Here is a 114491-nt window from a genome sequence, read left to right on the forward strand (position 1 = left end):
ACTACACGAATGTGGAGTTCTGCCCCAAGGACACCGGCTGCGCGAACGAGACCGTCTACTCGGACTTCGCGACCAATCAGGTACCGCCCGAATACACGATCGGGCTCTCGCTTTCGCAAAAACTGCTTGAAGACCGCCTGACGCTCGGCGGACGGGTGACCCATGTGGGCCCGCGCGCAGCCGGACACACAAACATCGACGGCCAGGGCGCCGGACAGTTCATCTCGCTCATCAAATGGGATCCATACACCCTTGTCGACGTGTTTGCGGAGTACAAGTTCACCGACAATCTGACCGGCACGTTTAGGATCGAGAACCTGACCGACGCGTTCTACGTGGACCCGATCAGCCTCATGCAGCGCCCCGGCCCCGGTCGAACCTTCTATGCGTCGATGACGGCGAAATTCTAGACAACCATCCGTCCATTCGGACGATCCGAACGATTGGCGAAGCATGCGAACGGTCGGGGACTGGAGGCCAGTTTCCGTCCCGATGCTCCGGCAACGACCGCGGGGGGCGACACCGCCGCTCCGCGCCTTTCACAAAGCAATAGGTCGGCGGTACCTGAATGCCCGATGCCTCACGGGACCGACCGAGCATGATGGAGACAGCGTACATGTTTTCTGCAACGGGGCAGACGAGGGTTCTCAAGGCGCTGTTGGTCGCCTCATCGGCAATGGCGCCGCTTTACGGCGCAGTTTCCGCGAAAGCGCAAACGGCGGTGCAAGCAACCGTTTTCGACATTCCGGCGCAACCGCTCAGGGCGTCGCTGAATGCATTCGCGAGCCAGGCCGGGCTGCGCATCGCCTATCCCGCGGCGCTTGCCAGCGGACGGACCGCGCCCGCCCTGCGGGGCGCCTACGGCAATGCAGAAGCGCTCCGCGCGCTCCTTTCGGGCACGGGCCTCTCCTTCAGCATCAGCCCGTCGGGCACGGTAACGATCGCCGACCGCGTGTCGTCGGCGCATGATGGTCCGGTCTCCGCCGACGGGTCCATGGTTCTCGACGTGATCGAGGTGACCGGCGGGCTGGGCGGGACTTCCGTCTACGCGCCCTACGAAACGCCGGCGGCGACCGCCCATATCGACGAATCCACGATCGAGAAATACCGCGGCTCCGATCCGGCGGACATTTTTCGCGGGACGCCGGGCGTCACCTCTGCCAATGCGCGCAACGGCGCCGGCAGCATCGACATGAACATTCGCGGCGTGCAGGGCATGGGCCGCGTTGCAACGACAGTCGACGGCGCCATGAATGGCGTCGAGGTGCAGCAGGACTATCAGGGCTACTCCAACCGCACCTTCGTCGATCCCGATTTCCTCGGCGGCATCGACATCACCAGGGGTTCGGACGCAGCCTCCAATGGCGTTGCGGGCACGGTTGCGATGCGCACCATCGACGCGACGGACATCGTCGAAGAGGGCAAGCGCTTCGGCTTCCGCGTGAAGGGCGGCTTCGGAACGAACTCGTCCAAGCCCACCCCCGGCGCGGTTGGCGGCTATCAGCTCCCCGGCAGCAGATGGAGCGCCCCCGTCGCGATCCCCTCGCCCGACGGTATGGACCGGCCGGCCCTTCTGGAGCCGACAAACGGTTACGGAAGCGCCGTCGCCGCCTATCACGACGAAACCTACGACTTCCTCCTCGGCTACGCCTACCGCAAGCGCGGCAATTATCACGCCGGCGAAAACGGCCCGGCCGCGCGTCCCTATCTCGCCGGTCCAAAGAGGATCTGCAATTCCTGGGACTGGTGTGAAGACTGGCCGGAGTATGTCGAGGTCGGGGGCATTGCGAACTTCCGCCCCGGCGAGGAGGTCCTGAACACCGAGCTTGAAACCAGGTCGGCGATTGCCAAGGGCACGATCCGTTTCGGCGACGGCCAGAGCATGAAGCTCGGCTATACAGGCTTCAGGAGCGAGGCAGGCGACCAGATCGCCTGGCGCATGCAGACCGACCGCGATCGCCCCATCCAGCGAGACCAGACCAGCGGAACCTCCGTCGATACCTATACCGCACGCTATCGCTGGCAGCCCGAGGGCAGCGACCTCATCGACTTCACGGCAAATGCATGGCTTTCGGACATGGAATTCCGCCAGCCATGGAGCCGTGGAGGACGCATGGTGCCGAACCCGCCCCAGTTTGGTCTTCCGATGGACTTCCGGACCGGCTCGGACGTGTTCATGTGGGGTATCGATGTCGGGAACAAATCCAGGCTCTCCACGCAGTATGGCGATGTGACCCTGGACTACGGTCTTTCCTACACCGACCAGCGCACCGCGCCGAGCGCCTATACGACCGAACTCACCGGTCCCTATGTCCCTCACGGAAACAAGAAGGAGTTCGCCGCCTTCGTGAAAGCGGACTGGAAACCGCTCGACTGGCTGACCGTGGATGGTGGGTTGCGATACAGCTACTACAAGACAGAGGATGACCGCCCCGACGCGCCGTCAGCCCGTTACAAGAACGCTGGAACACGCTCTGACGGCGGTCTAAGCCCGTCCATCGGCCTGACGTTCGAGCCGTTCGAGAACACCCAGATCTACGGCCGCTATTCATACGCGCTTCGCAGCCCGAGCATCATCGAATCCGTATCCGGCGGGCTGATCGTCAGCACGGTGGCGAACATCGAATCCGAGCGCGCAAGCAACTGGGATTTCGGCATCAATCACACCCGCGAGGGGGTTTTCAGCGCCAACGACCGCGCCATGGTCAAGCTCGGCTACTTCGACTGGACGATCAATAACTATGTTTCCCCCCAGGAAGGCAGGACGCCGGAGGGTTACTGGACCAGCCTCATGGTCAATCTGGACAAGGCGAAGTTCTCCGGCATCGAACTCTCCGGCCGTTACGAGAATGCCGGGTTCGCGGCGGAACTGTCCGCGAACTACTACACGAATGTGGAGTTCTGCCCGAAGGACACGGGCTGCGCCAACAAGACCCTCTATCAGGATCTCGCCACCAACCAGGTGCCGCCCGAGTACATGATCTCCCTCTCGCTCTCGCAGAAGCTGCTCGAAGAGCGGCTGACGCTCGGCGGACGCGTGACACATATGGGACCGCGCGCCGCAGGGCACAGCAAGATCGGCATCACGGGTGCCGGACAGCTCATCTCGCTTATCAAGTGGGAGCCGTTCACTCTCGTCGACGTGTTCGCGGAGTACAAGTTCACCGACAACCTGACCGGCACTTTCCGGGTCGAGAACCTGACCGACGCGTTCTACGTGGACCCGCTCGGCACTATGCAGCGGCCCGGCCCCGGACGCACCTTCTATGCGTCCATGACGGCCAAGTTCTGAATCCATTCCCACGCGGGGCGGCACAGCCGCTCCGCGCATCTCACGATCCAAAGGCATTATCCATGAATGAACGCGTCGTTCTCGACACCCCCAATGACAAGACCCGGTCGAAACGCCTGAAGGAGCGCACCGCCACGACCCATGACCGCCTCGACAAGGCGATCATGAACCGCGAACCCTTCGCCAGCCGCGAACGCTTCGGGCAGTTCCTGCGCATGCAGTATCTGTTTCACAGAGATATCGATGCGCTCTATCGGGCTCCTGTTCTTGCCGCCCTTCTGCCGGATATCGAAGCGCGCCGGCGGTTTCCGCTCATCGCCGGCGATCTCGCCGATCTGGGGATCGATGCGCCCTCGCCTTCCGAAGCCCCCCTGTTCACCCCGGGAGTACCGGTCGACATGCCCGCCGCGCTTGGCTGGCTTTATGTGGCGGAAGGCTCCAACCTGGGCGCGGCCTTTCTGCTCAAGGAAGCCCGCAAGCTCGACCTCTCGGAGGAGTTCGGCGCGCGCCACCTCGCCGCGGCTCCCGAGGGGCGTGGACTGCACTGGCGGACATTCACAGCGGCGCTCGATTCGCTGTCCCTTCAGGACTCCGAAGAACAGTCCGTCGTCTCCGGCGCGGAAAAGGCCTTTCTGCGCGTTCGCAATCTCGTCGAGGACGTGTTTCAATGAGCGCCGCTATCGCAGCCGTGCAGATCTCCGCTATTACGGAACCGTCGGGGCCGCGAAAAGAAGTTCCCGCAGACTGGCCGATCAGTGGAGGTCGCTCGTTGAAGCTCGTGCCTGCGTTCGAGAATGCAAAGCGTGCGATCATGCTCGTGATGGGCTTCGTGATGCTGGTTTTGGGGGTGATCGGCATATTCCTGCCTGTCATGCCGACCGCCGTCTTTCTCATCCTGGCCGCCTGGTTCTTTGGCCGTTCCTCCCCGGCACTCGAACGCAGACTGCTCGAAAACCCCCGGTTCGGCGGCATGCTTCGAAACTGGCGCGACCATGGTGCGATCCCGCGGCGCGCCAAACTGTTCGCCGTCGCAGGCATCGCCGCCGGTTACGTGCTCTCCATCATTGCCTACGAACCCGGTCTTCCGATGGCCCTGGCGATTCTCGCCATGATGAGCGCGGTCGCCGCCTGGATCGTGACCCGCCCCGAGAGCTGAGCTCGCGACGAGCGGCACGGTCGCCAAGGGATCGAACCTGAAGGCGGAAACCCGCTTTCCGGCTCATTCCGACATTTCATCAACAATCCGGATCGTTCCGTGTGCATCCGAACGGGCATGCGGTGCTCCGGGCCAGGGCTTTCAGGACCGCGCACCGGCCCTGCCCGCAACAGCGAAGATCGATCATGACTTTTTCCTCCGAAGTACCCCGCCTCTCCCATGCCGGCCGACGCATGGCCCTGGCACTGCTCGCCGGGCTGTGCCTGTTCGTCGCAAACCCCGCGCTGGCGCAGCACATGGCGGCGCCGGTTGCTGAAACCGAGGCGCGGCCTGAAACTCCAGCCCCGGTGGAGGCGGCGCCCGCTGCCGGCGCGGAAGAGAACGCCGAACCGGCACCCTCGCTTCTGGAAGATCCGGCGGCGGCTCTCTCGCAGATGCTCGCGCCGCCCGAAAAGCGCTCCGACCTGCCGCATGACCTTTCCCCCTGGGGCATGTTCATGGCGGCCGACTGGGTGGTGAAGGCGGTGATGATCGGTCTCGCCCTCGCTTCCCTTCTGACATGGACCGTCTGGCTCGCAAAAAGCATCGAGATCGCCTGTGCCCGGGCACGCGCCAGACGTGTTCTGGCCATCATCGCGCGGTCTTCGAGCCTGAAGGAGGCGGGAGGCGCGCTTGCCCGGCGCGGCGGGCCTGCCGCCTACATGGTGCGGCTTGCGGATGAGGAAATGCGGCAGTCCGCCGGCGCACTCGACCATGCCGGCAATGACGGCGTGAAGGAACGCATCGCCTCTTCGCTCGGCCGGACCGAAGCGCAGGCCGGACGGCGCCTGTCGCGGGGGACCGGCCTGCTGGCGACGATCGGCTCGACGGCACCCTTCGTCGGTCTTTTCGGGACGGTCTGGGGCATCATGAACTCCTTCATCGGCATTTCGGAAGCGCAGACCACCAATCTCGCCATCGTCGCGCCCGGCATCGCGGAGGCCCTTCTCGCCACCGCCATCGGCCTCGTCGCGGCCATTCCGGCCGTCGTCATCTACAACGTCTTCGCACGCAGCATAACGGGATACCGGCAGTTGCTCGGCGATGCGGCGGCCGGAGTGGAGCGGCTGGCAAGCCGCGACCTGGATTTCCGTCTCGTCGCCGCTTCGGCGCAGGAAGACGGTCGGAAGATCGCGGCGGAGTAGAGGCCATGGCGGGAAGAATCAGGGAACGGCCGGCGGACGATCTCGAGGACAATCACGAGATCAACGTTACGCCCTTCATCGACGTGATGCTCGTGCTCTTGATCATCTTCATGGTGGCCGCGCCGCTGGCCACCGTCGATGTGAAGGTCGATCTTCCGGCGTCCAGCGCCAAGAAGGAGGAGCGCCCGGACAAGCCTCTCTATCTGACGCTGACATCCGAAGGCGCGCTTTCGCTGGGCAACGATCCGGTGACGCGCGAAGACCTTGCGGCCGCCCTGCAGGCAGCCTCCGGTGGAGATCTCGAGACCAGGGTGTTCCTGCGGGCCGACAAGACCGTGGTCTATGAGCACCTCATGGAGGTCATGAATCTCCTGCGCGATGCAGGCTACCTCAAGATTGCGCTAGTGGGGCTCGAAGGCCTGTCATCGGCGCCGCCGGCCTCCGAACCGGAAGCGGTGCAGCGGCCATGAGCACCTGGAACGGTCCCGCAGGACGCCTTGCCAGACTGACTGAACTCGTCCTCTGGACGGGAGCCGGTCTTGCGGTTCTGGCGGCCCATGTGGGCGCGGTGGTTCTCATGACCCGCGAGGATCCCGTCACGCCCGCCGCGGCCGAACCTCCGGCCGCCATCATGATCGAGTTCGCCGAAGCGCCGGAAGCGGCTGCGACGGAGGAGGCGGTCGTCTCCGCCGAACAGGAAGATGCGGCCGAGAGCACGGCGAGCGCGGGCGAGGATCTGCCGGAGGAGGAACCGCCTGAAGAACAGGAGGTGCCCAGCGAGACGCCGCCCGCAGAGGAGCAGCCGGAGCCCAGCGAGATCGCGCGGCTGCTTGAAAACGTGGCCGTCCCCCTGCCGACCCCGCGGCCGCAGCCGCCCATGCCTGCCAGGGCGGAGAAGAAGGAGCCCCCCAAGAAGGTCACCAAGCGCCGCAAGACCAGAAGTGCCGCCTCCGCCCAGGCGACCAGGGCGCAGGCCGATGTGCGCAAATCCAACCGCACGGCAGCGCGCCAGAACGCCTCCGGACGCTCGGCTCCCAGCATATCCCCCGCCCGCTGGCGGTCGCGCCTGATGGCGCATCTCGAACGGCGCAAGCGCTATCCCGCCGCTGCCCGTGCGCGTCGCGAGCAGGGCACGGTCTATGTGCGCTTTCGCATCGACGATGCCGGCACCGTGCAGGCGGTTTCACTTGCCCGTTCATCCGGCCATCCGGCCCTCGACGAAGCCGTTCTGTCGCTCGTGCGCCGCGCCTCGCCGGTTCCCGCACCGCCGCCGGGAGTGAACAGGACCATAACCGTGCCCGTGCGGTTCCGCGCCGGGTCATCTTCCTGACGTAGCCGCCGATTCTCCGCCGCAGCGAGGCGCGCGGCAATCCTTCTGACAGGCAGGTTTGGGGGCCGTTTGCGAGGCGGTTGCGGAACACTACCGGAACATATACAGTATGTTCTGGTTTTGTTTTTAACTGATTCTCGGTGAAGCCCAATGCTGACGCGCAAGCAGCACGAACTCCTCCTGTTCATCCATGAACGTCTGAAGGAGAGCGGCATTCCTCCGTCCTTCGACGAGATGAAGGAAGCGCTGGACCTCGCTTCCAAATCGGGCATCCATCGCCTGATCACCGCGCTGGAGGAACGCGGCTTCATCCGGCGCCTGCCGAACCGGGCGCGCGCGCTGGAGGTTCTGCGCCTGCCGGACTCGATCGCTCCCGGCCTCAGCGCGCCGCGGAAGTTCTCGCCGAGCGTCATCGAGGGCAGTCTGGGACGGTCGCCGGCGCCAAAACCCGCGCCGAGCCCGGTCGCCAGCAATGACGACCTGGCCGGTGTCGTTTCGATCCCCGTCATGGGACGCATCGCCGCCGGCGTGCCGATCGACGCGATCCAGCACCAGACCCATTCCATCGCCGTGCCGCCGGACATGCTTTCGGGCGGCGAGCACTTCGCGCTCGAGGTGAAGGGCGATTCGATGATCGATGCCGGCATTTTCGACGGCGATACGGTCATCATCCGCGAGACCCAGACCGCAAGCCCCGGCGAGATCGTCGTGGCCCTGGTGGACGAGGAAGAGGCGACGCTCAAGCGCTTCCGCCGCAAGGGCGCCTCGATCGCCCTCGAAGCCGCCAACCCGGCCTATGAGACACGCATCTTCGGCCCCGACAGGGTCAAGGTTCAGGGACGGCTGGTCGGCCTCATGCGCCGGTACTGAACGCTTCATACCTTTCTTGACGCTGCCCGCTCATTGCCCGTGAAACCGCCAGCCATCCGGCTGGCGGTTTTTTGGCATCTGCGTCCGGGGTTCGATCGCCGGCTTTCCGGATCGTGCCGTCCCGGGGGTTGCCGCCATCCGGAAGCTCCGACCTCCGCGTCAGGGAGGATCAGTTGCTTCGGCGCCGAACAGTCGAAGGCAGGGTCATCCGCGCCGCATGCGGATCAGTTCAAACGGTCTCTCCTCGTCATCCCGCGGCCGGCGGCCCGTCTCGGCGAAACCCAGGTGCCGGTAGAAGCCGGGCGCCACCGGATTGAGCGCATAGACGTCGAGTTCGAGGAACGGCTTCAGGCCGGCCGCATGCTCGACCAGCGCCCTGGCGTGCCCGCCGCCATGAACGGCAGGATCGGCGAACAGCCCGCCAATGAAGGTTTCCAGCAGGCCGATGAAGGCGACCGGATATCCGTTCTCCGTCGCCACCCAGATCTCCGCATTGCCGAAATAGAGGTCTCGCACCATGTCGCGCTGCTGCAGCAGGACGGCGTCGCCTAGGAAGGGATGCCCGATGCGCGATGCCGCAAGCCAGATGTCGAGAAGCCGCTCGGAGTCGGAAGACTGGTAGGCGCGGATTGCGCGTTCAGTCATTTCTGCTTCTTGTGTGTCGGTCATTGAAGTATCCAATTCTTCAAGGAATGCCATGGCGCGCCGGATACCGTTGCGGCTCCGGGAAACGCTCGGATGGCTGTCAGTCTATTGTGCGCGGGTGTCCGAAAAACGCGGCTGCGCCCGTTCGCGCCCGGCGAACGGATCGCGGCGCTGCCGCTCGGACGATCAATAATGGAGGTTTCCGCGCATAAGATTCCTTGTTGGACGCCGACCGGTTAGCAAAGAAGGCGGCCTGGTGCAACGGCCCGTTCAGCGCGGCGCCCGGCCGGATCGGGGACCGAGCCCCCTCGCCGCGCGTGCGAATTGTCGATGCGCGTGCCAGGGGCGGAACGGTTCGCGGATGGCGAATGCGACCGATGCTTCATGCCGGCCTCCGCCCGCCGGCTTGAAATGAACCTGCGCGCTGCCGCGCAGCGCCAGATCGCGGCCGGTGACAACCGTCGCCTCCCCGGCACGGCAAGGCGCGCCGACTGTCGGATCCTCGATCACCAGAAGCTGCACGGATGGGCAAAGCGTTCTCAGACGCACATGGTCCGTGCCCTCGGCCCTGGGCGTCTTCACATGTGCGACCAGCGCGCCCGTTGTATGGCGGGCAATGCAGACATCGGCCTCGCAACCGAATGTCTCGGGATCGGCGGTCGCGGAACCATCGCCGGCGCGCGGCCCTGTCCGCTCCTGCGACCACATCGCATGCAGCCAGTTCTTCATGGTGAAACCGTTCGGCCTGCTGCGGTTCACCGCCAGCCGGCCATCCGCCGTGCGCGTGGCGACCAGTCTCGCATCCTCGGAGATCAGGACGTCCGGCAGGTCGCGCGCGAGGAGCAGCACGCCACCGGCGATGATCAGGGGGAAGGCCGCGAGCCACAGGCGGGTGGTCGTCAGCGTCATCAGCGCGAGCGCTCCCGTCAGAAGGATGACGGCCGGGACCGGCACCAGCCCCGTGGCGTCGAAAGGCGTGCGCTCCGAAAACCAGGTCGCGACCTCCACGACGCGGGCGATCCCCCACCCCATCGCCGCCAGGGGCCAGCCATCCAGGTTTAATGGCATGGCGAGAACCGACAGGACGGCGGAGGGCATCACGATCACGGACACCAGCGGCATGGCCGCGAGATTTGCCCCGAGCGCCAGGGGCGAAGCGCGCTGAAAGTGCCAGGCGCCGTAGAGCGCAGTGGCGGTCCCTGCGATCAGCGATGTCAGCGCCAGCCCGCCGGCATAGAGAAGGAGGCTGCGCGCCACCCGTTGCAGGCGCGTGCGTTCCTGCTGCACATGGCGCCCTCGCATCCGGCGCTCGCGCCAGCGGTTCCATGCAGCGTAGCCGGCAATGAGCGCCGCTGTCGCCGCGAAGGACATCTGGAAGCCGGGGCCGATCACTTCGTGCGGCGACAGGGCGATCACGATCAGGGCGGCGATGGCGAGGTTGCGCATGGTGAGCGCCGCGCGGTCGAGCAACTGGGCGACCAGCATCACGGCCAGCATGATGAAACTGCGCTGCGCGGCCACCGCCGCACCCGAGATGAACAGATAGAGCAGGCAGACGAGCAGGGCCGCGGCGGCGGCGTATTTCTTCACCGGGTAGCGGGCGCAGACACCCGGAAAGAAGGCAAAGCCCAGCCGCACCGCGCCGATGACGGTGAAGGCAACCAGTGCCATGTGCAGCCCTGAGATCGACAGGATGTGTGCGAGGCCGGTCCGCCTGAGTACTTCGTTGGCCTCCTCCGGAATGCCGGCGCGAACGCCGGCGATCAGGGCCGCTGCGATCTCGCCCTCGGGACCGGGCAGCCGCTCCCGCAGACGGTCGGCGAAGGCTTCCCGGAGCACCTGAACGCCGATCGACAGACGGGTCCCGATCGGCGCAGCTGTGGACAAGGGCGCGCGTTCAGGATCGCGCAGGAAGAAGCCGATGGCGCCGACGCCGTCGAAATAGCTTTCAAAGGAGAAGTCATAGGCGTTCGGCCGTACCGGCCCGGACGGCGGCACGAGGCGCGCCAGCCCCTTCACGCCATCGCCCGGCCTCAAGCCTGCCGGTATCGCGCGCGCCGTCACGCGCACCTGGTCGGGGGCGTAGCGCAGACGGGGACGTTCGGTCTCCGTCACGGCCAGTGTCAGCCGGTGGCGTCCGTCTGCGCGGTGCTCGATGCCCAGGACGCGGCCGGTCACGCGGGTGGTGATCTCCGAGCCCAGCATCGGCGTCGACGCGCGCCATGTCTCCAGCTTGCCGGCGGCAAACCCGAGCAGGACCGTCAGGAGAGCGAGCAGGAGGCGTTTCTGGAGGACGTTGCCGGAAACCAGAAACAGCGCCGCCGTGCAGGCCAGAACGGCCGACAGGACCGCGTGGGCCGGCGGCTCCATAGGCAGCGTGAAATAGACCAGCGCGCCGCAACCGAGCAGCACCGGAAGCCACAGGAAACCGGTGCCCCGCGCCTCCTCCCGGGTTGTCAGCCGTGCCAGATTGCCGGCAACGGGAAACACCCGGGCGCGGGTCGCTCCGCGTGTTGCCGGGCTCGTCCGCGCGGGCATGCCCTCCAGCATCGAGCCCGCCGGGTTGCCGGCGTCGAACTGAATGCGCTCGTCCTGTTCCGCTGTTGCGGTCCGGCCCCCCATGACGCGCTGTCCCCCGATACGTGATCCCGGAACGCAGTCCCCGGAATGCTTGCACCTCGATTGTTCTATGCTACATGACAGCCGACCGATTGCCACCCGCGGTTTCGCGCCTTCCGGCTGACGACCGCGCCAAGTCCTGGAACAAATCCATGTCCAAACCCGTCGTCACCCGCTTTGCGCCCTCGCCAACCGGATATCTGCATATCGGCGGCGCGCGCACCGCGCTGTTCAATTGGCTTTATGCCCGCCACACGGGCGGCCAGATGCTGCTGCGCATCGAGGATACCGATCGGCAGCGCTCGACGGACGAGGCGACGGCGGCCATTCTCGAGGGGCTTTCCTGGCTCGGCCTTGCCTGCGACGGCGAGCCGGTATCGCAGTTCGCACGCGCGGCGCGCCATCGCGAGATCGCCGAGGAGCTGGTCGCACGCGGCGAAGCCTATCATTGCTACTGCTCGCCCGAGGAACTCACCGCGATGCGCGAGAAGGCGCGCGCCGAGGGCCTGCCGCCGCGCTATGACGGCACCTGGCGCGACCGCGACCCGGCGGAAGCTCCAGCCGGCATCAAGCCGGTGATCCGCATCAAGGCGCCGCTGGACGGCGAGACCGTGGTGGAGGATCGCGTTCAGGGCACGGTGCGCTTTCCCAACAAGGATCTCGACGATTTCATCATCCTGCGTTCCGACGGGTCGCCCACCTACATGCACGCGGTCGTGGTGGACGACCACGACATGGGGATCACGCACATCATCCGCGGCGACGATCACCTGACGAACGCCGCGCGCCAGACCATCATCTACAAGGCGATGGGATGGGACGTCCCCGTCATGGCGCATATCCCGCTCATTCACGGCGCGGACGGAGCCAAGCTGTCAAAGCGGCACGGCGCGCTCGGCGTCGATGCCTACCGCGCGCTGGGCTATCTGCCTTCGGCGCTGCGCAACTATCTGGCGCGGCTCGGCTGGAGCCATGGCGACGACGAGATCATGTCGGACGCGGACATGATTCGCTGGTTCGACATCGCCGACGTCAACAAGGGCGCGGCGCGCTTCGATTTCCAGAAGCTGGAGGCCCTGAACGGCGTTCACATGCGCCAGATGGACGACCAGGCGCTGTTCGACGCATTGCTGCAGACCCTGCCGTTTCTGGATGGCGGGTCGGCATTGCTCGAAAAACTCGACGACCAGCGGAAAAAACAACTTCGCGCGGCTCTTCCGGGGTTGAAAGAGCGTGCGAAGACCCTTGTTGAACTCGCTGATAACGCTCACTTTCTTTTCGATGCTCGTCCGCTCGTTCCCGATGATAAAGCGGCCGCCCTGCTCGATGCGGATGCGCGCCAGCTTCTTGCGGAACTCGCCGCCATATTGCAGAATGTCGGCGATTGGACCCTTGCGAACATCGAGGACGCCGTCCGCGCTTTTGCGCAACAGACGGATCGCAAGCTTGGCAAAGTCGCCCAACCGTTGCGGGCAGCGCTCACCGGGCGCACCACGTCGCCAGGCATCTTCGACGTTCTTTCCGTACTTGGGCGCGAGGAAAGCGTGGCGCGCATCCGCGATCAGGCTTCCTCGCAACGTTCCTGACAGGATCCATCCTGGAGGATTGAGTCCTGCGCAGTCGGCGAGTGCGGGCATGGGTCCACAAGCGCCGGTACGTTGTTGCACTGCACTATTGCGTGCTGCACGTGCTTGGCACCGAACGGCAAATGCGCTAGCTAATTCGCACGCGCGACGCCCGAGGACAATTTGTGGCGACAGACGACCGGCGCCAGGTTCTTTAAAAAGTGAGAGGTGATTGCGATGACCAAATCGACTGCGAAACTGGAAGTTGGCGGACAGGCCCATGACTTCGACGTCCTCAAGGGCAGCATCGGGCCGGACGTGGTCAACATCGCCTCGCTCTACAAGGACGCCGGCATCTTCACCTACGATCCGGGCTTCACCTCGACGGCAAGCTGTGAATCGAAGATCACCTATATCGACGGTGACGAAGGCATCCTGCTGCATCGCGGCTATCCCATCGAGCAGCTGGCCGAACATGGCGACTTCCTGGAGACCTGCTATCTCCTGCTCTATGGCGAACTGCCGACCAAGGCGCAGAAGCAGGATTTCGACTATCGCGTGACGCACCACACCATGGTGCATGAGCAGATGACGCGGTTCTTCACCGGTTTCCGCCGCGACGCCCATCCGATGGCGGTGATGTGTGGCGTGGTCGGCGCGATGTCCGCCTTCTATCACGACTCCACCGACATTTCCGACCCGCACCAGCGCATGGTGGCGAGCCTGCGCATGATCGCCAAGATGCCGACCATCGCCGCGATGGCCTACAAGTATCACGTCGGCCAACCCTTCGTTTATCCGAAGAACGAGCTCGGCTATGCGGCAAACTTCCTGCACATGTGCTTCGCGGTTCCCTGCGAGGAGTACAAGGTCAACCCGGTCCTGGCGCGCGCCATGGAGCGGATCTTCATCCTGCATGCCGATCACGAGCAGAACGCCTCGACCTCGACCGTGCGCCTCGCCGGCTCGTCGGGCGCCAACCCGTTCGCCTGCATCGCGGCCGGCATCGCCTGCCTCTGGGGCCCGGCGCATGGCGGCGCCAACGAGGCGGCGCTCAACATGCTCGACGAAATCGGTTCCGTCGACCGCATCCCCGAGTTCATCGACCGCGCCAAGGACAAGAACGACCCGTTCCGCCTGATGGGTTTTGGCCACCGCGTCTACAAGAACTACGACCCGCGCGCCAAGATCATGGAAAAGACCTGCCATGAGGTGTTAAGCGAGCTGGGCATCAAGGACGACCCGCAGCTCGACATCGCCATGGAGCTGGAGCGCATCGCGCTGACGGACGAGTATTTCATCGAGAAGAAGCTTTATCCGAACATCGATTTCTACTCCGGCATCACGCTGAAGGCGCTGGGCTTCCCGACCACCATGTTCACCGTGCTGTTCGCCGTCGCGCGCACCGTCGGCTGGATCGCCCAGTGGAAGGAAATGATCGAGGATCCGAAGCAGAAGATCGGCCGCCCGCGCCAGCTCTATACCGGCGCCGAGCAGCGTGACTACGTGCCGATCGCCAAACGCTGATCGCAGGCATCGCCCATTCAGGAACCCCCGGAAGCCGCAGGGCCTCCGGGGTTTCTTTTTTTTCGCGATGCAGGAAGGTTCAGCGTCTCTGCGCGATGTGGCGCAGAACCACCTCGGCGGCAAGCGCGCCGGACGGGCGCGGCGTCTCGAGGGCTTGGGCCACGGCGGCGAAACCGGCCATCTGCGCGGCGCGCAAGGGCGTGTCATCCCAGAGTTGCGCGATCTGCCGCGCCAGATAGTTCGGCCGGACGAACTGGTTGAAATGTTCCGGAACGACCGGCCAGCCGGCGATCAGATTGGGGAGCGCCGCGGACCAGACGGAGATCAGCGGGATCAGCGCCCGCGCGACGAAGTCCGTCTTGTAGCAGATGACCGAGGGAACGCGCGCCAGCGCGAGTTCGAGCGACACGGTGCCCGAGCAGGCAAGTGCCGCGTCGGCCGCAGCGAAGGCCTGCCATTTGCGCTCCGCATCGAGGATGATCTCGGGCCGCACCTGCCATTGCCGGCTGGCTTCCTCCACCATTCCGGCCACATGCGGCACAGTGGGGATCAGGATGCGGAAATCGTGCCCCGCTTCGGCCAGATGCCGCGCGGTCTTGCCGAACGGTTCCATCAGCCGGCTGACCTCGCCCTTTCGCGAGCCGGGCAGCATGAGCAGGTTCCGGGTCAGCGTCTTCGCGGGCTTGCCGTTTTTGAGATGGGCCTGCGCCGCGGCGCGGATGTCGGGATCGGTGGCCAGACGATGGCCGACAAAGGTTCCGGGAGGGCCGTCCAGCCGTCGCAGCTCGTCCGGCTCGAAGGGCAGCAGGCAGAGAATCTCGTCCACATGGGGACGCATGGCGGGGGCGCGTCCCGGCCGCCAGGCCCATACGCTCGGGCACACATAATGGATGATCGGGATGTCCGGCGCCATGGCGCGCACCTTCTTGGCGACGCGCAGGCTGAATTCCGGGCTGTCTATGGTGACGAGGCAGTCCGGCTTCGCGGCGACGATTGCGCGAGCTGTCTGGCCGATGCGCGCCACCAGCCGCGGCAGGTCGCGCAGGATCGCCGAGATGCCCATCAGGGCGATGTCATCGGCGTCGAACAGCGGCTCGAGGCCCAGCGCCTGGAGGCCCCGCCCACCGACGCCGGTCAGCGCGACCGGCGTGCCGGCGGACGCCGACAGGGCCGCGACCAGGTCGGCACCCAGCAGGTCGCCGGATTCCTCGCCGGCGATGATCGCCAGTTGCAGCGGGCGCGAAACGGCGCTCATGCGACGTCCTCCAGTCCGACCAGATAGAGGCCGAGTTCGTCGGCCCGCGCGACCGTTGCCGCATAGTCGATGATCAGCGCCCTGCCCGCCTCGACCGCCACGCCGGCCAGCCCGGCGGCATGGGCGGCCTCGATGGTCTGTAGGCCGATGGTCGGCAGGTCGGCGCGCAATTCCTGCTGCGGCTTGGCGCATTTCACCAGAACGCCGCGCTTGCGGCCGGCAAGCCGGCCGTGGCCGCGCATGTCCCGCATGCGTTCGAGCAGCCCCGCCGTTCCCTCGATCCCCTCGAGCGCCACCGCACGGCCGCCGACGGCGATTGCCGCCTGACCAATGTCGAGTACACCGATCGCATGGGCCGCCTCATGCGCCGCCGCGATATCCCGGCGGTCGGCGGCACTCGGCCTGACGCGCGACAGCACGCCGGCCGGAGCCAGCAGGTCCGGCGCGATCTCGTGCGCGCCGAGAACCGCGATGCCGTTGTCCTCGATATACGCGATGACGGCCCTCAGCAGGCCGTCGTCGCCCTTGGCGTAGGCGCGGATCAGGCGCGGCAGCATCTTGAAGACATCGAGGCCGAAGCGGATCCTGTGCAGGGGCGGCCGGCCGCTCACGCCGCCCGCGAGAACCAGATGGGTAACGCCGGCCCGCTTCAGCTTCGGCAGGACCAGCGCGAACCGTTCCGGCGGGGTCGGCATCAGATCGAAGGATTGCGCGCCCTCGCCGATCCAGTCGGCATCGCCCTCTATGGCAACGACCAGCGGCCTGTGTCCCTGGCGGATCAGCGCCGCGACCACGTCACGGGGCAACCCGCCGCTGCCGGCAACCACCGCAACGCGTGCGCCGGGGGAAAGCACTCGGTCCGGGCGCTCAGCCCTCGTCATCTTCCTCGGCGGCGCTTCCACCGCGCGCGGGTATCGTAAAATGGCGTTTGTCCCGGCCGCCGATGAAGGCGACCATGTCGGCCACCGGGGCCGAATCCGGGAAAGCTCGGGACACCGCGGCCGCGTTGTCCGCCAGCGAGGAACCCTCGGCGAAAATCTGCCGGTAGGCCCTGCGCAGCACGGTCATCTCCTCGCGGGACATGCCGGACCGCTTCAGCCCGACGATGTTCAGGCCGCGCAAGCGCGCCCGGTCGCCGACCGCCATGCCGTAGGGAATGACGTCGCCCACCACGGCGGCGCAGCCACCCAGGAAGGCGTGGTGCCCGACGCGGACGAACTGATGCACGGCGGCATAGCCGGAGAGAATCACGTAGTCGCCGATATCGGCATGGCCGCCGAGGCCGGCATAGTTCGCCATGGTCACATGGTTCCCGATGGCGCAGTCATGCGCCACGTGCGAATAGGCCATGAACAAACCGTTCGAGCCGACCGTGGTGCGGCCGCGGCTCGTGTCCGTACCGGCATGAAAGGTCACGCCCTCGCGAATGACGCAATGCGGGCCGACCTCCAGCGTGCTGGGACCACCCTTGTGCTTGAAGTTCTGCGGCGGAGCGCCGAGGACCGCCTGCGGATAGACCTGGCAGCCGGCACCCAGCGTGGTATCGCCCATGATGGTGACATGGCCGATCAGCTCCACGCCATCATGCAGCTTGGCCGCAGCGGAGACATGGCAGAAGGGGCCGATCCTGACGCCGGCGCCGAGCTCGGCTCCGGCCTCGACGATGGCCGATGGATGGATGGTGGTCGGACGCGCCATTCTTTATCCCGTCAGCCCTGTTCTTCGACCGACATCATGGCGGAGATCGTCGCCTCGGCGACCTTGCCGCCGTCGACCTTGGCTTCGCATTCAAACTTCCAGATACTGCCGCGCTGCTTAACCTTGGTGACATGCATCTCCAGCCGATCGCCGGGCACCACGGGCTTGCGGAATTTTGCGCCGTCGATCGTCATGAAATAGACGAGAGACGGGCCTTCGGCGCCGGCATTATTGATGCATATCGCGCCAGCCGTCTGCGCCATCGCCTCGATGATCAGCACGCCCGGCATGACGGGCTGGGTCGGAAAATGGCCGGTGAAATGCGGCTCGTTGGCCGTCACGTTCTTGATGCCGATAGCCGACCTGTCGCCGTCGATCTCGACGATCCTGTCGACCAGCAGAAACGGATAGCGATGCGGCAGGAGCCGCATCAGATCGAGAATATCGAGGCTTTCAAGCGTGCTCGCGGGCGTTTCACTCATCCCCGTCCCTCTTCCTTCTTTTCCTGTCCGCCAGGCTGCGCAGCGTGGCCAGTTCACGAAATGCGTCGCGCATCGGCTGTGCCGGAGACCCCGCCCAGCGTTCGCCCGCCGGCACGTCGTTCATGACGCCGCTGGAGGCGGCGAGCTGGGCTCCGGTGCCGATGGTGATGTGATCGGCGATGCCGACCCGGCCGCCGAGCATCACGAAATCCCCCAGCGTCACGGACCCCGACAGGCCGCAATGGCCGGCGATGACGCAGCCACGGCCGATCCGCACATTATGGGCGATCTGCACCAGATTATCGATCTTGGCGCCCTCGCCGATCACCGTGTCCGTCAGCGCGCCGCGGTCTACCGTCGTGTTCGCGCCGATTTCCACATCGTCCTGGATGACGACGCGGCCGATCTGCGGGATCTTCTCCAGCCCCTTCGGCCCCGGCAGATAGCCGAACCCGTCCTGGCCGATGGAAACCCCGGCATGGATGATGACCCGGTCGCCGATCATCGCACACTGGAGCGATGCGCCCGGTCCGACATAGCTGTCGCGGCCGATCCGCGTCAGCGCGCCGATCACCGCATTCGGCGCGATCACGGTGTTGCGGCCAATCATGGCGCCGGCGCCGATCACGGCGCCCGGCTCGACGATCACGCCATCCTCGATCACGGCGTCGGCGGCGATGCTCGCCTGCGCCGATCGCCCCGTCTCGCCCGTCAGCACGCCGGGGCGCATGGCGGTGGGAAACAGAAGCCGGGCGATGACGGCAAACGCCGCCTGCGGCTTCGCTGTAACAAGGGTCGCGACACCTGCGGGCGCCTGGTCGGCAAGCTCCGGTGGACACAGGACAGCCGACGCCTTGGTGGATCGCAGGACGCTCGAATGACGCTTGCCGTCGATAAAGACCAGCGTCCCCGCACGTCCTTCCGAGGCCGCTGCAACGTTATCGATCACGATATCGGAATGCGCAGGATCGACCAGGCTCGCGCCCGTCAGCGAGGCGATCTCGCCTGCCTGAAAGCGGCGTGCGGGAGCGAAGAAGTCAGGATCCTTCATGGAAACCTTCCGCCCGGGCCACGAGGGCCCGGACCAAACGGGATTGTGCCCGGAAAAGGCAGGGCTGCTAGAACCGTGTCGAGATGCCGAAGTTGAAGTTCTGAACCGTGTCAGAATCTTCCTTCACGACCGGAACAGCGTAGTCAACACGCAGCGGGCCGAAGGGCGATGCCCAGATCAGGCCGGCACCGACCGACGCGCGCCATTCCATCCCGGTGCCGCTGGTACCCGCGATATCGCTGGCGTAGAGCGTCGCGGCGTCGGCGAACACGGCTCCGCGGAGGCCGAAGCTCTCCGGCAGGATCGGGAACGGGAACTGCGCTTCCGCCGAGGCGTTGAAGTAGGTCTTGCCGCCCAGGTGGTCGATTCGGCCAGCAGTCGTCTGATAGGGGCCGATGCCGTTGTACTTGAAGCCACGGATGATGCGGTCGCTGCTCGAGAAGTGATCGAACACGCGCAGATCGCCCGACAGCGCCTGGATGTGGCCGGCGCCGACATTGAGGATGCCGACCAGGTCCAGCTCTTCCGACAGGGTCTGGTAGTAGCTGCCGCGCGCCGTCGCCTTGATGAACTTGGCGTCACCGCCGAGACCGGCGACTTCCAGGGTCAGGTTGGCGTAGATGCCTTCGCGCGGACTCTGCATGTTGTCGATCGTGTTGTAGATCAGCGAACCGCTGACCGACGACTTCTTCCAGGTGCCGGACTCGATCGCCTGGACCAGAGCGGGCGCCAGCGTACAGCTTGCGTCATTGGCAGGGTTTCCATCGCCCAGTGTCGAGCAATTCCCCGTACCCGCATAGTTTTCCTGCGAATAGTTGTAGGCGAACTGGGTCGACAGCGCCTCGGTGATCGGCAGGCCGAAACGGATGGTCGCACCGGTCACATCGCGCTCGTAATCGTCGAACTTGCGCGTGCGGCGGTAGATGTCGAAGCCCGCGGCGATGCGCCGTCCGAGGAAATAGGGCTCGGTGAAGGAGAGCGAATAGTCGCGCGAATCCTTGCCGCCGCCAGCCGAAACGCGGATGAACTGGCCGCGACCGAGGAAGTTGCGCTCGGTGACCGAACCTTCGACGGAGAAGCCGCCGCCGCTCGCATCCGAAGCGCCGGTCGAATAGCCCGCGCCGATCGAGAATTCGCCGGTGGATTTTTCCACCACATCGACGACGAGAACCACCTGATCGGGCTGCGAACCGGGAACGGTCGAGATGTTGACCGTCTGGAAGAAGCCGAGCGCCTCCAGGCGACGCTTGGCGCGCTGCACCAGCACCTGGTTGAAGGCGTCGCCCTCGCTCAAGTCGAATTCACGGCGAACGACGTAGTCGCGGGTGCGCTGGTTGCCGCGGATTTCGATGCGCTGGATATAGGCGCGCGGACCCTCGTCGACCGAGTAGACGACATCGATCTCACGGGTCTCGAAATTGCGGTTGCCGCGCGGCGTGACCTGGGCAAAGGCATAGCCGCTGCCGGCCATTTCCTCGGTCAGCGCGATGATCGTGTCCTCGACGTCCTTGGCGCTGTAGACGCTGCCCTGGCGCGTTTCGAGGCGCGACTGAAGCGTCTGCGGATCGACGCCGGTGATCGTGCTTTCGATCTCGACATTGCCGAAGCGGTAGCGCTCGCCCTCCTCCACGGTGAAGGTCAGCGTATAGGCGTTCTCCGCCTCGTCCAGATCGGCGGCTGCCGAAATGACGCGGAAATCGGCATAGCCGCGATTGTAGTAGAAGCGGCGCAGCGTCTCTTCGTCGGCGCGCAGACGGTTGTCGTCATAGATGTCGTTGCGCATCAGGAAGGACAGGAAGTTCGACTGCTTCGTCGAGATCACGTCCTTCAGACGGCTGTTGCCGAAAGCGCTGTTCCCGACGAAATTGATCGCCGCGATCTTGGTGCGCCCGCCTTCCTGAATGTCGAAGATGACGTTGACGCGGCCGTCCTCGAGCTCCTGAATGCGACCGCTGACGGTAGCGTCGTCGCGACCGATCCGGCGGTACGCCTCGCGGATCGTTTCCGCGTCGGCTTCGAGCGCCTGATTGGAGAAGGACTTGCGCGGCTGCAACTGCACGGCTTCCGTGAGGTTGCGGTCCTTGATCTTCTTGTTGCCCTGGAACAGGACCTGGTTGACCACCGCATACTCATCGACCGTGACGATCAGCGCCCCGCCCGACTGGGTGATGGACACGTCGGCGAAAAGACCGGTGGAGAACAGGCGTTTCACCGCGTCGTTGACGTCGTCGTTGGAGAAGGAACGGCCCGGACGGATGCCGATGTAATTGCGAACAGTCTCGGCATCGACGCGGCGATTGCCCCGCACCTCGATACGGCTGACGGTCGCGGCTTCGGCCACCTGGATGGCCGCGAGCTGGATGGCGATTGTCCCCGTCATCGCCACGCCCGCCGAAAGAGCGACTGCCGAAACGGCGTTCATGAACCTGGAAGTTGCCTTCATTGGGCTTGAAAACCTTCTATTCTCTTTGTCCCCGCGGCGGAAATCGGAACATCCTACAAAATCAGCTATCGTAATAGCCGTATTTTCCCTACACGCAAGCCTTCTGGTTAATTTGCGTTTACGAACCCTCGCACCGTGGCTTTATCGTCACGCCAATTTCGGTGCCATGGTAAATATCGTCTCAATTTTTACCCAAGTACCTTTTCGTGCTTCTCCCCGGGAGCGGCGGACCGAACGGTGGAATCCCGGGTTTCGGTTGTTCCGATGCTCCATCAATGATCCAGATCGTCCCTTCTGCATCCGAATGGACACGCGGTGATCTAGCAGCCGAACAGGTCGTTCCAGAAAACGAACCCCATGAAGGCCAGAACCGCAAAAAGGCCAACACGGTACACAGCGTCCATCACCCGTTCGGAGACCGGACGCCGCATCACCGCCTCTATGGCGTAGAACACCAGATGTCCGCCATCAAGGGGGGGAATGGGTAAAAGATTGAGAATGCCTATACCGACCGACAACAATGCCACCAATTGAACCAGCCATTCGAAGCCGAGCTGCGCGGCCTTGCCGGCCATGTCGGCAATCCTGACCGGGCCGCCGAGCTGGCACCGATCCTCACGCCCCGCGACGAATCGCTTGAGAAACTGTCCGGTCCGGTAGATGGCATAGCCCGTCTCGCGAACCGCCTCGCCGACCGATTCCAGCGGGCCGTACTCGATCAGGCGGGGCTGCCCAACGGTCTCGTCAGTGACCACGCCGATCACGCCCAGCTTGACCGTATTGCCGAGCGCGTCCTTCTGCTCGCTCACACGGGGCCGCGCGACGAGTTCGACCTCCTGCTCGCCACGGCGCACCACGAAGGTCAGTTCGTCGCCGGCCCGGCCCGAAACGAGCCGCTGCACATCGCCAAAGGTCCGCACGGTCGTTCCGTCGACGGAGACGAAGCGGTCGCCCGGCTCGAAACCGGCCATGGCGGCCGGGCTGTCCGGCTGAACGTCGGCGACGCTCGGCTCCAGGACATAGCGGCCGTAGAAGCCGAACATCACCGCGAAGACGGCGATGGTCAGGAAAAAGTTGAACAGGGGGCCGGCGAAAACAGTCGCCGCCCGCTTCCACACCGGCTGGGTGTGGAAAGCCACCTTCAGTTCCTCGGCGGTCAGATGTTCCGTCGCCTCCGGGTCGGGCTGGCTCGAGGCCGACATGTCGCCGGTGAACTTGACGTAGCCGCCGAGCGGGATCGCGGAGAGTTTCCAGCGCGTTCCCCGCCGGTCGGTGAAGCCGAACAGCTCGGGTCCGAAGCCGATGGAGAAAGCCTTGACGCCGATGCCGCACCAGCGACCGACCAGATAATGGCCCATCTCGTGGACGAAGACGACGACGGTGAGCACGAACAGGAACGGAATGATGGTTCCGACCAGCAGGCTGTCAGTGCTGAAAAAGGACGTGAAAAATTCCATCACCGACGTCTCGCTCGCTTGCAGTCCGGCTCGCGGTCCAGGACCGGAACCGCTCCCGGGGCCTCGACCGATGATTCGATCTTCTGTCGCGCGCACCCGCGCACCGGGAGAAGCCGGCGCCGGGCGCCGAATCTTCCCGCTCTCATACCCTCAATGCCATCGCGGCAAATGCATGGCAAATCCAGACCGGTCAGAAGGTGAAGAATGCGTGGGCAGGCGTCTCCGGCCCGGCAAGGAGCGCCGCCAGCGCGTAAAACACCAGGGCGGCCGCCATCAATCCATCGACGCGATCCATCACGCCGCCATGACCGGGAATGAGATTGCCCGAATCCTTGATGCCATGGCGTCGCTTGAGGGCCGATTCGAACAGGTCGCCGAGTTCGGAGACCACAGCCAGGAGAAGGGCAACGCCGGCGACGAGCAGAACGCCGTGCACGGCGTTGCCGTGAAACGCGAATGCGCCGCCCGCCAGCACGGCGAAACCCGCCCCGCCGATGGCGCCGCTCCAGGTCTTGCCCGGCGAGATCGATGGCGCGAGCTTCGGGCCGCCGAGTGTCCGCCCTGTGAAATAGGCCATGATGTCGGTCGTCCAGACGACGGCGAACAGGAACAGGATCGCCAGCAGGCCGGACTGGTCGTCGCCACGCAGATAGGCAAGCGCCAGCGCGGGCGCCGCGGCATAGGCGAGGCCGGCGGTGGCGCCCAGCCCCTGCCCGGCGGCCAGCCCCGCTGCCGCGCTTGAAGCCAGCACCACGGCCAGGATCATGAAAACCGTCACCGCCGCCTGCCCGGTAATCATCGGCAGCAGGACCACCGCCAGGAGCACCGCGCCGAGCGCGACCAGCCAGCGTGCCTGTGCGGCACGCTGCATTGCGGTCCATTCGTGGAAGATCGCCGCAGCGATCATCGCGACCATCACGCGAAACGGCAGCCCGCCGAACCAAGTGACCGCCAGCACCGCTGCGCCCAGCACCAGCGCCGACATCACGCGCAGCTGCAGATTGCTACGCTGCGGCTTTCCCCCGCCGGTGTCGGGGACTGTGCTCATAGAGCGGCTTCTCGCGCCGTCACGCCGCCGAAGCGGCGGTCGCGCTCGGAAAAGGTCGCGATGGCCGCCACCAGATCCTCGCGGCTGAAATCGGGCCAATGGCCGTCGACGAAGACGAACTCGGTATAAGCCGCCTGCCACAGGAGGAAGTTCGACAGGCGCTGTTCGCCGCTGGTCCGGATGATCAGGTCCGGATCGGGAATGCCGGCGGTGTCGAGATAGCCGCCGAACCGTTCGATGGTCAGCGCTTCGGGTCCGGCAGTGCCGGCCTGAATGTCGCGCAGGAGCGCCGTGGCGGCGCGGACGATCTCGTCGCGCGCGCCGTAATTGAAGGCGATGACGAGGTTCATCGCGGTGTTGCAGGCCGTCAGGTTCTCCGCCTCCGCCAGCAGCGCCTTGATGTCCGGTTCGAGGTTTTCCCGGTCGCCGATGATCCGCACCCGCACGCCGTTCTGGTGCAGTTCGGCCAGGTCGCGGCGAATGAACAGGCGCAGGAGCCCCATCAGGTCGTTGACCTCGGAGCGCGGCCGCGACCAGTTTTCCGATGAGAAGGCGTAGACCGTCAGCCAGGAGACGCCGAGTTCGCCGGCGTTGCGCACCGTGCGGCGCAGCGCCTCGACGCCGGCGCGATGGCCGGCCCGGCGCGGCAGGCCGCGCGCCGCGGCCCAGCGACCGTTGCCGTCCATGATGATCGCCACATGCGTGGGTTTCGCCAAATCGCGTTCCTCCTGCGCGACAGTCACAGGACTAGACCTGCATGATCTCTGCTTCCTTGGCGACCAGCATCTTGTCGATGGCGGCGATGGTCTCGTCGGTCATCTTCTGGACGCGGTCGGACTGGACATGCATGTCGTCCTGGCTGATCACGCTGTCCTTCTCGGCCTTCTTCAGGTGCTCCATGCCATCGCGGCGCACGTGGCGCGCGGCGACGCGGGCGCTCTCGGCATATTGATGCGCGATCTTAACCAGTTCCTTGCGGCGCTCCTCGTTGAGCTCCGGCAGCGGAATGCGCAGCGTGGTGCCGTCGACGATCGGGTTGAAGCCCAGATTCGCCTCCCGGATCGCCTTGTCCACCGCCGAGACCATGCCCTTGTCCCAGACCGAGACCGAGATCATGCGCGGCTCGGGAACCGAAATGGTCGCCACCTGGTTGATCGGCATCATGGCGCCGTAGGCATCGACCTGGATCGGGTCGAGAAGATTGCCCGACGCCCGGCCGGTCCGCAGCGAGGCGAGGTCGTGCTGGAACGCCGTCACCGCTCCTTCCATACGACGGTTCAAATCCTTGAAATCAACGCCATCGGCCATATCAGGTCTCCTTACGCACCCACACGCTGTTCTGCGTCGGCGTCATCGGCCACGATGGTGCAGTGGCCGCCGCCCCTCAAGATGGCGCTGAAACCGCCCTCTTCATGAATCGAAAAGACGATTATCGGAATGTGGTTCTCGCGCGCAAGGGCAATTGCCGCAGTATCCATAATCGCCAGCCCGTCGCGCATCACCTGAGCGTGCGTGATCCGTTCGTAGCGCACGGCGCTCGGATCGCGGCGCGGGTCCGCCGTGTAGACGCCGTCGACCAGCGTTCCCTTGAACAGCGCGTCGGCGCCGATCTCGGCGGCGCGCAGCGCAGCGGCGGAATCGGTCGTGAAGAACGGGTTGCCCGTGCCGCCCGCGAAAATGACCACCTTGCCGGCGTTCATGTAGCTCATCGCCTGGCGCTGGGAGAAACTCTCGCAGAGCTCCGGCATGGCGATGGCGGACATGACGACCGCATCGACGCCGATCTTGACCAGCGAGGTGCGCAGCGCCAGCGAGTTGATCACCGTGGCAAGCATGCCCATGTGGTCGCCCGTCACCCGGTCGCCGCCCTTCGACGCCACGGCCACGCCGCGGAAGATGTTGCCGCCGCCGATCACGACGCCGACCTCGACGCCCAGCTTGCGGGCGGCGGAGATGTCCGCCGCGATGCGGTCGACCACAGAAACGTCGATACCGAACCCCTGCTCGCCCATCAGGGCCTCACCGGATGCCTTCAGCACAACGCGCCGGTAACGGGGTTTTTCGGTCATTTCGAAGTCTCCAATATGCGTCCTGCGTTACACGAAGGGCGCCGCGTTGTCACGCGACGCCCTTCCTTATCAAACGGCAATCGAAAGAGTTACTTCTTGACCGCTGCCGCCACTTCGGCGGCGAAGTCCGTCTCCTCGCGCTCGACGCCCTCACCCAGGGCGAAGCGAACGAAGGCGACGATCTTGGCCGGCGCGCCGATTTCCTTCTCGGCCTCGGCAAGCGCCTTCTCGACCGTCAGGTCCGGATTGATGACGAAGTTCTGCTTCAGGAGGACGACCTCCTCGAAGAACTTGCGCAGCCGGCCTTCCACCATCTTCTCGATGATGTTCTCCGGCTTGCCGGACTGGCGCGCCTGGTCGGAGAAGATGTCCTTCTCGCGGGCCACGGCGGCCGGATCGACTTCCGCTTCCGACAGCGCCAGCGGGTTGGTCGCGGCAACGTGCATTGCCACCTGGCGGCCGAAGGCGCGCGCGGCGTCGGCATTGCCGGTGGTCTCGATGGCCACCAGGACGCCGAGCTTGCCGAGACCGTCGGTGACGGCGTTGTGGACATAGCTGGCGACGGCGCCGTTGGCGACCGACAGCTTGGCCGAGCGGCGCAGCGTCATGTTCTCGCCGATCGTGCCGATCGCGTCCTTGATCGTGTCGGCGACGGACTTGCCGGTTCCCGGATAGGCGGAAGCCGCGACCGCGTCGAGCGTGCCGTCGGTGCCGAGCGCGACGCCGGCGACGTTGCTGACCAGTTCCTGGAACGCATCGTTGCGGGCCACGAAGTCGGTTTCCGAGTTGATCTCGACCACGACCGCGCTGTTGGCGTCGGACGCCACGCCGATTAGGCCCTCGGCGGCCGTGCGGCCGGCCTTCTTGTCGGCCTTGGCGATGCCCTTCTTGCGCAGCCAGTCCATGGCCGCTTCCATGTCGCCGTCGGTTTCGGTCAGGGCCGTCTTACAGTCCATCATGCCCGCGCCGCTCTTCTCGCGCAGTTCCTTGACCTGTGCTGCTGAAATGCTCATCGTCGCCTCTTCAATCAATCTCTAAACAAAACGGCCGCGAAGCCTTTGTCCTGCCGCGCGGCCGCCGCGGGGCTCGTCGCCCCACAATTTCGCTACGAACGGCGCCCTCAGGCGTCCTTGTTCTCTTCGGCTGCGGGGGTTTCAGCCGGAGCTTCCTCGAGGACCGGCTCGCTCGGCGTCTCGACCGACGCGCCGATGTCCATGCCCATCGCGCCCTGCTGGCGCTCGATGCCGTCGATGGCGGCGCGAGCGATCAGGTCGCAGTACAGCGCCAGGGCGCGCGCGGCGTCGTCATTGCCGGGGATCGGGAAGTCGATCGTATCGGGATCGCAGTTCGAATCGACGATGGCGACCACCGGGATGCCGAGGCGCTTGGCCTCCTGCACGGCGATGGCTTCCTTGTTGGTGTCGATGACGAACATCAGGTCCGGCGTCGAGCCCATGTCGCGGATACCGCCCAGCGCGCGGTCCAGCTTCTCGCGCTCGCGCTCGAGGTTCAGGCGCTCCTTCTTGGTGAAGCCCTGGGCGTCCGAAGCGAGCAGCTCGTCGAGCTTGCGCAGGCGCTGGATCGAGTTGGAGATCGTCTTCCAGTTGGTCAGCATGCCGCCGAGCCAGCGGGCGTTGACATAGTACTGGGCCGAACGCTTCGCCGCATCGGCAACGATGTCCGACGCCTGGCGCTTGGTGCCCACGAACAGGATGCGGCCGCCCTTGGCGACGGTGTCCGAAACCATCTTCAGCGCCTGGTGCATCAGGGGCACCGTCTGGCTCAGGTCGATGATGTGAACGTTGTTGCGCGCGCCGAAGATGTAGTTCGCCATCTTCGGGTTCCAGCGGTGAGTCTGGTGGCCGAAGTGAACACCAGCTTCAAGCAGCTGGCGCATGCTGATATCAGGCAGAGCCATTCAAAAGTTCCTTTCCGGTTGAACCTCCACGAACCTGCAGGCGGAGAACCGCCACCGGAGGCGCCAGCCGGATTTCTCCCGGCCGAGACCTATTGGCCCGTGTGTGGAATGGGCGCGCATATAGAGGGTAATGCCGATGAATGCAAGTGTTGCCGCCCGACGGTCACGCGCTTACGGCTTGCAGGCCTCGCCGGCGGTCGGTTCGAACAGCGTCAGGTCGATCAGCCTGCCCTCTATGGAGAACTCGCCGTAATTCATCCTGAGGGAGCGCGTGACACCGCTCTCGTGAAGCAGGAAGCTGATGTCGTAGTCCGGGGTTTCCTCGCCCCGCTCCTCCGAACGCTCGAAATAGGCGATGGTGACCGGCCAGAAACTCCCGTCTTCCAGCAGCGCCGCCGCCTTCCGCTCCGGGTCGCCCTCGGCGATGGCGCGCGGCTTGCCGATGGTCACCGCGGTCAGCACCACCGTGTCGGCATCGTCGGAACCGTCGAACAGCGTCGTCTGATAGAAGCCGCCGCCCGACTTGGCCTTGGCCAGCGCTTCCTTCAAGTGGGCGACGGGGAATTTTGTCTGCTCGAGCGTATGCGTTTCCTTCTGCGGCTTGCTCAGATCCACGCGGGTCCCATCGCCGTCCGCCCGCGCCACGCCCTTCACCTCGCGGTCGAGCGCATTGTCCAGATAGGTTTTGTTGACGAACTGGAAGGTCTCGCCCTTGCTGTCCTCGAAAGTGGTCGTCTGCTGGTCGGACAGCCTGTTCGTCTCGTCGGTCTCGATGCGCATGACGAAGCGGAACGTGGTCGTGTAGCCTTCGCATTGCGAGCCGGCGAACTCGTACGCCATCCGTCCGGTGATCGCATTGATGCCCGAGCGGTCGCTCGCCGTGCCTAACGACAGCTCGTAGATCGCACGATGCGCCAGGAGCTGCTCCTCCGCGGCCAGGACGCTGGTCGCGCCGAGACCGGAACAGGCGAGCAGGCTCAACAGGACGGGGCGCAAAGAGCGCATGAACAACCTCCTAGGCTTCGGCTTTGTCGTGGCCGGGGATTCGCTTCGGCCGCAAGAATGCCTCATCAATTGGCCGAGAGTCGTGGCGGAAGCGAGGCAAATATGCAACCTCTTCGCCCGGCACGCCGATCCGGCATCAATTGAGATTCGATTTTCGCCGCCGGCCGTGCCAAGAATCGACGAACGGGCTGCCCTCCAAAACCGACCGATAGCAAGCGTGTGCGTGTCGTCCGCAGTCCAAAGGCAGGAGAAGAGAATGGCCAACGCAATCGAGAAGAAACTGCTGGAACTGGGCGTGGAGCTGCCGGATGCGGCGACACCTGTCGCCAACTACGTGCCATTCGTCCAGTCGGGTTCCCTGCTGATGACCTCCGGCCAGCTTCCCCTCAAGGACGGCAAGCTGATGGCGATGGGCCTGCTCGGCCGTGAGCTGGGTACGGAAGCCGGCAAGCTGGCGGCGAAATGGTGTTCCGTGAACATTCTTGCGCAGGCGCGCACGGCACTCGGCGACCTCGAACGCATCAAGCGGATCGTCAAGATCACGGTCTATGTCGCCTCGACGCCCGATTTCACCGATCAGCATCTGGTGGCCAACGGCGCATCGGACTTCCTCGTCGCCGCGCTCGGCGAGCGTGGTCGTCACGCGCGCGCCGCCGTCGGCATGGCGTCCCTGCCCATGAACGCGCCCGTCGAGATCGACGCGGTCATCGAGGTCGCCTGACCGTGAGCGACCTGTCGTGGCTGACGGCGCGGCCGATCGCCCATCGCGGCCTGCACGACATGAACAGCGCCCGCTGGGAGAACACGCTGTCCGCCTTCGAGGCCGCGGCGCAGGCCGGCTATGCGATCGAATGCGACGTGCATCTGTCGGCCGACGATGTGCCGATGGTGTTCCACGACGCGGCGCTCCGGCGCCTGACCGGCGCTGACGGCAATATCCGCGACAGGAGTGCCGCCGAACTCGGCCGTCTGGCAGTCGGCGGCACCGGCGACCGCGTGCCGTCGCTCGGCGACATGCTGGCGCTCGTCGCCGGCCGCGTGCCGATCGTCATCGAGCTGAAGGGATCGGACGGGCACGACGCCCGTCTCGTCGAGCGTGTCATCGGCACCGTCGACGGCTATGACGGCGCAGTGGCGCTGATGTCGTTCGAGCACCGCCTGATCCGCAATCTCGCCGCCCGCGCGCCGGAACGGCCGCGCGGCCTTACGGCGGAGGGCATTTCGCCCGAAGAGATCGAAGCGCATTTCTCCATGCTGGCGCATGACATCTCGTTCGTCTCCTATGCGGTGACGCAACTGCCGAACCCCTTCGTCTCCTTCGTGCGACGGCGCCTGTCCATGCCGGTGATCACCTGGACCGTGCGCGACGCGGCGGCCATCGAGGCGACGGCGCGCCATGCCGACCAGATGACCTTCGAGGGCTTCCTGCCCTGATCCACTCAATGCCCGTCCGTGGCCGCATGCCCGATCTTGAATTGCCAGCGTCGCAGCTTAGGTTCCGATGATGACCACGGCCAACACGCCCGACCCAGCGACCGGTGAGGCAACCCTGACGGTCTCGCCGCATTTTTCGGACATGCCCGAGGCCGACTGGGCTACCCTCGCCGGCGCTTCACGGGCCGATCCCGCCGTCGCCTACAACCCTTTCCTTTCACACGCCTTTCTGTCGTCGGTCGAGGAGAGCGGCTGCGCGACCCGCGACAGCGGCTGGCTCGGCCAGCATCTTTGGCTGCGCGCGGCGGATGGCACGCTGCTCGGCGCCGTGCCCTGCTACCTGAAATCGCACAGCCAGGGCGAGTATGTGTTCGACCACGGCTGGGCGGATGCCTTCCAGCGCGCCGGCGGACGCTATTATCCCAAGCTGCAGGCATCGGTTCCCTTCACCCCGGCGCGCGGACCGCGCCTGCTTGCCCGCTCCGGCGTAGACAGCACGGCAGTCAGGCAGGTGCTGGCGGAAGGGCTGAAGACGCTGACCGAGCGGCTCGACGTTTCCTCCGCCCATGTCACCTTCGCCATGGACCAGGACATCGAGGCGCTGAAGGAAGCCGGCTTCCTGATGCGGATCGACCAGCAGTTCCACTTCTTCAACCGGGGTTACGGCTCCTATGACGATTTCCTCGCCACGCTCGCCTCGCGCAAGCGCAAGGCGCTCAAGAAGGAGCGCCGCGCCGCGCTGGAGAACGGCATTACCGTCGACTGGCTGACCGGCCGCGACCTGACAGAGGCGGTCTGGGACGATTTCTTCGCCTTCTACACCGATACCGGCAGCCGCAAATGGGGCCGCCCCTATCTCAACCGCCGCTTCTTCTCGCTGATCGGCGAGCGCATGGCCGACGACGTCCTGCTCGTGATGGCGCGGCGCAACGGACGCTACGTGGCGGGGGCGATCAATTTCATCGGCTCGGACACGCTTTACGGGCGCAACTGGGGCTGCATCGAGCACCACCCCTTCCTGCATTTCGAGATCTGCTATCACCAGGCGATCGAGTTCGCCATCCGGCACGGCCTCTCGACCGTCGAGGCCGGCGCGCAGGGCGAGCACAAGCTGGCGCGCGGCTACGAACCCGTCATCACCCGCTCGGCCCACCACATCCCGCATCCGGGGCTGCGGCGCGCGGTGGCGCAGTATCTCGACATGGAGCGGCAGGACGTGGCGGAGATCGCCGGCGTGCTCTCGGCCCACACCCCGTTCCGCAAGGGGTGAGCGCGGCTCAGTGCATCACGGATCTCGAGAAGAGATTGATTATCAGCACGCCGGCGATGATGAGCGCAACGCCCAGCAGCGCCGGAGCATCCAGGGCCTGCCGGAACCAGAGCCAGCCGATGGCGGTGATCAGCACGATGCCGGCGCCCGACCACAAGGCATAGACGATGCCGACAGACATGATGCGCAGGGTCAGCGACAGGAAGAAGAAGGCAACCGCGTAGCCGATCACGGTGACGAGCGAGGGCACGAGCCGCGTGAATCCGTCCGATTGTTTGAGGGCGGTCGTCGCCACGACTTCGAACAGAATGGCGACGATCAGATAAAGATGGTTCACGACCTTCACCTTCGGCAAGGAAACGCGGCGAATCGCCTGTCCCCGGGAGTTGACGCTTGCGACATTAGCGCGGAAAGATGCCGCCGCAATCGCCTGAACGAGAGGGTTCCATGACCAGCGCCGCCTATGACAACGACAATATCTTCGCCAGAATCCTGCGCGGCGAACTGCCCTCTCACAAGCTCTATGAGGACGCCGACACCTTTGCGTTCATGGACATCATGCCGCGCGGCGACGGCCACTGCCTTGTGATCCCGAAAAAGCCGTCGCGCAACATCCTCGACGTGGATGCCGGCAGCCTGGCAGCCGTGATGCGAACGGTCCAGAAACTTGCCCGCGCGGCAAAGACCGCTTTCGGAGCCGATGGCGTGACCATACAGCAGTTCAACGAAAAGGCCGGCGGACAGGTGGTCTTTCATCTCCACGTCCACATCATCCCCCGTTTTGACGGCGTCGCGCTGCGACCTCACACGGGCGAGATGGCCGATCAGACGATGCTGGCGGAACAGGCGGAGAGGATCCGCGCCGCGCTGTAGCGTCAGGTGATTCCACCTGACTGAAAACCGCTCTCTGATCGCGCTTCTTCGCCGACGCCTGCCAGATCCGGCTTGCCGGAAGCAGTCGCGCCTGAAAGGAGGGACTGCGCCAGGGCGTGACCGATGGCGAAAGCCGCCAGGCCGCCGAACAGGTCAACGAAATGATGACCGCCATGAACGAGGATCGCCGGCAGCATCAGCATGTTGACGATCACGAACAGCGGGAAGAGCGGCCGGATGGTGCGCATGAACCATATGGACATGAGGGCCATGACGGTGTGGAACGATGGAAAAGCAATCAGCCCAAGCGTGTCGGTCGGCGACAGGTGCGTCACTCCCTCGCCCATGAGGCGGTTGAGTTCTGCGCCATAATCCGGGCTGACCACCATTCCCAGCTTCGCGACCGCCTCCGCGGGTATCGGGAAGAACGCGGAAGGACCTGAACTCGGGAAGACCAGCCAGAAGGCGATGGTCACGATGGCGGCCAGAATGCCCGTGAGGAGGAAGCCGTGCAGCAGGTCCCGGCGGCCCGTCATCCCGAGCACCAGAATCACGATCACGAACTGAGGAAGCGAACTGAGATAGGTCCAGCGCAGGAGGCTGCCCAGGGCGGGAAATTCCGCAACCCAGACCACAAGCGCCGGCCATGAATAGCCCAGCACCGCATCGAGCCTTATCAAGAGAGGATCGATGCGTTCCGTGCCCGCCGGAATCACGAGATAGTTCAGCGCCGAACCGACGATCGTAAAGAGGACGAAGAGGCCGGCGGAGATTGCCGCCAGGGCAATCTTCTCGTCGCGGCCGCTCAGCCTGTAGGCGAGGCCGACGCCCAGCACGCCAGAGCCGCACAGCACGACCATGGCATAGCCCGACCAGTCCACGGACACCCCGCCGCCCGCGACGAGGCCAATGTCCACGATCAGGAAAGTGGCGATGATCAGCGCCACCAAACGTTCTGCCGGTAAAAGCATCGCTCACCCCTTGGAGGCGTGCTTATCCCGGATTGTTCTAAGAAAGCTCTAACCGATCAGATAGAGCCCCACGAGAAGAAAGGCTTCGGCAACGATGATGCCGGCCAGTATCTGCTTGCGGGCAAGGAGATAGGCGGCAAACCCCGCAATGGCCGCTCCCAATCGCAGCGCGAGGGGGGAATCGGCGAGCGTGCCGCTGGGGAAAACGATGAGATTGGCAATAACGGCGGCCACGAGCGCCGTCGCCACGCAGCGCACGAAGACCAGAATGTCCGATTCTTCGGACATCTTGCCGCCGAGATAGACCCCCAGATATCGCCATGAGTCTGTTGCCAGCCAGCCGGCAACCAGAATGAAGAGATAGGGCCACCACCAGGCGTCCAGGGCATCGAAGGTCATCCGGCGGTTTCCCTCTTCAACCGCACCCGATGCCAGAAATATGCCGCTCCTCCCGCCACCCCGCCGGCGGCAAGCAGGTCGAAACCGGGAAGAAGCACGTGAAAGACGGGACCCAGCGCCAAGCCCAGAATCATCGCCACATGCCCTGCCCGCTCCCGCGCGGAACCCCAGAGCGATGTGAGGAAATAAACCGGCGTCAGGAAGAGAAGCGCCGCCGTCAGTTGCACCGGCAGGCGGCCCGCCACGAGAAACACGGTTGCGACGACGCCCATGTTCACGAGCACGAGCGTGGTGCCTATGCCCGTATAAAAGGCTGTCCGCATGTCTCGCGGCACCTTGTGAAAGCTCTCCATGGCCAGCACCCATGAGGTGATGGCCACGAAATGCGAAAGTGCGTACAGAACCCATTTCCGGGTCTTGGGCGTTCGCATCTCCGGTGTCAGCGCGACAACCATCGGCGCGAGGCGCACGGATGAAAGCGCAACGGCGAAGGCTGCCGCGAAAAGGCTGTTGCCCGCCAGAATCGCCCCGATCAACACCACCTGCCCCGGCAGCGCCCAGACGATCCCGGTCATGAAGACCGTCTGCTCCAGCGTCAGCCCCGCCTCGCGGGCAAGGCCGGCGAAACCGACGAACGCGCTGACGAGGACCAGGCCCGGAATGGAGAAACAGCGCCGGACGCCGCGCAGATACCAGGTCAGGTGCCGCTCATCGGGGACCTGCTCCTCCCGGTCCGGCTCGGCTGATTGTTTCTCGCTCATGCTTCCCGAACGGATCAGCGCTTCAGCGAAGCGTCTCTCCGTTCATCCCGTTGTTCGCAGACAGATATCTGGCGCTCTATCACAACCATGCCGCCGGCGCGATACGACGAAGGCGCGGGTGTTGGGACACTCCGCGCCTTCGAATTGGACCAAATGGCGTGATGCAGTGACGCCGGCCGTCAGCCCTTGCGGGGCAGCTGCGGCACCAGGCTCCGCTTCGGCGGCTCCTTGGGTTTCGGCTTCGGCTTGGTCGCCGCCTTCGGCTTTGCCGCCTTCTTGGCGGCGGGCTTGGCCTTGGCTCTCGGTTTCTTCTCCGGCACCTCGTCGCGCGGCACCACCGGCGCATCGTCGGGAATGGCGTCGAGCTTCAGGGCATCCTCGCCCGTCTCGCCCTTCACCACCGTCACGCGCACCGTGCCGCCCTTCTTCAACCTGCCGAACAGGACCTCGTCGGCGAGCGGCTTCTTGATGTGCTCCTGGATCACGCGGCCGAGCGGACGCGCGCCCATGCGCTCGTCATAGCCCTTGTCGGCCAGCCAGGCGATCGCCTCGTCGGACAGTTCGAAGGTGACGCGGCGCTCTGCGAGCTGCGCCTCGAGCTGCATGACGAATTTCTGCACCACCTGGTGGATGACCGGAACGGGCAGCGCGCCGAACGGGATGATGGCATCGAGGCGGTTGCGGAACTCCGGCGTGAACAGTCGGTTGATCGCTTCCGTGTCGTCGCTGTCGCGCTTCGAGGAGCCGAAGCCGATGGCCGGCTTGGCAAGGTCGGCTGCTCCCGCATTGGTGGTCATGATCAGGATCACGTTGCGGAAGTCGATGCTCTTGCCGTTGTGGTCCGTCAGCTTGCCGTGGTCCATCACCTGCAACAGGATGTTGAACAGGTCCGGATGCGCCTTCTCGATCTCGTCAAGCAGCAGCACGCAATGCGGATGCTGGTCAACGCCGTCGGTCAAAAGACCGCCCTGGTCGAACCCGACATAGCCCGGAGGCGCACCGATCAGGCGCGACACGGTGTGCCGCTCCATGTACTCCGACATGTCGAAGCGCAGCAGCTCGACGCCGAGCGAGGCCGCAAGCTGCTTGGCCACCTCCGTCTTGCCGACGCCGGTCGGGCCGGAGAACAGGTAGGAGCCGATCGGCTTCTCCGGCTCACGCAGGCCGGCACGCGCCAGCTTGATCGCGGAAGACAGGGCGGTGATGGCCGTTTCCTGGCCGTAGACCACCCGCTTCAGCTCCTGCTCGAGACCGGCCAGAACCTTTTCGTCATCGGCCGACACCGTCTTCGGCGGGATGCGGGCCATGGTAGCGATGGTGTTCTCGATCTCCTTGACGCTGATCGTCTTGCGCCGCTTGGCTTCCGGCAGAAGCTTCTGCGAAGCGCCGGTCTCGTCTATGACGTCGATGGCCTTGTCGGGCAGCTTGCGGTCGCTGATGTAGCGCGCCGAAAGCTCGACTGCCGCACGCACGGCTTCATCCGTGTAGCGGACCTTGTGGAACTCCTCGAAATAGGGTTTCAGCCCCTTCATGATCTCGATGGCATCATCGACCGTCGGCTCGTTGACGTCGATCTTCTGGAAGCGCCGCACGAGAGCGCGGTCCTTCTCGAAGAACTGACGGAACTCCTTGTAGGTGGTCGATCCGATGCAGCGGATCGCGCCCGACGAGAGGGCAGGCTTCAGGAGGTTCGACGCGTCCATCGCGCCGCCGGACGTGGCGCCGGCGCCGATCACCGTGTGGATCTCGTCGATGAACAGGACGGCGCCCGGATAGTCCTCCAGCTCCTTGACCACCTGCTTCAGGCGTTCCTCGAAATCGCCGCGGTAGCGGGTGCCGGCCAGAAGCGTGCCCATGTCGAGCGCGAAGATCGTCGCGTCGGCCAGCACATCCGGCACCTCGCCCTCGACGATGCGCTTGGCAAGGCCTTCGGCGATGGCTGTCTTGCCGACGCCGGGATCGCCGACATAGAGCGGGTTGTTCTTGGAGCGGCGGCACAGCACCTGGATCGTCCGGTTGATCTCCGGCTCGCGGCCGATCAGCGGGTCGATCTTGCCGGCACGCGCCTTTTCGTTGAGGTTGACGCAATAGGCGGTCAGCGCGTCCTGCGCCTGCTTCTTCTTGCCGCCCTCCTCGGCCTCGCCACCGGGCGCGCCCGATTCGTCGTCGTCGGCGCCGCGCACCGGGCGGGCTTCCGAGCCGCCGGGGCGCTTGGCGATGCCGTGGCTGATGTAGTTGACCGCGTCGTAGCGGGTCATCTGCTGTTCCTGCAGGAAGTAGGCGGCGTGACTCTCGCGCTCGGCGAAGATCGCCACCAGCACGTTGGCGCCGGAGACTTCCTCCCGGCCGGACGACTGCACGTGGATCACGGCGCGCTGGATGACGCGCTGGAAACCGGCGGTCGGTTTGGAATCCTCGTCATAGCCGGTGACGAGATTGTCGAGTTCGCCGTCGATATACTTGACGACGGTGCTCTTCAGGGCCTCCAGATCGACATTGCAGGCCCGCATGACAGCGGCCGCATCCGTGTCGTCGATCAGCGCCAGAAGAAGATGTTCGAGCGTTGCGTATTCGTGGTGACGCTCATTGGCGAATGTGAGCGCCTGGTGCAGTGCCCGCTCTAAGCCTTGCGAGAAAGCCGGCATTCAATACCTCACTTCTTTTCCATCACGCATTGTAGCGGATGTTGATGCTGACGGGCAAAATCCATCACCTGGGTCACCTTGGTTTCGGCCACTTCGAACGTGAACACGCCGCACTCGCCAACACCGTGATTATGCACATGCAGCATGATTCTTGTGGCGGCTTCGCGGTCTTTCCTGAAAAACCGTTCCAGCACGTGAATCACGAACTCCATGGGCGTGTAGTCGTCGTTCAACAACAGCACACGGTAGAGACTCGGCTTCTTGGTCTTGATCTTCGTGCGGGTGATGACCGACGTGCCGCGACCGGCATTGCCGTTGCCGCCGTCGCCATCCTCGCCATCCTGCATCCGCAACTCGTAGCGCCGCATGGCTTCACCGCCGATGTTCAAGAATTCCATTCGCCTCACCAAGCCCGTGCCTGGGACATGTAGGTACCCGTCCGCCAATTTTAAGACCTTCTCGGTTTCTGACAATATGATGCGCCCGCTTTTGCGTTCAAATTCCCGCCATCGACGCGCCGCGCCGCCACAGCGCCCGTTCGCCCCGCCGATAGCTGCAATTTGACTCAACGTTAAGGATTTTCGTCAATTCCGCACTCACCATAAACGGATTGGTAACACCGCGACGTCTACGCTGATCGGAAATGAGTTTGTCGGTGCGGAAGCCGGCTGTTCGAAATTCGGTTCTGATGGGTGCGGCTGTGCGTCAAGCGTTGATGGGTAGAGCGAATCTTGTGCTTCTCTCGGGCAAGATCATCGCGACACTGTTTCTTTCGATTCTCCTGATGGGCGGCGGCATTGTCCAGGCCTCGGCCAATTCCAAATATGCCGGTCTCGTGATGGACGCCAAGACGGGCAAGGTGCTCTACGAATCGAGCGCCGATGCACGGCGCTATCCGGCCTCCCTGACGAAGATGATGACCCTGTATCTCGTCTTCGACGCGCTTTCCGCAGGCCGCATCTCCACCAGCACCCGCATCCCGGTCTCGCGCAACGCAGCCGCCGAGCCGCCGACCAATCTCGCCCTGAAGCCGGGGCAGAGCATCACGGTCGAGCAGGCGATTTACGGGCTGGTCACCCGTTCCGCCAACGACGCCGCCACGGCGATCGCCGAGTTTCTCGGCGGTTCGGAAGCGAGGTTCGCCGAAATGATGACCGCCAAGGCGCGCCAGCTCGGCATGTCCCGCACCACGTTCAAGAACGCGCACGGCCTGCCCAACAGCCAGCAGGTCAGCACGGCGCGCGACATGGCACGCCTGGGCATTGCCCTGCGCGAGCATCACGCGCGCTACTACAAGTATTTTTCGACGCGCTCGTTCACCTACAACAAGCGCCGCTACGGCAATCACAACAATCTGCTCGGCCGCATCCAGGGCGTCGACGGCATCAAGACCGGCTACACGCGCGCTTCCGGCTTCAACCTCGTCAGCTCGGTCGAGGCCAATGGCCGCAGCATCGTCGCGGTCGTCATGGGCGGGCGCACGTCGCGCAGCCGTGACGCGCAGATGGCCAAGCTGATCAAGGAATATATGGGCGGCGCATCGACCGGCCGCGACCGGATGCTGATCGCCAAGGCGCCCGGCGGCGCTCGCACGGCTTTTGCATCGATGATTCCGGGAAGCCGCGTCCCGCTGCCCACCGACCGGCCGGAAGTCGAGACGCTGACCGCCTATGCACCCGAAGAACCCGTGCGGGCCGTCGCTGCCGCCGTCAATGTTCCCGCTGCCGCCCCACGTCCGCAGGAACCCGTGCGCCAGGCCGCTGCCGCGGTGGATCCGATGCCGACCGCATCGACAGGCGGCGGCGCCGTCGGCGGCTGGGTCATCCAGGTCGCGTCCATGCCGAGCGAGGACGAAGCCCTGCTCTTCCTCGCCGAGACAGAGAAGAAGGCACCGACCGTTCTGGCCAGTGTCGTGCCGATCACCGAGACCTTCGAGAAGGGCGGCGTCACGTATCACCGCGCCCGCTTCGTCGGGTTCGACAGCAAGTCGGCTGCCTGGGGGGCGTGCGCGACGCTGAAGAAGAAGAGCGTGTCGTGCTACGCCGTGCAGCAGTAAGCGGAGCACGCCGCGCATGCAGCGTTCAGTTCAAGGCTTGGGGAGTTCAGTGGTGAGTGGAGAGCAGAACGTCGCGCGCCTCGTTGATCCGCGCAGCGAGAAAAGACGTGCCGCCCCGATCGGGGTGCAGGCGCTGCATCAGGCGGCGGTGAGCCTGGCGGATCTGCGCCACGGTCGCTCCACGTTCAAGACCAAGGATCTCATAGGCCTCCTGCTCGGTCATGGGGCCAGAGCCCGCCGCTGTTCCCTGCCCGTCTGTTCCATTCGCCTGCATGCTCTCGCGCCAGACGGGAAACTCGCCGTCAAGATAGGCTTCAAGTAGGCGCAGGCTTTCCTCGTCGCTGGCGAGTTCCGCATGAAGTTCGAGCAGCTCGGTGAGTTTCATCTCACCGAGCTGTTTTCCTTCGTGGCTTCCCACAAGCACCACACCGGACAGGCGGCCGCTGTCATGGTCCAGTTCCATCTCCAGAGCGGCGGAACGGACGTTTGAGGTGCGTCCGGGCGTCGGCGTGCCGAGCCCCCTCATTCGCCCGGCCCCATACCAGGCCGCGGCTATGGAGAGGAGCATGCCGCCCAGCGCGGCGCGGCCCAAAAGCAGCATGGCCGCCCCGGCCACGCCGAGCAGCAGGGGGCCGACCAGCCGCAGCAGGCGCGCCAGGCGTTTCGCATCGGCACTGAGGAAGCCGTAGGCCATCAGAGCGGCGAACAGCAGGAGACCGAAGAAGAAAAACGGGAAGGCCATCGTTACTTGCCGCGGCCGAGATTTTGCAGCATCAGGCGATCCTCCGGCCGGTCGCGCGCCGTCAGCGCCTTCAGGCCGCCCGTCGCATAGACGGCAACGGCCGAGAGCAGCTTCCCGAGCTCGGCGGCGGAACGCGCGTCGAAGCGGAACCAGGCGCCCCTGGACAGGCGGGCGATCTCGCGCAACGCCTGTTCGGCAAGGGGATCGCGTCCCTCCTGAAAAACGAAGACCGGCGTTCCCGCCAGGCCCAGACGTCCCGCCTTGTCGGCCAGGCTATCGACATCCTCTTCCATCGCGTCGCCGATATAGACCAGCGCGTTGACCTTCTGGCGCGCGGTTTCCTTGACGGCGTGGGCGAGCACCTTGCCGATCTGCGTCTGTCCGCCCCGGCAATCGATCTTCGTCATCAGCGTTTTCAGCGCACCGGTGTCCTTCACGAAACGCGACGCGCGGCATTCGCCGAAGCCGCGGAAATAGACGAGCTGCACGTTCAGGCCGCCGGCCTTGCCGACCGCATCGAACATCTCCGCCTGCAGCCTGCACGCCAGATCCCAGGTGGGCTGGCGGCTCATCGTCGCGTCGAGGGCCAGGACCAGCCGGCCCTCGCCCGCGCCGGATTTCACAGCCCCCATCGCCCGCACCTGGCTGACGAACGCGTCGATCGCGCCGGACGTCGATTTCGGCCGCGCGACGTCCTTCTGTTGGGGCTTGGGGACCGGGGTCTTGCTGTCGCTCATGGCAAGAAGATGTGGCGCATGCGCCCCGCTTGCAAGTCCGGAACGTCCGCGACGCGCATCCGCAGTCACAGCAGTCCGAGTTCGGTCAGCTCCCGACGCAGTTCCGCCGGCATTTGCGCGCTGTCGGAGCCGGCAGCCATGTCGGCGGGCGCATCCTTCGGCTCTAGATAGCGCCAGCCCTGAAAGGGCCGGCGCGGCTGAAACTCGGTGCGCATCAGTTTCGGCTCCAGCACCAGATGGCAGCGCGATATGCCCTCGCCGTCACGGAACGGCCGGATGTCCACGAGCCGCTGCCGACACTGCACGATGCCCTTGATCACCCAGTAGAGGGAGCCACCTTCGGTCAGGTCTTGAACGCGCTTCGGCACCATGCGGGTGGTGTGGAAATGCTCCAACGGTTCGCCACGCGCTTCCTTCTCGCGCAAGCGGCGACCAATCCATTCCTCGAGTTCCTCGACGCTCTCGCAGCCGACGCAGAGTTTGATCAGGTTCAGGGCCATAGGCCGATCCTAGGGCATCGGACCGAAAAGTGGAATTCGGTTTTCGGTTATTCCAATGCTCAGTCAATGATTTAGATCGTCCCTTGTGCGTCCAGAAGGACGCACAGCGATCCAAGGCTCGGAAGCGGCGGAAGGAAGACAGGGGCCGCCACCGTCCACAGCCACGCCTTCACGGAATGTCGGGCACCCAGGTGTGGCGATGCTCCGCATGGACCGCCTGAACCGGTTTCGGAAAGGACGGATCGGCGAAGGCGCCGACCGCGACCGCAATCAGTTCGGGCAGGCGTTGCGGATACCAGAAAACCGTCGATCCGCATTCCGGACAGAAGTGAAACGCGACCGGGAAGCCGCTTTCGGAGGGGCGCGTGTAGATGCGGCTTTCTCCCAGCGTACGCACGTCGTCCTGCCGGAAGAAGGCGGCGATGCCGTAGGTGCTGCCGGTTCGCTTCTGGCAGGCCTGGCAATGGCAAAGCGACACCTTACGCGGTTCGCCGCTGCAGACGGCAGAGAGGCGGTCGCAGGCGCAGGAGGCGGTGCGCGTCAGGTCCGGTCTGTCCCCATCGTCATGCATGACAACGCCGCTAGCATTCCACCACGTTGACCGCCAGCCCGCCAAGGCTGGTCTCCTTGTAGCGCTCGTTCATGTCGGCGCCCGTCTGGCGCATCGTCTCGATCGCTGCGTCGAGCGAGACGAAGTGCTTGCCGTCGCCCTTGACGGCCAGTGAGGCGGCGGTGACCGCCTTGACGGATCCCAGCGCATTGCGCTCGATGCACGGCACCTGCACCAGCCCGGCGACGGGGTCGCAGGTCATGCCCAGATGATGTTCGAGCGCGATCTCGGCGGCATTCTCCACCTGTTCCGGGTTGCCCCCCATCACGGCGGCCAGACCGGCGGCGGCCATCGCCGAGGCCGAACCGACCTCGCCCTGGCAGCCCACCTCGGCGCCGGAGATCGAAGCGTTGTGCTTGACGATGCCGCCGATGGCCGCCGCCGTCAGGAGGAAGTCGCGGATGCCGCGCGGATCGGCATCGACATGGAACTTCTGCCAGTATTTCAGCACCGCCGGCACGACGCCGGCCGCCCCGTTGGTCGGCGCGGTGACGACGCGTCCTCCCCCGGCATTCTCCTCGTTGACCGCCATAGCGTAGACGGCGAGCCAGTCATTCGCCGCCAGCGGATTGGGACGGTTCTGCCGCCAGTCCTCGTCGAGCCGTTCGTGCAGATTGCGGGCGCGGCGGCGCACCTTCAGGCCGCCCGGCATGATGCCGTCCTGCGACAGGCCGCGTTCGATGCAGCTGTTCATCGCCTGCCAGATGCGGTCGAGGCCTGCATCCAGCTCGGCAGCGCTCATATGCGCCTCTTCGTTGGCGCGCTTCATCTCAGCGATGGAGAGGCCACTCCTTGCCGCCATGGAGAGCATGGTGGCCGCATTGTTGAAGGGATAGGGAACGTCGCTCGGCGCCTGCTGCTTGCCTTTCGCCTTCAGGCTCTGCAACTCCTCCTCGGACACGACGAAACCGCCGCCGATCGAGTAGTAGATGCGCCGCAGCAGCAGGCGATCGTCGGCATCGAAGGCCGAGAAGGCCATGCCGTTGGCATGGCCCTGCAGGGGCACCTTCTTGTCGAGAACAAGATCCCTCTCCGGATCGAACGCATAGGCCGGATGGCCCTCCGGCCGCACCTTCCGTTCGCTTCTGATGGTCTCGAGAAGGCTATCCATCCTGTCGGGGTCGACAGTCAGCGGGTTGAACCCCGCCAGTCCGAGGATCACCGCGCGATCCGTGCCGTGGCCGACGCCGGTGAAAGCCAGCGATCCGTGCAGGCTGACGGCGAGCCGCGCGACGCCGACGCCCGCCGGACGCGGCCAGTCGTCACCGGCGATCTCCGCCAGAAACCGCTCGGCTGCCGTCATCGGCCCCATCGTGTGGGAGCTGGACGGCCCGATGCCGATCTTGAACAGGTCGAATACGGACAGAAACATCAGCGACGCCCCAGAATAGCGTGGAGAAGTCGTCCGATCGCCAAACGGTTTCCGGGCGGTGCTCCCGGCATCTGCTCACCGCGCAATCGCGACAGGCAGTGACTTATTTCATTTCATGCCAGAAGCAAAGGGCCACGCCCAAAGCAAAAGGGCGCGGCACTGATGCCACGCCCTTTCTCAATAGATGAAACCGATGTCTCGCGGTCTTGGCCGGTTAACCCGCTGCCGCGACGACCGCTGCCGTCTCGGCGCCAATGAAAAGCCATGCCAGAAAGATCAATCCCGCAAGCCCGATCGCTGCTTTGGCGGCAACACCCCAGCAGGATCTCTCAACGCTATCGTCCATGCATATCCCGTTTTTTTATCAGGCCTCGTGCGATTCGGGATGATCCCGAGCGCTCAGCCCGTGACGGCGGGAGATACGCCTTCGGCGGTTCTTTCGCAAGTGAAAAACGGCAAAATGGCGACAGGATAACGGTATCAAAACCGTATAAATCGGGGGTTTCATCGCTTTATCAAGCACTTGCCGACGGGAAGGATTTGTCAACAGATGTGGCGAAATTGAGCGCTGGATGCTGCATTGCACCATCGCCGGTTGCCATCAGCGCGACTCACCCGCCATCCGGCGCCGGTGACGGCAGGAAGACGCCGGTGCGGCCGGCGTAATAATAGGCGGCGAGACCGATCCATTCGCGAATGCCGACGGAGACGTTGCGCAGCGAATCGAGCGCGTTGTCCTCGGCAAGGCCGGGCCGCTCGGTGCCCGCCGTCTTGTAGTCCACCGGCCATGCGGTGACGGGGAAGCCCGCCTTGCGGAAAGCGCCCATGGCGCGCGGCATGTGGAAGGCGGAGGTGACGAGCAGCCAGGTCTCGCCCGATTGCGGCGTGACCATGCGCGCGGAAAAGACCGCGTTCTCGAACGTGTCGCGTGAACGGTTCTCGATGATCAGCCGCGCCGGATCGACGCCAAGGGCCAAAAGAAGACGCGGCGCGGTGTCGGCGTCGCCCTCGCCATTCAGGAAGACCGCCCCCTGCCCGCCGGAGATGAGGATGCGCGCCCCGGGATAGCGCCGCGCCAGGATCGCCGCCTCAACGAACCGGTCGCCGCTGGCGTTCAGTTCGTGGCCGCCGCGCGCCAGATTGATCGACCCTTCCAGCCCGCCGCCCAGGACGACGATGCCCGCCACGGTCGCGGGCGCTGGATCCGGTTTGCGGAACCGGTCCTCCAGCGGCGCCAGCAGCAGCGCGCCGAGCGTCGTCCAGCCCGACAGGAAAAGGACGAGGAAGGACAGGCAGCCCGCGGTCATGGACAGGCGGCGCCATCCAAGGATAGCAAGCAGAAGCGACAGGGCGACAAGCAGCATCGCCAGGCCGAGCGGTTGCAGGAACAGCCAGCCGATGGCGGAAACCAGATGGAACATCGCGCGGCTAGCTCCCTTGTGGAGAGGAAGGCCGCGCCATGCGCCCTACCACCATTTCGCTGGTTCGAAACGGCCCGCCGCCTGCTCGATCACATGCGCCGTGCGGAACAGCGTTTCCTCTTCGAACGGCTTGCCGATGAGCTGCAGGCCGAGCGGCAGGCCCTTGGCGTCGAGACCGGCCGGCACGGCAATGCCCGGCAGGCCCGCCATGTTCACCGTCACCGTGAAGATGTCGTTCAGATACATCTTGACCGGATCGGACGCCATGTCCTGGTCTGCGATGCCGAAGGCGGCCGACGGCGTGGCCGGCGTCAGGATGGCATCGACCCCCTGGTCGAAGACCTGCTCGAAATCGCGCTTGATGAGCGTGCGGACCTTCTGCGCCTTCAGGTAATAGGCGTCGTAATAGCCCGCCGACAGGACATAGGTGCCGATCATGATGCGGCGCTTGACCTCGCGGCCGAAACCGGCGGCGCGGGTCTGCTCGTACATGTCGGCGATGTCCTTGCCCGGCACGCGCAGGCCGTAGCGCACGCCATCGTAGCGGGCGAGATTCGACGAGGCTTCCGCCGGGGCGACGATGTAGTAGGCCGGCAGAGCGTATTTCGTGTGCGGCAGGGAGATGTCGACGATCTCCGCGCCGGCGTCGCGCATCCATTCGATGCCCTTCTGCCACAGCGCCTCGATCTCGTCCGGCATGCCGTCCATCCGGTATTCCTTCGGGATGCCGATCCGCATGCCCTTGATCGACTGGCCGATCGCGGCCTCGTAGTCGGGCACGGGCAGGTCCACGGAAGTGGTGTCCCTGGCATCCACGGAGGCCATGGATTTGAGCAGGATCGCCGCGTCGCGGACGTCGCGGGCGATCGGTCCTGCCTGGTCGAGCGACGAGGCGAAGGCGACCGTGCCCCAGCGCGAGCAGCGGCCATAGGTCGGCTTGATGCCCACCGTGCCGGTGAAGGCGGCCGGCTGGCGGATCGAGCCGCCCGTGTCGGTCGCCGTCGCGCCGGCGCACAGGAATGCCGAGACGGCGGCGGCCGAGCCGCCGGAGGAGCCGCCCGGCACGAGATCGGCATTCGACCCTGCCGCGCGCCAGGGGTTGATCACGGGGCCGTAGTAGGAGGTCTCGTTCGACGAGCCCATGGCGAACTCGTCCATGTTGAGCTTGCCGAGCATCACCGCCCCGTCTGCCCACAGATTGGCGGTGACGGTCGATTCATAGCGCGGCCTGAAGCCGTCGAGGATATGGCTCGCCGCCTGGGTGTGGACGTCCTGCGTGGCGAACAGATCCTTGATGCCGAGCGGAATGCCCTCCAGCGCGCCGCCGTCGCCCTTCGCCAGCCGCGCGTCGCTGGCCTTCGCCATGGAACGCGCCTTGTCGTGGGTGACCGCGACATAGGCGTTGAGCTTGCCGTTGGCCGCGTCGATGGCCGCCAGATAGGCGTCGGTCAATTCGAGGGCGGAAAATGCCCTGGCGGCGAGCTTCTCGCGCGCTTCGGCAATGGTCAGTCGGGTGAGTTCGCTCATGGAATATCCATTCAGTCCAGCGTGGCGGTCCGGCAGGCGGCGTAGCGGTGCGGCGCTATTCGACCACTTTCGGCACGACGAAGAAATTGTCCTCGGAGGCCGGTGCATTGGCGACGACGTCGGCTGCCTTGTCGCCGTCGGTGACGGCGTCGGCGCGCTTCTTCATCTCCATCGGGATGACCGAGGTCATCGGCTCGACGCCGGCCACATCGACCTCATCGAGCTGCTCGACGAAGCCGAGAATGGCGTTCAGTTCTCCGGTCATGCGCTGGGCGTCCGCGTCGTCAACGGCGATGCGGGCAAGATGCGCGACGCGCTTCACGGTATCGATGTCCACGGACATTCAGAATTCTCCGGCACTGGGCGCGGGCGCGTCCCGGGACGCAGTCGGCGCTCCATTCTTCCTGTTCGGCAAAAAGCTCAACGGTTGCGCCTCGGCTATAATCGCCGCGCGCACGGCGCGCAACTGCCAAGGCTTGCGCGCCGTGCGGAAACCCGGGGTGCTGACCCTGGATCGCCGTGCATCCTTTCGGACGATCTAAAGGTCGATCGCCTCACCGATGGCCGGTACCACCGCCCGCGTGTCGGATCCCTCCAGTCCCTCAATGAATTTCTCGGCCGAAGGATCGATGATCGGGAACGTGCCATAGTGACAAGGCACCACGGTCTCGAAGCGGAAATAGCGCTGGCAGGCGAGTGCCGCCACCGCGCCGCCCATGGTGAAGCGGTCGCCGACCGGCACGAGGCCGATGGCCGGCTGGTGCAGTTCCTGGATCAGCGCCATGTCGCCGAAAATGTCGGTGTCGCCCATGTGGTAGAGGGTCTTTTCCTCGGGGAAGTGCAGGACAAGGCCGGCGGGATTGCCCAGATAGGTGTTGGCGCCGCCGGTTCCCGGCATGGACGAGGAATGCACGGCGTTGACGAAGGTAGTGGTGAAGCCGCCGCAATCGACCGTACCGCCGTGATTGCCGGGATTGATGGCGCTCTCCGCCACGCCCTGGCCGACCAGGAAGCGGCAGATCTCGAAATTGGCGACCAGCATCGCGCCGGTCTTCTTCAGGATCGCGGCGGCATCACCGATATGGTCGTTGTGGCCATGCGTCAGGAGAACATGGGTCACGCCCTCGGCAGGCCCCTCCCAGCCCTTGCCCCAGGACGGATTGCCGCTCAGGAACGGGTCGATCAGAATATGCGCGTCGCCGGCATCGACGCGAAAGGTCGAGTGGCCATACCATGTCAGCTTCATCAGAACGTCTCCTTACTCTTGCAGCCCGGCACGGCTCTTCTGCGCCTAGCGAATGTCTTCGCTTTTACTGTGACCGCTTCGCAGATAGAACACTCTCCCGCTCTGATTTATGAAGATCGTCGTGATCCGGGAGGAACAGCGCGCCTTGTCAGTGGTCCAGCTTGAAGAACTCCCCGCGCGGCTTGCCGCGGGGCAAACGCTCGTCGGCCTCGACCTCGGGACCAAAACCATCGGCGTCGCGGTCTCCGACCGGAGCCTTTCGCTTGCCAATCCGCGGCCGGTGATCCTGCGTCGCAAGTTCACCAAGGACGTCGAAGCCCTTCTCGAGCAGCTCGCCGCCGACAATGCCGGGGGCATCGTCATCGGCCTGCCCGTCAACATGGACGGCAGCGAGGGGCCCCGCGCCCAATCGACGCGCGCCTTCGTGCGCAATCTGGAACGGCTGACGCCCCTGCCGGTCGCCTTCTGGGATGAGCGAATGTCGACAATCGCCGCCGAACGGGCGCTGATCGAGATGGATGTGTCGCGCAGGAAGCGCGCCGAACGGATCGATTCGGCGGCGGCGGCCTTTATCCTTCAGGGCGCGCTGGACAGGTTGGGTGCGCTCGGCTGAACCGCCTTTTCACCTGCATAGGCGGCGCGCTTCTCCTTCAACCAGGCACGGATCGCCTTGCGGCGGCGGAAGGCAACAATGCCCAGAAGCAGGAAGGAATCGACCACGCAGGCCCGCGCCACCAGAGGCGGGATCGTTTCGGGTTCGATGCCCAGAATGTCGCCGTAGAGCCGGAACAGCAGGTCGTTCATCTCGCGGCTGAAAAAGCCGAGCCCGAAATTGATGTCGTGATAAGACAGCCCGTACCAACCCCAGAACAGTCCCATGGGCAGCGCCCAGAACAAAAGAAGGTAGCGCATCAGCTTATCCTGTCGTCATTGGCGGGCGGCATGCGAACCAGATCGCGCGGCGTCGCCAGGCGTTCCAGCAGGGTCCCGTGCACGGCGTTGAGCGCATTGAGGCGCGCGATCTTCTGCGGTCGTACCGCATCGGCGAGGCGGATCGAGCCGACGTCGTGCTTCTCGAACCGTATGGCGAGATAGGTGGCGAGGATCGCCAGGAGCGGGATCGATTCGGTCGATCCCGGCCCGCCGCCTCCCCGGACCGCCGCCCCGTAGAGCGCGGTGGTCAGGAGAACCGCCAGCGCCGCCGTGCAGGCGAGACGCGCGACCTGTTCGGTCTCGCTCGCCTCGCCGTCCCGCTCGAGCACGCAGACGACGAGCGTCCAGAGAAAGAGAACGGATACCAGGCTGTGGGCGAGAACGAGCGCGATGCCCGCCACAAGTCCCCAGGCTTCCCCCGTCTCCGGCACCGGCGCGAGCGCGGCGCTCAGCGCATCGTCGGCCAGCGCCGCCGCCCATGCGGTAAAGGCGAAGCAGGCCGTCCAGTAGATGGACAGGAGGATGGTGAAGGTGCGGCTCATGGGATCCTTTCTCGATCGCCTGCCACACTGGCCCTCAACAAATCGCGCCGCAACGCTTACCATTCGTTAAGGTTAATTTTCACAGCCTCGTCGCCCCCGCGACGGCTTCCTGCGCGAAAATTCCATTCCGCTTGTCCGGCCGATGCGGTAGAGCGGGCCGTTCTGCCGGAGATATCCCCGCTGGTGTCTCCCGTATCATCGCGTTCCGCGACGGCGGCGTTTCCACGCCGGTTGCAGGGCGCGCCCGTCCCGTCCGTTCCTGGGAATCCGATGTTCGCCATTTTCGAAAGCATCCTGCCGATCTTCCTGCTCATCGTCGCGGGCAACGTCCTGCGCCGGCTGCCGCTGATCGGCGACGCCACATGGCCGGGGCTCGAACAGCTGTGCTACTGGTTCCTTTACCCGGCCCTCTTGTTCATCACGATCGCCAATGCCGATTTCTCGGGTCTGGAACTGAACGCCATGCTCGGCGTGCTGATCGTCGCCGTCTCCGTGATGATCGCCGTGGTGCTAGCCCTGTGGCCGCCGCTCCGGCGCAGCGGGCTGGTCGCGCATGGCCAGTATTCCTCCGTCTTCCAGACGTCGATCCGATGGAACGGCTTCATGGCGCTGGCGATCGCGGAAAAACTCTTTCCGGCGGCGGGAAGCGCCGTTGTGGCGCTTGTGATGGCGGTGATCATCATCCCCATCAATATCGCCTCGGTATCGGTCGTCGCCCGCTTCGCCGACAGCACGGCCTCGTGGTCGAAGGTCGTCCGCGACGTGCTGCGCAACCCGCTGGTGCTCGCGTCCGGCGCGGCGGTGCTGCTGCGCCTCACCCCGTTCGGGCTCTACGCGCCCCTGACGGAGACACTCGACCTCGTCGGCCGCGCAGCCCTTGGCATGGGCCTCCTGACCATCGGCGCGGGTCTCAAGCCAGGCGACCTGTTCGCGCGCAACGCGGCCCTGTGGGTCGCCGTCGCTCTGAAACTCGCCTTCTTCCCGCTGCTGCTGATCTCGATCGCCCTGGCGTTCGGCATCACGGGACCGGCGCTGAACTATCTGGCGCTGTGCGCGGCCGTGCCGACGGCGATGAACGGATATCTGCTGGCCCGCCAGATGGGCGGGGACGCGCCGCTCTATGCAACCGTCACAACCATGCAGACCATCCTCGCCTTCTTCACAATCCCGGTCGTCCTGATGATCGCCGGTCAGCTCGCCTCGGGGTAAAGCACGTCGAGGATCGCGGCCGCGTCGTGGCGGGCGTCCAGCATGCCGTAGGTGGCGCGCCACTGGCCGGCCAGCCGCGTCTCCATGAAGGCGTCGGCCACCCGTCCCGCGCCCATCCGCCGCAGTTCGGCGGCGGCGGCGGCAAGCGCGAGCTGCTCGGTCAGGATGCGGGCCGATCCCTCGTCGGTCTCGCAGACGCGCGCAGCGGCGGCGAGCACTTCCAGCGTCGTAGCGCCCTTGTCGCCCAGATCCGCGCCGATCATCGCCAGCACATCGTCGAACAGGCTCGCATTGCGTCCCAGCACGCGCAGCACGTCGAGCGCCATCACATTGCCGGAGCCTTCCCAGATGGCGTTGACGGGCGCCTCGCGGTAAAGGCGGCCCAACGGAGCCTCCTCGACATAACCATTGCCGCCCAGGCACTCCATCGCCTCGTAGGTGATCGCCGGCGCCAGCTTGCACACCCAGTACTTGACCACCGGCGTCATGACCCGTGCGAACGCCGCTTCGCCGCGATTGTCGGCCGCCTCGTCGAAGGCGCGGGCGAGCCGCATCGTCAGCGCCGTCGCGGCCGCGACGTCGAGCGCCATGTCGGCGAGCACGCGCAGCATCAGGGGCTGCTCGAACAGCGGCTTGCCGAAAACATGGCGGTGACGGGCGTGATGCACGGCCTCGGCCAGGCTGGCGCGCATGATTCCCGCCGACCCCAGGGCGCAGTCGAGCCGCGTCAGCGTGACCATGTCCATGATCGTGCGCAGCCCCGAACCCGGTTCGCCCACCAGTTCGCCGACCGTCCCGTCGAACTCCACCTCGGAGGAGGCATTGGAGCGGTTGCCGAGCTTGTCCTTCAGGCGCTGGAAGCGCAGGCCGTTGCCTCGGTCGTCATCGAGTAGGCGCGGCACGAGGAAGCACGACAGCCCCTCCTGCGCCTGCGCCAGCACCAGGAAGGCGTCGGACATGGGCGCGGAGAGAAACCATTTGTGGCCGCTGAGGCGATAGACCCTGCCCTCGACAGGTTCGGCGCGCGTCGTGTTGGCGCGGACGTCGGTGCCGCCCTGCTTCTCCGTCATGCCCATGCCGATGGTAATGCCGGCCTTCTGCGCCACCGGCTTGTTGGCATGATCGTATTTGCGTGTCGCCACGCGCGGCGCCCAGCGGCGGAACAGCGCCGTGTCGGCCATCAGCGCGGCCAGCGCCGCGCTGGTCATGGTCAGCGGGCACAGATGCCCGCATTCGAGCTGCGCCGTCAGATAGAAGCGCGCCGCGCGCACCTGATGGCGCTGGCCCGCCTCCGCCTGGCCGTTTTCCCAGATCGAGGCGTGCAGCCCGTTGGTCGCCGAGCGGCGCATCAGGGCGTGATAGGCCGGATGGTACTCGACGAGATCGATGCGGTTGCCGTAGCGGTCATGGGTCCGGAGCTGCGGCAGCTCGGCATTCGCCAGCCGGGCCAGGTCCAGCGCCTCGGGATTGCGCACGAAGCGGCCGATGGCATCGAGTTCCTTGCGCACAGGCTCGGAGAACCGCTCCCCGGCCTGCATCATCAGGGGGTCGCTGCGCCAGGCATTGGTGCCAGCAATCGGCGGCGGCTGATTGATTACGTCGTGCGTCACGATATTACTCTATCACTCGATGTCACTCGATCGGAAACGCATCAGGAATCGAAGCGCCCCTCCGTGCATAGTGGCAAGGCCGGCTTTGCCAATCCATTAAAATCGGATGTCGCGCTTTTGCAGGGGATGAGCGAGAAGATCAGCGAAGCCCGCTTGCGGCGGCTCCGCGCTCGGCCTATAGCACCCCCTTAAGATGACAGACGCGCCCTTTCCGCTTTACCCGCACCGCCACCTGCTCGGCATCAAGGGCCTGTCGCCCTTGGACATCGAGACCCTGCTCGACCGGGCCGACGCCGCCGTGGCCATCTCCCGCCAGCAGGAAAAGAAGACCGCCGCCCTGCGCGGACGGACCCAGATCAACCTGTTCTACGAGGCCTCGACACGCACCCAGTCGTCGTTCGAGCTGGCCGGCAAGCGGCTCGGCGCCGACGTGATGAACATGTCGGTGGCCAGTTCCTCGACCAAGAAGGGCGAGACGCTGCTCGACACGGCGATGACGTTGAACGCCATGCGGCCCGACATCCTCGTCATCCGCCATTCGGCGGCCGGCGCGGCCGCCCTCCTGGCGCAGAAAGTGTCCTGCTCGGTGGTGAATGCTGGCGACGGCGCGCATGAGCATCCGACCCAGGCCCTGCTCGACGCGCTGACCATTCGCCGGGCCAAGGGGCGGATCGGCGGGCTGACCGTGGCGATTTGCGGCGATATCCTGCATTCGCGCGTGGCGCGCTCGAACATCGTCCTGCTCAACGCCCTTGGCGCGCGCGTGCGGGTCGTCGCGCCGTCGACGTTGCTGCCTTCGGGCATCGGCCAGATGGGCGTCGAGCCCTTCACCCGCATGGACGAGGGCCTGAAGGACGCCGACATCGTCATGATGCTGCGCCTGCAGCGCGAGCGCATGGCCGGTTCCCTCGTCCCCTCGGTGCGCGAGTATTTCCGTCTCTACGGGCTCGACGCCCGCAAGCTGAAGGCCGCGAAGGAGGATGTGCTCGTGATGCATCCCGGCCCGATGAACCGCGGGGTCGAGATCGCCTCGGAGATCGCCGACGGCCCGCAGAGCCTGATCCAGGAACAGGTGGAGATGGGCGTCGCGGTCCGCATGGCGGTGATGGAAGCGCTGCTCGATCCGCGCCGCAACGCCGAAGGAGGCGCGGCATGAGCGCGACGGTCTTCACCAACGCCCGCATTATCGATCCGTCGCGGGCGCTGGACGAGCGCGGCGCGGTCATCGTCGCCGACGGCAGGATCCTCGCCGCCGGCAGCGACGCGATGAACCAGGGCGCGCCTGACAATGCCGAAACCGTCGATTGCGGCGGCCATGCGATCCTGCCGGGCCTGATCGACGCGCGCGTCTTCATCGGCGAGCCAGGCGCCGAGCACCGCGAAACCATCGCCTCGGCGAGCCGCGCCGCCGCCGCCGGCGGCGTGACATCGCTGGTGATGATGCCCGACACCACCCCGGTCATCGACGATGTGGCGCTGGTCGAATTCGTCCTGCGCACGGCGCGCGATACCGCCATCGTCAACATCTTCCCGTCCGCCGCCATCACCAAGGGATTCGTCGGTCGCGAACTCAGCGAGTTCGGCCTCCTGCAGGAAGCCGGCGCGGTGATGCTGACCGAGGGCCGGGCCACCATCGCCAATGCGCTGACCATGCGCCGCGCGCTGACCTATGCACGCGATCTGGGCATCACCATCGCCCATGAGACGCAGGACCGCGACCTCGGCGCCTCGGGCGTCATGAACGAGGGCCTGTTCGCCAGCTGGCTCGGCCTTTCGGGCATTCCGCGCGAGGCGGAGACCATTCCGCTGGTGCGTGACCTGATGCTCGCCCGCCTGACCGGCGGGCGCTATCACGCGGCGAAGATCTCGACCGCCATGTCCGCCGCTGCCATCGCGCGCGCCAAGGACGAGGGCGCTGAGGTCAGCGCCGGCGTCTCGATCAACCATCTGGCGCTCAACGAGAACGACATCGGCGACTATCGCACCTTCTTCCGGCTGTCGCCGCCCCTGCGCACCGAGGACGACCGCCTGGCGATGGTCGAGGCGCTGAAGAACGGCGTCATCGACATCGTCGTGTCCTCGCACGATCCGCAGGACGTCGACACCAAGCGCCTGCCCTTCGCCGAGGCCGAATCCGGCGCGATCGGCCTGGAGACGCTCCTGTCGGCGGCCCTGCGCCTGCACCACAATGGCGACGTGCCCCTGATGCGCCTGGTCGAATGCCTGTCGGCCGCGCCGGCCCGCCAGTTCGGCCTGCCCGGCGGCACGCTCAGGCCCGGCGCGCCGGCGGACCTCGTCCTAGTCGATCTCGACGCGCCGTGGCTGGTTCGCGAGGCGGATATCCGTTCGCTGTCGAAGAACACCTGCTTCGAAGGCGCGCGCATGCAGGGGCGGGTCTTGCAAACCATGGTTGCAGGCCGCACAGTGTTCAGCGCCTGACGGGATTGCCGCGTCTGCGGCGCGTAAATCAGATCGCCGCATGACTGCGGGGGAAGCGGTGGGGCCGTGTCGCACGCGATGGGCCGCGCCGAAGGTTTGGGGGAGAGTGCGGGATGCCGGATCCGATCAGTTGGCAGCTTGCCCTGCCCTTTCTCGTTGCCGCGCTGATTTTCGGCTATCTTCTCGGCTCGATCCCCTTCGGCCTGATCATCACGCGCGCCGCCGGCCTCGGCGACGTGCGCAAGATCGGCTCGGGCAATATCGGCGCGACGAACGTGCTGCGCACCGGCAACAAGAAGCTCGCGGCGCTGACCCTGCTCCTCGACGCGCTGAAAGGCACGGCGGCGGTGCTGCTGGCGGGCATGTATGGACCCGACCAGGCCATCGCCGCCGGTCTCGGCGCCTTTCTCGGCCACCTGTTTCCCGTCTGGCTCGGCTTTCGCGGCGGCAAGGGCGTCGCGACCTATCTCGGCGTGCTGCTCGGTCTTGCCTGGCCGGGCGCCCTGATCTTCGCGGTCGTCTGGCTGGCCGTGGCCTTCGCCACGCGCTACTCGTCGCTCTCGGCGCTGGTGGCGGCCATTGCCGTGCCCGCCGGCCTGTTCTGGCTCGGCCATGTGCAGGCGGCGCAACTGTTCGTGCTGATGAGCGTCATCGTCTTCATCAAGCACCGGGCCAATATCAGCCGTCTTCTCGCCGGCACCGAGACCCGCATCGGAGGCAAGGGGTGAACACGCCCCAGGCCGGCGGCCCGCTGCTCAGCGACCGTCAGCGCCTTGCCTGGCTGCGCCTGCTGCGCAGCGAGAATGTCGGCCCCGTCACCTTTCGCCAGCTCATCAACCGTTTCGGCTCCGCCGAGGCCGCGCTCGCCGAACTGCCGGAACTGGCCGAGCGCGGCGGCGCGACGCGCCGGTTCGTCATCGCCTCTATCGGCGACGCCGAACGCGAACTGGAGACCGCGCAGCGCTTCGGCGCGCGGTTTGTCGCCGTCGGCGAGCCGGACTATCCGCCCCTGATGCGGCGCATGGACCAGCCGCCCCCGCTGATCGCCATGAAGGGCGACGCAGCGGTCGCGCAGCAGCCGACGATCGCCATCGTCGGGGCGCGCAACGCCTCCCTGTCCGGGATCAAGCTGGCGCGGCAGCTGGCGGGTGCGCTGGGCAGGGCGGGCTACGCGATCGCCTCGGGTCTGGCGCGCGGCATCGACACCGCCGCCCACACGGGCAGTCTCGATACGGGAACCATCGCGGCACTGGCCGGCGGACTGGATGTCCCCTACCCGCCGGAGAACCTGGACCTGTGCGGCGCGATCGCCGAGCGCGGCGTCGTCCTCAGCGAGATGCCGTTCGGCTGGGCGCCGCGCGCGCGGGACTTCCCGCGCCGCAACCGGCTTGTGGCAGGTCTTTGCTACGGTCTGGTGGTCGTCGAGGCGGCGCAGCGGTCGGGATCGCTGATCAGCGCGCGGCTGGCGGGAGAGATGGGGCGGCTGGTGTTCGCGGTGCCCGGCTCGCCCCTCGACCCGCGCGCGGCAGGCGCCAACGCCCTGCTCAAGGACGGCGCGATCCTCGTCACCGGGGCCGGCGACGTTCTCGAGGCGGTCGCGCCGCTGATCGGCACGCCTCCGCCGCCGACGGAGCATTTCGAAGAACCCGCGGATTATGGAGCGGCGCCTCCGCCGAGCGAGAGCGACCGCGACCGGATCATCGAGGCGCTTGGGCCGACGCCCGTCGCCATCGACGAGATCATCCGGCACACCGGCCTGCATCCCGCACAGGTACTGTCCGTGCTTCTGGAACTCGACCTGGCCGGCCGGATCGAGCGGCACTCAGGAGGCGCGGTTTCCCTGCTTGAGATCAGCAGCTAGACCAAGCCGTTCGTCCTGCAGCCGGTACGGGCGATCGCCGCGGATGATGTCGCTCGCCTCGACATAGGCCATCTCGATCAGATAGGCGAGCATGTCCGACCGCTCCGCCAGCGCCATGATGCGCAACTGGCCGAGCATCGCCTGCACATAGTCAAGCGTGTCGGTCCGCCTCCTTCCGTAACGTTCGCCCATTCGCCCGCACTCCCTTCAGCGCACGGCACCCCGGCTTTCGCCTGCTCCCCAGCAATCTCCTTTATGGACCCATTGGAAGTATACATAACATTATAAACAAATAAACCAGAAATTTAGCATAAACGCCGAGCCGGCCATGCCCCCATGCGCGACCGATGAAATTGCCCTTGGGCCTTGACCGCGCGGTAAAGCGCAGCCATGTGACGGGGCTGGATTCGTCAATAATGCGTGGCGCCGGACGCACCGGGCGCCCACGGGGATATTTTTAAGCCAATGGATCTCGTCATCGTCGAGTCGCCTGCCAAGGCGAAAACCATCAACAAGTATCTGGGCGCGAACTACAAGGTTCTCGCCTCGTTCGGCCATGTGCGCGACCTGCCGGCCAAGGATGGTTCCGTTCGTCCCGACGAGGATTTCGCCATGTCCTGGGCCGTCGACGGCCCCTCCTCCAAGCGGCTCTCCGACATTGCCAAGGCGATGAAGGATGCCGACACGCTCATTCTCGCCACCGACCCCGACCGCGAGGGGGAAGCGATTTCCTGGCATGTGCTGGAGGTGTTGAAGCAGAAGCGCGTTCTGAAGGACAAGCCCATCCGGCGCGTCGTCTTCAACGCCATCACCAAGAAGGCAGTGCTCGACGCGATGGCCGCACCCCGCGAGGTCGACGCGCCGCTGGTCGATGCCTATCTGGCGCGCCGGGCGCTCGACTATCTGGTCGGGTTCACCCTGTCGCCCGTGCTGTGGCGCAAGCTGCCGGGCGCGCGTTCGGCCGGCCGCGTGCAGTCCGTCGCGCTCAGGCTCGTCTGCGACCGCGAGGCGGAGATCGAGCGCTTCGTGCGCGAGGAATACTGGCAGATCGCGGCGCAGCTCGCCACGCCGCGCGCCGAGACCTTCGAGGCGCGCCTGACCGCCGTGGACGGCAACAAGCTGCAGAAGCTCGACATCAAGAACAAGGAGCAGGCCGACGGCATCAAGGCGATGCTCGAAGGTGCAAGCTTCAAGGCCCTGTCGGTCGAGGCCAAGCCGACCCGCCGCAACCCGGCGCCGCCCTTCACCACCTCGACCCTGCAGCAGGCCGCCTCGTCGCGCCTCGGCTTCGGCGCATCGCGCACCATGCAGGTGGCGCAGAGGCTCTACGAGGGCATCGACATCGGCGGCGAGACCGCCGGCCTCATCACCTATATGCGTACCGACGGTGTGCAGATGGCGCCCGAGGCGCTCGACCAGGCCCGCGCGGCAATCGGCAAGGAGTTCGGCGAAAAGTTCCTGCCGGAGAAGCCGCGTTTCTATTCGGTCAAGGCAAAGAACGCCCAGGAGGCGCACGAGGCCATCCGCCCGACCGACTTCTCCCGCACACCCGACCAGGTGCGGAAATATCTCGACGCCGACCAGGCGCGGCTCTACGAGATCATCTGGAAGCGGGCCATCGCCAGCCAGATGCAGGCCGCCGAGATCGAGCGCACCACGGTCGAGCTGGAGGCGGTCAACGGCGCGCGCAACGCCAATCTGCGCGCCGTCGGCTCCGTCATCCGCTTCGAGGGCTTTCTCGCCGCGTACGGCGTCGACAAGGAAGAGACGCCCGACGACGAGGAGAGCCGCCGCCTGCCGCAGATCCTGGAAGGCGAGACGCAGACCTGCCAGGGGATCGAGGCGACCCAGCACTCGACCGAGCCGCCGCCGCGCTATTCCGAAGCGTCCCTGATCAAGAAGATGGAGGAGCTCGGCATCGGCCGTCCGTCCACCTATGCGGCAACGTTGAAGACGCTCGAGGATCGCGACTACGTCACCATCGACAAGCGCCGGCTGATGCCGCAGGCCAAGGGCCGGCTCGTCACCGCCTTCCTCGAAAACTTCTTCGAGCGCTATGTGGAGTACGACTTCACGGCCGGGCTCGAGGAAAAGCTCGACAAGATCTCCGACGGCCAGCTTTCCTGGAAGGACGTGCTGCGCGACTTCTGGGCGGATTTTTCCGGTCATGTGGACGAGATCAAGGAGCTGCGCGTCACCAATGTGCTGGACGCGCTGAACGAGGAGCTGGCACCGCTCGCCTTCCCGTCACGGGAAGACGGTTCGGATCCCCGCGTCTGCCCGCGCTGCGGCACCGGGCAATTGTCGCTCAAGCTCGGCCGGCACGGCGCCTTCGTCGGCTGCTCCAACTATCCTGAATGCGGCTTTACGCGGCAGTTCGGCGAGGCGGGCAACGGCGAGGATGGCGACAACGGCCTGAACGGCGACAAGGTGCTCGGCAAGGACCCGCACACCAGCGAGGAGATCACCCTGCGCTCGGGGCGTTTCGGCCCCTATGTGCAGCGCGGCGAAGGCAAGGAAGCCAAGCGCTCCAGCCTGCCGAAGGGCTGGACGCCCGATTCCATCGACATCGAGAAGGCGCTGGCGCTGCTGTCCCTGCCGCGCGACATCGGCAAGCACCCCGAAAGCGGCAAGATGATCTCGGCCGGTCTCGGCCGCTACGGCCCGTTCCTGCTGCATGACGGCGGCTACGCCAATCTGGAGACGATCGAGGATGTCTTCTCCATCGGCCTCAACCGCGCCGTCACGGTGATCGCCGAGAAGAAGGCCAAGGGGGCAAACGGCCGCGGGCGCGGCACGCCGGCCGCGCTGAAGGAGCTGGGCGACCATCCCGATGGCGGCAAGGTCACCGTCCGCGACGGCCGCTACGGCCCCTATGTCAATCACGGCAAGGTCAACGCAACCCTGCCGAAGGGCAAGGACCCGATGGCGGTGACGATCGAGGAAGCGCTGGAGCTGGTGGCGGCCAAGGCCGGCAAGAGCGGCAAGAAGCCCGCTGCAAAGGCGAAGAAGCCGGCAGCGAAGAAGGCAGCCGCCAAGAAGCCGGCAGCCAAGAAGGCAGCGGCCTCGAAGAAGAAGGAATGACGCCTTGGCGCGCAGGATTCCCGGCAGCAAACCGTCCCGCTCCGCCAAAGCATCCGGCGCGAAATCCGCATCAGAGGCACGCCTGCCGACGCGCGACGAGGTGCTGCGTTTCATCACGGACAATCCGGACCGCACCGCCAAGCGCGACATCGCCAAGGCGTTCGGCCTTAGGGGCGGCGACCGCATCTGGCTGAAGGACCTCCTTCGCGAACTCCAGGATGAGGGGCTTCTCAAGAAAAGCCGCAAGCGGCTTCTGAAGCCGGGCGCGCTGCCGCATGTGGTCGTGCTCGACATCTTCTCGCGCGATGCCGCCGGCGCGCTGATCGCCCGGCCCGCCGAGCGGGATGACCGCGACGAGGGCGATGGCCCCCTGCCCCTGGTCGAGATCCGCACCCAGAAGCACGGCACCGCGGCCGGCATCGGCGACCGCGTTCTGGCGCGCGTCTTCCCGATGGAGAACGAGGCCGGGCCCGCCTATACGGGCCGGATCATGAAGATCTTCGACAAGCGTCGGCAAAGCGTGCTCGGCGTCTTGCGCAAGGCGCAGGACGGCACGTTGCGCATCGAGCCCGTGGAGCGCCGGCAGCGCGAACTGACGCTCGACGCCGATTTCAGCGGCGATGCGCGGGAGGGCGACCTGGTCGAGGTCGAGCCGGTTTCCGCCGGCCGCTTCGGCGCGCCGCGCGGCAGGGTCATTTCCGTCATCGGCTCGCTGTCGAGCGAGAAGGCGGTGTCCATGATCGCCATCCACGCCCACGAGATCCCGCACATCTTCCCGGCACCGGTTCTGCAGGAGGCGGAAGCCGCGCAAGCCGCAACGCTGTCGGGCCGCGAGGACTGGCGCGACTGGCCGCTGATCACCATCGACCCGGCCGACGCCAAGGACCATGACGACGCCGTCATGGCCGAGCCGGACTCCGACGAGAACAATCCCGGCGGCTTCATCGCCACGGTGGCCATCGCCGACGTCGCCCACTATGTCCGCCACGGGATGGCGCTCGACCGGGAGGCGCTCAAGCGCGGCAATTCGGTCTATTTCCCCGACCGTGTCGTGCCGATGCTGCCGGAACGCATCTCCAACGATCTGTGCTCGCTGCGCGAGGGCGAGGCGCGGCCGGCGCTCGCCGTGCGCATGCGCTTCTCCGCGGAAGGCCGCAAGATCGGCCATTCCTTCCACCGCGTGATGATGCGCTCGGCCGCAAAGCTCTCCTACAGTCAGGCGCAGGCGGCCATCGACGGCAGGCCGGACGACAAGACCGAGCCGCTGCTCGACCCGATCCTGCGCCCGCTGTGGGACGCCTATGCGGTGCTGCGGCGTGGACGCCAGTCGCGTCAGCCGCTGGAACTCGACCTGCCGGAGCGCAAGATCCTTCTGAAACCGGATGGGACCGTCGACCGCGTCGTGGTGCCGCCGCGCCTCGACGCGCACAAGCTGATCGAGGAGTTCATGGTGCAGGCCAATGTGGCCGCCGCCGAGACGCTCGAGGCGAAGCGCCAGAAGCTGGTCTACCGGGTTCATGACGCGCCGTCGCTCGCCAAGCAGGAGGCGCTGCGCGAATTCCTGCGCTCCTTCGAGATCTCGCTGGCGCGCGGCGCCCAGCTCAAGCCGGCGCAGTTCAACGCCATCCTCGCCCGCGTCAAGGACACCGAGCACGAGCAGCTCGTCAACGAAGTCGTCCTGCGCTCGCAGAGCCAGGCCGTCTATGCGCCCGACAATCTCGGTCATTTCGGCCTCAATCTGCGCCGCTACGCGCACTTCACCTCGCCGATCCGCCGCTATGCCGACCTGATCGTCCACCGGGCGCTGATCGGCGCGCTGGGTTTCGGCAAGGACGGGCTGACCCCGGGCGAGGAAGAGCAGCTGGAGGAAGTGGCCGCGCTGATCTCGGCGACGGAACGGCGCGCCATGGCCGCCGAGCGCGACACGGTCGACCGGCTGGTGGCCGAGCATCTCTCCGGCCGCATCGGCGAGGAGTTCGAGGCGCGCATTTCCGGCGTCGCCAAGGCGGGTCTTTTTGTCCAATTGCCAGATTACGGCGCCGATGGCTTTATCCCGGTCTCCACAGTCGGAGAAGAGTACTATATCTATGACGAGGCGCGGCACGCGCTTGTCGGCGATCAGAGCGGCAAGGGATTTCAGCTCGGCGACAGCGTTTCGGTTCGCCTGGTTGAGGTCGCGCCGCTGGCCGGCGCGATGCGCTTCGAGATGTTGAGCGAACCCGAACGGCTTCCCGGATCGATGAAGTCGTTTCACAAGGCAAAGGGCCAGCGTGGCCGCGGCAAGAGCCGCACGGGCGGCGCGGCGCGCAGGAGACGGTAATGGAACAGCAGGTATTTGGCGGAACGTCCTCGGGCTCGAAGACCGCCCGCCCCGCATTCGAGGCGATGAAGCGCGGCTTCCTCGGGCGCTGCCCCCATTGCGGCAAGGGCAAGCTGTTCCGTGCCTACCTGAAGACGGCGGACAATTGTTCGGAATGCGGCGAAGCGTTCCACCATCATCGTGCCGACGACCTGCCGGCCTATCTGGTCGTGGTCGTCGTCGGCCACATCGTCGTCGGCGGCTTCATGGGCATGGAAGCGATGACCGACTGGCCGGCCTGGCTGCATCTCGCCATGTGGGTTCCGATCACGCTGATCATGTGCCTGGCCATGGTCGGGCCGGTCAAGGGCGCCGTCGTCGGGCTGCAATGGGCCTATTACATGCATGGGTTCGGCGGCGAACGCGACACGCTCGAAACCCATCCGGAACTTTAGGCAGACCCGATGACAGACGCGCCCAATCGCATGGACGGCCTCAACCGGGAGCAGATCGACAAGGCGGAATCGAAGGATTTCGCCCTCGGCGGCAAACCGATGCGGCCGCGCGATTCGGCGACTTTGATCCTGCTCGACCGGGTGGATGGCGACGTGCGTGTCCTGATGGGCCGCAGGCACCGCAACCACGCCTTCATGCCGGGCCGTTTCGTCTTTCCGGGCGGGCGCACCGACCCCGCCGACAGCCGCATCCCGGTGGCCGACGGCCTGCATCCAGACGAGGAGCGCAAGCTGATCGGGTCCGGCGCGCGCGCCAGCGCCGCCCGTGCCCGTGCGGTGGCCCTTTCGGCCATTCGCGAAACCTATGAGGAAGCGGGCCTGCTGATCGGCGAGAAAGGCCCCTTCTCGACCAATGCGAAGGACTGGCAGGGTTTTGCCGAGCATGGCGTAAAACCCTCGCTCTCGTGCCTGCGCTTCGTGGCGCGCGCCATCACGCCACCCGGCCGCGTGCGCCGTTTCGACGCGCGGTTCCTGGCCGCCTGGCGCGACAACGTCGCCGTCGAGCTGCCCGATGGCGGACCCACAAACGAGCTGGAAGAACTGGTCTGGCTGCCGATCCGCGAAGCGATGGAAGCGGAGATCCCGCTGATCACCTGCACCGTTCTGCAGGATCTGGAACAGCGCCTGAAAGCCGACCCGGAGCTTTCGCCGGGCGGCGATGTGCCGTTCTACGCGATGCGCGGCAAGACCTTCCGGCGGCAGATTCTCTGAGAACGTTGAACGAGGCCGGCACGATCCTCGCTACGGCTTCAGAGCAGGGTCCAGACGAAGCGCGCGGCCACCATCAGCATGAAAACGCCGAACGCCTTCTCCAGCGTGCGCTTGTCGAGCGCATGGGCGATTCGCACGCCGAACGGCGCCACCAGCAGGGTGATCGGGATCATCAGGATCACGGCGATCCAGTTGACATAGCCCGTCGAGGCAACGGGCAGGCCCGGCGCGCCCCAGCCGGCCCAGACATAGCCGATCAGGCCCGGTATGGAGATCAGCACGCCGACGCCGGACGAGGTCGCCACCGCCTGGTGGATGGGGCGTCCGAAAAGGGTCATGAAGGTGTTGTTCATCACGCCACCGCCGACGCCCATCAGCGCAGACAGGAAGCCGATCGCAGCGCCGACCAGCGAACGGACCGGATTTCCTGGGATCGTGTCGCCCAACCGCCAGTGCTCGCGCCCGAAGACCAGCCGCAGGGCCACCAGCGTGGCGATGCCTGCAAAAATCGCCCTGAGGCCGCCGCTCGACACATGCGCCGCGACCAGGGAGGCCAGCACGACGCCTGCCGGCACCGCCACCACGAAGCTCCGGAGAAGTGCGATGTCGACGGCGCCGCGCTCGTAATGGGCGCGGAAGGAGCGCAGCGAGGTCGGCACGATGATCGCCAGCGAGGAGCCGACGGCCACATGCATGCGCACCGCCTCGTCCACGCCGAGCAGACCCAGCACCGGATAGAAGACCGGCACGAAGATCGCGCCGCCGCCGATGCCGAACAGGCCGGCAAGCAGGCCGGCCACCACGCCGGACGCGGCAAGGCCGACCGCGAAGGCCGCTATCTCGCCCATCGGAATGTCCATCGCGTCCCCCTGCCCCGCTGCCGGGGCGCGCGCCCCGAGATGATGATCTGCTACAGACGATGCGGCGGACGGGAAACAGCCACGGTCATTTGCCGGCTGGTACAGGACCCATGCGTCGATTGCCACGCGCTTTGCTGGTTCTGATCATTCTCTTGCGTTTGAGGCAATCTCGCCAAGCAATCTTCCGCAACGGCTCAAGCCGTCGATACACGCTTCCCGCGGACGGTGGAGTGCGACCTCATATCGGTCATCCAAGCTCAAAGTACCAGGCTGCAAAAGCTGCCATCAGCGGGGAAAGCAAGCTCGTATCGAGATTGTGCCTGAAGCGTTTCCGTCAGGCTTCACTGAAGTCTCATCCGGCTGCCGCGAACTCTGCCAAGCAGGGAGCCAAGTCGGCCGGCGCACCCGGATTTCTGCCCGCTTCACCAATTAAGGGTTCTCTTCCCTGAACAATGGATTTCACGACCCTCAACGTCACGGACTGTCACCAAAGTAACGTGTTCTGAACTCCTCGATTACCCCGCTTTCGTGAGCGCCGATCAGTTCGACAGAGAGCTGCCGCGTCAGTTCGCTCTGGCGCGGCAGGGCGAAGGCGTACTTGTCTGGAGCAAAGATCGGTCCGACTACGATGAGGGGATGCTGAGGCGTGGTGTGGGCATAATATTCGAGGACGGGTGCATCGCCTATGATCGCGTCAATCCGGCCATCGATCAGGGCTTCGGCGGCCTCGGCGATATGATCGAAACGGCGAATATTGAATCCGGCCTGTCGTGCGTAATCTTCCGATACGCTGCCGGGCTGAACCCCGATCACGCGGCCCGGCAGATCGGCAACGCTGTTGATCTGGTTGGTCAGTGAGAGGGTCGTCATCACGCTGGTCACCGAAGAGGTCACATAGGCCAGAACCGCAATGCCGCATACCAGCCATAACCCCTGCCAGAAGCGCCCCATCCAGCCGAACAGATTCTTGCGTGCCGGCGGCTTCCCGGAGGTGGCGACCGACATGACCGTGTAAAAGCCTTCAGCCAGCCCATCGCGCCAGCGGCGCGGGAAATCCTTGTCAAACCGTCGATCGAACAGCGTGACCAGGACGGTCGCCATGATGATGACGATGCCGATCCAGGCATAGGCGCGGAGATGGCCGGATTCGTTCAACCCGGCGATCAGCTTGGAGACACCCCCACCGGCGTTTTCACGCACCATGATGCGCTGGCCCGCATCGAACCAGGGATGGGTGAAATCGATGCGCTCCGCGCGCTCGCGGATGACGGTCATGTTGGTGACCGCCACATCGATTTCACCCGATGCCGCGGCACCGACAAGTTCGCCTATGTTGCTGAACTCGACAAAATCGCTTTCGAGCCCGAGCTGCGCAGCGAGCCACTGCCACAACTCGATCGCCATGCCGGAAAACTCTCCTTCACTCTTTGTGACAAAGGGTGGATGGACATAGACACCGACCGCCAGGGGCTGCACGGTGGGCGCGGTGACCGATTGGCCCTCGTCCTGAGCGATGGCTGAAGCGGTGCTCGCTCCTATTGCGAAAACGGAAACGAGAGCGGACAGTACGAAGCGAAGGAGAGTGCTAGGCATAAAGCAGAGGTCCAGTAAGGCGAAACAGATAGCACGCATACTGGACCGCCCGCGTGTCACTCTTCAAGTTGAGACACCGCTTTTGACGTCGTACCGGGCGCGCGCCGCCGTCGAGGACTTGATCAGCTTCTGCTCGGTGAGCGCCAAAACCTGACCGCCCGCCTCCAACGCCAACCGGGTCACTCAATCAGTCCAAGAATCCAGCGTTACGCGCCCTACGCCGCGTCCCGCTCCGCGGCCAGATCGACCGCGGCGAAGGCCTTCATCAGAATCTCGGGGCCGGCATTCTGGGCGGTTGCCTCGCTCGACAGGATCTGCCGGTAGCGCCGCGCACCGGCGAAGCCGTGAAACAGGCCGATCATGTGCCTTGTGACGTGGGAGAGCCGTCCGCCAGCCGCGATGTGGCGGCCGGCATAGGCGGCCATCGTGTCGATCAGCGCCCCGAAATCGACGGGCGTTGGCGCCCCTTCGCCATCCAGCATCCCGTCCACGCCCGCCAGGAGCGCCGGGTTCTGGTAGGCGGCGCGGCCGAGCATCACCGCATCGACACGCGCCAGATGGGCTTCCGCTTCCGCAAGAGAGCCGATCCCGCCATTGAGGCCGATGAAGCGCTCCGGGTTGGCTGCCTTCAGCCGATAGACGCGGTCGTAGTCCAGCGGCGGGATATCGCGGTTCTCCTTCGGGCTCAGCCCCTCGAGCCAAGCCTTGCGGGCATGGACCCATAGCGCGTCCGCGCCGGCGCGCCACACCGCCTCGGCAAGCGCGTCGAGCGCCTCCTGCGTGTCCTGGTCGTCCACGCCCAGCCGGCACTTGACGGTCACCGGCACGGCGACGCGGGCCTTCATGGCGGCGACGCAGGCGCCGACCAGCGCCGGCGTCTTCATCAGGCAGGCCCCGAACGCCCCCGACTGGACGCGGTCGGAGGGACAGCCGACATTGAGGTTGATCTCGTCATAGCCTTCGGCCACCCCGATGGCCGCCGCTTCGGCGAGTTTTCCGGGATCCGAACCGCCGAGTTGCAGCGCAACCCGATGCTCCAGCGGATCAAAGCCGAGAAGCCGCTCCCGGTCGCCATGGATCACGGCATCGGCAACGATCATCTCCGTGTAGAGCAAGGCCCGGCCGGTCAGTTGCCGGTGGAAGAACCGGCAGTGCCGGTCAGTCCAGTCGATCATGGGCGCCACTGCGAAACGCGGAAAAGATACTCCCGGCGATGTTTCTTTATTTTCCAATGGTTACGACCAATCCATCATGCCGCGTCGATGCCCGGGCGGCGCAAGGAGCCCCTCGGAAAGACACCAGATGCCGCATTATCGCGGGAAGCGTCAAGCCTGCGGCAATGCCGCCGCCCCGTCCGGCCGGAGCGAGAGTCCGGCGCTTCCCCCGGCTATCCGAACGCCGCGAGCGCCGCCTTCAACGCCGCAGGGCCTTCGGCGATCTGCGCGTCGGTCGGCGAGAAACCCGCCGCCAGCATGCGCCGGCCCAGCATGTGCTCGCCCGGCCGATTGACCGTTTCGAGCGCCACCAGCCTCTCGCCGGAAAACAGGAAGACGGCAAACGCGCCGGCGTCCCGGTCGCCCGACACCACTTCGCGGTCGATGTCGAAGCCAAGCCCCGCCATCTGCAGCTTGCGCTCGCCCTGGTCGGACCAGAACCACGCGACCGCGTCGAAATCGGCGTCCTGCCCGAGCATGGCCTTCGCGGCGCACCGCGCCTGGTCGGTGGCATTCTGGACGGATTCGAGCCGCAGCCGGCGCCCCGACGCCCCGTGCGGGAACGAAACGCAGTCGCCGATGGCGAAGATGCCGTCCGCACTGGTGCGGCAGGAGGCGTCCACGCAGATGCCATCCTCGCAGTCGATGCCGGCGGCCTCGGCCAGCCTCGTATCGGGTTCGGCGCCGATCCCGACCAGAACGGCATCGGCGGGAATGGTTTCGCCCGCCTCGGTCACGACGGACGCCGCCCGGCCGTCCGCACCCTCGATGGCGCGCACGGTGGTCCGCGTCAGAAGGCGGATGCCGAGGCTCTCGTGATAGGCCTGCATATGGGACGAAACCTCTGCCGAGACCGCCCGGCCGAGCAGCCTGTCCGCCGCCTCGATCACCGTCACCCGCTTGCCGGCCAGCGCCATCGTCGCGGCCACTTCGAGGCCGATGAACCCGCCGCCGATCACGACGATGTCGCCGGCCGTCGCGGTGCCCGTCCGCAGCGCGCGCGCGTCGGCGCAGTCGCGCAGGTAGAACACGCCATCCAGTGCATTGCCGGGAATGTCCAGCCGGCGCGGGCGGGCGCCGGTTGCGAGCAGGAGCCGCGTCCAGGAGAGCGAACCGCCCCCGTCGAGCGCGACGGTGCGCGCCGCCGGATCGATGCCGGTGGCGGTGACCCCGAGCCGCAGGTCGATCCCCTGCCCCTCGTAGAAGGCCATGGCCTTGAGGATCTGCGGCTCGGCATCCACCGATTTCAGGAAGGCCTTCGAGAGCGGCGGCTTGTGGTAGGGCAGTTCCGGGTCTGCCGAGATCAGCGTCAGCGCGCCCGCATAGCCTTCCTCGCGCAGGCTGGCGGCGGCCTGCACCCCGCCATGTCCCGCACCGATGATGATGATGTGGTCTTCCACCATGCCTGCCGCTGCCTCCCGGGCCAAAACCCCGAGCGCCCGACATAGACACGGCCTGGCACGCGGGCAAGTCCCCGCCGGCAAAGAGCGTCGCCCGGCTCGGAGCAGAAGCTTGTGAGACAACCTTTACGCCTTTGGCCACGCGGGGTTTCATGTGCCGGAAAAAAATGCCCTCCGGCGGGGCTCACGCCGGAGGGCACCGCTGCACAACCCTGTCGCTAGAACAGAGCCGCGGTCTTTTGCAGCGTTATCCAGATGCCCCAAAGGATGGGGATGCCGACCACGGCCCAGGCGGCCAGCGCCTTGCCGTCGAAGCCGCCCTTGCCAATGCCGAACGAGCCGGTCGGGCCGGAATCGGCGGCGGCAGACTTCGCCTGCAGGGCCGCCACTTCCTCGTCCGACATGTACCATTTGTCGGCGAGCGGCTTCACCAGCATGTTGCAGATCAGGCCGAGCACCAGCATGCCGGCCAGGATGTACATGGTGAAGTCATAGACCTGTTCGCGTGGAATGCCGGCGTTGAGCTGCGCCTCGCGGATGTAGTTCACCACCACCGGGCCGATGATGCCGGCGGTCGCCCATGCGGTCAGGAGCCGGCCGTGAATGGCGCCGACGAACTGCGTGCCGAAGATGTCCGCCAGATAGGCGGGGATGGTCGAGAAGCCGCCGCCATACATGGACAGGATGATGCCGAACATCAGCACGAACAGAACCTGGCTGCCCATATGCGCCGCCGTCGGCGCCAGCGCGTAGAGCACGATGCCGATCAGGAAGAAGGCGTAGTAGGTGTTCTTGCGGCCGATCTTGTCGGACAGCGAGGCCCAGAAGAAGCGCCCGCCGATGTTGAACAGCGACAGGAGACCTGCGAAGCCGGCGGCGATCGCCGCGATGGCGGTCTTCTGCGAGGCGTCGAGCTGGCCGAAGGTCAGTTCCGGCAGGCCGATCAGACGGCCGCCGAAAATCTCCTGCAGCATCGGCGAGGCCATGCCGATGACGCCGATGCCGGCCGACACGTTGAGGGTCAGCACGGCCCAGATCAGCCAGAACTGCTTCGTCTTGTGCGCGTCGCGCAGATGCACGTGGCGCGCGGTGATCATCGACTTGGCGCTCTTTGCCGGCGGCGTCCAGCCTTGTGGGCGCCAGCCGGCGGGCGGGATGCGGTAGCCGAAGGCGCCGCCCATCATGAACACGAAGTAGATCGCCGCCATCACCAGGAAGGTCTGCCAGACGCCGACCGAATCGGCCGTCTTGAACATGTTCATCAGCATGTCGGCCAGCGGCGCGCCGATCATCGCGCCACCGCCGAAACCCATGATCGCCATGCCCGTCGCCATGCCGCGCCGGTCGGGGAACCATTTGATCAGCGTCGACACGGGCGAGATGTAGCCGAGGCCGAGCCCGATGCCGCCGATCACGCCGGCGCCCAGCCACATCAGCCACAACTGGTGGAACATCACGCCGAGCGCGGCGACGGCAATGCCGCCGCACCAGCAGACGGCGGCGACGACGCCGGCCTTGCGCGGTCCGGCGGTTTCCAGCCAGCCGCCCCAGATGGCGGCGGCCGAGCCGAGCAGAACGAAGAACAGCGTGTAGATCCAGCCGAGATCCGAGACGCGCCAGTCGCAGGTCGTCGTGAACAAGGCCGAAAGCAGCGTCATGTCGCTGCAAACGACGCGTTCGGTAATGCCGATGGACTGGGTCAGCGGCAGCCAGAAGACGCTGAAGCCATAGGCCATGCCGATGCACAGATGAATGGCCAGCGCCGCCGGCGGCACCAGCCAGCGGTTGAAGCCCGGCTGGGCGATGATCCTCTCGCGGTCCAGTATTCCACCGGCGGGCACGCCGGCCAGAGTGTCGCTTGCTGCGGACATGAAACCCTCCTCCATACCGCCGGAAAAATCCCCTTCGGCGGCTGTCCTGCTGATTGCTGGCTGGGTCGTCCGGATCAGGTCTTGCGGCACCCTCCCGCGCGCCAGTCGCCCGAACCTCCCCGTTCACACCCCAGGTGAAGCAAGGCGCATGCCAGACGGAGGACTCCGTCATTTCAGATACTTATCGGCCAAGAGGTTTCGTCTATGGACATTCTGTCCGGTTCTGACGGACAGAATGTCCGCGCTCAGGCCGCTTCCGGCAGCCAGACGGTGAAGGTGGTGCCCTCGCCCGGCGTACTGGCTGCCGAGATCTTTCCGCCCTGGCGGCTGATCAGCGTCTGGCTGATCGACAGGCCAAGCCCGGTTCCATCCTTGCGCTTGGTCGTGAAGAACGGGTCGAACACCTTGCGCAGAAGCTCGGCGCTCATGCCGACGCCGGTGTCGGCCACCTCGACCACCAGCCCCGGCCGGCCGTCAAGATCGCGGTCGGCGGTCGCCAGCCGGAGCACGCCGCCGTCCGGCATGGCGTGGATCGCGTTGACGATGAGATTGACCAGAACCTGCTGCAGCTCCGTGCGGTTCATCAGTACGAGCCGGGTGGCGGCATCGTCGCGCTCGACGCGGATCTCCGCCTTGTTCAGCAGATGCTGCACCAGCGGCAGGGAATCGGAGACGACGCTCGCCGGCGCGTGCCGCTCGACAAAGCCGGCATATTCCTCCGGCTTGGCGAACTGCAGGAGCTTGGTAACGATCTGGCTGATGCGGTGGATCTGCTCGTCGAGCAGGCGGAACTCGGTCCTCGCCTCGTCGGCGCGCTCGCCCATCACCTGGCGCACCACCTCGAGATTGCCCTGCATGACGGCGATGGGATTGTTGATCTCATGCGCGACGCCGGCGGTGATCTCGCCGATGGCCGCCAGCTTCTCGGACATGATGAGCTGCTTGGTCGTCGCCTCTAGCTGCCGGTTGGCGAGCCGCAATTCGCGGGTGCGTTCCTCGACGCGGGCGTTCAGCTCCTCATTCCAGGCACGCAGCTGCCGGTCGCGCTCCTGCAGCTGCTCCAGCAGATGATCGAGATGCTGCGCCACGCGGCCGATCTCGTCATTGACGCCGGAAATGCCGGTGCGCGCGCCCAGATCGCCGCCCTCCACATCGGAGATCGTGCCGGCCATCCGCTCCAGCGGCTTGAAGATGGAGCGCGCCCAGCGCAGGAAGATGGGCACGCTCAGCGCCGTGATGGCCAGGAAGGCGAGCGCGATGGTGATCAGCGTCGTGTACTTGGCCTCGGTGAAGGGCGTTTCGAGGAAGCCGACATAGAGCATGCCGACGCGCTTGCCAAAGCTGTCGGTGATCGGCTCATAGGCGGAGATGTACCAGTCGTTGACGACGAAGGCGCTGTCGAGCCAGACACGCCCCTCGCCCAGAACCGCCGAGCGGACGATGCTCGAGACCCGCGTGCCGAGCGCGCGCCGGCCCTCGAACAGGCGGACATTGGTGCTGATGCGGACATCGTCGAGGAACAGCGTCGCCGTACCCTGGCTGCCTTCCGGCAGGCTCGCCTCGCGGTAGACCAGATCGTTGATCGTGTCGATGAACACCAGGTTGCGGTTGAGCAGGATGCCACCGACGAGCACGCCCGTGCCGCCGTCGGCAAGCCGCACCGGGCTTGCCGAATGCACCACCATGCCGCGCGTCTCGGCGTCGCGCTCGGTCGGTATCGCGTTGGGCGTCGGCACCAGCTCCAGCTCTGCGCGTTCGACCAGCGCCGGGGCGATCGACGCGAGCTCGCCGGCGGAGAAGATGTCGACGCCGGTCGCGGCTTCGCCCTGCATCGCCTTTGCGATGATCGGCCAGTCGCCGCGCGGCGCCCCGGCGAAAGCGGGCGCGGCGGCCAGCGCTTCGCCATCGGCGCGCAGCAGATAGAGAAAGTCGAGATCGAGCCGCCTGCGGTTTTCTTCGAGCAGCGCCGGCAGCGCGCCCGGCGCGCCATCGACCGTCTCGCGAAAGCGCACGGATTGGCCGAGCGCGGCGATGTGCTCCCCGGTGTTTTCCAGAATGCGCGCGAAATACTGATGCGCGATGGTCAGGTCGCCATTGACCTTGGAGATCAGCGCCGCATCGAACTTGGCGTTCCAGCGATAGACCGCCATGCCGAGCAGCAGCGGCAGGATGACCAGCGTCGGCAGGAGCGCGATGGCCAGCAGCCGGAAGCGGACCGACCCCTCACGCCCGCGCGGCGCGGGTCTCGCCGGCGCGTCAGGCATTCCAGGCCGTGCATTTGCGGTCGATGGTTTTGCGCGAGATGCCGAGCTGGCGGGCAGCGGCGTCGCGATCGCCGCCGAGGCTTTTCAGCACGGCAAGGATATGCCGGCGCTCGACATCGGCCAGGCTCTCTGCGCCAGCCGCGGCAACAGCCACCGGGCCGCCGCCGAAATCATCGGGGAAGCGGCCGAGGATCAGGGAGCGCTCGACGAGGTTGCGCAGTTCGCGCACATTGCCCGGCCAGTCATAGGCTGCGAGTGCTGCGCGCGCGGCAGCTCCGAGCGGTACCGGCGGCATGCCGAGCTGCTGCGACAGCTTGCGCATGAACAGGTCGGCCAGTTCCTGGATATCGCCGTCGCGATCCTTCAAGGGCGGCAGATGGATCTGCATCACATTGATGCGGAAGAAAAGATCGGCGCGGAAACGGCCGGCCTCGACCTGCTTCTCCAGCTCGGCATTGGTGGCGAAGACGAAGCGCAGATCGACCGGGATCTCGCGCTCGGAGCCGACCGGGCGGATGCGCCGGTCCTCCAGCACGCGCAAAAGCTTGCTTTGCGTGGCGAGCGGCAGCTCGCCGATCTCGTCGAGAAACAGCGTGCCGTTCTGTGCATGCAGGAACAGGCCCTCGCGGGCGGCCTCGGCGCCGGTGAAGGCGCCCTTCAGGTGGCCGAACAGTTCCGTCTCGATCATGTCGGGCGGGATCGCCGCGCAGTTCACCGGCACGAAGGGCTTTTCGGCACGGTCCGACAGCGTGTGCAGCGAGCGCGCCGCCACTTCCTTTCCGGTTCCCGAGCGGCCCGTCAGCAGGACGGTGGTCGGCAGCGGTGCGACGCGGGCGAGCGCCTCGCGCACGTCGCTGATCGCTTTCGAGCCGCCGATCAGCTTGTCGCGCAGCAGCACGTGGTCCGATGTGGATTTCAGCTCGTAGCGCAGCACGGTGTTCTCGCGCTGCAGGCGCATCTGGTCGAGGCAGCGCGCCACCGCGTTGAGGAGCTGGTTGGAGCGGAACGGTTTCAGCACGAAATCCACCGCGCCGGCGCGCAGCGCCTGGATCGCCGTTTCCAGATCCGCATAAGCCGTCATCAGGATGGCGGTCGAGAAGAAGCCGATGGCGCGCTGCTCGGCCAGCCAGTCGACGCCGTTCTTGCCCGGCATGATGTTGTCGAGGATGACCACGTCATAGTGGTTCCTGTCGAGCAGGCGGGAGGCCTCCTCCGTGTCGGCGGCCTCGTCGAGCCGCTTGCAGCGCGGCCCGAGCGTGCGCATCAGGAAGTTGCGCATGCCCGGCTCGTCGTCGATGACGAGGATCGACGCCTGCGCCAGCCAGGGGCCGAATTCCGGATCGGCCGCCATGTCGCGCGGCCGTCTTAAAGCTGCCTGTCCGGTCGCCATCGTCTCCCGCATCCTCCCATGCTCGGCGCATGATTAGCCAAGGATGCGGGGAAAGCAAATATCGGCGTCCGCCGTGGTCAGCCCTCCTGCATCGGCAGCCAGAGACCGTTCTCGCGCGCGCAGTCGATGGCGATGTCGTAGCCGGCGTCCGCATGGCGCATGACGCCGGTCGCCGGATCGTTCCACAGCACGCGGCCGATCCGCTCGGCCGCCTTCGCCGTGCCGTCCGCCACCAGCGCGATGCCGGAATGCTGCGAATAGCCCATGCCGACGCCGCCGCCATGGTGGAACGACACCCAGTCGGCGCCGCAGGCCGAATTCAGGAGCGCGTTGAGGATCGGCCAGTCCGACACGGCGTCGGACCCGTCGAGCATGCCCTCGGTCTCGCGGTTGGGGCTGGAGACGGAGCCTGAATCCATATGGTCGCGGCCGATCACCAGCGGCGCGGAAAGCTCGCCGCGCGCCACCATCTCGTTGAAAGCCAGTCCGACGCGGTGGCGGTCGCCCAAACCGATCCAGCAGATTCTGGCCGGAAGACCCTGAAACTTAATGTTCTTCTGCGCCTTGTCGATCCAGTTGTGCAGGAAGGCGTCGTCGGGCAGCAGCTCGCGGATCTTGGCGTCGGTCTTGTAGATGTCCTCGGGGTCGCCCGACAGCGCCACCCAGCGGAACGGCCCCTTGCCGCGGCAGAACAGCGGCCGCACATAGGCCTCGACGAAGCCCGGATAGGAGAACGCCTCCTCGACGCCCTTCTCCTTGGCCATGGCGCGGATGTTGTTGCCGTAGTCGAGCACCACCGATCCCTTGGCCTTGAAGTCGAGGATGGCGCGCACCTGGGCCGCCATGCTCTCCTTCGCCGCCTCGGCGACCGCCTGCGGATCGCGCTCGCGCCGCTCTTCCCATTCGGCGAGCGTCCAGCCCATCGGCAGATAGCCGTTGACCGGGTCGTGCGCCGAGGTCTGGTCGGTGACCATGTCGGGAACGATGCCGCGCGCGGCGATCTCGGCGAAGACTTCCGCGGCGTTGCCGAGCAGGCCGACGGAGACCGGCGTTCCGGTGTTCTTCGCCGTCTCGATCATCGCCAGCGCCTCGTCGAGCGTCGCGGCGGACTTGTCCAGATAACCGGTGCGCTGGCGGAACTCGATGCGCGAGGGCTGGCATTCGACGGCGATCATCGAAGCGCCGGCCATGGTCGCGGCGAGCGGCTGGGCGCCACCCATGCCGCCCAGACCCGCGGTCAGGAACCAGCGGCCGGCCAGCGAGCCGCCGAAATGCGTCCGGCCGATCTCGCCGAAGGTCTCATAGGTGCCCTGCACGATGCCCTGCGAGCCGATATAGAGCCAGGAACCGGCCGTCATCTGGCCGTACATCATCAGCCCCTTGCGGTCGAGTTCGTTGAAATGCTCCCAATTGGCCCATTTCGGCACCAGATTGCCGTTGGCGATGATGACGCGCGGCGCGCCCTTGTGGGTCGGGAACACGCCGACCGGCTTGCCCGACTGCACGAGCAGAGTCTGGTCGTCGCGCAGTTCCTTCAGTACGTCGACGATGCGGTCGAACGACGCCCAGTTGCGCGCCGCCCGGCCGATGCCGCCATAAACGACCAGTTCGCCCGGCCGCTCGGCGACATCGGGATCGAGATTGTTCATCAGGAGCCGCATCGGCGCTTCCGTCGCCCAGGACCTGGCGTTCAGCTCCGGGCCGGTCGGGCTCCTGACGATGCGGATGTTGTCGTGACGGCTCATGCGATGGCTTTCTTGTTGCGCAGGTCTGCGATGCGCCCGGCGTCGAGGCCGAGCAGAGAGGTGAGGACGGCGTCGGTGTCTTCGCCGATCAGCGGCGCGCGCTGCGTTTCGGGCGCCGGCGCACCGTGGAAATGGACGGGCTGGCGCACCAGCGGGATGTCACCCAGAACGGCATTCGTGCCCTGGCTCACCAGGCCGCGCACGGAGGCGTGCGGGCTTGCCACCACATCGCCCAGCGACCAGACCGGGCCGCTCGGCACGCCGGCCTTCTGCAGCGCCTCGACGGCCTCGGCGCGGGTGCGGCCGGCCGCCCACTCGGCGATCGCCGCGCGCAGCTCGCCCTCATGGGCGTTGCGCGCCCGGTTGTCGGTGAAGCGCAGATCGTCGGCGAGTTCCGGCCGGCCGATGGCCGTCACGATGGAGCGGAACGCGCCGTCGGAGAAGCCGACCAGCACGAAATCGCCGTCTGTCGCGGAAAAGCTGTCGACCGGATAGGTCTCAGGGTGGCGGTTGCCGACACGGCGCGCATCAGCGCCCGTGTAGAGCTGGCGGCTCAGGCCGGTCAGCAGCATGGAGAACACCGAATCGAGCATCGCGACGTCCAGATAGCGCCCCTCGCCCGTCCGCTCGCGGTCGAACAGGGCGGCCAGGATGCCCCAGGAGGCGAACATGCCGGTCGCCACATCCGCAAAACTCTCGCCCACCGCCATGGCGCGGCCGTCGCGCTCGCCGGTGATGCTCATCAGGCCGCTCATCGCCTGAATCACCAGGTCGAAGGCCGGCCAGTTGGCGAGTGGCCCGTCCTGGCCGAAGCCGGAGATCGAGGCATAGACCAGATTTGGATTATCGCCGCGCAGCGTCTCGTGGTCGAGGCCGAGCCTTGCAGCGACGCCCGGCCGGAAATTCTCCACCACCACGTCGCAGGTGGCCGCCAGCTCGCGCGCCAGCCGGACCCCATCGGCATCCTTCAGGTTCAGCGCCACGCTCTTCTTGCCGCGGTTGAGCAGCATGAAATAGGTGCTCAGCTCCTCCTTGAAGGGTGCGAAATGCCGACCCTCCTCGCCGAAGCCCGGCATCTCGATCTTGATCACCTCGGCACCCAGATCGGCCAGCATGGCGGTGCAGAACGGCCCGGACATGACCCGCGTCAGATCCAGTATCCGGACGCCTTCGAGAATGTTTTTCCCCTTATTTTCCATACCTTGTCACATATCCTCAATGTTTATCACGACCTTGCCGCTGGTGCGCCTCGCCCCCAGGTCCGCCAGCGCCTGCGGCAGGCTTTCGAGCCCCTCGCGCCGGTCGATCACGGGGCGGATCGCGCCGCTGGCGAGATCGTCGCTCATGCGTTGCGTGACGCGGGCCAACATCTCGGCGTCGGTCTCGTGGTTCCAGTAGACGCCGATCGCCGAGGCGCGCTTCAACAGGAGCCTGTTGGCCGGGATCTGCGGAATGGTTCCGGACGCGAAGCCGACGATCAGAAGCCGTCCGCCCTCGGCGAGCGCGCGCAGGCTTTCGAGCGTGGCGTCGCCGCCGACCGGATCGACCACCACGTCGACGCTGCGCCCTTCAGTGAGCACCTTGCAGGTTTTCGACCAGCCGGGTTCACCCGGGTCAATGGCGCCGAACGCGCCGTTCGCCACGGCAAGGGCGCGCTTGGCTTCGCTGCCCGCGGCGGCGATCACGCGCGCGCCACGGGCAGCGGCGATCTGCACGGCGGCGAGCCCCACCCCGCCGGCAGCCGCATGGACGAGGACCGTTTCGCCGGCCCGTGTATCCGTGCTTTCCGTCAGCGCCACATAAGCGGTCGTGTAGACCACCGGCAGGGCGGCGCCTTCGGCAAATGAAACGTTGGATGGCATCGGGATCGCCATCGTGTCGCGCATGATGGCGTGGGTCGCGAAACCGCCCCAGTCCACCTTGCCGGTGACGCGGTCGCCGGGCTTGTGGCGCGTGCCGGCCCCGGCTGCGCGGACGATGCCGGCGACTTCCTGCCCGGGCGTGAAGGGCCGCGGCGGCTTCACCTGATACTTGTCGTCGATCATCAAGAGATCGGAAAAGTTGAGCGCCGCGGCGGCGACCGCGACGCACAACTCGCCCGGTCCCGGCTCCGGCGGCGCAAAACCCTCGATCGCCAGATTGCCGAGGCCCTGCTGCCCCGAAACCCATTTCCTTGCCCCTGCCGTCACGTCTACGCTCCCGTTTGCTCTGGTTTCGGAACATCGCCGGCGAGCCTGGCGCTGACGGCGGCGGCCGCTTCGGCCACCGCGCGGCCGAGTTCCTCCATGCTCGCCTCGGACATGCGCTGGAGCGGCGCCGCGACAGCCAGACTGCCGAGCGGCCGCCCGTCCGGGCCGAGGATCGCGGCACCGACGCCCGCGACGCCCGGATAGGTTTCCTCGAAGGAGACTGCGAAACCGCGTTGGCGCGTGCGCTCGATGTCGGCGCGCAGATGGTCGGGCTTCGTTGTCCATTCGGGGTTGATCGGTGGCATCGGACCGGCGAGCACCCGCTCGATGACGGCTTCCGGCAGATGCGCCAGCACCGGCTTGGTCGAGGCTCCGGCATAGAGCGGGAAAGTCGCGCCGACGGTCTCGTAGACACGCAGCACGCCGTGCTGGCTCGGTATCTGGGCGAGGCAGACGACATGCAGCGCCGCGGGGTTGAAACCGGTCAGCATGACCGTCTCGCGCGTCCTGCGCGCCAGATCCTCGAGCACGTCCTCGGCGAAGGCGGCGAGATCCAGCTGCGCCTGAGCGCGGCGACCGAGCTCGATGGCACTGAAGCCCAGCGTGTAGCGCCCGCTGCGTTCATGAAAGCTCAGATAGCCACGGGCGCACAGATAGCGCACCAGCCGGCTGACGGTCGAGCGCGGCAGGTCGGCGGCGCGGCCGATCTCCACCTGCGTCCAGCTGGACTGTTCGGGAGAGAACAGCTCGAGGATCTGGAATGCCTTGTGCAGCAGTCCGACTCCGCGAATGTTGTGCTCTGGCTCGCTCTTGACAATTCCCAACTTGATGCTCTCATAATGTGAAACAGAAGTCCTACAATATAGGATCAACTATCCGGCCTGCGGTCGTCTTCGTCAAGATCGTTTTCCCGCAAGAGGAAGAAGCCTGACGCAGAAGCCCGCCAACCACTCAAGAGGGAACTGCAATGAAGATGATTTCTCGCACCGCGCTCGCACTGCTCGCGACCGCCGCCCTTTCCGGCAGCGTCTTAGCCCAGGACATGAAGAAGGTGGCGATCTCCACCATCGTCGAGGTGCCCGCCCTGGTCGAGACCAAGGAAGGCGTGCTCAAGGGCCTTGCCGACAAGGGTTTCGTCGAGGGCAAGAACCTCGAGATCGACTACCAGAACGCCAATGGCAACATGCCGACCCAGCAGCAGATCGCCAAGAAATTCGTCGGCGACAATCCGGACGTGATCGTCCCCATCACCACGCCGACCTCGCAGGCGATGATCGCCACGACGGACACGATCCCGGTCGTCTTCACCACGGTCACCGATCCGCTCAAGGCCAAGCTGATCCCGCAATACGAGAAGCCCGGCGGCAATGTCACCGGCGTGTCCGACGCGGCACCGATCAAGCAGCAGCTCGAACTCATGCGCGAGCTTGTTCCGGACCTGAAGACCATCGGCTTCGTCTACAATCCCGGCCTCGACAATGCGATCGCCACGCTGGAAGAGCTGAAGAAGCAGGCCGAGCCGCTCGGCATCTCCGTGGTGGAATCCGCCTCGCCGACCACCAATGAGGTGGCGCTCGCCACCAAGAAGCTGATCGGCAAGGTCGAAGCCGTCTACATTCCCAACGACACGACCGTCGTCGCGGCGCTGGAGGCCATCGTGAAGATCGGCGAAGATGTTGATCTGCCGATCTTCGCCGGCGAGACCGGTGCGGTGGCGCGCGGCGTGATCGGCTCCGTCGGCCTCGACTATGTGGAGCTCGGCCGCATCACCGGCCATATTGCGGCCCGCGTCCTCAACGGCGAGAAGGCCGGCGACATCGACGCGGTCATCGCCTACCAGGTGCTGACCGAGTTCAAGGTGGCGATCAACAAGAAGGCCGCCGCCGCCATGGGCGTCGAGCTTCCCGAGGCGGTGCTCGCGCGGGCGACCGAGATCATCGAGTAGAACCGCAGGCGCCGGCCGGCCAGCGGGCCAGCCGGCGCTTTTCGCCGCTCCGGTCCCAGCACCGGCGCGCCGTCTCCCCTTGCGAGCAGAGCGTCCATGTCCCTTTATGAAATCCTCGGCACACTCGAGACCGGCTTCGTCTTCGGCCTCGTGGCTCTCGGTGCCTATCTCACCTTCCGCATCCTCGATTTCCCAGACCTCACCGTCGAGGGCAGCTTTCCGCTCGGCGCGGCCGTCTGCGCGGCGCTGATCGTGACGCTGGGCTGGAACCCCTGGCTCGCGACCGCCGCCGGCGGGGTGGCCGGCTTCGCCGCCGGCTGGGCGACCGCCTATCTCAACGTGCGCTTCAGGATCCTGCACATCCTGGCGGGCATCCTGCTCGCCATCTCGCTGTATTCGATCAACCTGCGCATCATGAGCGGTCCGAACAAGCCGCTGCTTGGCGTCGAGACCGTGTTCGATGCCTTCGGCGGCTTCGGGGTCCCCACCTACATCGTCAGCCCGATCTTTCTCGGCGCGGTGACGCTGGTGGTGCTGGCGCTGGTCAACCTGTTCCTGCACACCGGCTGGGGCATGGCGATGCGCGCCGCCGGCGCCAATCCCGCCATGGCCGAGGCCAACGGCATCAATGTGGGACGCATGAAGCTCTACGGCGTCGGCCTCGCCAACGCCATGACGGCGCTCGCCGGCGCGCTCTTCGCGCAGATCTTTGGTGCGGCGGACGCCTATATGGGCATCGGCGTCATCATCGTCGGCCTCGCCTCGGTCATCGTCGGCACCAGCCTGCTGTCCTCGCGCACCATCCTGCAGGCGACGCTCGCCTGCATCGTCGGCGCGGTGCTCTACCGCTTCGCGGTGGCGCTGGCGCTCAATGCCGACTTCCTCGGCCTCAGGGCCTCCGACGTCCAGCTCGTCACGGCGGTTCTCGTCGCGCTCGCGCTGATCGCGCAATATTCGGGCTCCGGCTTCAAGCGCTTCTTCAAGGGGGCCGATAAGAAATGATTGAAATCAAGGACGTACACGTCACCTTCAACAAGGGAACGCCGCTCGAGACGAAGGCGCTGCGCGGCATCAACCTCACGGTCCCGGAAGGCCAGTTCCTGACCGTCATCGGTTCCAACGGCGCCGGCAAATCGACCGCGCTCAACGTTCTGGCCGGCCTTGCGCCGGTCGAGAGCGGCAGCGTGCGGCTCGACGGGCAGGACATCACCAACTGGCCCGTGCACCGGCGCGCGCGCATAATCTCGCGCGTCTTCCAGGATCCCAAGATGGGCACCTGCGAGGACCTGACGATCATGGAGAATTTCGCGCTGGCACATGGACGCACCAAGCCGCGCGGCTTCCGCTTCGCCATCGAGAAGGACATGCGCGAGAAGACGGCCGAGCGGGTGAAGGTGCTGGGCCTCGGGCTGGAGAACCGGCTCGACGACAAGGTCGGCCTGCTCTCCGGCGGCCAGCGGCAGGCGGTCAGCCTGCTGATGGCGGCGACAGGGCCGTCGAGCGTGCTCCTTCTCGACGAGCACACGGCAGCACTCGATCCGAAGACGGCCGATTTCGTCCTCGAGACCACTCGCACCATCGTCGACAGGCTGAAGCTCACCGCCGTGATGGTCACCCATTCCATGGCGCAGGCCCTGTCCACCGGCGAGCGCACCGTCATGTTCCACCGCGGCAAGATCATTTTTGACGCCTCGGGCGAGGAACGCGCCGGCATGGCGGTGGAAGACCTCCTGCATCTGTTCAAGAAGACGCAGGGCGAAGAACTGAGCGACGACAGCCTGCTGCTCGGCTGAGCGGCAGATTTTCTGGAGAATATTGCGTGACCTGGATCAACACCATCGCCTATGACGACGCCTCCGGCCGCCTCAAGCAGCTCTACGACCGCGTCAAAGGCCCCGACAACAATGTCGATAACATCATGATGGCGCACAGCCTGCGGCCGCACACGATGGACGGCCACATGGCGCTGTATAAATACGCGCTGCACCATTCGGCCAACACGGTGCCAAAGTGGTTTCTCGAGGCCATCGGCGTGCTCGTCAGCCATCTCAACCGCTGCGCCTATTGCGTCGAGCATCATTTCGCCGGCATGACCCGGCTTCTGGGCGATGCGGGGCGCGCCAATGCGCTGCGCGCAGCGCTCGAGGCCGAGACCTTCGGCGAAGCCTTCGACGCGCGCGAGCAGGCCGCGCTCGCCTATGCGGCCAAGCTGACGCGGGCCGCAGCCTCGGTGGGCGAAGCAGACATCGCCGCCATGCGCCACGCCGGCTTCGATGACGGCCAGATCCTGGAGATCAACCAGGTGGCGGCTTATTTCGCCTATGCCAACCGCACCGTTCTCGGCCTCGGCGTCAGCACGGACGGCGACATTCTCGGCCTTTCCCCGAACAACTCGGATGATCCCAATGACTGGTCCCATCGCTAGCAAGACGACGACGCCGGCCGTCCGGCGTCTGCACCTCAACGAAAGCCCGCTGCCGCCGGCACCGGGCGTCGTCGCGGCAATCGCCGCCGCCGCGGCCCGGGTCAACCGTTATCCGGAACCCGATTGCCCGCTGCTGCTCGGCGCGCTTTCGGACTACACGGGCGTTTCGGCCGACCGGATCGTGGTCACCAGCGGCTCGAACGAACTTCTCCATCTCCTGCCGCTCATCAGCGATGCCCACGGCGCGGAAATGGTCGTGCCTGATCCCAGCTTTCCCACCTACCGCAAGGTTGCCGGCTTCTTCGACATCACGGTGCACGGCGTGCCCGTCATGGCGGACGGTCGACCCGATGTGGACGCCCTACTGGCTGCGGTCACGCCGGGCTGCCGCATGGTCTGCGTGCCCTCGCCCAACAATCCGACGGGCGGGCTGCTTTCGGCGGACGAGATCGAGCGGCTGGTGGCGGGCGTTCCCGAAACCATGCTGCTGCATTTCGACGAGGCCTACTACGAGTTCGGCCGCCAGGCCGGCGGGGTCGAGGCCCTGCCGATCCTCGAGAAGCGCAAGGGTCCGTGGATGACTTCCCGCTCCTTCTCGAAGGCTTTCGGCCTCGCGGGCCTGCGTCTCGGCTACACCATCGCGAGCAGCGCCGATCTGGCCAGACGCGCGCGCGGCCTGCGGCCGAACTTCAGCGTCAACGCACTCGCCGTGGCCGCCGGGGTCGCGGCGCTTGCGGCGCCGGAGCACATGCGTGCGACGGTCGCGCAGGTTGCCGCCGAACGTGAGCGGCTGAGCGACGGCCTGCGGGCAGCCGGTCTTGCGCCATTCCCCTCCGCGGCGAACTTCGTCGCCTTCCCGGTGCCGGAGGGCGACGGCGACCTGGCGGCGCGCCTGACCGCGCAGGGCATCCTGACGACCGCCTTCCAGATCCCCGGCCAGCTCGGGGGCCAAGTCGCGGCGGTCCGCATCACGGTTGGCACGCGCGAGGACACCGACGCGGTCTTCGAAGCCCTCGCCGCCTGCCGCGGCAGCGAGAGATGAGCGCCGGCGGGGCCCTTGAAGCCTTCGCCACCCTGCTCGGCCAGGGCGGCGTGCTTACGGCGCAGCACGACACCGCGCCCTATCTGACCGATCTGCTGCAGCTCTACCGGAGCGAGGCGCTGTGCGTCGTGCGACCCCGCGACACAGGCGAGGTTGCGGAGATCCTGCGCCTCGCAGCCAGGCACGGCCTTGCCGTGACGCCCGCGGGCGGCCGCACCGGCTTCTGCGGCGGCGCCATTCCCGACGCGCGCCGCCCGCATGTGATCCTGTCGCTGGAGCGCATGCGGAGCATCCGCAGCGTCGATCCAGTCAACGACGTGCTGATTGCCGACGCCGGCTGCACGCTGGCAGAGGTGCGCCAGGCGGCGGATGCGGCGGACCGCCTGTTCCCGGTCAGCCATGGCGGCGAAGGCACGAGCCAGATCGGCGGCATGATCGCCACCAATGCGGGCGGCAACAACGTCCTGCGCTACGGCATGACACGCGCCCATGTGTTGGGCCTCGAAGTGGTGCTCGCCGACGGCACGGTCTGGGACGGGCTGCGCGCCCTGCGCAAGGACAATGCCGGCTACGATCTGAAGCAGCTCTTCATCGGCAGCGAGGGCACGCTGGGCATCGTCACGGCAGCCGCACTTGCGCTGCGGCCGAAGCCGCTGGCGCGCGGCACGGCGCTTGCCGCCGTCGCCGGCCCGCAGGCGGCGCTCGACCTGTTCGTCCACATGCGCGGCCACGCCGGGGAGCTGATCAGCGCCTTCGAACTGATGCCCAAGGTGGGCATCGACATGCATCTGGCGCGCTCGGGCAGCGGGCGCGACCCCTTCGCCGGCGCCCATGACTGGATGGTGCTGATCGAACTGGAAACGGTCATCGGTCAGCTCGATCTCGCCGATCTTCTCGAACAGGCGCTCGCCGGCGGGTTCGAGGAGGGGCTGGTGCAGGACGCGATCGTCACCCAGTCGCAGGCCCAGCGCGCCGAACTCTGGGCGCTGCGCGAGGGTCTGGCGGAGGCGCAGGCGTCCAACCCGCGGGCCCTGAAAAGCGATACCTCAGTGCCGCTTGCCGCTTCGGCGGATTTCGTCCGCAGGGCGGGCGAAGCGGTCGAGGCTGTCCTGCCCGGCGCGATCCCCGTGCCATTCGGCCATGTGGGCGACGGGAACATCCACTTCAACGTCGTCGCGCCACCCGGCATGGATGCGGCGGCGTTCGGGGCAGTCGCGCCAACGCTCGCCGAGGCGATCCGCGAGGCCACGCTTTCCTTCGGCGGCTCGATCGCCGCCGAGCACGGCCTCGGACAGGGCAAGCGCGACGCGGCGGCGGCGACCAAGCCGCCGGCGGAGATCGACATGATGCGGCGCATCAAGCGGGCGCTCGACCCGGAAGGCCGGATGAATCCGGGAAAGATCGTCGAGACCTGACGCGCCGGCAGACCGCGTTTGCAGTCGGGTGGCATGACCCGGCGCCCGCGAATCTTTGGTGAGACAAGACGATTGACCGGGAGGAGGAACAAGCATGACTGCCTACATCATCTCGCGTGTCTCGATCAGCGACCGCCAGGCCATGACCGGCTACATGGCCGACGCGCCTGAGAGCGTGCACGCCTATGGCGGCGAGTATCTGGTGCGCACGGGCGACATCACCGCGCTTGAGGGCGACGCGGCCTATGAGCGGGTCGTGGTGGTGAAATTCCCCGACAGGGACAAGGCGCTCGCCTGGTACCATTCGGACGAATACCGCGCGCTGCGGGATGTCCGCTGGCGCTCGGCGGAGGCGCACATCATCTGCGTGCCCGGCGAGGAAGGCTGAGCTTCTATTCGCCGCCGCCGGCCTGGAAGGATTTCCGCCACTGGTCGAGAAACGCCTTGCGCTTGGCCTGATCCAGCCCGACCAGCAAGGCCGGGGAAAGCGCGATGGGCCGGAACGCCGCCTCGCCGGCCAGCCGTCCGATTCCGTCGCCCGCCCGCTCCAGCATCGCCGGGCCATTGAGCGACGAATACAGCATGGACGGCCCCGACAGGATGCGCTGGCCGGTCTCCGACAGGGCGAGCGCCAGAAGCGCGTTGGCAGCCTGCTTGTTGCGGGCATGGCGGGAAACCAACGCCGCGCGCGACAGGGCGAGCGTATAGTCTGACGGGAAGATGATGCCGACGCGCGGGTCTTCCGCCTGCCGTGCGAGGGCATAGGATCCCAGCACGTTGTAGCCGAGCAGCAGCCGGCCGGAGCGCACGCCGTCGATAACATCGGAGCTGCAGCAGTAAAGCCGCGCCTGGTTCTGGCCGAGGCTTTCCAGAAGACGTCCCCATGTGGAGGCCTGCGCCGCATCCTCGAAGGCGAAGATGTAGCCGACGCCCGAATTCTCGATATCGTAGGTGCCGATGCGACCGCGAAACCGCTCGGTCTGGCGCAGCAGATCGACCAGCTCGAAGCGGTTGCCGGGCACTTCCTCCGGTTTCAGCCCCTCGCGGTCGTAGACGATCACCGCCGGCTCGTAGGTCAGGCCGACCAGCTCGTTCCGCCAGATCGCCCAGTCGGGGAGGTTGCCCGGTAGCGCGAAGCGGAACGGCTCGGAGCAGCCGTCGTTGACGAGGCGCACCTGCTCGGGAATGGCCGACGAGATCAGCGTGTCGGCGAAGAACTCGCCCGCTTCGCAGGCTCTGGCGGCGGCGGCGTAGAGTTCGAGGCTCGTCAGCTGCCGATAGGTGACCTCGGTTGTCGGGTTGGCGCGCTGGAAGGCCGCGATCAGCGGTTCGATGTAGACGAGGTCCGTGACGCTGCCGATCACCAGGCTGTCGACCCGGCTGCCGGGCGCCGGAAACACCGTGTCTTCGGCCCGCGCGGTTGCCCCGAGACCCAACAGCAGGGCGGCGATCAGGAATCGGACGGGAAATCTCATGGCGTGTGCCCTTCGTGCTGGCCTCTTTCCCGCGCCGCCGGCGCTCCCAGCGGCAATTCGAGGCCGATGGTGAAGTCGCCCTCGCCGCGCGCGACCCTGATCCGCCCGTTGTGAAACTCGGCAACCTCGCGGACGATGGCCAGCCCCAGTCCGGCGCTTTCGGGCTTGTTGGGGTCGATCGAGAAGCGCTGGCCGATGGCCGACGCGTCGGCGACCTCCAGGCCCGCGCCCCTGTCCGTCACTGCGATCACGGCGCGTCGGCCGGCCGCGTCGCGGACGGACAGACCGACCGGTCCCTTGCCGTGCGCCTGGGCGTTGTTCAGAAGGTTCTTCACCGCCTCGCGTAGGCTGAAGGCATCGCCCGCCACCATCACCGGCTCCTCGGGCAGGTCGAGGCGGATGCGCGCCTTGCTGTTGCCGGAAAGCTGGCCGAACTCCCGCTCGGCATCGACGGCGACCCGGCGCAGGTCGAGCGGCTCCAGCGGTGCCGTGTCGGCGCGGTGGGTGACCAGCGCATGGCTCAGGAGCTGGTCGGTCAGGCGGTTGAGGCCGATGGCGCGGCTGCGGATGCGCTTGTGCAACGTCTTCAGTCGCTGCGGATCCTCCTCTTCCAGCGCCAGCTCGCTGTGTGCGCGCAGCGCCGTGATGGAGGTGCGTATCTGATGCGCCGAATCGGCCACGTAGTCCTGCATGGCGCGAACACGCCGGTCGAGGCGTCCCATGAAGCGGTTGATCGCCGCCACCAGCGCCGAGACCTCATGCGGCGCCTGCATCGAAAAGGGCGACAGGTCGAGCGGGTCGCGCTCGAGGATCGCCGTCTGGACGCGCTCCAGCGGGCGAAGCGCATAGCGCATGGCGAGCAGGACGAGGACCAGGATCGCCAAACCCGCCCCCGCGATCACCGCCACAGCCTGGGTCGCCACGCTGCGGGCGAGCTGGCCGCGGCTGACCATGGTGTGCGCCACGACCACGTAGATGTCGCCACTGACGGCGCGCTCGGCCAGCCGGCGCAGCATGACGAGCGCCCTCACCTCCTCACCGCCATAGGTCGTCTCGTAGGTCAGACCCTGTTCGGGAATTGCCGTGGCCTCGGGCAGCGGGAAGGCGTCGTAGCCGGTCAGCGTCGTGCCGTCCGGCGTCGCCACGCGGTAAAACACCCGCTCGTCCTTGGCCAGCGACAGAAGCTCGAAGGCGGACACGGGAATATCGACACGGATCTCGCCCTCGATGACGAAGATGCGCTCGGCGATCTGCAGCGCCGCCCCCTGCAGCAGCCGGTCGAAGGCTTCGTTGGCCGCGCGCCGGCCGTAGCCGTAGGCGGCATAGATGGTCGCGGCCACCGCCAGCGCCAGGATCAGCGTCAGCGCCATCGCCAGCCGCGACGCGATGGACAGGCTGCGGCGGGCATCCGCCTCCCCGATGGGGCTGCCCATCAGGCCTCCGTCTCGGCGATGACCGCCTGATAGCCGAGCCCGCGCAGGGTCCTGATCTCCAGCCCGGATCCCTCGATCTTGCGGCGCAGCCGCCCGACATAGAGTTCGACCGCGTTCGGGTTCTTCTCGTCGTCATGGCCGAACAGGCGGACGAGCAGGTCGTCCTTGTCGAGCACGCGGCCGCGATTGGTGAGGAAGATCTCCAGAAGCGTCTGCTCGCGGCGCGTCAGTTCGCAGGGCCGCCCGTCGATCAGCACGCTGCGCGCCGCCATGTCGAAGGTCAGGAGACCGACGCTCAGCGTCCGGTCCGCCTCGCCGCTGCGCCTGCGGATGATCGCGCGGATGCGCGCCTCCAGCTCGCCCAGATCGAACGGCTTGATCATGTAGTCGTCGGCGCCGAGATCGAGCGCGTCGATCTTGTCGTTGACGGCGAGCCGCGCCGTCAGCACCAGAACCGGCACGCGGTTTCCCTCGGCGCGCAGGCTTTTCAGGAAAGCGATCCCCGAGCCGTCCGGCAGGTTGATGTCAAGGATGATCAGGTCGTGGCTGGCCATCGCCGCGAAGTGCCGCGCATCCTCCAGCGTCTCGGCACGGTCGCTGACGTGCCCTGCCCGCTCCAGCCTTCTTTCGATGGCTTCGGCGACATCGCGCGTGTCCTCGACGATCAGAAAATGCATTTTTTCGCACTATGACAGCTTGTTGACAGGCTCACCCTATAGGCTCGACCGCGCCAAGAGAACAAGTCATTGGCGCTACCGCGCCCTACCGGAATTCCGGAACGGGCCTTCAGGAGGAATGCGGTAGGATGGATATTGGAGGCGAAGCCGGCCGCCTTGGGGGACGGGTTCGCTCGAGTGGAGGAAATCCGATGAAGAAACTTGTCGGCCTTGCGGCCGTGCTTACCCTTGCGTCCAGCCTTTCCGCCTTTGCTTTCGAGCCGGCCAAGACAGAGTGCATCGCACCGGCGGCGCCCGGCGGCGGCTGGGACTTCACCTGCCGTCAGGTCGGCAAGACGCTGCAGGACCTCAAGCTCGTGCCCGGTTCGATGCAGGTCACCAACGTCGCCGGCGGCGGCGGCGGCGTTGCCTATGCGGAAGTCGTCAGCAAGCGCGATGCGGACAATGAACTGATCGTCGCCGCGTCCTCGGCCACCGCGACCCGCCTCGCGCAGGGCGCCTTCCCCGGCAACACGATGGACCAGGTTCGCTGGATCGGCTCGGTCGGCGCGGATTACGGCATCATCGCCGTCGCCAAGGATTCGCCGGTCAACACGCTCCCCGAGCTGATGGACATGATCAAGAAGGATCCCTCGGCGGTATCGGTCGCAGGCGGTTCGGCCGTCGGCGGATGGGATCACCTCAAGGTGCTGATTGCCGCAAACAAGGCCGGCGTCGAGGATGTCCGCCAGGTCAAGTACGTCGCCTTCGACGGCGGCGGCGAGGCCGTCACGCAGCTCCTGGCCGGCTCGGTCCAGGCTTTCACGGGCGACGCCTCGGAAGCCAAGGGCTTCGTCGATTCCGGCGACATCAAGGTGATCGCCGTGCTGGCGCCCGAGCGGCTCGAGGGCGATTTCGCATCCTTCCCGACCGCCAAGGAACAGGGCATCGACGTGATCGGCGCCAACTGGCGCGGCTTCTACGCGCCCGGCAGCATGTCGGACGACGCCTATGCCTACTGGGTCGATGCGATCGGCAAGGTCTATGCGTCGGATGAGTGGAAGGGCATCATGGCCGCCAACGGCCTCGCGCCCCTCGACCTGCAGGGCGACGAATTCCAGGCCTTCGTCAAGGAATCCATCGATTCCATCACCAATCTGTCCAAGCAGATCGGCATCGTGAAGTAATCTCACGCACGTCATCGGGCCTGCCGGATCGTCCTGCAGGCCCGAATTGCATCAGGACTCAAGAGGGAACGGTGCCGTCATGAGCGATCGCATCTTCGGCGTTTTCGGCCTGCTGCTCGCTGCCTTCTATCTCTGGCAGGCGACGCAGATCGAACTCAGCTTCATCTCCGATCCATTCGGACCCAAGGCCTTTCCATACATGATCGGCATCGTGCTGGCCGTCGCCAGCGCCATCGTCGTGCTGAAGCCGGACACGGAGCCCGAATGGCCGAGCTTTCCGCGGCTGTTCGAGATCGGCATGGCCACCGCCGTGATGATCGCCTACGCGATGTTTCTCAAGGAATACGGCTTCGTCGCCTGCACCGCGGTCGCGGCGGCCTATCTGTCATGGCGCCTCGGCGCCGCGCCGCTTTCGGCCGTCATTGCCGGCATAGCCATCGCCATCGGCATCTATGTCATCTTCCACCTCGTCCTCGGTCTGTCGCTGGCGCGCGGACCGTGGGGCTTCTGAGCCGGGAGGCAGACCAATGGACACACTCGCTTCACTGGCCGACGGCTTCGCCGTCGCGCTCACCTGGCAGAACCTGTTCCTGGCGCTGATCGGCTGCTTTCTCGGCACCATCATCGGCGCACTGCCGGGCCTCGGCCCGTCCAACGGCGTGGCGATCCTCATTCCGCTCGCCTTCACGCTCGGCCTGCCGGCCACGCCGGCGCTGATCCTTCTGACCAGCGTCTATTACGGCGCCATGTATGGCGGGCGCATCTCGTCGATCCTGCTCAACATCCCCGGCGACGAGCCGGCCCTGATGACGACGCTCGACGGCTATCCGATGGCGCGCGCCGGCAAGGCCGGCGAGGCGCTGGCCATTTCCGGCATCGCCTCCTTCGTCGGCGCCTTCTTCGCCACCTGGGGTCTGGTCTTCCTCGCCCCGCAGCTCGTCAAGGTGGCGCTGCTGTTCGGCCCGGCGGAGTATTTCGCGCTGTTCGTGCTGGCCTTCGCCACGCTCGGCGGCGTCGCCAGCCGCAACCAGGCCAAGGCCGCCTTCGCCGCCGCCCTCGGTCTCGGCATCGCCACCATCGGCGTCGACGGCCAGACCGGCGTGCCTCGCTTCGCCTTCGGCGAGGTGCATCTCTATGACGGTATCGACTTCCTCGTCGCCATCGTCGGCCTGTTCGCGCTCTCGGAGGTGTTCATCTTCCTCGAGCACCGCGCCGGCGGCAGCGGCGCCGACGGGGCGATGAAGGTCGGCCGCGTCATTCCCCGGTGGAAGATGGTGCGCGAGACGGTGCCGGCCATGGGCCGCTCGACGATCCTCGGCTTCATCGCCGGCGTGCTGCCGGGCGCCGGCGCCTCGCTCGGCTCCTTCATCTCCTACACGTTCGAGAAGCGCATCTCCGACCGCAACGGCACGTTCGGCAAGGGCGATCCGCGCGGCATCGCGGCTCCCGAAGCCGGCAACAACGCCGCTGCCGGCGGGGCGCTCGTGCCGATGCTGGCGCTCGGCGTGCCGGGCTCCGGCACCACTGCCGTGCTGCTCGCCATGCTGCTCGCCCTCAACATCACGCCCGGGCCCCTGCTCTTCCAGCAGAACCCCGACGTGGTGTGGGGCCTGATCGCCGCCCTGTTCATCGGCAATCTGATGCTGCTCGCCATGAACCTGCCGATGGTGTCGCTGTTCGTGCGGGTGCTGCTGATCCCGACACGCTACCTGATGCCCGCCGTGGCGATGATCTCCTTCGTCGGCATCTACGGCATCTCCGGCTCGACCTTCGACCTGATGGTGATGATCGCCTTCGGCGTTCTCGGCTGGGTGCTGCGCAAGCTCGACGTGCCGCTGGTGCCGATCATCCTCGGCGTGCTGCTCGGCGACCAGATGGAGAAGAACCTGCGCCGCGCCATGACCATCCATGACGGCGACTGGACGATGCTGTTCAACTCGTGGCTGGCCATCGGCCTATGGGCCTTCGCCATCGTCGGCTTCGTGCTGCCGCTGATCGTCGGGCGCTACTTCCGCCCGAAGATCGCCGACGAGCCGATCGCCGAGGGCGCCGATCCGGACTGAGGGGCTGCGACCGGACCGGCTCGGCTCGGCGCTCCATGAAACGCTGAGCCCGCCATTTCCCCTCGTTTCGGCGCGCCTCGGATGCCAGCCGGTTCCAACTGACAGAGCACCGCTCGACAATGCGCCCGCCGGCTTCCGGCGGGCGTTTTCGTTCGTCCGGATCAGCTTTCATCCTCAGTATATTTCAATTGATCAATTAATTCATTGAATGATAGAAGATGCGCAGACTCAACCTGCGCATCCGCACCGGCCGTGGCCTGCCACTAGCCTCGTGCCGAAGCGCTCCAAGAACGGAGTTCCTTCCTCATGTCGACCTCGCCGACAGACAGCATCGCGGCCCGGCCCTATCCGGGCGCGGAACCCCTGCCCGATCCGGAAGCGCTCGCCGGCGCCACCGGGCGCGCGCCGCGACTTGCCTTTCGCATTCTTGCCCTGGTCCAGGGCACATTGATCTTTACCATCGCCCTTATCCTCGTGCCCCTGCCGGAGATCGGCCGGCAAATGGGCCTGACCAGCGCCGAGATGCTGCTGGTCAGCGTCGGCTACGGCCTGCCCTATGGCGGGCTCCTGCTGTTCGGCGGGCGCCTGGCCGACCGCTACGGCGGCAGGCGCGTCTTCGTCGCGGGACTGACGCTGTTCGCGCTCGCATCGGCGCTGGCGGTGCTGGCGGCGGACTTCGAGACCCTGGTCGCGGCCCGATTCCTGCAGGGCATTGCTGCCGCCATGGTCGCGCCCGCGGCGATGGCGATCCTGCAGGCGCTGTTTCCCTCGCCCGAGCGGTTCGGCCGCGCGATGGCCGTCTGGGGCGGCGTCTCGGTGCTGGGCGCGACGCTCGCCCCAGTGATGTCCGGCATCCTGACCAACTGGTTCTCCTGGCGCTGGATGTTCGCCGTGCCGATCGTCGTTTCGCTGATCGGCCTGGCGGCGGCCGGCCGCATCCTGCCGCCGGCGCGGGCTTCGGCGACCTCGCGTCCGGGCCTCGATCCGCTCGGCGCAGCGCTCGCGACCCTCGGCATCTCGATCGGCAGCTACGGCCTCGTCGCCAGCGGCGACCATGGCTGGACGTCGGGCGCGGTCTTCGCGCCCGTCCTCGCCGGACTGGCGCTGCTTGTGCTCTTCGCCATCGTCGAGCGCCGCGTCGCCGATCCGCTGCTGCCGCCCGGCTTTCTGGCCGCACCGCGCCGGCTGGTCGGCCTCGCCGGCATGCTGTTCGCCGCCGCAGCCTCCGGTCTCGTCATGTTCCTCCTGTCGCTGTTTCTCCAGCAGCAATGGGGCTGGAGCACGCTGGCGACCGCCGGCGCCTATGTGCCGCTGATGATCGCGCTGGTCGGCGCCAATCACGTCGCGGGACGCCTCGTGGAAGCGTTCGGCGCCGGCCGCATCGTCGTCGCCGGGCTGGTTATCGGCGCGGCCGGCTTCGCCCTGCTGCTCGGCATCGACCGTTCCAGCAGTTTCGGCCTCGGCATCGTGCCCGGCACCGTCGTTCTGCCGATCGGCATGGCGCTCGTCTTCGCCGGCTCGGCGGTGCTGTCCACCGCCGATGTCCCGCAAAACCGGGCCGGCCTTGCCGGCGGCGTGATGAACACGGCGATGGAGCTTGGCCCGACGGTCGGCCTGGCGGCGCTGATGGCGGTCGCGGCGCTGCGCAGCGACCCGGTGGCCGGCTATGCTCTGGCCTATGGCACGGCAGGCGTCGCCTATCTCGTCCTTGCGCTGATCGCCCTGCCGCTCGTCTGGCGCAACACGCCGGCGCGCCGGCTCTGAGCCTTCAACCTCCCGAGGCGGCGTGGTTTCGCACCCCTGCCGTCCGGGCCGTCCGGGCTGTCCGGTAAGTCAGGAAACCGGTGGCGGCAACGATGATCGCCGCCCCCACCACCGTGTTCAGGCTCGGCACCTCGCCGAAGAAGAGATAGCCGACCGCGCCGGACAGGATCAGGCTCGCATAGCCAAGCGGCCCGAGAAAGCCGGCATCGCCCAGCCAGTGGGCGCGCAGGAAGCAGAATTGCGCGGCCTGCGAAAAGACGCCCACCGCCAGCAGGAACGGCCAGTGCGCCGCGTCGACCATCTGCCAGCCCGTCAGCGCCGGCCAGGCGGTGATCAACGCCAGTCCGCCCGTATAGAACAGCATCATCACCACCGGCGGCGTGCCCTTCAGTTGCCGCGTGACGATGATCGCCCCCGTACCGGCGAGGACGGCGGCAAGTGCCGCGAGCAGCGCCGGCGTCCATGGTACGTTGCCGGGACTTGCCGCAATGAAGGCGCCGACCAGCCCCAGCGCCGCCGCCAGCCAGCGCGAGCCGGACACCGCCTCGCGCAGGATCAGCGCCGACAGCGCCACCAGCACCACGGGCCGCGTGAAATTCATGGTCATGTAGAAGGCGAGCGGCAGATGCGCCACGGCGTAGAAACCGCCCGTCAGCGCAACCGCCGACAGCGCCACGCGGAAAAGATGCAGCCCCGGCCGGTCGATGCGGGCGAGCACATGGCGCTGGCGCGCCAGCCACGGCAGGATCAGCACGAAGCCCGTCAGCGCCCGCAGGAAGACGAGCTGCCATGCGGGATAGCCGGCGCCCAGCGCCTTGACGATGGAGATGGCCCAGATGTTGAGGCCCATATCCGCCATCAGCCAAAGGCCGGCGCGCAGATTGTCCTTTGCCGAGGCGCCGCCGCTCACGGCCGCGCCAGGAGATTGGCCATGAGGCGGAAGGCGCCCGGCACAAGCTTCTCCATCTGGTGATGCAGGATCAGCGCCACATGGCTGTGCCGTCCCTTGCCGATCCTTGCCGACAGAAGCGCGCCCCGGTGCGGCGCCTCGTCCGGGTCGGCCATTTCCAGGAGCGGCTCGTAGTCCGGGTCCCAGCTCTTGGCGAAGTACAGCCCGCGCTCCTTGTGCCAGCCGGCCCAGTCGTCGGCCGTGATGCGGTTCGGCGTGTTGAACAGCGGGTGGTCGGGCTGGAGATGCGTCACCTCGGCGTTCTCATCGGTCACGCGCCAGCGCAGCGAGGGCTTGCCGATCTCCAGCATCCGCGGCGGCACGCGCTGCGGGTCCCAGGCGTCCCAGGGCCGGTGATAGAGCGTCACCAGATTGCCACCCGCCGCAACCCAGTCATGCACGAGCGGCATCGCCGCCTTCAGCGCCGGCCGCGTCCGCATGGCGAAGATGCCGACCAGCAGCGTGTCGAATGCCTTGAGCCCCTCCGTGGTCAGCGCGCCGTCGTCCAGCTCGGTCACGTCGAGGCCGAGCGCCCGCAGCCAGCGGCAAACCCGGTCGTTGCCGCCGCCCACATAGCCGATGCGCGCCTCCGGTAGCGTCACGTCGAGGACGCGCACCGAAAGCGCTGCCGGAAAAGCCCGCGCATGCACGCCGATATGCGGATAGGCGATGCGGTTCACCGTCATCACCGGCTCATCGTCGAGCCGCAGCGGCAGGCTGTACAGCCCCGGCGCGACGCCCTGCGCGGCCGTCACCTGCAACATGCCGCCGGCGGGTTCGGCCCGCCAGCCGTCCGGCAGGTCGAGCGAGGCCTTCGCCTCCGCCGGAAAGGCATCGGCGATGCGCACGGCAATGCTGCGGCCGCCGGCCGCCAGGTTGATCAGCGCCCGGTCCGGCGCCAGTGTCGCCGAGCGTGCCGGCAGCACGACGGGCGGCGTCTCCAGCGGCAGCAGCGTCTCGGCGGAAACACTGTCGACGGTGACGCCGACGCGCATCGCCGGCAGGCGCGCGCGGCCCGGCGTGTAGCTCGCCGGATAGGGATCGGAGGGCGCCGCGTCCGCCGCCACCTGGATCGTTCCGTTCACGAACCGCCATCCCCTCGGCACCACCGGCGTAATCTCGGCCGCCGCGCCAACGGCCTCGACATGGAGGGCGGCGCTTTCGCCCGGCCTCAGCAGGTCGGCGGCAAGCGCTGCGCGCAGCTCGACGCCGCTGGCGACGCGCATCACGTGCGAAAGCTGCTGCTCCTTTGCCGCCAGGCGATGCTGCACCTCGGCCCGCGCGCGCTCCGGACAGGCATCGCGCGCGGCGCGCACCTTGGTCAGCGCCGCCGCCGCGTGGCGGGCAACCGCCTGCATGTCCGGAAAGGCGCCGATCGCCGCATTGCAATCGGCCTGCGCGCCCGCAAGCCCGGCCTCGACCTCCGGCGCGCCGGCAAAGGCGGCCAGCTGCGACAGGTCGGCCGGCAGGCCGGCCGTCAGCGCCTTGTCCGGGCCGTCCACCGTGGAGCGCACCAGATGCAGCGGCCAGTCCTTCCTTGTGCCGTGCGGCACCCAGCGGCCCATGCCCTGCGTCCGATGGAAGGCGCGCGACTGTTCGCCGATCTGCGCCCAGCTCCAGCCGGTCACGGGATCCTCGCCGCTCGCTTCCACCGTCAGCGTGGCGTTGGGCGGCGGCAGGTCGTCGTCATAGGCGTCGCCCGCGCCCGACCAGGCCGGCAGATAGAGCTTCTTCACCTGCCAGACCGGTAGGTCCACGCCTGAGAAGGTCGGGTCGGCGGCGGCGCTTACCACATCATGCGCCATCTCCGTCATGGCCCGGTGGTGGCCATGCTGGCCGGGAATGTTCAGGAAGGTCGGGCAGATGATGTCGGGCCGTTCCGTGCGGACAATCTCGACGAAGCGCTTCAGCGTCCGCTCGCGCCCCCATTTCTCCAGGGTTTCCGTGCCGCTCTTCGAAAAGCCGAAGTCGAAGATCGCATCGTCGGGCGTTTCGGAGAGCCAGTAAAGATTGAGGTTGAGCACGTCCGCCGCCCGCTCCATCTCCGCCGTGCGCACCACGCCGAGATCATGCGTGACCTCGGTGCCGATGTCGTTCTGCCCGCCCTCGCCGCGCGTCGAACAGGCATAGGAGAGCGACAGCCCGTCGCGAAAGGCGAGCGCGGCCAGCATCTCGGAGGTCTCGTCGTCCGGGTGGGCGCCCGTGTTCATGAACGACACGCAGGACCTGAGCGGCGCCAGCGCCCGCCAAAGCCGAACGATGCGCGGGCTGCGCATCTGCGCGGCGATGCGTTCCTGATCGGAAACGGGCATTCCAGACCTCCAGGGTTGTTCAAGTCTTCGCGGCGATGCGCGGCGTGATCGTGTCGTGGATGACGAGGGCGGCCCCGCCCAGCGCGGCCGTCAGGCGGCCGCACGCGCCACGCATCACGCGCGGCGTCTTCCGGCCGGGCCGGACGGCGACGGAGCCGCCCGCAAGGGAGAGCCCGCCGATCAGATGATCGAGCACGGCATTGGGCATCGCTCCGCCAAGGATCACCGTTTCTGGGTCGAACAGGTTCTCGATCATGCCGATCGCCTGCGACAGCGGCGCAGCCGCCGCGTCGAGCCAGGCCATCAGCGCGGGATTGTTCTCGTGGTAGAGGCGTTCGATGTCGCTGGCGCTCGCCAGTTCGATGCCGGCGGCGGCGAGTTCGGTCCGCGCCGCGATGCGGCTCGCATAGGTTTCGAGACAGCCCCGGTTGCCGCAGGCGCATTGCCGCCCGCCGGGCGTCACCACCACATGGCCGATCTCGCCCGCATTGCCGAAGGCGCCGCGCTGCACCTCGCCATCGGCCACCATGCCGAGGCCGAGACCGGCGCCGAAATAGATGAAGCAATAGGTCCTGAGGCCGGAGGCGACGCCGCGCACGCGCTCGGCGACCGCCGCCGCCGTCGCGTCGTTCTCGACGATCACCGCCGTCTCCAGCGCTTCCTCGAACAGCGCCGTCGCGTCCGTTTCGCCCCAGCCCTGCAGCGCCGACTGGCCCGCGCCGGAAATGCCGACATTGCCGAACGGACCCGGCATCACCACGCCCGCGCCGAGCAGCCGCTGGTTCTTCATCGGCCGAGCCACAAGCGCGCCGGCGCGGATCTCGCGCGCCGCCGCCGCGACCGAGGCCGGGGCGCTGTCGGTCAAGGCGATGCGCGTGGTGAACAGCGTCTCGCCTTCCAGGTCGACCAGCGCGCCGAACATGGCGTCCGGGCGCACCTCGATGCCGAGCGCCGCCGCGCCATGACCGTTCAGCCGGTATTGCAGCGCCGGAAGGCCGCGCCCCGCCACCTGCCGCCCCGCCTCGGCGAGGAACCCGTCCTCGACCAGTTCGGCGATGATGTTGCTGACGGCCTGCGTCGAAAGACCCGAAATGCGCGCCAGCTCGGCGCGGCCGACGGGCTGCTGCTCGGATACGTGGCCGAGCACGACCTGCCGGTTGTGCAGGCGCGTCCGTTCGGCATTGGAACCGACGATGCGGCGCGGGCTCGTGATTTTCATATCAGCCTATTAATTCAACTAACTTGAATATTCAACTTGATTGAGTTAAACCCGGAAAATTCTGTCGGAAGCACGAAACAGGAAACCGGACAGAGGGTGAAATTCGCCGCAAGCGGGTCGATAGAGGCGCGCCGGATGCGCGCCAGAGCGACGAAAACGCGTTGCGGCTTATCAGGGAGCGAATGCAATGAAGCTGATGAACAGATTTCGCACGTTCATGCTGGGCGCGGCGACCGCCGCGCTGACGGCTGCCTCCGCCACGACTGCCTCCGCCGTCGAGATCGAGTACTGGCAGTACTTCTTCGAAGCGCGCGTCACCGCGATGGACAAGCTGATCGAGAATTTCCAGACGGCCAATCCCGACATCACCGTCAAGATGACCCACTTCCCCTACGACGCCTACCGCACCAAGGTGGCAGCCGCCATTCCCGCCGGCCAGGGTCCCGACGTGGTGCAGCTCTTCTACGGCTGGCTGAACGACTATGTGGAAGCAAAGCTGATCCAGCCGCTGCCGGCCGACGCCTTCCCGCCCGAGAAGATCGAGGCGGAATTCTTCCCGATGGTGAAGGCGATGCGGATGGGCGACAATTACTGGGCGCTTCCGACCGCCGTGCGCTCGCTGGCGCTGTTCTACAACCAGCGCATGTTCGAGGACGCCGGCATCGAGAACCCGCCGGCCAATCTCGACGAACTGGTCGAGATGGCGAAGAAGCTCACCCAGAAGGACGGCGCCGGAAACCTGACTGCCGTCGGCCTCACCACCGGCATGACCGCGCAGGACCATCACTGGATCCGCGAAGTGCTGGTGCGCCAGTATGGCGGCGAGCCCTATCTGAACGACTACAAGACGGTGAACTACAACAACGAGGCGGGCCTCAAGGCGTTCAACTTCTACAACGACCTGCAGGCCAAGCACGGCGTCACCAAGGCCGCCTTCATGGATGAGCCGCAGGCCGCCTTCAAGGCCGGACGAGCCGGCATGCACATCGACGGTTCGTTCCGCATCGGCGCGCTGGAAAGCGTGCGCGGCCTGAAATGGGGCGTGGCGGAGCTGCCCGCCGGCCCGGACGGCACCCGCTCCAACTACGCCTCCTACTGGGTCAACGCCATCACCTCGAAGGCCGAGGGCGAGAAGCGTGACGCCGCCGTCAAGTTCATGCAGTACCTGACCTCCGACGAGGCGATGCAGATCTGGCTGGAGACGGTCGGCGAGCTGCCGGCCAAGCCATCCGCGGCCATGACCGACAAGAACGTCAACGACCCGGTCTACGGCCCCTTCATCAAGGGCCTGGAATACGCCAAGACGACCGTCTTCGCCGACGAGAGCGCCCAGCGCCAGGTGATGGTCGACATGATGCAGCGCGTCGAGCTGCAGGGTCAGTCGATGGAAGACAGCGTCTCTGAGGCGGCCGCCGCCGAGCAGAAAATCCTCGACGAATACTACAACAAGTAAGGGCCCTGGGCGTCCGGCACCGCGCCGGGCGCCCTGCCTCATCGGGGTCTGGCAGCGGAACGGGGCGATGCGCTTCTATCAAAATCTCACCATCTCGCAGAAGCAGATCGCCTGGGCATGGGCCTTCCTGGCCCTCCCGGTCCTGTTCTATGTCGTCATCCGCTTCTATCCGACGGCGAACGCCTTCGTCCTATCGTTCCAGGAATGGAACCTCTTGGGCGCGCGCTCCTTCACCGGCTTCGACAATTACGTCCGGCTCTACAACGACCCGGTCTTCTGGAAGGTGTTCCGCAACACCTTCATGTACCTGATCCTCGGCACGCCGGTCAGCCTCGTGCTCTCCTTCGTCATCGCCTACCATCTCGACAAGGTGCGCTTCATGCACGGCACGATCCGGGCGCTCTACTTCATCCCCTTCATGACCAGCGCGGTGGCCATGGCCTGGGTGTGGCGCTGGTTCTATCAGCCGGTGCCGATCGGCGTGTTCAACAATTTCCTGGCGACGCTCGGCTTCGGGCAGATCCCGTTCCTGAGCTCGACCACCAACGCGCTCCCCTCCGTGCTGGCGCCCGCCATCTGGGCCGGGCTCGGCTTCCAGGTGATCATCTTCATGGCGGGTCTCCGCGCCATCCCGCAGAGCTATTATGAGGCGGCGCGCATCGACGGCGTGTCGAGCTGGACGGTGCTTTGGGAGATCACCATCCCGCTCCTGAAGCCGACCGTCGTCTTCCTCGTCGTGTTCTCCTCGATCGGCTTTCTCAGGATCTTCGATCAGGTCTACAACATGACCACGAACAATCCCGGCGGGCCGCTCAATTCCACCAAGCCGCTGGTGCTCCTGATCTACGACACGGCCTTCAACGGCTTCAACATGGGATACGCTGCGGCGCAGACGGTGGTGCTCTTCACCATCCTGCTGATCGTCAGCCTGATCCAGCTCCGCATCCTGAGGGACCGCTGACATGGCCGCACAGGACGCCGCGATCAAGGCTTCGAGCGACACGCTCTTTTCCGGCTCGTCGCGCGGCTCGCGCCGCAACATGGGCCAGTTCATCCGCTGGGCGCTGCTTTTTGGCGGCGGCATCCTGATGATCATGCCGATCGTCTTCATGCTGTCGACCTCGCTCAAATTCCCCTTCGAGGTCTACAATCTGAACCTGATCCCCGAAGAGCCGACCATCGAGAACTACACCTATGTGCTCGCCGACGGCCGGTTCTTCGGCTGGTTCTGGAACTCGCTGATCATCGCCACGCTGACCACCGTCTCGGCCGTCTTCTTCGACGCGCTGGTCGGCTACGCGCTGTGCAAGTTCAAGTTTCCCGGCCGCTACCTGATCTTCATCGCCATCCTCTCGACGCTGATGATCCCGACCGAGATGTTGGTCATCCCCTGGTACCTGATGAGCAAGAGCTTCGGCTGGCTCGACACCTATTGGGGCATCATGTTCCCCGGCATCATGACCGCCTTCGGCACCTTCCTGATGAAGCAGTTCTTCGAGACCGTTCCAGACGACTTCCTCGAAGCGGCGCGCATCGACGGGCTGAACGAGTTCCAGATCTGGTGGCAGGTGGCGATGCCGCTGGTGCGCCCGGCGCTCGCCGCCCTCGCCATCTTCGTCTTCCTCGGCAACTGGACCGCCTTCATCTGGCCGCTGATCGTCACCAATTCGGTCGACATGTACACGCTGCCCGTCGGCCTCTCGAGCTTCGGCGACGAGGTGGACGTCGCCTGGGAGCTGATCATGACGGGCGCCGCCATCTCGACCCTGCCGACGCTGGTCGTCTTCCTGGTGTTCCAGCGCTTCATCATCCGCGGCGTCGTGATGGCCGGGCTGAAAGGTTAGGACCGATGGAGAAGTTCCCCCATCCCGTCTACAAGGAGACGGTGCTCGCGCCGCTGTTCGAAGGCGTCAAGGCGCATTACGTTCCCGCCTTCCGCGCCATCAACCGCGCCCATCTCGTGATGCTCGCGGAAACCGGCATCCTGGGCGCGGATGACAGCCGCCGCATCGCCGCCGCCCTCGTCGACATCGACAGGACCGTCGATGTCGCCGCCCTCACCTATACCGGCGAGGTCGAGGACTATTTCTTCCTTGTCGAGGCTGAGCTGAAGAAGCGGCTCGGGCCGGATCTCGCCGGCATGCTGCACACGGCCCGCTCGCGCAACGACATGGACCACACGGTCTTCAAGCTGACCCTGAAGCGCCATGCGGACGCCATGATCGACAAGGCACAGGCGCTCGCCGCCGCCATGATCGACAAGGCTGCGGCCGAGCGCGATACGCTGATCGTCGCCTATACGCACGGCCAGCCGGCGCAACCCTCCACCTTCGGTCATTATCTCTCGGCGGCGGTCGAGGTGCTCCTGCGCGACATCGAGCGCCTACAGGCGGCGCGCGCCAATATCGACCATTGCCCCATGGGGGCGGCGGCCATCACCACCAGCGGCTTCCCCATCGACCGACAGCGCATGTCCGACCTGCTCGGCTTCGCCGGCCCGTTGCGCAATTCCTATGGCTGCATCGCCTCGGTCGACTACACGACCGGCTTCTACGCCGCGATCAAGCTGGTCTTCCTGCATCTCGGCCGCTTCATCCAGGACCTGCAGTTCTGGTCCGCCTTCGAGGTGGGCCAGCTCCATGTGCCGGGCAGCCTCGTGCAGATCTCGTCAATCATGCCGCAGAAGCGCAACCCGGTGCCGATCGAGCATCTGCGCCATCTCGCCTCGATGACCGCGGGCCGCGCCGACGCCATCGTCAACACCATGCACAACACGCCCTTCACCGACATGAACGACAGCGAGGGCGAGGTGCAGAGCGCGGGCTACGCGGCCTTCGAGAGCGGCGCGCGCGTGCTCGACCTGCTGGCGGCCCTCATCGCCGCCGTTTCCATCGACGGGGCGCGGGTTGCAAAAAACATCGACGCCGCCTGCATCACCGTCACCGAGCTTGCCGACACGCTGGTGCGCCGCGAGGGCCTGTCCTTCCGCCAGGCGCACGAGATCGCCGCCGACACGGCGCGCGCCGTGATCGCCGCCGGCACGCCGCTCGGCGCCGGTCATGCCGCCTTCGCACGGGCCTTCCGCGAGCGGACGGGCCGCGACAGCGCGCTCGACGAACCCGCCTTCGCCGAAGCCGTCAGCGCCCGCCATTTCGTCGCGCTGCGCGAGCGCTTCGGTGGCCCCGGCCCGAAAGCGATGGACGAGGCGCTCGCCGCCTACCGCGCCGCGCTCACCGCCCTTTCCGACCGCCAGGCGGCGGACGCCGCCCGCACCGCCGAGGCCCGGGCCGCGCTCGACGCCGCCTTCGACGCCCTTCTTCAGGAGTAGACTTTTGGCCACGCTCTCCCTTCGCAATCTCGTCAAGACCTACGGCAAGGTGGAGGTGCTGCACGGCATCGGCCTTGACGTCGCGGATGGCGAGTTCGTCGTGCTGGTCGGCCCGTCCGGCTGCGGCAAGTCCACCACGCTGCGCATGATCGCCGGCCTGGAAGAGGTTTCCGGCGGCGAGATCCACATCGGCGACCGGCTCGTCAACGATCTGGAGCCGAAGGACCGCGACATCGCCATGGTGTTCCAGAACTACGCCATCTACCCGCACATGTCGGTGCGCAGGAACATCGGCTTCGGCCTCAGGACGGCAAGAATGCCGAAGGCTGACAAGGAGAAGCGCATCGAGGAAGTGGCCGCCATCCTCGGCATGACCGATCTTCTCGAACGCCGCCCCAACCAGCTTTCCGGCGGCCAGCGCCAGCGCGTCGCCATCGGCCGCGCCATGGTGCGCAACCCGGCCGTCTTCCTGTTCGACGAGCCGCTGTCCAATCTCGACGCGCAATTGCGCACGCAGATGCGCCTGGAGATCAAGAAGCTGCACCAACGGGTCGGCAACACGATCATCTTCGTCACCCACGACCAGGTGGAGGCGATGACCATGGCCGACCGCATCGTCATCATGAAGGATGGCCATATCCAGCAGGTCGGCACGCCGCTCGAGGTCTATCACAAGCCGGCGAATATTTTCGTCGCGCAGTTCATCGGCGCGCCCTCGATGAACATGCTGCCGGGCATCTGGAGCAAGGGTGGCGTGACGCTCGCCGACGGCGCGCGGATCGCCCTGCCCCATCGCAAGGCAACCGAGGGCGCCGAGGTGGTGCTCGGCCTGCGGCCGGACGATCTTCTCGTGACGCAGGACAAGGGCCTCTTCTCCGGTACCGTCAACATCGTCGAGCCGCTCGGCGCCGACACGCTCGTCCATGTCGCCGTCAACGGCCACGAGGTCATCGCCAAGGCGTCGGGCCGCGAGCCGCCGAAGACCGGCGCGACCGTGGCGCTCACCGCCGATGCCGGCGAGATGCACCTGTTCGATGCCGGCAACGGGGAGGCCCTGCCGTGACGCAGGCTCCGCGCTCAGGACATGCCGGCCGCGTCATCTCGGTTGGCCGGCTCTATTGCGACCTCATCTTCACCGGCCTGCCGAAAATGCCGACGCTCGGCGAGGAAGTGTTCGCCGGCGGCCTGTCGCTGACGCCCGGCGGCGGCGCCTTCATCACGGCTGCCTATGTGGCCGCGCTCGGCCGTCCCGTATCCCTCGCCTCGGCCCTCCCCTCCGGTCTGTTCGCCGAGGCGCTGATGCCGGAGCTGACGGCAAGCGGCGTCGACCTTTCCGCCTCGCAGCCCACGTCTGCCGCGCTCGACCCGCAGATCACGGTCGCGATGGCGTCCGGTGTCGAGCGCGCCTTCCTGACGCGCCGTTCCGGTCCCGCAGTGCCGCCCGGCTTCGCCGCCGCGCTCGCCACGGGCCGCTTCGCGCATCTCCATATCGGCGAGCTGGCGACGCTGGTGGAGGAGCCGTCGCTCGTGCCGCTGGCGCGCGCCGCGGGCATGACCGTGTCGCTCGACTGTTCGTGGGACGATGCGGTGCTGGCGCGCGACGACTTGGCCGCGCTGATCGCCTCGGTGGACATTTTTCTGCCCAACGAGACGGAGGCCGACCGGCTCGGCATCTCTTCCTCCGCGCCGCCGCCCGCCCCTCTGACCGTCGTCAAGCGCGGCGCGCATGGCTCGGTGGCGCTCAGCGCCGAGGGCGCCGTCTTCGTCAAGGCGCGTCCTGTCGAGGTGATCGATTCCACCGGCGCGGGCGACGCCTTCAATGCCGGCTTCATCGACGCCTGGCTTTCCGGCCTGCCCGTCGAGCGCTGCCTGCGCGCCGGAAACCGCTGCGGCGCGGAAGCCGTCACCCGCATCGGCGGGGCGACGGAGCTGCCCGATCTCGCGGCACTGCTGGCGAAGCGCGCGTAGGCAGTCGAGCCGGCAGGGACAGCCATGCCGCCGGCTTGTGCTCCGACCCCGGCGCATCTAGGATCGATCCGCAGGCTCATGAAGTCGCTGCAAGACCGAGGAGGAGGCGATTGCCCCCCTACAGGCTCTTCTGGGAAGCCATGTCCGGCGCGATGGCGCTGGAGATTCTGCTGGAGGAAATGGGGATCGCCTATGTCCCTGTGCCGGTCGACATGGCTGCGGGCGAGCACAAATCCGCCGGCTATCTCGCCCTGAACCCCACCGGACAGGTCCCCGCGCTGGCACTGCCCACCGGCGAAGTGATCGGCGAAAGCGCGGCGATCGTCATCGCGCTCGGCGAACGGCATCCCGGGTCGCCACTGGTGCCGGGCGCCGGGTCGCCGCTGCGCGCGCGCTTCCTGCGCTGGCTCGTCTACATGGCCGCCAGCCCCTACATGACCTTCGTTCAGTTCAATCATCCCGAGCGTTTCATCGAGGATGAAGCTGCGCATCCGGCGCTGGTTGAGAACGCCAGGCGACGGCTCCTCGGCCAGTTCACTGCACTCGACCGCGCCATATCGGGATCACCCTTCTTCCTGGAAAGCGGGGTCAGCGCGCTGGACTTCTATCTCTACATGCTGATCGAGTTTCTGGGGGACAACCGGCAGGCATTCGACGGCCGCGCCAGACTGGCGTCGCTCCACCATGCCGTGGCGGCGCGTGAGCCGGTGGCGCGCGTGCGGGCGCGGCACGGATAACGATCCGCCATTGGGACAGGACCAGACCGGGAGACAGGATAAGCCTTGTCAGGCCTGCCCATCTCATGAAAGATGCCGGCTTCAATCCTGTTGCGTGAGTTGACCATGAGTGGAAAGACCGAGCAGACCATGATCGGCGGCGCCAGCGTTCATCCATTGCCACGCTCGGCCGACAACACCGCGAAACCGCCCGCGCCGCATGCAGGCGGGCTGAGCCGCAACCCCGGTATGCCGCTCGACCTCGGCTGGCTCGAGGCGATGCGCCACATCAACCGCAGCGCGCTGGAGCGCCGGGTGGACACGCTCGGCAAGCGCCGCTCGATCAAGAAGGAGCATCAGGCCGCCTGGCTCCTGCGCGCCCTGGCGGTGATGGACCTGACCACGCTGTCCTCCGACGACACGCCCGACCGCGTGCTGCGGCTCTGCGCCAAGGCGCGCAACCCGCTGCGGCCCGACCTCATGGCCGGGCTCGGCATCGAGGACGAGGAGATCACGCCGGCCGCCGTCTGCGTCTATCATCCCTTCGTCTCGATCGCGGCGGAAGCGCTTGCCGGCACCGGCATCCATGTGGCGGCGGTCTCCACCGCCTTTCCGCACGGGCTGGCGCCGCTCCCGACGCGGATCGCCGAAATCCGCGCCTCGGTCGAGGACGGCGCCGACGAGATCGACGTGGTGATCCCGCGCGGCCTTGTGCTCGGCGCGCACTGGGAGGAGCTTTACGACGAGATCGCCCAGTTCAGGGCGGCCTGCGGGCAGGCGCATCTGAAGGTCATTTTGGGCACGGGCGATCTCGCGACCCTGCGCAACGTCACGCTCGCCTCGATGGTGGCGATGATGGCCGGGGCGGACTTCATCAAGACCTCGACCGGCAAGGAAAGCGTCAATGCCACCCTGCCCGTCGGCCTCGCCATGGTACGGTGCATCCGCGCCTATCACGAACACACGGGCATCCATATCGGCTTCAAGCCGGCCGGCGGCATCTCGACGGCCAAGGCCTCGCTCGACTGGCTGGTGCTGATGAACGAGGAGCTCGGACGGCGCTGGCTGGAACCAGACCTGTTCCGCTTCGGCGCGTCGAGCCTCCTGACCGACATCGAGCGGCAGCTCGAACATCACCTGACCGGGCGCTATTCTGCCGCCCACCGCCACGCCATGGCCTGACCATGCTTCATTCTTCAAGCCGCGCACCTGCACGCCCCCCTCTGGCCTACCGGCCATCTCCCCCACAAGGGGGGAGATTGGATGGCCGCGTAGGTTTCGCCAAAAGGCAAGGTCTGCACAACGCCCATGAAGCGATGATCTCCCCCCTTGTGGGGGAGATGGCCGGCAGGCCAGAGGGGGGTGTGACGCGCGCCAACGCATTTCCAGGAGCCCATCCATGACCATACTCGATCGTTTCAAGGCCATGGATTACGGCCCTGCGCCCGAATCGCGCGGCGAGGCGGACCAGTGGCTGGCCGCCCGCGACCTGGCGAAGACCTTGTTCATCGACGGCGAATGGCGGGCGGCGAAGTCCGGCGCCCGCTTCACCACCGTCGAGCCGGCCACCGGGGCAGCGCTGGCCGAAATCTCGGAGGCCAGCAGCGGCGATGTAGACGATGCGGTCAAGGCGGCGCGCAAGGCGCTTTCGGCATGGCGGAAGAAGTCCGGCTATGAGCGTGCCCGCGTGCTCTACGCCATCGGCCGCGGCATGCAGCGCCACGCGCGCCTGTTCGCCGTGCTGGAATCGCTCGACAACGGCAAGCCGATCCGCGAGAGCCGCGACATCGACGTCCCGCTGGCGATCCGCCATTTCATCCACCATGCGGGCTGGGCGCAGACGCTCGACCGCGATTTTCCGGGCTTCGAGCCCGCCGGCGTCGTCGGCCAGATCATTCCGTGGAACTTTCCGCTGCTGATGCTCGCCTGGAAGATCGCGCCGGCGCTCGCCACGGGCTGCACCGTGGTGCTGAAACCGGCCGAGTTCACGCCGCTGACGGCGGTCCTGTTCGCGGAAATCTGCGCACGGGCCGGCGTGCCGAAGGGCGTCGTCAACATCGTGCAGGGCGGCCCGGAAGCGGGCGAAGCCATCGTCAACCACCCCGACATCGACAAGATCGCCTTCACCGGCTCCTCGGAAGTGGGCAAGATCATCCGCCGCGCCACCGCCGGCACGGGCAAGAAGATTTCTCTGGAACTCGGCGGCAAGTCCGCTTTCATCGTCTTCGAGGACGCCGATCTAGACAGCGCCGTCGAGGGACTTGTGGACGGCATCTGGTTCAACCAGGGCCAGGTCTGCTGCGCCGGCTCCCGCCTTCTCGTCCAGGAGAGCGTCGCCGAGCGCTTCATCGGCAAGGTGAAGGCGCGGATGAGCCATCTGCGGCTCGGCGACCCGCTCGACAAGAACACCGACATCGGCCCGCTGATCGCTCCCTCGCAGCTCGCGCGGGTGACCGGCCTCGTTGCCGAAGGCGCGCGGCAGGGCGCGGAATGCTGGCAGCCGGCCTCCGACCTGCCGCAGGGCGGCTATTACCACCTGCCGACGCTCGCCACCGGCGTCGCCCCGTCCAACATCCTGGCGCAGGAGGAGGTGTTCGGTCCGGTGCTGGCGGCGATGAGCTTCCGGACGGCCGACGAGGCCGTGGCGCTGGCCAACAACACCCGCTACGGGCTAGCCGCCTCCATCTGGAGCGAGACCATCAACCGCGCGCTGGAAACCGCGCCGAAGCTGAAGGCCGGCGTTGTCTGGATCAACGGGACCAACATGTTCGACGCCGCCTGCGGCTTCGGCGGCTACCGCGAGAGCGGCTTCGGCCGCGAGGGCGGTCGCGAGGGGCTGATCGAGTATCTGGCGCGCGCCAAGACGAAGGGGGAATACAGGCGCATCGAGATACCGGCGGCGAAAGCCGGCGAAAGCGAGGACGGGCTGATCGATCGCACGCCGAAACTCTTTATCGGCGGCAAGCAGGTGCGGCCGGACGGCAATTACGCCCTCCCCGTCACCACGCCGAAAGGCCGCCTCCTCGGCGAGGTCGGGGCCGGCAACCGCAAGGACATCCGCAACGCGGTCGCCGCCGCGCGCGCCAGCAAATGGGGTTCGGCGACCGGCTACAACCGCATGCAGGTGCTGTATTTCATGGCGGAAAACCTCGCCGCGCGCGCCGACGAATTCGCCGCGCGGCTGGCGGCCCTGACGGGCGAGAGCGCCAAGAAGGCGCGGGCCGAGGTCGAGGCCGGCATCGAATGCCTGTTCGCCGCCGGCGGACTTGCCGACAAGTATGAAGGCCGCGTCCACCAGCCGCCCATGCGCGCCGTGACGCTGGCGCTGCACGAACCGGCGGGCGTGGTCGGGATCGTCGCGCCGGACGAGGCGCCGCTTCTGGCGCTGCTTTCCATGCTCGGCCCGGCGCTCGCCATGGGCAATTCGGTGGTTCTCGTGCCGTCGGAGCGCTATCCGCTGATCGCCACGGACCTCTATCAGGTGATCGAGACCTCAGACCTGCCGGCCGGCAGCGTCAACATCGTCACCGGCGGCAGCGCCGAGCTTGCGGAAGTGCTCGCCAAACACGACGATCTGGACGGGCTGTGGTGCGTCGGCGATCGGGCGCTGTGCACCACGGTCGAGCGGGAATCGGCCGGCAATCTGAAGCGCGTTTGGACCAATGCCGGCCATGCGGTCGACTGGAGCGACGCGGCGCGGCTTGCGGACGATTTCCTCCGCCGCGCAGTCGAGGTGAAGAACGTCTGGGTGCCCTACGGCGACTGAGGGTGGGCGGCGGCGTAGAGCCGGGCGAAGCTCATCGCCACATGCGAGCGCCTGATGTGTCCGACCGCCTCCAGTTCGCCGCTCTCGATCGCCGCCACGATGTCGGCAACCTCGTGGCGGAAGAAGCGGATCTCGTCCTCCAGCATCGCCTCGTAGCGGGTCAGCCGCGCGGCATTCTTCAGCCAGATGCGCGTCGTCTGGTAGTAGAGACGCTCCGAGAACTCGCGCAGCGGCTCGTTGCCCGTCAGCGTCATCAGGAGATGGAAGAAGTCCATGTTGATGCGGGCGAACTCACGCGCATCCGGCTCGCCGCGCAGGCGGTCGCAGCGCGCGAGCAGCGTGCGGAACTCCGCCCGCCGCGCCGCGTCCGGCCGCACCGGCGAGAGCTTTCCGATCAGTTCGGCAAGCTCGACGCGCAACTGGTAGACCTGCTGCAGGGAATCGATGTCGATGTCCGTGACGATGGTGCCGACGCCGTGCATGGAGCGCAGCAGACCCTCGTCCTCCAGGCGGGCGAGGACGCGGCGGATCGGCGTCCGGCTGGTCTCGAACTCCTCCGCCAGGTCCTCCTCGCGCAGCCGCATGCCCGGCGGATAGTCGAGCATGCAGATGCGTTCGCGCAGCAACGCGTAGATCCGTTCGAACCGCGATCGTCTCTCGCGTCTTGCTCCGCCCGCCATGCTCAGCCCAGTTTCCCCAACAGCCGCTCCAGCATAGAGAGACATTCGGACAACTGGTCAAGGCCGACGAACTCGTCGGCCTTGTGCGCCTGCTCGATGGAGCCCGGCCCGCAGATCACCGAGGAGATGCCGGCCTTCTGGAACAGTCCCGCCTCGGTGCCGAACGCCACCACTTCCGCCTCGCTGAGCCCGGTCAGCTCGGAAACGATGCGCCGCGCCTCCGATTCGCTCACGGGCTCCAGCCCGTCCACCTCGCCGATGACATGGGTGACGATATCCGCCTCGGCGTATACGGCCCGCATCGCGGGCAGCAGCTCGCGGGCCACATAGGCCCCGATCCCCTCCTTGACGAAGTCCGCGTCCGCCTCCTGCACGGGCCGCATCTCCCAGTCGACCGCGCATTGGCCGGCGATGACGTTGTGCGCCACGCCACCGGCGATGCGGCCGATCTGCAGCGTGGTCCAGGGGGGCTGGAACCGGCTGTTGTCCGGCGCCCTGCCCTTCAGCTCCTCGGCGAGCCTCATCAGCCGCGTGATGTAGCGAACGGCGTATTCGACGGCGTTGACGCCGCGCGCAGGATCGGACCCGTGCCCTTCCAGCCCGCGGAACTCGGTCGTGTATTCGAAGCAGCCCTTGTGGCCCTCGATGATGCGCATCATCGTCGGCTCGCCGATGATGGCGACGGAGGGGCGTATCTCCTGCCGCTCCAGTTCCTTCACCAGAGCCCGCCCGCCGAGGCAGCCGACCTCCTCGTCGTAGGTGAAGGCGAAGTGCAATGGCCGCTTCAGCGTGGCCGCGGCGAAATCGGGCGCCATGGCCAGGCAGCAGGCGATGAAGCCCTTCATGTCGCATGTCCCGCGTCCGTAGAGCCGGCCGTCCGCCTCGCGCAGGATGAAGGGATCGCCGGTCCAGTCCTGGCCAGCGACGGGAACCACGTCGGAATGGCCGGAGAGGACGATGCCGCCATCGCCCTCCGGTCCCAACGTGGCGAACAGGTTCGACTTGGTGCCGGTCTCGTCCAGCGTCACCGAGAGCCGCGCGCCAAAACCGCTCAGCGCGTCGCCGGCATAGGCGATCAGCTCCAGGTTGCTGTCGGCCGAAATGGTGGGAAACCCCACCAGATCGGCCAGAATGCGCCGGGTTTCATCAAGGCGTGAATGAACGGCCACGGCTCAATCCTTGACGATCAGTTCGCGCGGCCGGCGGCAGAGCGCCTCGGCGGGACCTTCCGGCTTGATGAGAATGCTCTCGGTGATCTCCAGCCCCCAATCGGCCATCCACAGGCCGGGCATGAAATGGAAGGTCATGCCGGCTTCCAGCACGGTCTCGTCCTCGCGGCGCAGCGAGATGGTGCGCTCGCCCCAGTCCGGCGGATAGGAAATGCCGATCGGATAGCCGCAGCGACCGTCGCGCGAGATGCCGGCCTTCTCCAGCGCCGCATAGAGCGCATCGGCGATCTGGCCGGCCCGGTTGCCCGGGCGGGCGATTTCAAGTCCGGCCTCGATGCCTTCCTGCAGCGCCTTCTCCGCGTCCAGCATGTGCTGCGGCGGCTTGCCTAGGAAGACCGTGCGGCAGAGCGGCGCGTGATAGCGCCGGTAGCAGCCGGCGATCTCGAAGAAGGTCGCGTGTCCCTGCTCGAAGCGGCGGCCGTCCCAGGTCAGATGCGGCGCGGCCGCGTCGGACCCCGACGGCAGCAGCGGCACGATCGCCGGATACTCGCCCCAGTCGTCATCGACGCCGCGAATGGCGTCGGCATAGATCTCGGCCACCAGATCGTTCTTCTTCATGCCCGGCTCGATGCGCTCGACGATGCCGTCGATCATCTTCTCGGAAATGCGCGCGGCGCGGCGCATGAAGACGATCTCCTCCTCCGACTTGACGGCGCGCTGCCAGTTCACCAGCGCCGTGGCGTCGACGAAGGTCGCGTCGGGGAGCTCCTCCTTCAGGACCAGATAGGCCTTGGCGGAGAAATAGTAGTTCTCCAGCTCCACCCCGATGCGCTTGTTGCCGTAGCCGTAGGCGCGCAGGATCTCCGCCAGATGCTGCATGGGATGCAGGGTATTGGCCTGCACGTAGTGATCGGGATAGCGCAGCACCCGCGCGTCATCCATGTAGACGGTGCGCACCGCGCCGTTCCCGTCCATCGACCGCCCCCACCAGAGCGGTTCCTCGTCCTTCAGGACGATGACGCCCTGGTGCACGTAGAAGGACCACCCGTCATACCCCGTCAGCCAGGCCATGTTGGAAGGATCCTCGACAAACAGGATGTCGATCCCCTTCGCCTCCATGGCGGCGCGGGTCTTTTCGAGGCGCGCGGCATATTCCTGCGCGCTGAAGGGCATTTGGACTGCTGGCATATATCCTCCGGACCGGAAAGACCGGGCGGTCCAGCCGCCCGGAAACAGAACCACTCATCGGCATTTCCGCCTTGTGTACAACTACTCCATCAACACAATTCAACTGGCGACAACAGCAAGAAAGCGACATGAAAAGTCGTTGACTTTATCTCTGGCCGCATGATGTTGTGTACAAATGACCCGTCGGTCAACAATCTCGATCAAACCAACGACAATGGGAGACGTCATGAGACGCACGGTTCTGAAAGGTATGCTCGCGCTCGGAGCGCTGGCGCTTTCTCTGGGCACTGCCGCAACCACCGCCCAGGCGCAGGACGCGCTCGAACGCGCGAAAGAGTCCGGCTACATCCGCGTCGGCTTCGCCAACGAAGCCCCCTATGGGTTCGCAACCCCCGATGGCAAGCTGACCGGCGAAGCGCCGGAAGTCGCCAAGGCCATCCTCGCGAAGATGGGCATTGAGGAAGTGGACGGCGTGCTGACCGAGTTCGGCTCGCTCATCCCCGGCCTGAAAGCCGGCCGTTTCGACATCATCGCCGCCGGCATGTTCATCAATCCGAAGCGCTGCGAGCAGGTGCAGTTCTCCGAACCGTCCTACGGCATCGGCCAGGCGTTCCTGGTCGCCGAGGGCAACCCGAAGGGCATCACGGACTACGGCACGGTGGCCGGCAATGGCGACCTGAAGCTCGCCGTGATGGCCGGCGCCGTCGAGAAGGGCTATGCCGAGAAGGCCGGCGTCGCCGAAGGCCAGCTGGTGATCCTGCCCGACCAGTCGAGCCTTGTCAGCGCCGTCAAGGCCGGCCGCGCCGACGCTGCGGCGCTTACGGCCCTTTCCATCGCCCGGATGGCCGACAACAATGAAGGCGTCGAATCGACAGAACCCTTCGGCGAGGTGGCCGGCGAATCCGTGAAGGGCCATGGCGGCTTCGCCTTCCGCCCCGAGGACAAGGCGCTTTACGAGGAATTCAACAAGAACCTCAAGGAGTTCATCGGTTCGGACGAGCATGTCGCGCTCGTGACGCCGTTCGGCTTCGGCAAGGGATATCTGCCCAACAAGTCGACCGAAGAACTCTGCGCCGGCGAGTAGGCGCAGCCGATGGCCGGCCGGTTCCTCCGGCCGGCAACTGACAAACCGGAGGGGACGGCATGCAGCTTCGCCCGCTTGCGATCTGTGCCATCGTGTTCTTTACGGCGGGCCTTGCCGTAGCCAGTTTCGCGAATTTCAGGGAGTTCATCCCCGGCTTGCTGCAGGGTGCCTGGATCACCGTCCAGATCACCATCGGCGGCTGCATCGTCGCCGTCGTTGCCGCCCTCCTCGCGGCCATCGCCAGAATGTACGGCCCCGCACCGCTCCGCTGGCTGGCGGTCAGCTATATCGAGCTGTTCCGCGGCACGTCCGCGCTGGTGCAACTGTTCTGGCTCTTCTTCGTGCTGCCGCATTTCGGCATCGTGCTCGAACCGATGAGCGTCGCCATCGCGGCGCTCGGGCTGAATGTCGGCGCCTATGGGGCGGAAGTGGTGCGCGGGGCGATCACCGCGGTGCCGCGTGGCCAGTGGGAAGCCTCCGTCGCGCTCAACATGCCGCGCAAGCTCGCCCTGCGCCGCATCATCCTGCCGCAGGCCTTCGCGGCGATGATCCCGCCCTGGGGCAATCTCTTCATCGAACTCCTGAAGGCGACGGCGCTGGTGTCGCTGATCACCATCTCGGACCTCGCCTTCAAGGCGCAGCAGATGAACCAGACGACCTTCCGCACGGTCGAGATCTTCTCCATCGTGCTGGTCATGTATCTCGCCATATCGATCCTGATCACGGTCGGCATGCGCGCCCTCGAAACCGTCGCCGCGCGCGGCATGGCACGCGGGAGATAGGCGATGTTCTGGGACTGGAACTACGTCTGGGAGATCATGCCGACGCTGCTTCGCGCCTCCGTGGTGACGATCGAGGCAACGCTCCTCGGCTTCGCCCTCGCCGCCGTGCTGGGCCTCGTCATGGCCATCCTGCGCATGTCGAAATCCCAATGGATCAGCGTCCCGACGGCCGCCGTGATCGAGTTCATCCGCTCGACGCCGCTGCTGATCCAGATCTTCTTCATCTTCTTCGTGTTTCCGGAGTTCGGCCTGGTCCTGCCGGCGATGACGGCCGGCGTCATCGCGCTCGGCCTGCACTACGGCGCCTATTGCTCGGAAGTCTACCGCGCGGGCCTGGAGAACGTGCCGCGCGGGCAATGGGAAGCCTCCACAGCGCTCAATCTCAGCCCCTACATCACCTTCCGGGACATCATCATTCCACAGGCCATACCGCCCGTGATCCCGGCGCTCGGCAACTATCTGGTCGCGCTGTTCAAGGAAACGCCGCTCCTCTCGGCCATCGCCGTCCTGGAGCTGATGCAGACGGCGAAGATCCTCGGCTCCGAGAGCTTCCGCTATGTCGAGCCGATTACCCTGGTCGGCGGCTTCTTTCTCATCATGAGCCTGGTCGCGTCGATGTTCATCCGCCAGGTGGAAAGCTCCCTCAATCGCAGCCTGCGCAACCCCGGAGGCGACAAATGACGACCCCGATGGTCAAGTTCGACAACGTAACCAAGCGCTATGGCTCGCTGACGGTGCTCGATTCCCTCAATCTGGAGATCGCACCCAACGAGAAGGTGGCGATCATCGGCCCGTCCGGCTCCGGCAAGACGACGGTGCTGCGCATGCTGATGACGCTGGAGCGCATCAATGACGGTGTCATCTACGTCGATGGCGAGCCGATGACCCACATGGAGAAGAACGGCGCGCTGGTGCCGGCGAGCGAGCGCCACCTGCGCCGGGTGCGCGGCAATATCGGCATGGTGTTCCAGCACTTCAACCTGTTCCCGCACATGTCGGCGCTCAAGAACTGCATGGAGGCGCCGATCCATGTGCTCGGCCTGCCGCGCGTCGAGGCGGAGGAGCGGGCGGCCGAACTGCTCGATATGGTCGGCCTCGGAGACAAGAAGGGCCACTATCCCAGCCAGCTCTCCGGCGGCCAGCAGCAGCGCGTGGCGATCGCCCGCGCCCTGGCGATGCGCCCCAAGGTCATGCTGTTCGACGAGGTGACCTCGGCGCTCGACCCCGAACTGGTGGGCGAGGTCCTGCAGGTGATCCGCAGGCTCGCGAAGGAACACAGCCTGACCATGCTGATGGTGACGCACCAGATGGGCTTCGCCAAGGAATTCGCCGACCGGGTCTGCTTCTTCCATTCCGGCAAGATCGCCGAACAGGGCGCGCCGGAAGACCTTTTCAACAATCCACGGGAAGAGCGCACGCAGCAGTTTCTGAGCGCCGTTCTGGAAGCCGGCTGAACCATGGCGGATCTGACGCTCGCCGACGTCCTGGCGGCGCGCCGGAGGATTTCCGGCGTGGCGACGCTCGGGACGCCGCTGGTCCCCTCGCCCCATCTGGAAGCGCTTGCC

The 114491-nt window shown here is 66.3% G+C and carries 104 protein-coding genes and 1 pseudogene (1 of these 105 running past the window's edge); 50 read left to right on the forward strand and 55 right to left on the reverse strand.

Annotated elements, in window-relative coordinates:
* The 8 genes and pseudogenes from NA2_RS06500 to lexA all read left to right on the forward strand — a co-directional run.
* A pseudogene (locus tag NA2_RS06500) lies at nucleotides 1–410 on the forward strand (TonB-dependent receptor); the annotation flags it as partial.
* Nucleotides 411–721: 311 nt separating this feature from the next.
* A complete protein-coding gene (locus tag NA2_RS06505) occupies nucleotides 722–3292 on the forward strand; it encodes a TonB-dependent receptor (protein ID WP_244423595.1) in 2571 nt (856 codons plus the stop codon).
* A gap of 62 nt (nucleotides 3293–3354) precedes the next feature.
* On the forward strand, nucleotides 3355–3963 hold the full coding sequence (locus NA2_RS06510) for a biliverdin-producing heme oxygenase (protein WP_008595564.1): 609 nt from the start codon (nucleotides 3355–3357) through the stop codon (nucleotides 3961–3963).
* A gap of 140 nt (nucleotides 3964–4103) precedes the next feature.
* Entirely contained in the window at nucleotides 4104–4448 is a 345-nt protein-coding gene (locus tag NA2_RS06515; protein WP_420798698.1) for a YbaN family protein, read from the forward strand.
* Between the two features lie 233 nt (nucleotides 4449–4681).
* On the forward strand, nucleotides 4682–5632 hold the full coding sequence (gene exbB, locus NA2_RS06520; RefSeq protein ID WP_008595569.1) for a tonB-system energizer ExbB: 951 nt from the start codon (nucleotides 4682–4684) through the stop codon (nucleotides 5630–5632).
* A 5-nt stretch (nucleotides 5633–5637) separates the two neighbouring features.
* Nucleotides 5638–6102, forward strand: a complete 465-nt coding sequence (exbD, locus tag NA2_RS06525; RefSeq protein WP_008595571.1) for a TonB system transport protein ExbD — start codon at nucleotides 5638–5640, stop codon at nucleotides 6100–6102.
* Entirely contained in the window at nucleotides 6099–6962 is an 864-nt protein-coding gene (locus NA2_RS06530; RefSeq protein WP_008595573.1) for an energy transducer TonB, read from the forward strand. The genes exbD and NA2_RS06530 overlap by 4 nt, the downstream gene beginning before the upstream one ends.
* A gap of 150 nt (nucleotides 6963–7112) precedes the next feature.
* Nucleotides 7113–7832 (forward strand): transcriptional repressor LexA, encoded by a 720-nt coding sequence (gene lexA / locus NA2_RS06535; RefSeq protein ID WP_008595575.1) that lies wholly within the window; start codon nucleotides 7113–7115, stop codon nucleotides 7830–7832.
* A 204-nt stretch (nucleotides 7833–8036) separates the two neighbouring features.
* Here the strand turns inward: lexA and NA2_RS06540 are convergent, their stop codons facing one another.
* Both NA2_RS06540 and NA2_RS06545 read right to left on the reverse strand, forming a co-directional pair.
* Nucleotides 8037–8477, reverse strand: a complete 441-nt coding sequence (locus tag NA2_RS06540; RefSeq protein WP_040677064.1) for a GNAT family N-acetyltransferase — start codon at nucleotides 8475–8477, stop codon at nucleotides 8037–8039.
* 270 nt (nucleotides 8478–8747) lie between these two features.
* Complete coding sequence (locus tag NA2_RS06545) at nucleotides 8748–11099, reverse strand: ComEC/Rec2 family competence protein (protein WP_008595579.1); 2352 nt, start codon at nucleotides 11097–11099, stop codon at nucleotides 8748–8750.
* A 149-nt stretch (nucleotides 11100–11248) separates the two neighbouring features.
* Between NA2_RS06545 and gltX the strand changes: the two genes are divergently transcribed.
* Both gltX and gltA read left to right on the forward strand, forming a co-directional pair.
* Nucleotides 11249–12682, forward strand: coding sequence for a glutamate--tRNA ligase (gene gltX / locus NA2_RS06550; protein WP_008595581.1), 1434 nt, complete (start codon nucleotides 11249–11251; stop codon nucleotides 12680–12682).
* A gap of 216 nt (nucleotides 12683–12898) precedes the next feature.
* Nucleotides 12899–14188 (forward strand): citrate synthase, encoded by a 1290-nt coding sequence (gene gltA, locus NA2_RS06555; protein ID WP_008595582.1) that lies wholly within the window; start codon nucleotides 12899–12901, stop codon nucleotides 14186–14188.
* Nucleotides 14189–14267: 79 nt separating this feature from the next.
* Here the strand turns inward: gltA and lpxB are convergent, their stop codons facing one another.
* From lpxB to NA2_RS06625, 14 genes are all read right to left on the reverse strand, one after another.
* The gene (gene lpxB, locus NA2_RS06560) at nucleotides 14268–15443 is read right to left on the reverse strand and encodes a lipid-A-disaccharide synthase (protein WP_008595586.1); all 1176 of its coding nucleotides are present in this window, start codon (nucleotides 15441–15443) and stop codon (nucleotides 14268–14270) included.
* Complete coding sequence (locus tag NA2_RS06565; protein ID WP_040677068.1) at nucleotides 15440–16324, reverse strand: LpxI family protein; 885 nt, start codon at nucleotides 16322–16324, stop codon at nucleotides 15440–15442. Before NA2_RS06565 ends, lpxB begins: the two co-directional genes overlap by 4 nt.
* Entirely contained in the window at nucleotides 16311–17141 is an 831-nt protein-coding gene (lpxA, locus tag NA2_RS06570) for an acyl-ACP--UDP-N-acetylglucosamine O-acyltransferase (RefSeq protein ID WP_008595591.1), read from the reverse strand. The genes NA2_RS06565 and lpxA overlap by 14 nt, the downstream gene beginning before the upstream one ends.
* Nucleotides 17142–17152: 11 nt before the next feature.
* Entirely contained in the window at nucleotides 17153–17623 is a 471-nt protein-coding gene (gene fabZ / locus NA2_RS06575) for a 3-hydroxyacyl-ACP dehydratase FabZ (RefSeq protein WP_008595593.1), read from the reverse strand.
* Nucleotides 17616–18674: a UDP-3-O-(3-hydroxymyristoyl)glucosamine N-acyltransferase gene (gene lpxD / locus NA2_RS06580; protein WP_008595595.1), complete on the reverse strand. Its 1059-nt coding sequence runs from the start codon at nucleotides 18672–18674 to the stop codon at nucleotides 17616–17618. The genes fabZ and lpxD overlap by 8 nt, the downstream gene beginning before the upstream one ends.
* Before the next feature lie 67 nt (nucleotides 18675–18741).
* Nucleotides 18742–21117 (reverse strand): outer membrane protein assembly factor BamA, encoded by a 2376-nt coding sequence (gene bamA, locus NA2_RS06585; protein WP_008595597.1) that lies wholly within the window; start codon nucleotides 21115–21117, stop codon nucleotides 18742–18744.
* Nucleotides 21118–21437: 320 nt separating this feature from the next.
* Nucleotides 21438–22577 (reverse strand): RIP metalloprotease RseP, encoded by a 1140-nt coding sequence (gene rseP, locus NA2_RS06590; RefSeq protein ID WP_420798697.1) that lies wholly within the window; start codon nucleotides 22575–22577, stop codon nucleotides 21438–21440.
* Between the two features lie 187 nt (nucleotides 22578–22764).
* Nucleotides 22765–23622, reverse strand: coding sequence for a phosphatidate cytidylyltransferase (locus NA2_RS06595; protein ID WP_008595601.1), 858 nt, complete (start codon nucleotides 23620–23622; stop codon nucleotides 22765–22767).
* Nucleotides 23619–24338, reverse strand: coding sequence for an isoprenyl transferase (locus tag NA2_RS06600; RefSeq protein WP_008595602.1), 720 nt, complete (start codon nucleotides 24336–24338; stop codon nucleotides 23619–23621). Before NA2_RS06600 ends, NA2_RS06595 begins: the two co-directional genes overlap by 4 nt.
* Nucleotides 24339–24369: 31 nt before the next feature.
* Complete coding sequence (gene frr, locus NA2_RS06605; RefSeq protein ID WP_008595604.1) at nucleotides 24370–24930, reverse strand: ribosome recycling factor; 561 nt, start codon at nucleotides 24928–24930, stop codon at nucleotides 24370–24372.
* A gap of 11 nt (nucleotides 24931–24941) precedes the next feature.
* On the reverse strand, nucleotides 24942–25691 hold the full coding sequence (gene pyrH / locus NA2_RS06610) for a UMP kinase (protein WP_008595606.1): 750 nt from the start codon (nucleotides 25689–25691) through the stop codon (nucleotides 24942–24944).
* A gap of 89 nt (nucleotides 25692–25780) precedes the next feature.
* Entirely contained in the window at nucleotides 25781–26704 is a 924-nt protein-coding gene (gene tsf, locus NA2_RS06615; protein ID WP_008595607.1) for a translation elongation factor Ts, read from the reverse strand.
* Nucleotides 26705–26811: 107 nt separating this feature from the next.
* Nucleotides 26812–27609, reverse strand: coding sequence for a 30S ribosomal protein S2 (rpsB, locus tag NA2_RS06620; RefSeq protein WP_008595609.1), 798 nt, complete (start codon nucleotides 27607–27609; stop codon nucleotides 26812–26814).
* Nucleotides 27610–27780: 171 nt separating this feature from the next.
* Nucleotides 27781–28614 (reverse strand): cell envelope integrity EipB family protein, encoded by an 834-nt coding sequence (locus tag NA2_RS06625; RefSeq protein WP_008595611.1) that lies wholly within the window; start codon nucleotides 28612–28614, stop codon nucleotides 27781–27783.
* 256 nt (nucleotides 28615–28870) lie between these two features.
* Between NA2_RS06625 and NA2_RS06630 the strand changes: the two genes are divergently transcribed.
* The 3 genes from NA2_RS06630 to NA2_RS06640 all read left to right on the forward strand — a co-directional run bounded on the left by NA2_RS06630 (nucleotide 28871) and on the right by NA2_RS06640 (nucleotide 31318).
* Nucleotides 28871–29335, forward strand: a complete 465-nt coding sequence (locus NA2_RS06630; RefSeq protein WP_008595614.1) for a RidA family protein — start codon at nucleotides 28871–28873, stop codon at nucleotides 29333–29335.
* Between the two features lie 2 nt (nucleotides 29336–29337).
* Nucleotides 29338–30048 (forward strand): glycerophosphodiester phosphodiesterase, encoded by a 711-nt coding sequence (locus NA2_RS06635; RefSeq protein WP_008595616.1) that lies wholly within the window; start codon nucleotides 29338–29340, stop codon nucleotides 30046–30048.
* 142 nt (nucleotides 30049–30190) lie between these two features.
* Nucleotides 30191–31318, forward strand: coding sequence for a GNAT family N-acetyltransferase (locus tag NA2_RS06640; RefSeq protein ID WP_244423604.1), 1128 nt, complete (start codon nucleotides 30191–30193; stop codon nucleotides 31316–31318).
* A 7-nt stretch (nucleotides 31319–31325) separates the two neighbouring features.
* Here NA2_RS06640 and NA2_RS06645 read toward each other — a convergent pair whose 3' ends face one another.
* On the reverse strand, nucleotides 31326–31655 hold the full coding sequence (locus NA2_RS06645) for a DMT family transporter (protein ID WP_040677074.1): 330 nt from the start codon (nucleotides 31653–31655) through the stop codon (nucleotides 31326–31328).
* Nucleotides 31656–31765: 110 nt separating this feature from the next.
* Between NA2_RS06645 and NA2_RS06650 the strand changes: the two genes are divergently transcribed.
* On the forward strand, nucleotides 31766–32191 hold the full coding sequence (locus NA2_RS06650; RefSeq protein WP_008595623.1) for an HIT family protein: 426 nt from the start codon (nucleotides 31766–31768) through the stop codon (nucleotides 32189–32191).
* Between the two features lie 2 nt (nucleotides 32192–32193).
* On the opposite strand, the gene NA2_RS06655 is transcribed toward NA2_RS06650, so the two are convergent.
* The 5 genes from NA2_RS06655 to clpS form a co-directional block, all read right to left on the reverse strand.
* Nucleotides 32194–33162: a phosphatase PAP2 family protein gene (locus tag NA2_RS06655; RefSeq protein WP_081582625.1), complete on the reverse strand. Its 969-nt coding sequence runs from the start codon at nucleotides 33160–33162 to the stop codon at nucleotides 32194–32196.
* Between the two features lie 48 nt (nucleotides 33163–33210).
* Nucleotides 33211–33561, reverse strand: coding sequence for an AzlD domain-containing protein (locus tag NA2_RS06660; protein WP_008595627.1), 351 nt, complete (start codon nucleotides 33559–33561; stop codon nucleotides 33211–33213).
* Complete coding sequence (locus NA2_RS06665) at nucleotides 33558–34322, reverse strand: AzlC family ABC transporter permease (protein WP_008595629.1); 765 nt, start codon at nucleotides 34320–34322, stop codon at nucleotides 33558–33560. The genes NA2_RS06660 and NA2_RS06665 overlap by 4 nt, the downstream gene beginning before the upstream one ends.
* A 179-nt stretch (nucleotides 34323–34501) precedes the next feature.
* Nucleotides 34502–36967, reverse strand: a complete 2466-nt coding sequence (gene clpA, locus NA2_RS06670; RefSeq protein WP_008595631.1) for an ATP-dependent Clp protease ATP-binding subunit ClpA — start codon at nucleotides 36965–36967, stop codon at nucleotides 34502–34504.
* 8 nt (nucleotides 36968–36975) lie between these two features.
* Complete coding sequence (clpS, locus tag NA2_RS06675; protein WP_420798699.1) at nucleotides 36976–37314, reverse strand: ATP-dependent Clp protease adapter ClpS; 339 nt, start codon at nucleotides 37312–37314, stop codon at nucleotides 36976–36978.
* A gap of 368 nt (nucleotides 37315–37682) precedes the next feature.
* Between clpS and NA2_RS06680 the strand changes: the two genes are divergently transcribed.
* Nucleotides 37683–39023: a D-alanyl-D-alanine carboxypeptidase gene (locus NA2_RS06680; RefSeq protein WP_040677019.1), complete on the forward strand. Its 1341-nt coding sequence runs from the start codon at nucleotides 37683–37685 to the stop codon at nucleotides 39021–39023.
* A gap of 46 nt (nucleotides 39024–39069) precedes the next feature.
* On the opposite strand, the gene NA2_RS06685 is transcribed toward NA2_RS06680, so the two are convergent.
* The 9 genes from NA2_RS06685 to NA2_RS06725 form a co-directional block, all read right to left on the reverse strand.
* The gene (locus tag NA2_RS06685; RefSeq protein ID WP_008595638.1) at nucleotides 39070–39765 is read right to left on the reverse strand and encodes a DnaJ domain-containing protein; all 696 of its coding nucleotides are present in this window, start codon (nucleotides 39763–39765) and stop codon (nucleotides 39070–39072) included.
* 2 nt (nucleotides 39766–39767) lie between these two features.
* Nucleotides 39768–40502: a hypothetical protein gene (locus tag NA2_RS06690; protein ID WP_008595641.1), complete on the reverse strand. Its 735-nt coding sequence runs from the start codon at nucleotides 40500–40502 to the stop codon at nucleotides 39768–39770.
* Nucleotides 40503–40567: 65 nt separating this feature from the next.
* Nucleotides 40568–41002, reverse strand: coding sequence for a DUF1489 family protein (locus NA2_RS06695; protein ID WP_008595643.1), 435 nt, complete (start codon nucleotides 41000–41002; stop codon nucleotides 40568–40570).
* A 169-nt stretch (nucleotides 41003–41171) separates the two neighbouring features.
* On the reverse strand, nucleotides 41172–41573 hold the full coding sequence (locus NA2_RS06700; RefSeq protein ID WP_008595646.1) for a GFA family protein: 402 nt from the start codon (nucleotides 41571–41573) through the stop codon (nucleotides 41172–41174).
* 10 nt (nucleotides 41574–41583) lie between these two features.
* Nucleotides 41584–42984, reverse strand: coding sequence for an L-serine ammonia-lyase (locus tag NA2_RS06705; RefSeq protein WP_008595649.1), 1401 nt, complete (start codon nucleotides 42982–42984; stop codon nucleotides 41584–41586).
* Between the two features lie 611 nt (nucleotides 42985–43595).
* On the reverse strand, nucleotides 43596–44405 hold the full coding sequence (locus NA2_RS06710; RefSeq protein WP_008595651.1) for a YdcF family protein: 810 nt from the start codon (nucleotides 44403–44405) through the stop codon (nucleotides 43596–43598).
* 45 nt (nucleotides 44406–44450) lie between these two features.
* A complete protein-coding gene (gatA, locus tag NA2_RS06715; protein WP_008595653.1) occupies nucleotides 44451–45932 on the reverse strand; it encodes an Asp-tRNA(Asn)/Glu-tRNA(Gln) amidotransferase subunit GatA in 1482 nt (493 codons plus the stop codon).
* Nucleotides 45933–45987: 55 nt separating this feature from the next.
* Nucleotides 45988–46275, reverse strand: a complete 288-nt coding sequence (gene gatC / locus NA2_RS06720; RefSeq protein WP_008595656.1) for an Asp-tRNA(Asn)/Glu-tRNA(Gln) amidotransferase subunit GatC — start codon at nucleotides 46273–46275, stop codon at nucleotides 45988–45990.
* A 195-nt stretch (nucleotides 46276–46470) separates the two neighbouring features.
* Nucleotides 46471–47178 (reverse strand): metal-dependent hydrolase, encoded by a 708-nt coding sequence (locus tag NA2_RS06725; protein WP_008595658.1) that lies wholly within the window; start codon nucleotides 47176–47178, stop codon nucleotides 46471–46473.
* 109 nt (nucleotides 47179–47287) lie between these two features.
* On the opposite strand from NA2_RS06725, the gene ruvX reads away from it, so the two are divergent.
* On the forward strand, nucleotides 47288–47791 hold the full coding sequence (ruvX, locus tag NA2_RS06730; protein WP_008595660.1) for a Holliday junction resolvase RuvX: 504 nt from the start codon (nucleotides 47288–47290) through the stop codon (nucleotides 47789–47791).
* Here the strand turns inward: ruvX and NA2_RS06735 are convergent.
* Nucleotides 47755–48090: a DUF6105 family protein gene (locus tag NA2_RS06735; RefSeq protein WP_008595662.1), complete on the reverse strand. Its 336-nt coding sequence runs from the start codon at nucleotides 48088–48090 to the stop codon at nucleotides 47755–47757. The two genes, ruvX and NA2_RS06735, sit on opposite strands and share 37 nt — an antisense overlap.
* Nucleotides 48090–48653 (reverse strand): hypothetical protein, encoded by a 564-nt coding sequence (locus NA2_RS06740; RefSeq protein WP_008595664.1) that lies wholly within the window; start codon nucleotides 48651–48653, stop codon nucleotides 48090–48092. Before NA2_RS06740 ends, NA2_RS06735 begins: the two co-directional genes overlap by 1 nt.
* Before the next feature lie 270 nt (nucleotides 48654–48923).
* Between NA2_RS06740 and NA2_RS06745 the strand changes: the two genes are divergently transcribed.
* On the forward strand, nucleotides 48924–49862 hold the full coding sequence (locus NA2_RS06745; RefSeq protein ID WP_008595666.1) for an AEC family transporter: 939 nt from the start codon (nucleotides 48924–48926) through the stop codon (nucleotides 49860–49862).
* Here the strand turns inward: NA2_RS06745 and NA2_RS06750 are convergent.
* Nucleotides 49844–51475 (reverse strand): acyl-CoA dehydrogenase family protein, encoded by a 1632-nt coding sequence (locus tag NA2_RS06750; protein ID WP_192814167.1) that lies wholly within the window; start codon nucleotides 51473–51475, stop codon nucleotides 49844–49846. The two genes, NA2_RS06745 and NA2_RS06750, sit on opposite strands and share 19 nt — an antisense overlap.
* 190 nt (nucleotides 51476–51665) lie before the next feature.
* Between NA2_RS06750 and NA2_RS06755 the strand changes: the two genes are divergently transcribed.
* From NA2_RS06755 to dprA, 4 genes are all read left to right on the forward strand, one after another.
* The gene (locus NA2_RS06755) at nucleotides 51666–52628 is read left to right on the forward strand and encodes an aspartate carbamoyltransferase catalytic subunit (protein WP_008595669.1); all 963 of its coding nucleotides are present in this window, start codon (nucleotides 51666–51668) and stop codon (nucleotides 52626–52628) included.
* On the forward strand, nucleotides 52625–53911 hold the full coding sequence (locus NA2_RS06760; RefSeq protein WP_008595671.1) for a dihydroorotase: 1287 nt from the start codon (nucleotides 52625–52627) through the stop codon (nucleotides 53909–53911). Before NA2_RS06755 ends, NA2_RS06760 begins: the two co-directional genes overlap by 4 nt.
* Before the next feature lie 113 nt (nucleotides 53912–54024).
* Nucleotides 54025–54639: a glycerol-3-phosphate 1-O-acyltransferase PlsY gene (plsY, locus tag NA2_RS06765; protein WP_008595673.1), complete on the forward strand. Its 615-nt coding sequence runs from the start codon at nucleotides 54025–54027 to the stop codon at nucleotides 54637–54639.
* Nucleotides 54636–55772, forward strand: coding sequence for a DNA-processing protein DprA (gene dprA, locus NA2_RS06770; protein ID WP_008595675.1), 1137 nt, complete (start codon nucleotides 54636–54638; stop codon nucleotides 55770–55772). The genes plsY and dprA overlap by 4 nt, the downstream gene beginning before the upstream one ends.
* On the opposite strand, the gene NA2_RS06775 is transcribed toward dprA, so the two are convergent.
* A complete protein-coding gene (locus NA2_RS06775) occupies nucleotides 55734–55964 on the reverse strand; it encodes a hypothetical protein (RefSeq protein WP_008595677.1) in 231 nt (76 codons plus the stop codon). The genes dprA and NA2_RS06775 overlap by 39 nt on opposite strands.
* A 273-nt stretch (nucleotides 55965–56237) precedes the next feature.
* On the opposite strand from NA2_RS06775, the gene topA reads away from it, so the two are divergent.
* The 4 genes from topA to NA2_RS06795 are packed head-to-tail and all read left to right on the forward strand — an operon-like array spanning nucleotide 56238 to nucleotide 62381.
* On the forward strand, nucleotides 56238–58856 hold the full coding sequence (topA, locus tag NA2_RS06780; protein ID WP_008595679.1) for a type I DNA topoisomerase: 2619 nt from the start codon (nucleotides 56238–56240) through the stop codon (nucleotides 58854–58856).
* 4 nt (nucleotides 58857–58860) lie between these two features.
* Nucleotides 58861–61176: a ribonuclease R gene (gene rnr / locus NA2_RS06785; protein WP_008595681.1), complete on the forward strand. Its 2316-nt coding sequence runs from the start codon at nucleotides 58861–58863 to the stop codon at nucleotides 61174–61176.
* Nucleotides 61176–61610, forward strand: coding sequence for a DUF983 domain-containing protein (locus NA2_RS06790; protein ID WP_008595683.1), 435 nt, complete (start codon nucleotides 61176–61178; stop codon nucleotides 61608–61610). The genes rnr and NA2_RS06790 overlap by 1 nt, the downstream gene beginning before the upstream one ends.
* Before the next feature lie 30 nt (nucleotides 61611–61640).
* A complete protein-coding gene (locus NA2_RS06795) occupies nucleotides 61641–62381 on the forward strand; it encodes an NUDIX hydrolase (RefSeq protein ID WP_040677022.1) in 741 nt (246 codons plus the stop codon).
* A 38-nt stretch (nucleotides 62382–62419) separates the two neighbouring features.
* Here the strand turns inward: NA2_RS06795 and NA2_RS06800 are convergent, their stop codons facing one another.
* The 11 genes from NA2_RS06800 to NA2_RS06850 all read right to left on the reverse strand — a co-directional run bounded on the left by NA2_RS06800 (nucleotide 62420) and on the right by NA2_RS06850 (nucleotide 77731).
* A complete protein-coding gene (locus NA2_RS06800) occupies nucleotides 62420–63241 on the reverse strand; it encodes a sulfite exporter TauE/SafE family protein (RefSeq protein ID WP_008595688.1) in 822 nt (273 codons plus the stop codon).
* 474 nt (nucleotides 63242–63715) lie between these two features.
* Nucleotides 63716–64834, reverse strand: coding sequence for a transporter substrate-binding domain-containing protein (locus tag NA2_RS06805; protein WP_244423596.1), 1119 nt, complete (start codon nucleotides 64832–64834; stop codon nucleotides 63716–63718).
* 215 nt (nucleotides 64835–65049) lie between these two features.
* Entirely contained in the window at nucleotides 65050–66066 is a 1017-nt protein-coding gene (dusA, locus tag NA2_RS06810; protein ID WP_081582626.1) for a tRNA dihydrouridine(20/20a) synthase DusA, read from the reverse strand.
* 155 nt (nucleotides 66067–66221) lie between these two features.
* Complete coding sequence (locus tag NA2_RS06815) at nucleotides 66222–67451, reverse strand: NAD(P)/FAD-dependent oxidoreductase (protein ID WP_008595695.1); 1230 nt, start codon at nucleotides 67449–67451, stop codon at nucleotides 66222–66224.
* Nucleotides 67452–67666: 215 nt separating this feature from the next.
* Complete coding sequence (locus NA2_RS06820) at nucleotides 67667–69319, reverse strand: OFA family MFS transporter (RefSeq protein ID WP_008595697.1); 1653 nt, start codon at nucleotides 69317–69319, stop codon at nucleotides 67667–67669.
* Nucleotides 69320–69564: 245 nt separating this feature from the next.
* Nucleotides 69565–71583 carry a sensor histidine kinase gene (locus tag NA2_RS06825; protein WP_008595700.1) on the reverse strand — a complete coding sequence of 673 codons (2019 nt, stop codon included), beginning with the start codon at nucleotides 71581–71583 and terminating at the stop codon, nucleotides 69565–69567.
* Nucleotides 71576–72973, reverse strand: coding sequence for a sigma-54-dependent transcriptional regulator (locus NA2_RS06830; RefSeq protein WP_040677082.1), 1398 nt, complete (start codon nucleotides 72971–72973; stop codon nucleotides 71576–71578). Before NA2_RS06830 ends, NA2_RS06825 begins: the two co-directional genes overlap by 8 nt.
* Nucleotides 72974–73050: 77 nt before the next feature.
* Nucleotides 73051–74718, reverse strand: a complete 1668-nt coding sequence (gene hutU / locus NA2_RS06835) for a urocanate hydratase (protein ID WP_008595705.1) — start codon at nucleotides 74716–74718, stop codon at nucleotides 73051–73053.
* A complete protein-coding gene (locus tag NA2_RS06840) occupies nucleotides 74715–75917 on the reverse strand; it encodes a CaiB/BaiF CoA transferase family protein (protein ID WP_008595707.1) in 1203 nt (400 codons plus the stop codon). Before NA2_RS06840 ends, hutU begins: the two co-directional genes overlap by 4 nt.
* Nucleotides 75918–75923: 6 nt before the next feature.
* Nucleotides 75924–76907 carry an NADPH:quinone oxidoreductase family protein gene (locus NA2_RS06845; RefSeq protein ID WP_008595709.1) on the reverse strand — a complete coding sequence of 328 codons (984 nt, stop codon included), beginning with the start codon at nucleotides 76905–76907 and terminating at the stop codon, nucleotides 75924–75926.
* Between the two features lie 2 nt (nucleotides 76908–76909).
* Entirely contained in the window at nucleotides 76910–77731 is an 822-nt protein-coding gene (locus NA2_RS06850; protein WP_008595711.1) for an IclR family transcriptional regulator, read from the reverse strand.
* Between the two features lie 143 nt (nucleotides 77732–77874).
* Here NA2_RS06850 and NA2_RS06855 point away from each other — a divergent pair, with 143 nt between their 5' ends.
* The 7 genes from NA2_RS06855 (at nucleotide 77875) to NA2_RS06885 (ending at nucleotide 84122) form a co-directional block, all read left to right on the forward strand.
* Nucleotides 77875–78852, forward strand: coding sequence for an ABC transporter substrate-binding protein (locus NA2_RS06855; protein WP_008595713.1), 978 nt, complete (start codon nucleotides 77875–77877; stop codon nucleotides 78850–78852).
* Nucleotides 78853–78948: 96 nt separating this feature from the next.
* Nucleotides 78949–79854: an ABC transporter permease gene (locus tag NA2_RS06860; protein WP_008595715.1), complete on the forward strand. Its 906-nt coding sequence runs from the start codon at nucleotides 78949–78951 to the stop codon at nucleotides 79852–79854.
* Nucleotides 79851–80645 carry an ABC transporter ATP-binding protein gene (locus NA2_RS06865; protein ID WP_008595716.1) on the forward strand — a complete coding sequence of 265 codons (795 nt, stop codon included), beginning with the start codon at nucleotides 79851–79853 and terminating at the stop codon, nucleotides 80643–80645. The genes NA2_RS06860 and NA2_RS06865 overlap by 4 nt, the downstream gene beginning before the upstream one ends.
* 26 nt (nucleotides 80646–80671) lie before the next feature.
* On the forward strand, nucleotides 80672–81277 hold the full coding sequence (locus tag NA2_RS06870) for a carboxymuconolactone decarboxylase family protein (protein WP_008595718.1): 606 nt from the start codon (nucleotides 80672–80674) through the stop codon (nucleotides 81275–81277).
* Entirely contained in the window at nucleotides 81258–82319 is a 1062-nt protein-coding gene (locus tag NA2_RS06875; protein WP_008595719.1) for a pyridoxal phosphate-dependent aminotransferase, read from the forward strand. Before NA2_RS06870 ends, NA2_RS06875 begins: the two co-directional genes overlap by 20 nt.
* Nucleotides 82316–83734 (forward strand): FAD-binding oxidoreductase, encoded by a 1419-nt coding sequence (locus NA2_RS06880; protein WP_008595721.1) that lies wholly within the window; start codon nucleotides 82316–82318, stop codon nucleotides 83732–83734. Before NA2_RS06875 ends, NA2_RS06880 begins: the two co-directional genes overlap by 4 nt.
* Nucleotides 83735–83828: 94 nt before the next feature.
* The gene (locus NA2_RS06885) at nucleotides 83829–84122 is read left to right on the forward strand and encodes a DUF1330 domain-containing protein (RefSeq protein ID WP_008595723.1); all 294 of its coding nucleotides are present in this window, start codon (nucleotides 83829–83831) and stop codon (nucleotides 84120–84122) included.
* Nucleotides 84123–84126: 4 nt separating this feature from the next.
* Here the strand turns inward: NA2_RS06885 and NA2_RS06890 are convergent, their stop codons facing one another.
* From NA2_RS06890 to NA2_RS06900, 3 genes are read right to left on the reverse strand one after another with little or no spacing between them, the layout of a single operon-like run.
* Nucleotides 84127–85209 carry an ABC transporter substrate-binding protein gene (locus NA2_RS06890; RefSeq protein ID WP_008595725.1) on the reverse strand — a complete coding sequence of 361 codons (1083 nt, stop codon included), beginning with the start codon at nucleotides 85207–85209 and terminating at the stop codon, nucleotides 84127–84129.
* Nucleotides 85206–86642, reverse strand: coding sequence for a sensor histidine kinase (locus tag NA2_RS06895; RefSeq protein WP_008595727.1), 1437 nt, complete (start codon nucleotides 86640–86642; stop codon nucleotides 85206–85208). The genes NA2_RS06890 and NA2_RS06895 overlap by 4 nt, the downstream gene beginning before the upstream one ends.
* A complete protein-coding gene (locus tag NA2_RS06900; protein ID WP_008595730.1) occupies nucleotides 86642–87319 on the reverse strand; it encodes a response regulator transcription factor in 678 nt (225 codons plus the stop codon). The genes NA2_RS06895 and NA2_RS06900 overlap by 1 nt, the downstream gene beginning before the upstream one ends.
* Before the next feature lie 191 nt (nucleotides 87320–87510).
* Between NA2_RS06900 and NA2_RS06905 the strand changes: the two genes are divergently transcribed.
* The 4 genes from NA2_RS06905 (at nucleotide 87511) to NA2_RS06920 (ending at nucleotide 92312) form a co-directional block, all read left to right on the forward strand.
* On the forward strand, nucleotides 87511–88485 hold the full coding sequence (locus NA2_RS06905) for a Bug family tripartite tricarboxylate transporter substrate binding protein (RefSeq protein WP_008595732.1): 975 nt from the start codon (nucleotides 87511–87513) through the stop codon (nucleotides 88483–88485).
* A 79-nt stretch (nucleotides 88486–88564) separates the two neighbouring features.
* Nucleotides 88565–88996: a tripartite tricarboxylate transporter TctB family protein gene (locus tag NA2_RS06910; RefSeq protein ID WP_008595734.1), complete on the forward strand. Its 432-nt coding sequence runs from the start codon at nucleotides 88565–88567 to the stop codon at nucleotides 88994–88996.
* 16 nt (nucleotides 88997–89012) lie between these two features.
* Nucleotides 89013–90548: a tripartite tricarboxylate transporter permease gene (locus NA2_RS06915; protein ID WP_008595735.1), complete on the forward strand. Its 1536-nt coding sequence runs from the start codon at nucleotides 89013–89015 to the stop codon at nucleotides 90546–90548.
* A 306-nt stretch (nucleotides 90549–90854) separates the two neighbouring features.
* A complete protein-coding gene (locus NA2_RS06920) occupies nucleotides 90855–92312 on the forward strand; it encodes an MFS transporter (RefSeq protein WP_008595737.1) in 1458 nt (485 codons plus the stop codon).
* 4 nt (nucleotides 92313–92316) lie between these two features.
* Here the strand turns inward: NA2_RS06920 and NA2_RS06925 are convergent, their stop codons facing one another.
* The 3 genes from NA2_RS06925 to NA2_RS06935 are packed head-to-tail and all read right to left on the reverse strand — an operon-like array spanning nucleotide 92317 to nucleotide 96792.
* Entirely contained in the window at nucleotides 92317–93222 is a 906-nt protein-coding gene (locus NA2_RS06925; protein ID WP_008595740.1) for a DMT family transporter, read from the reverse strand.
* Nucleotides 93219–95573 carry a PIG-L family deacetylase gene (locus NA2_RS06930; RefSeq protein ID WP_008595742.1) on the reverse strand — a complete coding sequence of 785 codons (2355 nt, stop codon included), beginning with the start codon at nucleotides 95571–95573 and terminating at the stop codon, nucleotides 93219–93221. Before NA2_RS06930 ends, NA2_RS06925 begins: the two co-directional genes overlap by 4 nt.
* Nucleotides 95574–95592: 19 nt before the next feature.
* Nucleotides 95593–96792, reverse strand: a complete 1200-nt coding sequence (locus NA2_RS06935) for an ROK family transcriptional regulator (protein ID WP_008595745.1) — start codon at nucleotides 96790–96792, stop codon at nucleotides 95593–95595.
* Nucleotides 96793–96979: 187 nt separating this feature from the next.
* On the opposite strand from NA2_RS06935, the gene NA2_RS06940 reads away from it, so the two are divergent.
* The 9 genes from NA2_RS06940 to NA2_RS06980 all read left to right on the forward strand — a co-directional run bounded on the left by NA2_RS06940 (nucleotide 96980) and on the right by NA2_RS06980 (nucleotide 108023).
* Nucleotides 96980–98245 (forward strand): extracellular solute-binding protein, encoded by a 1266-nt coding sequence (locus NA2_RS06940; protein WP_008595747.1) that lies wholly within the window; start codon nucleotides 96980–96982, stop codon nucleotides 98243–98245.
* Nucleotides 98246–98312: 67 nt separating this feature from the next.
* Nucleotides 98313–99206, forward strand: a complete 894-nt coding sequence (locus NA2_RS06945) for a carbohydrate ABC transporter permease (RefSeq protein ID WP_008595749.1) — start codon at nucleotides 98313–98315, stop codon at nucleotides 99204–99206.
* A 1-nt stretch (nucleotide 99207) separates the two neighbouring features.
* Nucleotides 99208–100089: a carbohydrate ABC transporter permease gene (locus NA2_RS06950; protein WP_008595751.1), complete on the forward strand. Its 882-nt coding sequence runs from the start codon at nucleotides 99208–99210 to the stop codon at nucleotides 100087–100089.
* Nucleotides 100090–100094: 5 nt separating this feature from the next.
* Nucleotides 100095–101573: an argininosuccinate lyase gene (gene argH / locus NA2_RS06955; protein WP_008595753.1), complete on the forward strand. Its 1479-nt coding sequence runs from the start codon at nucleotides 100095–100097 to the stop codon at nucleotides 101571–101573.
* A gap of 4 nt (nucleotides 101574–101577) precedes the next feature.
* Nucleotides 101578–102636 (forward strand): ABC transporter ATP-binding protein, encoded by a 1059-nt coding sequence (locus NA2_RS06960; RefSeq protein ID WP_008595755.1) that lies wholly within the window; start codon nucleotides 101578–101580, stop codon nucleotides 102634–102636.
* Nucleotides 102633–103541, forward strand: a complete 909-nt coding sequence (locus NA2_RS06965; protein WP_008595757.1) for a carbohydrate kinase family protein — start codon at nucleotides 102633–102635, stop codon at nucleotides 103539–103541. The genes NA2_RS06960 and NA2_RS06965 overlap by 4 nt, the downstream gene beginning before the upstream one ends.
* Before the next feature lie 110 nt (nucleotides 103542–103651).
* Entirely contained in the window at nucleotides 103652–104278 is a 627-nt protein-coding gene (locus tag NA2_RS21235) for a glutathione S-transferase family protein (protein WP_008595759.1), read from the forward strand.
* A gap of 105 nt (nucleotides 104279–104383) precedes the next feature.
* Complete coding sequence (deoC, locus tag NA2_RS06975) at nucleotides 104384–105439, forward strand: deoxyribose-phosphate aldolase (RefSeq protein WP_040677027.1); 1056 nt, start codon at nucleotides 104384–104386, stop codon at nucleotides 105437–105439.
* Between the two features lie 217 nt (nucleotides 105440–105656).
* On the forward strand, nucleotides 105657–108023 hold the full coding sequence (locus NA2_RS06980; protein WP_008595764.1) for an aldehyde dehydrogenase family protein: 2367 nt from the start codon (nucleotides 105657–105659) through the stop codon (nucleotides 108021–108023).
* Here the strand turns inward: NA2_RS06980 and NA2_RS06985 are convergent.
* Genes NA2_RS06985 through doeA form a run of 3 tightly spaced genes read right to left on the reverse strand, consistent with a single transcriptional unit; the run spans nucleotide 108011 to nucleotide 111060 of the window.
* The gene (locus NA2_RS06985) at nucleotides 108011–108703 is read right to left on the reverse strand and encodes a GntR family transcriptional regulator (protein ID WP_008595766.1); all 693 of its coding nucleotides are present in this window, start codon (nucleotides 108701–108703) and stop codon (nucleotides 108011–108013) included. The genes NA2_RS06980 and NA2_RS06985 overlap by 13 nt on opposite strands.
* A gap of 2 nt (nucleotides 108704–108705) precedes the next feature.
* The gene (gene argE / locus NA2_RS06990) at nucleotides 108706–109872 is read right to left on the reverse strand and encodes an acetylornithine deacetylase (protein ID WP_008595769.1); all 1167 of its coding nucleotides are present in this window, start codon (nucleotides 109870–109872) and stop codon (nucleotides 108706–108708) included.
* A gap of 3 nt (nucleotides 109873–109875) precedes the next feature.
* The gene (gene doeA / locus NA2_RS06995; RefSeq protein WP_040677028.1) at nucleotides 109876–111060 is read right to left on the reverse strand and encodes an ectoine hydrolase DoeA; all 1185 of its coding nucleotides are present in this window, start codon (nucleotides 111058–111060) and stop codon (nucleotides 109876–109878) included.
* 226 nt (nucleotides 111061–111286) lie between these two features.
* Between doeA and ehuB the strand changes: the two genes are divergently transcribed.
* The 5 genes in view from ehuB to eutB are tightly spaced (at most 59 nt apart) and all read left to right on the forward strand, a layout consistent with a single transcriptional unit that may run on beyond the window.
* The gene (gene ehuB / locus NA2_RS07000) at nucleotides 111287–112144 is read left to right on the forward strand and encodes an ectoine/hydroxyectoine ABC transporter substrate-binding protein EhuB (RefSeq protein WP_157188155.1); all 858 of its coding nucleotides are present in this window, start codon (nucleotides 111287–111289) and stop codon (nucleotides 112142–112144) included.
* 59 nt (nucleotides 112145–112203) lie between these two features.
* Nucleotides 112204–112926 carry an ectoine/hydroxyectoine ABC transporter permease subunit EhuC gene (gene ehuC, locus NA2_RS07005; RefSeq protein ID WP_008595776.1) on the forward strand — a complete coding sequence of 241 codons (723 nt, stop codon included), beginning with the start codon at nucleotides 112204–112206 and terminating at the stop codon, nucleotides 112924–112926.
* A 3-nt stretch (nucleotides 112927–112929) separates the two neighbouring features.
* A complete protein-coding gene (gene ehuD / locus NA2_RS07010; protein ID WP_008595778.1) occupies nucleotides 112930–113607 on the forward strand; it encodes an ectoine/hydroxyectoine ABC transporter permease subunit EhuD in 678 nt (225 codons plus the stop codon).
* Nucleotides 113604–114380: an ectoine/hydroxyectoine ABC transporter ATP-binding protein EhuA gene (ehuA, locus tag NA2_RS07015; RefSeq protein ID WP_008595780.1), complete on the forward strand. Its 777-nt coding sequence runs from the start codon at nucleotides 113604–113606 to the stop codon at nucleotides 114378–114380. Before ehuD ends, ehuA begins: the two co-directional genes overlap by 4 nt.
* Before the next feature lie 3 nt (nucleotides 114381–114383).
* Nucleotides 114384–114491, forward strand: partial view of a hydroxyectoine utilization dehydratase EutB gene (gene eutB, locus NA2_RS07020; protein WP_008595782.1) — the 5' portion only. The gene runs 906 nt beyond the window's last position; only the first 108 of its 1014 coding nucleotides appear in the window; it begins with the start codon at nucleotides 114384–114386; the stop codon falls past the right edge of the window.

It is taken from the genome of Nitratireductor pacificus pht-3B (assembly GCF_000300335.1).
In the GTDB taxonomy this organism is placed as follows: Bacteria; Pseudomonadota; Alphaproteobacteria; order Rhizobiales; family Rhizobiaceae; genus Nitratireductor; species Nitratireductor pacificus.

Bases quoted from the DNA above. Each gene is read 5' to 3' on its own strand.
- NA2_RS06755 (WP_008595669.1), top strand. From the start codon at position 51,666: ATGACAGACGCGCCCTTTCCGCTTTACCCGCACCGCCACCTGCTCGGC.
- bamA (WP_008595597.1), bottom strand. From the start codon at position 21,117: ATGAAGGCAACTTCCAGGTTCATGAACGCCGTTTCGGCAGTCGCTCTT.
- NA2_RS06980 (WP_008595764.1), top strand. From the start codon at position 105,657: ATGACCATACTCGATCGTTTCAAGGCCATGGATTACGGCCCTGCGCCC.
- ehuD (WP_008595778.1), top strand. From the start codon at position 112,930: ATGTTCTGGGACTGGAACTACGTCTGGGAGATCATGCCGACGCTGCTT.
- lpxB (WP_008595586.1), bottom strand. From the start codon at position 15,443: ATGAGCGCCGTTTCGCGCCCGCTGCAACTGGCGATCATCGCCGGCGAG.
- NA2_RS06950 (WP_008595751.1), top strand. From the start codon at position 99,208: ATGGCCGCACAGGACGCCGCGATCAAGGCTTCGAGCGACACGCTCTTT.
- NA2_RS06690 (WP_008595641.1), bottom strand. From the start codon at position 40,502: ATGAGCGACAGCAAGACCCCGGTCCCCAAGCCCCAACAGAAGGACGTC.
- NA2_RS06745 (WP_008595666.1), top strand. From the start codon at position 48,924: ATGTTCGCCATTTTCGAAAGCATCCTGCCGATCTTCCTGCTCATCGTC.
- NA2_RS06510 (WP_008595564.1), top strand. From the start codon at position 3,355: ATGAATGAACGCGTCGTTCTCGACACCCCCAATGACAAGACCCGGTCG.
- ehuB (WP_157188155.1), top strand. From the start codon at position 111,287: ATGAGACGCACGGTTCTGAAAGGTATGCTCGCGCTCGGAGCGCTGGCG.
- exbB (WP_008595569.1), top strand. From the start codon at position 4,682: ATGGCCCTGGCACTGCTCGCCGGGCTGTGCCTGTTCGTCGCAAACCCC.
- NA2_RS06915 (WP_008595735.1), top strand. From the start codon at position 89,013: ATGGACACACTCGCTTCACTGGCCGACGGCTTCGCCGTCGCGCTCACC.
- NA2_RS06515 (WP_420798698.1), top strand. From the start codon at position 4,104: ATGCTCGTGATGGGCTTCGTGATGCTGGTTTTGGGGGTGATCGGCATA.
- NA2_RS06865 (WP_008595716.1), top strand. From the start codon at position 79,851: ATGATTGAAATCAAGGACGTACACGTCACCTTCAACAAGGGAACGCCG.
- rpsB (WP_008595609.1), bottom strand. From the start codon at position 27,609: ATGGCTCTGCCTGATATCAGCATGCGCCAGCTGCTTGAAGCTGGTGTT.
- clpS (WP_420798699.1), bottom strand. From the start codon at position 37,314: ATGCAGGATGGCGAGGATGGCGACGGCGGCAACGGCAATGCCGGTCGC.
- NA2_RS06910 (WP_008595734.1), top strand. From the start codon at position 88,565: ATGAGCGATCGCATCTTCGGCGTTTTCGGCCTGCTGCTCGCTGCCTTC.
- exbD (WP_008595571.1), top strand. From the start codon at position 5,638: ATGGCGGGAAGAATCAGGGAACGGCCGGCGGACGATCTCGAGGACAAT.
- NA2_RS06565 (WP_040677068.1), bottom strand. From the start codon at position 16,324: ATGACGAGGGCTGAGCGCCCGGACCGAGTGCTTTCCCCCGGCGCACGC.
- ehuA (WP_008595780.1), top strand. From the start codon at position 113,604: ATGACGACCCCGATGGTCAAGTTCGACAACGTAACCAAGCGCTATGGC.
- NA2_RS06895 (WP_008595727.1), bottom strand. From the start codon at position 86,642: ATGGGCAGCCCCATCGGGGAGGCGGATGCCCGCCGCAGCCTGTCCATC.
- NA2_RS06630 (WP_008595614.1), top strand. From the start codon at position 28,871: ATGGCCAACGCAATCGAGAAGAAACTGCTGGAACTGGGCGTGGAGCTG.
- deoC (WP_040677027.1), top strand. From the start codon at position 104,384: ATGAGTGGAAAGACCGAGCAGACCATGATCGGCGGCGCCAGCGTTCAT.
- NA2_RS06595 (WP_008595601.1), bottom strand. From the start codon at position 23,622: ATGAGCACAGTCCCCGACACCGGCGGGGGAAAGCCGCAGCGTAGCAAT.
- NA2_RS06940 (WP_008595747.1), top strand. From the start codon at position 96,980: ATGAAGCTGATGAACAGATTTCGCACGTTCATGCTGGGCGCGGCGACC.
- NA2_RS06790 (WP_008595683.1), top strand. From the start codon at position 61,176: ATGGAACAGCAGGTATTTGGCGGAACGTCCTCGGGCTCGAAGACCGCC.
- frr (WP_008595604.1), bottom strand. From the start codon at position 24,930: ATGGCCGATGGCGTTGATTTCAAGGATTTGAACCGTCGTATGGAAGGA.
- gatC (WP_008595656.1), bottom strand. From the start codon at position 46,275: ATGTCCGTGGACATCGATACCGTGAAGCGCGTCGCGCATCTTGCCCGC.
- tsf (WP_008595607.1), bottom strand. From the start codon at position 26,704: ATGAGCATTTCAGCAGCACAGGTCAAGGAACTGCGCGAGAAGAGCGGC.
- NA2_RS06885 (WP_008595723.1), top strand. From the start codon at position 83,829: ATGACTGCCTACATCATCTCGCGTGTCTCGATCAGCGACCGCCAGGCC.
- NA2_RS06775 (WP_008595677.1), bottom strand. From the start codon at position 55,964: ATGGGCGAACGTTACGGAAGGAGGCGGACCGACACGCTTGACTATGTG.
- lexA (WP_008595575.1), top strand. From the start codon at position 7,113: ATGCTGACGCGCAAGCAGCACGAACTCCTCCTGTTCATCCATGAACGT.
- NA2_RS06705 (WP_008595649.1), bottom strand. From the start codon at position 42,984: ATGTTTCTGTCCGTATTCGACCTGTTCAAGATCGGCATCGGGCCGTCC.
- argH (WP_008595753.1), top strand. From the start codon at position 100,095: ATGGAGAAGTTCCCCCATCCCGTCTACAAGGAGACGGTGCTCGCGCCG.
- ehuC (WP_008595776.1), top strand. From the start codon at position 112,204: ATGCAGCTTCGCCCGCTTGCGATCTGTGCCATCGTGTTCTTTACGGCG.
- NA2_RS06695 (WP_008595643.1), bottom strand. From the start codon at position 41,002: ATGGCCCTGAACCTGATCAAACTCTGCGTCGGCTGCGAGAGCGTCGAG.
- NA2_RS06800 (WP_008595688.1), bottom strand. From the start codon at position 63,241: ATGGACATTCCGATGGGCGAGATAGCGGCCTTCGCGGTCGGCCTTGCC.
- lpxD (WP_008595595.1), bottom strand. From the start codon at position 18,674: ATGAAGGATCCTGACTTCTTCGCTCCCGCACGCCGCTTTCAGGCAGGC.
- NA2_RS06825 (WP_008595700.1), bottom strand. From the start codon at position 71,583: ATGCCTGACGCGCCGGCGAGACCCGCGCCGCGCGGGCGTGAGGGGTCG.
- NA2_RS06935 (WP_008595745.1), bottom strand. From the start codon at position 96,792: ATGAAAATCACGAGCCCGCGCCGCATCGTCGGTTCCAATGCCGAACGG.
- plsY (WP_008595673.1), top strand. From the start codon at position 54,025: ATGCCGGATCCGATCAGTTGGCAGCTTGCCCTGCCCTTTCTCGTTGCC.
- NA2_RS06700 (WP_008595646.1), bottom strand. From the start codon at position 41,573: ATGCATGACGATGGGGACAGACCGGACCTGACGCGCACCGCCTCCTGC.
- doeA (WP_040677028.1), bottom strand. From the start codon at position 111,060: ATGCCAGCAGTCCAAATGCCCTTCAGCGCGCAGGAATATGCCGCGCGC.
- fabZ (WP_008595593.1), bottom strand. From the start codon at position 17,623: ATGAGTGAAACGCCCGCGAGCACGCTTGAAAGCCTCGATATTCTCGAT.
- NA2_RS06905 (WP_008595732.1), top strand. From the start codon at position 87,511: ATGAAGAAACTTGTCGGCCTTGCGGCCGTGCTTACCCTTGCGTCCAGC.
- NA2_RS06735 (WP_008595662.1), bottom strand. From the start codon at position 48,090: ATGCGCTACCTTCTTTTGTTCTGGGCGCTGCCCATGGGACTGTTCTGG.
- gatA (WP_008595653.1), bottom strand. From the start codon at position 45,932: ATGAGCGAACTCACCCGACTGACCATTGCCGAAGCGCGCGAGAAGCTC.
- NA2_RS06530 (WP_008595573.1), top strand. From the start codon at position 6,099: ATGAGCACCTGGAACGGTCCCGCAGGACGCCTTGCCAGACTGACTGAA.
- NA2_RS06710 (WP_008595651.1), bottom strand. From the start codon at position 44,405: ATGTTCCATCTGGTTTCCGCCATCGGCTGGCTGTTCCTGCAACCGCTC.
- NA2_RS06655 (WP_081582625.1), bottom strand. From the start codon at position 33,162: ATGCTTTTACCGGCAGAACGTTTGGTGGCGCTGATCATCGCCACTTTC.
- topA (WP_008595679.1), top strand. From the start codon at position 56,238: ATGGATCTCGTCATCGTCGAGTCGCCTGCCAAGGCGAAAACCATCAAC.
- pyrH (WP_008595606.1), bottom strand. From the start codon at position 25,691: ATGACCGAAAAACCCCGTTACCGGCGCGTTGTGCTGAAGGCATCCGGT.
- gltA (WP_008595582.1), top strand. From the start codon at position 12,899: ATGACCAAATCGACTGCGAAACTGGAAGTTGGCGGACAGGCCCATGAC.
- NA2_RS06830 (WP_040677082.1), bottom strand. From the start codon at position 72,973: ATGGCGACCGGACAGGCAGCTTTAAGACGGCCGCGCGACATGGCGGCC.
- NA2_RS06545 (WP_008595579.1), bottom strand. From the start codon at position 11,099: ATGGGGGGCCGGACCGCAACAGCGGAACAGGACGAGCGCATTCAGTTC.
- NA2_RS06880 (WP_008595721.1), top strand. From the start codon at position 82,316: ATGAGCGCCGGCGGGGCCCTTGAAGCCTTCGCCACCCTGCTCGGCCAG.
- NA2_RS06740 (WP_008595664.1), bottom strand. From the start codon at position 48,653: ATGAGCCGCACCTTCACCATCCTCCTGTCCATCTACTGGACGGCCTGC.
- NA2_RS06930 (WP_008595742.1), bottom strand. From the start codon at position 95,573: ATGCCCGTTTCCGATCAGGAACGCATCGCCGCGCAGATGCGCAGCCCG.
- hutU (WP_008595705.1), bottom strand. From the start codon at position 74,718: ATGAGCCGTCACGACAACATCCGCATCGTCAGGAGCCCGACCGGCCCG.
- NA2_RS06805 (WP_244423596.1), bottom strand. From the start codon at position 64,834: ATGCCTAGCACTCTCCTTCGCTTCGTACTGTCCGCTCTCGTTTCCGTT.
- NA2_RS06665 (WP_008595629.1), bottom strand. From the start codon at position 34,322: ATGAGCGAGAAACAATCAGCCGAGCCGGACCGGGAGGAGCAGGTCCCC.
- NA2_RS06890 (WP_008595725.1), bottom strand. From the start codon at position 85,209: ATGAGATTTCCCGTCCGATTCCTGATCGCCGCCCTGCTGTTGGGTCTC.
- clpA (WP_008595631.1), bottom strand. From the start codon at position 36,967: ATGCCGGCTTTCTCGCAAGGCTTAGAGCGGGCACTGCACCAGGCGCTC.
- NA2_RS06685 (WP_008595638.1), bottom strand. From the start codon at position 39,765: ATGGCCTTCCCGTTTTTCTTCTTCGGTCTCCTGCTGTTCGCCGCTCTG.
- NA2_RS06945 (WP_008595749.1), top strand. From the start codon at position 98,313: ATGCGCTTCTATCAAAATCTCACCATCTCGCAGAAGCAGATCGCCTGG.
- NA2_RS06540 (WP_040677064.1), bottom strand. From the start codon at position 8,477: ATGACTGAACGCGCAATCCGCGCCTACCAGTCTTCCGACTCCGAGCGG.
- NA2_RS06680 (WP_040677019.1), top strand. From the start codon at position 37,683: ATGGGTAGAGCGAATCTTGTGCTTCTCTCGGGCAAGATCATCGCGACA.
- NA2_RS06920 (WP_008595737.1), top strand. From the start codon at position 90,855: ATGTCGACCTCGCCGACAGACAGCATCGCGGCCCGGCCCTATCCGGGC.
- NA2_RS06650 (WP_008595623.1), top strand. From the start codon at position 31,766: ATGACCAGCGCCGCCTATGACAACGACAATATCTTCGCCAGAATCCTG.
- NA2_RS06725 (WP_008595658.1), bottom strand. From the start codon at position 47,178: ATGAAGCTGACATGGTATGGCCACTCGACCTTTCGCGTCGATGCCGGC.
- NA2_RS06760 (WP_008595671.1), top strand. From the start codon at position 52,625: ATGAGCGCGACGGTCTTCACCAACGCCCGCATTATCGATCCGTCGCGG.
- NA2_RS06985 (WP_008595766.1), bottom strand. From the start codon at position 108,703: ATGGCGGGCGGAGCAAGACGCGAGAGACGATCGCGGTTCGAACGGATC.
- NA2_RS06640 (WP_244423604.1), top strand. From the start codon at position 30,191: ATGCCCGAGGCCGACTGGGCTACCCTCGCCGGCGCTTCACGGGCCGAT.
- NA2_RS06900 (WP_008595730.1), bottom strand. From the start codon at position 87,319: ATGCATTTTCTGATCGTCGAGGACACGCGCGATGTCGCCGAAGCCATC.
- NA2_RS06660 (WP_008595627.1), bottom strand. From the start codon at position 33,561: ATGACCTTCGATGCCCTGGACGCCTGGTGGTGGCCCTATCTCTTCATT.
- NA2_RS06795 (WP_040677022.1), top strand. From the start codon at position 61,641: ATGGACGGCCTCAACCGGGAGCAGATCGACAAGGCGGAATCGAAGGAT.
- NA2_RS06815 (WP_008595695.1), bottom strand. From the start codon at position 67,451: ATGGTGGAAGACCACATCATCATCATCGGTGCGGGACATGGCGGGGTG.
- NA2_RS06820 (WP_008595697.1), bottom strand. From the start codon at position 69,319: ATGTCCGCAGCAAGCGACACTCTGGCCGGCGTGCCCGCCGGTGGAATA.
- gltX (WP_008595581.1), top strand. From the start codon at position 11,249: ATGTCCAAACCCGTCGTCACCCGCTTTGCGCCCTCGCCAACCGGATAT.
- NA2_RS06875 (WP_008595719.1), top strand. From the start codon at position 81,258: ATGACTGGTCCCATCGCTAGCAAGACGACGACGCCGGCCGTCCGGCGT.
- lpxA (WP_008595591.1), bottom strand. From the start codon at position 17,141: ATGGCGCGTCCGACCACCATCCATCCATCGGCCATCGTCGAGGCCGGA.
- NA2_RS06855 (WP_008595713.1), top strand. From the start codon at position 77,875: ATGAAGATGATTTCTCGCACCGCGCTCGCACTGCTCGCGACCGCCGCC.
- NA2_RS06840 (WP_008595707.1), bottom strand. From the start codon at position 75,917: ATGGAAAATAAGGGGAAAAACATTCTCGAAGGCGTCCGGATACTGGAT.
- NA2_RS06860 (WP_008595715.1), top strand. From the start codon at position 78,949: ATGTCCCTTTATGAAATCCTCGGCACACTCGAGACCGGCTTCGTCTTC.
- NA2_RS06625 (WP_008595611.1), bottom strand. From the start codon at position 28,614: ATGCGCTCTTTGCGCCCCGTCCTGTTGAGCCTGCTCGCCTGTTCCGGT.
- ruvX (WP_008595660.1), top strand. From the start codon at position 47,288: ATGAAGATCGTCGTGATCCGGGAGGAACAGCGCGCCTTGTCAGTGGTC.